Annotated in this window: 103 protein-coding genes, 2 tRNA genes, 2 pseudogenes and 1 riboswitch (1 of these 108 only partly in view); of the genes and pseudogenes, 56 read left to right on the forward strand and 51 right to left on the reverse strand. The window is 72.3% G+C overall.

Annotation, left to right across the window (positions count from 1 at the left end; all coding sequences use genetic code 11):
• Positions 1-100 precede the first annotated feature (100 nt).
• On the reverse strand, positions 101-1,087 hold the full coding sequence (locus ACZ63E_RS36410) for an ArsR/SmtB family transcription factor (RefSeq protein ID WP_465340803.1): 987 nt from the start codon (positions 1,085-1,087) through the stop codon (positions 101-103).
• 281 nt (positions 1,088-1,368) lie between these two features.
• On the opposite strand from ACZ63E_RS36410, the gene ACZ63E_RS36415 reads away from it, so the two are divergent.
• Positions 1,369-1,998: an RICIN domain-containing protein gene (locus tag ACZ63E_RS36415; RefSeq protein ID WP_465340805.1), complete on the forward strand. Its 630-nt coding sequence runs from the start codon at positions 1,369-1,371 to the stop codon at positions 1,996-1,998.
• Positions 1,999-2,190: 192 nt separating this feature from the next.
• On the forward strand, positions 2,191-3,588 hold the full coding sequence (locus ACZ63E_RS36420) for a Dyp-type peroxidase (protein WP_465340807.1): 1,398 nt from the start codon (positions 2,191-2,193) through the stop codon (positions 3,586-3,588).
• A 48-nt stretch (positions 3,589-3,636) separates the two neighbouring features.
• Here the strand turns inward: ACZ63E_RS36420 and ACZ63E_RS36425 are convergent, their stop codons facing one another.
• The gene (locus ACZ63E_RS36425; RefSeq protein ID WP_465340941.1) at positions 3,637-4,530 is read right to left on the reverse strand and encodes an ROK family protein; all 894 of its coding nucleotides are present in this window, start codon (positions 4,528-4,530) and stop codon (positions 3,637-3,639) included.
• A gap of 197 nt (positions 4,531-4,727) precedes the next feature.
• On the opposite strand from ACZ63E_RS36425, the gene ACZ63E_RS36430 reads away from it, so the two are divergent.
• The 3 genes from ACZ63E_RS36430 to ACZ63E_RS36440 all read left to right on the forward strand — a co-directional run bounded on the left by ACZ63E_RS36430 (position 4,728) and on the right by ACZ63E_RS36440 (position 6,201).
• Positions 4,728-4,937: a CbtB domain-containing protein gene (locus tag ACZ63E_RS36430; protein ID WP_465303922.1), complete on the forward strand. Its 210-nt coding sequence runs from the start codon at positions 4,728-4,730 to the stop codon at positions 4,935-4,937.
• A gap of 18 nt (positions 4,938-4,955) precedes the next feature.
• Positions 4,956-5,711: a CbtA family protein gene (locus tag ACZ63E_RS36435; RefSeq protein WP_465340808.1), complete on the forward strand. Its 756-nt coding sequence runs from the start codon at positions 4,956-4,958 to the stop codon at positions 5,709-5,711.
• A 193-nt stretch (positions 5,712-5,904) separates the two neighbouring features.
• Positions 5,905-6,201, forward strand: coding sequence for a hypothetical protein (locus ACZ63E_RS36440; protein WP_465340809.1), 297 nt, complete (start codon positions 5,905-5,907; stop codon positions 6,199-6,201).
• 8 nt (positions 6,202-6,209) lie between these two features.
• Here ACZ63E_RS36440 and ACZ63E_RS36445 read toward each other — a convergent pair whose 3' ends face one another.
• On the reverse strand, positions 6,210-6,950 hold the full coding sequence (locus tag ACZ63E_RS36445) for an SDR family oxidoreductase (protein ID WP_465340811.1): 741 nt from the start codon (positions 6,948-6,950) through the stop codon (positions 6,210-6,212).
• A gap of 85 nt (positions 6,951-7,035) precedes the next feature.
• Here ACZ63E_RS36445 and ACZ63E_RS36450 point away from each other — a divergent pair, with 85 nt between their 5' ends.
• Positions 7,036-7,593: a TetR/AcrR family transcriptional regulator gene (locus ACZ63E_RS36450; RefSeq protein WP_465340812.1), complete on the forward strand. Its 558-nt coding sequence runs from the start codon at positions 7,036-7,038 to the stop codon at positions 7,591-7,593.
• On the opposite strand, the gene ACZ63E_RS36455 is transcribed toward ACZ63E_RS36450, so the two are convergent.
• Positions 7,590-9,071, reverse strand: coding sequence for a cobyric acid synthase (locus ACZ63E_RS36455; RefSeq protein ID WP_465340814.1), 1,482 nt, complete (start codon positions 9,069-9,071; stop codon positions 7,590-7,592). The two genes, ACZ63E_RS36450 and ACZ63E_RS36455, sit on opposite strands and share 4 nt — an antisense overlap.
• Positions 9,068-10,000 (reverse strand): cobalamin biosynthesis protein, encoded by a 933-nt coding sequence (locus ACZ63E_RS36460; RefSeq protein ID WP_465340815.1) that lies wholly within the window; start codon positions 9,998-10,000, stop codon positions 9,068-9,070. The genes ACZ63E_RS36455 and ACZ63E_RS36460 overlap by 4 nt, the downstream gene beginning before the upstream one ends.
• A 36-nt stretch (positions 10,001-10,036) precedes the next feature.
• On the opposite strand from ACZ63E_RS36460, the gene ACZ63E_RS36465 reads away from it, so the two are divergent.
• The 6 genes from ACZ63E_RS36465 (at position 10,037) to ACZ63E_RS36490 (ending at position 14,231) form a co-directional block, all read left to right on the forward strand.
• Positions 10,037-10,639 (forward strand): bifunctional adenosylcobinamide kinase/adenosylcobinamide-phosphate guanylyltransferase, encoded by a 603-nt coding sequence (locus tag ACZ63E_RS36465; RefSeq protein ID WP_465340817.1) that lies wholly within the window; start codon positions 10,037-10,039, stop codon positions 10,637-10,639.
• Positions 10,640-10,652: 13 nt separating this feature from the next.
• Positions 10,653-11,666, forward strand: coding sequence for a nicotinate-nucleotide--dimethylbenzimidazole phosphoribosyltransferase (gene cobT / locus ACZ63E_RS36470; RefSeq protein WP_465340818.1), 1,014 nt, complete (start codon positions 10,653-10,655; stop codon positions 11,664-11,666).
• Between the two features lie 75 nt (positions 11,667-11,741).
• Positions 11,742-12,491 (forward strand): adenosylcobinamide-GDP ribazoletransferase, encoded by a 750-nt coding sequence (locus ACZ63E_RS36475; RefSeq protein ID WP_465340819.1) that lies wholly within the window; start codon positions 11,742-11,744, stop codon positions 12,489-12,491.
• 103 nt (positions 12,492-12,594) lie between these two features.
• Entirely contained in the window at positions 12,595-13,020 is a 426-nt protein-coding gene (locus ACZ63E_RS36480; protein ID WP_465340820.1) for a SigE family RNA polymerase sigma factor, read from the forward strand.
• Positions 13,017-13,493 carry a hypothetical protein gene (locus ACZ63E_RS36485; protein WP_465340821.1) on the forward strand — a complete coding sequence of 159 codons (477 nt, stop codon included), beginning with the start codon at positions 13,017-13,019 and terminating at the stop codon, positions 13,491-13,493. The genes ACZ63E_RS36480 and ACZ63E_RS36485 overlap by 4 nt, the downstream gene beginning before the upstream one ends.
• Before the next feature lie 36 nt (positions 13,494-13,529).
• Positions 13,530-14,231 carry a helix-turn-helix transcriptional regulator gene (locus ACZ63E_RS36490; RefSeq protein WP_465340822.1) on the forward strand — a complete coding sequence of 234 codons (702 nt, stop codon included), beginning with the start codon at positions 13,530-13,532 and terminating at the stop codon, positions 14,229-14,231.
• Here ACZ63E_RS36490 and ACZ63E_RS36495 read toward each other — a convergent pair.
• The 5 genes from ACZ63E_RS36495 to ACZ63E_RS36515 all read right to left on the reverse strand — a co-directional run bounded on the left by ACZ63E_RS36495 (position 14,215) and on the right by ACZ63E_RS36515 (position 19,562).
• The gene (locus ACZ63E_RS36495; protein ID WP_465340824.1) at positions 14,215-14,571 is read right to left on the reverse strand and encodes a VOC family protein; all 357 of its coding nucleotides are present in this window, start codon (positions 14,569-14,571) and stop codon (positions 14,215-14,217) included. The two genes, ACZ63E_RS36490 and ACZ63E_RS36495, sit on opposite strands and share 17 nt — an antisense overlap.
• A gap of 84 nt (positions 14,572-14,655) precedes the next feature.
• On the reverse strand, positions 14,656-15,672 hold the full coding sequence (gene cobC, locus ACZ63E_RS36500) for an Rv2231c family pyridoxal phosphate-dependent protein CobC (RefSeq protein ID WP_465340825.1): 1,017 nt from the start codon (positions 15,670-15,672) through the stop codon (positions 14,656-14,658).
• Positions 15,665-16,996, reverse strand: a complete 1,332-nt coding sequence (locus tag ACZ63E_RS36505) for a cobyrinate a,c-diamide synthase (RefSeq protein WP_465340826.1) — start codon at positions 16,994-16,996, stop codon at positions 15,665-15,667. The genes cobC and ACZ63E_RS36505 overlap by 8 nt, the downstream gene beginning before the upstream one ends.
• Positions 16,990-17,604 carry a cob(I)yrinic acid a,c-diamide adenosyltransferase gene (gene cobO, locus ACZ63E_RS36510; RefSeq protein ID WP_465340827.1) on the reverse strand — a complete coding sequence of 205 codons (615 nt, stop codon included), beginning with the start codon at positions 17,602-17,604 and terminating at the stop codon, positions 16,990-16,992. The genes ACZ63E_RS36505 and cobO overlap by 7 nt, the downstream gene beginning before the upstream one ends.
• Positions 17,604-19,562, reverse strand: a complete 1,959-nt coding sequence (locus ACZ63E_RS36515) for a putative cobaltochelatase (protein ID WP_465340828.1) — start codon at positions 19,560-19,562, stop codon at positions 17,604-17,606. Before ACZ63E_RS36515 ends, cobO begins: the two co-directional genes overlap by 1 nt.
• A 149-nt stretch (positions 19,563-19,711) precedes the next feature.
• Between ACZ63E_RS36515 and cbiE the strand changes: the two genes are divergently transcribed.
• The 6 genes from cbiE to ACZ63E_RS36545 are packed head-to-tail and all read left to right on the forward strand — an operon-like array spanning position 19,712 to position 27,096.
• On the forward strand, positions 19,712-20,839 hold the full coding sequence (gene cbiE / locus ACZ63E_RS36520; protein WP_465340829.1) for a precorrin-6y C5,15-methyltransferase (decarboxylating) subunit CbiE: 1,128 nt from the start codon (positions 19,712-19,714) through the stop codon (positions 20,837-20,839).
• Positions 20,836-21,597, forward strand: coding sequence for a precorrin-4 C(11)-methyltransferase (cobM, locus tag ACZ63E_RS36525; protein WP_465340830.1), 762 nt, complete (start codon positions 20,836-20,838; stop codon positions 21,595-21,597). The genes cbiE and cobM overlap by 4 nt, the downstream gene beginning before the upstream one ends.
• Entirely contained in the window at positions 21,594-22,610 is a 1,017-nt protein-coding gene (locus ACZ63E_RS36530) for a Gfo/Idh/MocA family protein (protein WP_465340831.1), read from the forward strand. Before cobM ends, ACZ63E_RS36530 begins: the two co-directional genes overlap by 4 nt.
• Positions 22,607-23,326: a cobalt-precorrin-6A reductase gene (locus ACZ63E_RS36535; protein WP_465340832.1), complete on the forward strand. Its 720-nt coding sequence runs from the start codon at positions 22,607-22,609 to the stop codon at positions 23,324-23,326. The genes ACZ63E_RS36530 and ACZ63E_RS36535 overlap by 4 nt, the downstream gene beginning before the upstream one ends.
• Positions 23,323-23,982: a 5,6-dimethylbenzimidazole synthase gene (gene bluB / locus ACZ63E_RS36540; RefSeq protein ID WP_465340833.1), complete on the forward strand. Its 660-nt coding sequence runs from the start codon at positions 23,323-23,325 to the stop codon at positions 23,980-23,982. Before ACZ63E_RS36535 ends, bluB begins: the two co-directional genes overlap by 4 nt.
• Positions 23,983-24,000: 18 nt before the next feature.
• The gene (locus tag ACZ63E_RS36545) at positions 24,001-27,096 is read left to right on the forward strand and encodes an arabinosyltransferase domain-containing protein (protein ID WP_465340834.1); all 3,096 of its coding nucleotides are present in this window, start codon (positions 24,001-24,003) and stop codon (positions 27,094-27,096) included.
• A gap of 1 nt (position 27,097) precedes the next feature.
• On the opposite strand, the gene ACZ63E_RS36550 is transcribed toward ACZ63E_RS36545, so the two are convergent.
• Both ACZ63E_RS36550 and ACZ63E_RS36555 read right to left on the reverse strand, forming a co-directional pair.
• Complete coding sequence (locus tag ACZ63E_RS36550) at positions 27,098-27,820, reverse strand: GNAT family N-acetyltransferase (protein WP_465340835.1); 723 nt, start codon at positions 27,818-27,820, stop codon at positions 27,098-27,100.
• Positions 27,817-31,479 (reverse strand): WD40 repeat domain-containing protein, encoded by a 3,663-nt coding sequence (locus ACZ63E_RS36555; RefSeq protein ID WP_465340836.1) that lies wholly within the window; start codon positions 31,477-31,479, stop codon positions 27,817-27,819. The genes ACZ63E_RS36550 and ACZ63E_RS36555 overlap by 4 nt, the downstream gene beginning before the upstream one ends.
• Before the next feature lie 89 nt (positions 31,480-31,568).
• Between ACZ63E_RS36555 and ACZ63E_RS36560 the strand changes: the two genes are divergently transcribed.
• Entirely contained in the window at positions 31,569-32,177 is a 609-nt protein-coding gene (locus tag ACZ63E_RS36560) for a LuxR C-terminal-related transcriptional regulator (RefSeq protein WP_465340837.1), read from the forward strand.
• Here the strand turns inward: ACZ63E_RS36560 and ACZ63E_RS36565 are convergent.
• From ACZ63E_RS36565 to ACZ63E_RS36580, 4 genes are read right to left on the reverse strand one after another with little or no spacing between them, the layout of a single operon-like run.
• Positions 32,171-33,661 carry a precorrin-2 C(20)-methyltransferase gene (locus tag ACZ63E_RS36565; RefSeq protein ID WP_465340838.1) on the reverse strand — a complete coding sequence of 497 codons (1,491 nt, stop codon included), beginning with the start codon at positions 33,659-33,661 and terminating at the stop codon, positions 32,171-32,173. The genes ACZ63E_RS36560 and ACZ63E_RS36565 overlap by 7 nt on opposite strands.
• Positions 33,658-34,281: a precorrin-8X methylmutase gene (locus tag ACZ63E_RS36570; RefSeq protein ID WP_465340839.1), complete on the reverse strand. Its 624-nt coding sequence runs from the start codon at positions 34,279-34,281 to the stop codon at positions 33,658-33,660. The genes ACZ63E_RS36565 and ACZ63E_RS36570 overlap by 4 nt, the downstream gene beginning before the upstream one ends.
• On the reverse strand, positions 34,278-35,351 hold the full coding sequence (locus ACZ63E_RS36575; RefSeq protein ID WP_465340840.1) for a precorrin-3B synthase: 1,074 nt from the start codon (positions 35,349-35,351) through the stop codon (positions 34,278-34,280). Before ACZ63E_RS36575 ends, ACZ63E_RS36570 begins: the two co-directional genes overlap by 4 nt.
• Positions 35,352-35,355: 4 nt before the next feature.
• The gene (locus ACZ63E_RS36580) at positions 35,356-35,670 is read right to left on the reverse strand and encodes a DUF6191 domain-containing protein (protein ID WP_465340841.1); all 315 of its coding nucleotides are present in this window, start codon (positions 35,668-35,670) and stop codon (positions 35,356-35,358) included.
• A 303-nt stretch (positions 35,671-35,973) separates the two neighbouring features.
• Between ACZ63E_RS36580 and ACZ63E_RS36585 the strand changes: the two genes are divergently transcribed.
• The 3 genes from ACZ63E_RS36585 to ACZ63E_RS36595 are packed head-to-tail and all read left to right on the forward strand — an operon-like array spanning position 35,974 to position 37,990.
• A complete protein-coding gene (locus ACZ63E_RS36585) occupies positions 35,974-36,900 on the forward strand; it encodes an ABC transporter ATP-binding protein (protein ID WP_465303864.1) in 927 nt (308 codons plus the stop codon).
• Entirely contained in the window at positions 36,897-37,748 is an 852-nt protein-coding gene (locus tag ACZ63E_RS36590) for an ABC transporter permease (protein ID WP_465340842.1), read from the forward strand. Before ACZ63E_RS36585 ends, ACZ63E_RS36590 begins: the two co-directional genes overlap by 4 nt.
• A gap of 2 nt (positions 37,749-37,750) precedes the next feature.
• Positions 37,751-37,990 (forward strand): helix-turn-helix transcriptional regulator, encoded by a 240-nt coding sequence (locus tag ACZ63E_RS36595; protein WP_465340843.1) that lies wholly within the window; start codon positions 37,751-37,753, stop codon positions 37,988-37,990.
• Positions 37,991-38,118: 128 nt separating this feature from the next.
• Here the strand turns inward: ACZ63E_RS36595 and ACZ63E_RS36600 are convergent, their stop codons facing one another.
• Complete coding sequence (locus ACZ63E_RS36600) at positions 38,119-38,847, reverse strand: hypothetical protein (RefSeq protein ID WP_465340844.1); 729 nt, start codon at positions 38,845-38,847, stop codon at positions 38,119-38,121.
• 92 nt (positions 38,848-38,939) lie between these two features.
• A riboswitch (cobalamin riboswitch) is annotated at positions 38,940-39,011 on the forward strand.
• Positions 39,012-39,060: 49 nt separating this feature from the next.
• Here ACZ63E_RS36600 and cobN point away from each other — a divergent pair.
• Positions 39,061-42,627 carry a cobaltochelatase subunit CobN gene (cobN, locus tag ACZ63E_RS36605; protein WP_465340845.1) on the forward strand — a complete coding sequence of 1,189 codons (3,567 nt, stop codon included), beginning with the start codon at positions 39,061-39,063 and terminating at the stop codon, positions 42,625-42,627.
• A 680-nt stretch (positions 42,628-43,307) separates the two neighbouring features.
• A complete protein-coding gene (locus ACZ63E_RS36610) occupies positions 43,308-44,516 on the forward strand; it encodes a chitinase (protein WP_465340846.1) in 1,209 nt (402 codons plus the stop codon).
• Between the two features lie 35 nt (positions 44,517-44,551).
• On the opposite strand, the gene ACZ63E_RS36615 is transcribed toward ACZ63E_RS36610, so the two are convergent.
• A complete protein-coding gene (locus tag ACZ63E_RS36615) occupies positions 44,552-45,646 on the reverse strand; it encodes a dihydrofolate reductase family protein (RefSeq protein WP_465340847.1) in 1,095 nt (364 codons plus the stop codon).
• 54 nt (positions 45,647-45,700) lie between these two features.
• Here ACZ63E_RS36615 and ACZ63E_RS36620 point away from each other — a divergent pair, with 54 nt between their 5' ends.
• Positions 45,701-45,952, forward strand: a complete 252-nt coding sequence (locus ACZ63E_RS36620) for a hypothetical protein (protein WP_465303852.1) — start codon at positions 45,701-45,703, stop codon at positions 45,950-45,952.
• A 6-nt stretch (positions 45,953-45,958) separates the two neighbouring features.
• Here the strand turns inward: ACZ63E_RS36620 and ACZ63E_RS36625 are convergent, their stop codons facing one another.
• From ACZ63E_RS36625 to ACZ63E_RS36660, 8 genes are all read right to left on the reverse strand, one after another.
• A complete protein-coding gene (locus tag ACZ63E_RS36625) occupies positions 45,959-47,191 on the reverse strand; it encodes an aldehyde dehydrogenase family protein (RefSeq protein ID WP_465303850.1) in 1,233 nt (410 codons plus the stop codon).
• 75 nt (positions 47,192-47,266) lie between these two features.
• Positions 47,267-48,217 (reverse strand): aldo/keto reductase, encoded by a 951-nt coding sequence (locus ACZ63E_RS36630; RefSeq protein ID WP_465340848.1) that lies wholly within the window; start codon positions 48,215-48,217, stop codon positions 47,267-47,269.
• Between the two features lie 44 nt (positions 48,218-48,261).
• The gene (locus tag ACZ63E_RS36635; RefSeq protein ID WP_465340849.1) at positions 48,262-49,044 is read right to left on the reverse strand and encodes a M50 family metallopeptidase; all 783 of its coding nucleotides are present in this window, start codon (positions 49,042-49,044) and stop codon (positions 48,262-48,264) included.
• Positions 49,045-49,201: 157 nt separating this feature from the next.
• On the reverse strand, positions 49,202-49,933 hold the full coding sequence (locus ACZ63E_RS36640) for a BPL-N domain-containing protein (RefSeq protein WP_465340850.1): 732 nt from the start codon (positions 49,931-49,933) through the stop codon (positions 49,202-49,204).
• Entirely contained in the window at positions 49,930-51,141 is a 1,212-nt protein-coding gene (locus tag ACZ63E_RS36645) for a heparan-alpha-glucosaminide N-acetyltransferase domain-containing protein (protein WP_465340851.1), read from the reverse strand. Before ACZ63E_RS36645 ends, ACZ63E_RS36640 begins: the two co-directional genes overlap by 4 nt.
• A complete protein-coding gene (locus tag ACZ63E_RS36650) occupies positions 51,138-51,800 on the reverse strand; it encodes a BPL-N domain-containing protein (RefSeq protein WP_465340852.1) in 663 nt (220 codons plus the stop codon). The genes ACZ63E_RS36645 and ACZ63E_RS36650 overlap by 4 nt, the downstream gene beginning before the upstream one ends.
• Complete coding sequence (locus ACZ63E_RS36655; RefSeq protein ID WP_465340853.1) at positions 51,797-52,600, reverse strand: dimethylarginine dimethylaminohydrolase family protein; 804 nt, start codon at positions 52,598-52,600, stop codon at positions 51,797-51,799. Before ACZ63E_RS36655 ends, ACZ63E_RS36650 begins: the two co-directional genes overlap by 4 nt.
• Positions 52,597-56,550, reverse strand: a complete 3,954-nt coding sequence (locus ACZ63E_RS36660; protein WP_465340854.1) for a Pls/PosA family non-ribosomal peptide synthetase — start codon at positions 56,548-56,550, stop codon at positions 52,597-52,599. The genes ACZ63E_RS36655 and ACZ63E_RS36660 overlap by 4 nt, the downstream gene beginning before the upstream one ends.
• A 1,372-nt stretch (positions 56,551-57,922) precedes the next feature.
• On the opposite strand from ACZ63E_RS36660, the pseudogene ACZ63E_RS36665 reads away from it, so the two are divergent.
• Positions 57,923-58,039: pseudogene (locus ACZ63E_RS36665) on the forward strand (valine dehydrogenase); the annotation flags it as partial.
• Positions 58,040-58,180: 141 nt separating this feature from the next.
• Here ACZ63E_RS36665 and ACZ63E_RS36670 read toward each other — a convergent pair.
• Positions 58,181-59,083 (reverse strand): DNA-3-methyladenine glycosylase family protein, encoded by a 903-nt coding sequence (locus ACZ63E_RS36670; RefSeq protein ID WP_465340856.1) that lies wholly within the window; start codon positions 59,081-59,083, stop codon positions 58,181-58,183.
• A 163-nt stretch (positions 59,084-59,246) separates the two neighbouring features.
• Between ACZ63E_RS36670 and ACZ63E_RS36675 the strand changes: the two genes are divergently transcribed.
• From ACZ63E_RS36675 to ACZ63E_RS36685, 3 genes are all read left to right on the forward strand, one after another.
• On the forward strand, positions 59,247-59,990 hold the full coding sequence (locus tag ACZ63E_RS36675) for a class I SAM-dependent methyltransferase (RefSeq protein WP_465340857.1): 744 nt from the start codon (positions 59,247-59,249) through the stop codon (positions 59,988-59,990).
• Between the two features lie 39 nt (positions 59,991-60,029).
• Positions 60,030-61,352 (forward strand): M20 family metallopeptidase, encoded by a 1,323-nt coding sequence (locus tag ACZ63E_RS36680; protein WP_465340858.1) that lies wholly within the window; start codon positions 60,030-60,032, stop codon positions 61,350-61,352.
• 98 nt (positions 61,353-61,450) lie between these two features.
• Positions 61,451-62,473: a S1C family serine protease gene (locus tag ACZ63E_RS36685; protein WP_465340860.1), complete on the forward strand. Its 1,023-nt coding sequence runs from the start codon at positions 61,451-61,453 to the stop codon at positions 62,471-62,473.
• 114 nt (positions 62,474-62,587) lie between these two features.
• Here the strand turns inward: ACZ63E_RS36685 and ACZ63E_RS36690 are convergent, their stop codons facing one another.
• Complete coding sequence (locus ACZ63E_RS36690) at positions 62,588-62,965, reverse strand: DUF3224 domain-containing protein (protein WP_465303820.1); 378 nt, start codon at positions 62,963-62,965, stop codon at positions 62,588-62,590.
• 67 nt (positions 62,966-63,032) lie between these two features.
• The gene (locus tag ACZ63E_RS36695) at positions 63,033-64,571 is read right to left on the reverse strand and encodes a helicase HerA-like domain-containing protein (protein WP_465340861.1); all 1,539 of its coding nucleotides are present in this window, start codon (positions 64,569-64,571) and stop codon (positions 63,033-63,035) included.
• 103 nt (positions 64,572-64,674) lie between these two features.
• Here ACZ63E_RS36695 and orn point away from each other — a divergent pair, with 103 nt between their 5' ends.
• The 3 genes from orn (at position 64,675) to proP (ending at position 67,055) form a co-directional block, all read left to right on the forward strand.
• Complete coding sequence (gene orn, locus ACZ63E_RS36700; protein WP_465340862.1) at positions 64,675-65,283, forward strand: oligoribonuclease; 609 nt, start codon at positions 64,675-64,677, stop codon at positions 65,281-65,283.
• Between the two features lie 77 nt (positions 65,284-65,360).
• Positions 65,361-65,436: transfer RNA gene (locus ACZ63E_RS36705), tRNA-His, on the forward strand.
• Positions 65,437-65,603: 167 nt separating this feature from the next.
• Positions 65,604-67,055, forward strand: a complete 1,452-nt coding sequence (gene proP / locus ACZ63E_RS36710; protein ID WP_465340863.1) for a glycine betaine/L-proline transporter ProP — start codon at positions 65,604-65,606, stop codon at positions 67,053-67,055.
• Here the strand turns inward: proP and ACZ63E_RS36715 are convergent.
• Positions 67,052-67,726 carry an alpha/beta fold hydrolase gene (locus ACZ63E_RS36715; protein ID WP_465340864.1) on the reverse strand — a complete coding sequence of 225 codons (675 nt, stop codon included), beginning with the start codon at positions 67,724-67,726 and terminating at the stop codon, positions 67,052-67,054. The genes proP and ACZ63E_RS36715 overlap by 4 nt on opposite strands.
• Before the next feature lie 75 nt (positions 67,727-67,801).
• Here ACZ63E_RS36715 and ACZ63E_RS36720 point away from each other — a divergent pair, with 75 nt between their 5' ends.
• The gene (locus ACZ63E_RS36720) at positions 67,802-68,140 is read left to right on the forward strand and encodes a winged helix-turn-helix transcriptional regulator (RefSeq protein ID WP_465303810.1); all 339 of its coding nucleotides are present in this window, start codon (positions 67,802-67,804) and stop codon (positions 68,138-68,140) included.
• On the opposite strand, the gene ACZ63E_RS36725 is transcribed toward ACZ63E_RS36720, so the two are convergent.
• Entirely contained in the window at positions 68,137-69,321 is a 1,185-nt protein-coding gene (locus tag ACZ63E_RS36725; protein WP_465340865.1) for a L,D-transpeptidase, read from the reverse strand. The genes ACZ63E_RS36720 and ACZ63E_RS36725 overlap by 4 nt on opposite strands.
• A gap of 166 nt (positions 69,322-69,487) precedes the next feature.
• On the opposite strand from ACZ63E_RS36725, the gene ACZ63E_RS36730 reads away from it, so the two are divergent.
• Together ACZ63E_RS36730 and ACZ63E_RS36735 are read left to right on the forward strand one after the other, a co-directional pair.
• Positions 69,488-69,560 (forward strand) — tRNA-Lys (locus tag ACZ63E_RS36730).
• A 431-nt stretch (positions 69,561-69,991) separates the two neighbouring features.
• Positions 69,992-70,546: pseudogene (locus ACZ63E_RS36735) on the forward strand (tyrosine-protein phosphatase); the annotation flags it as partial.
• Positions 70,547-70,768: 222 nt separating this feature from the next.
• On the opposite strand, the gene ACZ63E_RS36740 reads toward ACZ63E_RS36735, so the two are convergent.
• Genes ACZ63E_RS36740 through ACZ63E_RS36755 form a run of 4 tightly spaced genes read right to left on the reverse strand, consistent with a single transcriptional unit; the run spans position 70,769 to position 74,397 of the window.
• A complete protein-coding gene (locus ACZ63E_RS36740) occupies positions 70,769-71,923 on the reverse strand; it encodes a MalY/PatB family protein (protein ID WP_465340866.1) in 1,155 nt (384 codons plus the stop codon).
• Positions 71,920-72,831, reverse strand: coding sequence for a dihydrodipicolinate synthase family protein (locus ACZ63E_RS36745; RefSeq protein ID WP_465340867.1), 912 nt, complete (start codon positions 72,829-72,831; stop codon positions 71,920-71,922). Before ACZ63E_RS36745 ends, ACZ63E_RS36740 begins: the two co-directional genes overlap by 4 nt.
• 18 nt (positions 72,832-72,849) lie before the next feature.
• Positions 72,850-73,800: a MerR family transcriptional regulator gene (locus tag ACZ63E_RS36750; RefSeq protein ID WP_465340868.1), complete on the reverse strand. Its 951-nt coding sequence runs from the start codon at positions 73,798-73,800 to the stop codon at positions 72,850-72,852.
• A gap of 45 nt (positions 73,801-73,845) precedes the next feature.
• Complete coding sequence (locus ACZ63E_RS36755) at positions 73,846-74,397, reverse strand: hypothetical protein (protein ID WP_465340869.1); 552 nt, start codon at positions 74,395-74,397, stop codon at positions 73,846-73,848.
• Between ACZ63E_RS36755 and ACZ63E_RS36760 the strand changes: the two genes are divergently transcribed.
• A complete protein-coding gene (locus ACZ63E_RS36760) occupies positions 74,390-74,752 on the forward strand; it encodes a fructosamine kinase family protein (RefSeq protein WP_465340943.1) in 363 nt (120 codons plus the stop codon). The two genes, ACZ63E_RS36755 and ACZ63E_RS36760, sit on opposite strands and share 8 nt — an antisense overlap.
• A 90-nt stretch (positions 74,753-74,842) precedes the next feature.
• On the opposite strand, the gene ACZ63E_RS36765 is transcribed toward ACZ63E_RS36760, so the two are convergent.
• Positions 74,843-75,103, reverse strand: coding sequence for a hypothetical protein (locus tag ACZ63E_RS36765; protein WP_465340870.1), 261 nt, complete (start codon positions 75,101-75,103; stop codon positions 74,843-74,845).
• 540 nt (positions 75,104-75,643) lie between these two features.
• Here ACZ63E_RS36765 and ACZ63E_RS36770 point away from each other — a divergent pair.
• The 3 genes from ACZ63E_RS36770 (at position 75,644) to ACZ63E_RS36780 (ending at position 78,020) form a co-directional block, all read left to right on the forward strand.
• The gene (locus tag ACZ63E_RS36770) at positions 75,644-75,811 is read left to right on the forward strand and encodes a hypothetical protein (RefSeq protein ID WP_465340871.1); all 168 of its coding nucleotides are present in this window, start codon (positions 75,644-75,646) and stop codon (positions 75,809-75,811) included.
• A 200-nt stretch (positions 75,812-76,011) separates the two neighbouring features.
• Entirely contained in the window at positions 76,012-76,836 is an 825-nt protein-coding gene (locus ACZ63E_RS36775) for a DUF72 domain-containing protein (protein ID WP_465340945.1), read from the forward strand.
• 218 nt (positions 76,837-77,054) lie between these two features.
• Positions 77,055-78,020 carry a helix-turn-helix domain-containing protein gene (locus tag ACZ63E_RS36780; protein WP_465340872.1) on the forward strand — a complete coding sequence of 322 codons (966 nt, stop codon included), beginning with the start codon at positions 77,055-77,057 and terminating at the stop codon, positions 78,018-78,020.
• 59 nt (positions 78,021-78,079) lie between these two features.
• Here ACZ63E_RS36780 and ACZ63E_RS36785 read toward each other — a convergent pair whose 3' ends face one another.
• Positions 78,080-78,820: a D-Ala-D-Ala carboxypeptidase family metallohydrolase gene (locus ACZ63E_RS36785; protein WP_465340873.1), complete on the reverse strand. Its 741-nt coding sequence runs from the start codon at positions 78,818-78,820 to the stop codon at positions 78,080-78,082.
• Positions 78,821-78,842: 22 nt separating this feature from the next.
• Positions 78,843-80,162 (reverse strand): GH25 family lysozyme, encoded by a 1,320-nt coding sequence (locus ACZ63E_RS36790; protein ID WP_465340874.1) that lies wholly within the window; start codon positions 80,160-80,162, stop codon positions 78,843-78,845.
• A gap of 159 nt (positions 80,163-80,321) precedes the next feature.
• On the opposite strand from ACZ63E_RS36790, the gene ACZ63E_RS36795 reads away from it, so the two are divergent.
• The 3 genes from ACZ63E_RS36795 to ACZ63E_RS36805 are packed head-to-tail and all read left to right on the forward strand — an operon-like array spanning position 80,322 to position 82,905.
• Positions 80,322-81,014, forward strand: a complete 693-nt coding sequence (locus ACZ63E_RS36795; RefSeq protein WP_465340875.1) for an arsenate reductase/protein-tyrosine-phosphatase family protein — start codon at positions 80,322-80,324, stop codon at positions 81,012-81,014.
• Positions 81,011-82,159: a chromate efflux transporter gene (gene chrA / locus ACZ63E_RS36800; RefSeq protein WP_465340876.1), complete on the forward strand. Its 1,149-nt coding sequence runs from the start codon at positions 81,011-81,013 to the stop codon at positions 82,157-82,159. The genes ACZ63E_RS36795 and chrA overlap by 4 nt, the downstream gene beginning before the upstream one ends.
• 20 nt (positions 82,160-82,179) lie before the next feature.
• Positions 82,180-82,905 carry a hypothetical protein gene (locus ACZ63E_RS36805; protein WP_465340877.1) on the forward strand — a complete coding sequence of 242 codons (726 nt, stop codon included), beginning with the start codon at positions 82,180-82,182 and terminating at the stop codon, positions 82,903-82,905.
• A 57-nt stretch (positions 82,906-82,962) separates the two neighbouring features.
• Here the strand turns inward: ACZ63E_RS36805 and ACZ63E_RS36810 are convergent, their stop codons facing one another.
• Both ACZ63E_RS36810 and ACZ63E_RS36815 read right to left on the reverse strand, forming a co-directional pair.
• Positions 82,963-83,583 carry a TetR/AcrR family transcriptional regulator gene (locus tag ACZ63E_RS36810; RefSeq protein WP_465340878.1) on the reverse strand — a complete coding sequence of 207 codons (621 nt, stop codon included), beginning with the start codon at positions 83,581-83,583 and terminating at the stop codon, positions 82,963-82,965.
• 4 nt (positions 83,584-83,587) lie between these two features.
• Entirely contained in the window at positions 83,588-84,445 is an 858-nt protein-coding gene (locus ACZ63E_RS36815) for an oxidoreductase (RefSeq protein WP_465340879.1), read from the reverse strand.
• 183 nt (positions 84,446-84,628) lie between these two features.
• On the opposite strand from ACZ63E_RS36815, the gene ACZ63E_RS36820 reads away from it, so the two are divergent.
• The gene (locus ACZ63E_RS36820) at positions 84,629-85,630 is read left to right on the forward strand and encodes a hypothetical protein (RefSeq protein ID WP_465340881.1); all 1,002 of its coding nucleotides are present in this window, start codon (positions 84,629-84,631) and stop codon (positions 85,628-85,630) included.
• 49 nt (positions 85,631-85,679) lie between these two features.
• On the forward strand, positions 85,680-86,930 hold the full coding sequence (locus ACZ63E_RS36825; protein ID WP_465340882.1) for a NucA/NucB deoxyribonuclease domain-containing protein: 1,251 nt from the start codon (positions 85,680-85,682) through the stop codon (positions 86,928-86,930).
• A gap of 2 nt (positions 86,931-86,932) precedes the next feature.
• On the opposite strand, the gene ACZ63E_RS36830 is transcribed toward ACZ63E_RS36825, so the two are convergent.
• Positions 86,933-89,323, reverse strand: a complete 2,391-nt coding sequence (locus ACZ63E_RS36830) for a glycoside hydrolase family 32 protein (protein WP_465340884.1) — start codon at positions 89,321-89,323, stop codon at positions 86,933-86,935.
• Positions 89,324-89,468: 145 nt separating this feature from the next.
• On the opposite strand from ACZ63E_RS36830, the gene ACZ63E_RS36835 reads away from it, so the two are divergent.
• The gene (locus tag ACZ63E_RS36835) at positions 89,469-89,810 is read left to right on the forward strand and encodes a VOC family protein (RefSeq protein WP_465340885.1); all 342 of its coding nucleotides are present in this window, start codon (positions 89,469-89,471) and stop codon (positions 89,808-89,810) included.
• A gap of 1,058 nt (positions 89,811-90,868) precedes the next feature.
• On the opposite strand, the gene ACZ63E_RS36840 is transcribed toward ACZ63E_RS36835, so the two are convergent.
• On the reverse strand, positions 90,869-91,441 hold the full coding sequence (locus ACZ63E_RS36840; RefSeq protein WP_465340886.1) for a helix-turn-helix domain-containing protein: 573 nt from the start codon (positions 91,439-91,441) through the stop codon (positions 90,869-90,871).
• 67 nt (positions 91,442-91,508) lie between these two features.
• On the opposite strand from ACZ63E_RS36840, the gene ACZ63E_RS36845 reads away from it, so the two are divergent.
• Entirely contained in the window at positions 91,509-92,087 is a 579-nt protein-coding gene (locus tag ACZ63E_RS36845) for a class I SAM-dependent methyltransferase (RefSeq protein ID WP_465340888.1), read from the forward strand.
• Positions 92,084-92,521 (forward strand): DinB family protein, encoded by a 438-nt coding sequence (locus tag ACZ63E_RS36850; protein WP_465340889.1) that lies wholly within the window; start codon positions 92,084-92,086, stop codon positions 92,519-92,521. Before ACZ63E_RS36845 ends, ACZ63E_RS36850 begins: the two co-directional genes overlap by 4 nt.
• A gap of 50 nt (positions 92,522-92,571) precedes the next feature.
• Here ACZ63E_RS36850 and ACZ63E_RS36855 read toward each other — a convergent pair whose 3' ends face one another.
• On the reverse strand, positions 92,572-93,372 hold the full coding sequence (locus ACZ63E_RS36855) for a S1 family peptidase (protein WP_465303670.1): 801 nt from the start codon (positions 93,370-93,372) through the stop codon (positions 92,572-92,574).
• Positions 93,373-93,582: 210 nt separating this feature from the next.
• On the opposite strand from ACZ63E_RS36855, the gene ACZ63E_RS36860 reads away from it, so the two are divergent.
• Together ACZ63E_RS36860 and ACZ63E_RS36865 are read left to right on the forward strand one after the other, a co-directional pair.
• Complete coding sequence (locus ACZ63E_RS36860; protein WP_465340890.1) at positions 93,583-96,264, forward strand: AfsR/SARP family transcriptional regulator; 2,682 nt, start codon at positions 93,583-93,585, stop codon at positions 96,262-96,264.
• A gap of 291 nt (positions 96,265-96,555) precedes the next feature.
• Positions 96,556-97,917, forward strand: a complete 1,362-nt coding sequence (locus ACZ63E_RS36865) for a beta-1,3-glucanase family protein (protein ID WP_465340891.1) — start codon at positions 96,556-96,558, stop codon at positions 97,915-97,917.
• 12 nt (positions 97,918-97,929) lie between these two features.
• Here the strand turns inward: ACZ63E_RS36865 and ACZ63E_RS36870 are convergent, their stop codons facing one another.
• Both ACZ63E_RS36870 and ACZ63E_RS36875 read right to left on the reverse strand, forming a co-directional pair.
• Positions 97,930-99,054 carry an MFS transporter gene (locus tag ACZ63E_RS36870; RefSeq protein WP_465340892.1) on the reverse strand — a complete coding sequence of 375 codons (1,125 nt, stop codon included), beginning with the start codon at positions 99,052-99,054 and terminating at the stop codon, positions 97,930-97,932.
• 134 nt (positions 99,055-99,188) lie between these two features.
• Positions 99,189-100,205, reverse strand: coding sequence for a hypothetical protein (locus tag ACZ63E_RS36875; protein ID WP_465340893.1), 1,017 nt, complete (start codon positions 100,203-100,205; stop codon positions 99,189-99,191).
• Between the two features lie 52 nt (positions 100,206-100,257).
• On the opposite strand from ACZ63E_RS36875, the gene ACZ63E_RS36880 reads away from it, so the two are divergent.
• The 3 genes from ACZ63E_RS36880 (at position 100,258) to ACZ63E_RS36890 (ending at position 101,977) form a co-directional block, all read left to right on the forward strand.
• A complete protein-coding gene (locus ACZ63E_RS36880; RefSeq protein ID WP_465340894.1) occupies positions 100,258-100,935 on the forward strand; it encodes a TetR/AcrR family transcriptional regulator in 678 nt (225 codons plus the stop codon).
• Between the two features lie 72 nt (positions 100,936-101,007).
• Positions 101,008-101,349, forward strand: a complete 342-nt coding sequence (locus tag ACZ63E_RS36885; protein ID WP_465340895.1) for an STAS domain-containing protein — start codon at positions 101,008-101,010, stop codon at positions 101,347-101,349.
• 22 nt (positions 101,350-101,371) lie between these two features.
• Positions 101,372-101,977, forward strand: coding sequence for a TMEM175 family protein (locus ACZ63E_RS36890; RefSeq protein ID WP_465340896.1), 606 nt, complete (start codon positions 101,372-101,374; stop codon positions 101,975-101,977).
• Positions 101,978-102,014: 37 nt separating this feature from the next.
• Here ACZ63E_RS36890 and ACZ63E_RS36895 read toward each other — a convergent pair whose 3' ends face one another.
• A complete protein-coding gene (locus ACZ63E_RS36895) occupies positions 102,015-103,139 on the reverse strand; it encodes a S8 family peptidase (RefSeq protein ID WP_465340897.1) in 1,125 nt (374 codons plus the stop codon).
• Between the two features lie 45 nt (positions 103,140-103,184).
• Here ACZ63E_RS36895 and ACZ63E_RS36900 point away from each other — a divergent pair, with 45 nt between their 5' ends.
• Complete coding sequence (locus tag ACZ63E_RS36900) at positions 103,185-105,791, forward strand: CHAT domain-containing protein (protein WP_465340898.1); 2,607 nt, start codon at positions 103,185-103,187, stop codon at positions 105,789-105,791.
• 54 nt (positions 105,792-105,845) lie between these two features.
• Entirely contained in the window at positions 105,846-107,075 is a 1,230-nt protein-coding gene (locus ACZ63E_RS36905) for an HNH endonuclease signature motif containing protein (protein WP_465340899.1), read from the forward strand.
• 278 nt (positions 107,076-107,353) lie between these two features.
• On the opposite strand, the gene ACZ63E_RS36910 is transcribed toward ACZ63E_RS36905, so the two are convergent.
• Entirely contained in the window at positions 107,354-108,031 is a 678-nt protein-coding gene (locus tag ACZ63E_RS36910; RefSeq protein ID WP_465340900.1) for a hypothetical protein, read from the reverse strand.
• A complete protein-coding gene (locus ACZ63E_RS36915; protein WP_465340902.1) occupies positions 108,028-108,162 on the reverse strand; it encodes a hypothetical protein in 135 nt (44 codons plus the stop codon). The genes ACZ63E_RS36910 and ACZ63E_RS36915 overlap by 4 nt, the downstream gene beginning before the upstream one ends.
• Before the next feature lie 178 nt (positions 108,163-108,340).
• Between ACZ63E_RS36915 and ACZ63E_RS36920 the strand changes: the two genes are divergently transcribed.
• Both ACZ63E_RS36920 and glmS read left to right on the forward strand, forming a co-directional pair.
• Complete coding sequence (locus tag ACZ63E_RS36920) at positions 108,341-108,601, forward strand: hypothetical protein (RefSeq protein WP_465340903.1); 261 nt, start codon at positions 108,341-108,343, stop codon at positions 108,599-108,601.
• A gap of 39 nt (positions 108,602-108,640) precedes the next feature.
• Positions 108,641-110,464, forward strand: a complete 1,824-nt coding sequence (glmS, locus tag ACZ63E_RS36925; protein ID WP_465340904.1) for a glutamine--fructose-6-phosphate transaminase (isomerizing) — start codon at positions 108,641-108,643, stop codon at positions 110,462-110,464.
• 7 nt (positions 110,465-110,471) lie between these two features.
• Here the strand turns inward: glmS and ACZ63E_RS36930 are convergent, their stop codons facing one another.
• The 3 genes from ACZ63E_RS36930 to ACZ63E_RS36940 form a co-directional block, all read right to left on the reverse strand.
• The gene (locus ACZ63E_RS36930; protein ID WP_465340905.1) at positions 110,472-110,672 is read right to left on the reverse strand and encodes a ferredoxin; all 201 of its coding nucleotides are present in this window, start codon (positions 110,670-110,672) and stop codon (positions 110,472-110,474) included.
• 33 nt (positions 110,673-110,705) lie between these two features.
• Positions 110,706-111,908 (reverse strand): cytochrome P450, encoded by a 1,203-nt coding sequence (locus ACZ63E_RS36935; RefSeq protein WP_465340906.1) that lies wholly within the window; start codon positions 111,906-111,908, stop codon positions 110,706-110,708.
• A 120-nt stretch (positions 111,909-112,028) separates the two neighbouring features.
• Positions 112,029-112,062, reverse strand: partial view of a pyridoxamine 5'-phosphate oxidase family protein gene (locus tag ACZ63E_RS36940; protein ID WP_465340907.1) — the 3' portion only. 398 nt of this gene lie beyond the right edge of the window; the window shows 34 of its 432 coding nt (coding positions 399-432); its start codon lies off the right edge, out of view — the gene reads right to left on this strand; it ends in the stop codon at positions 112,029-112,031.

Raw genomic sequence — 112,062 nt, forward strand, 5'->3', positions numbered from 1 at the left:
CTCTCCCCTCCCCCCCCCACCCCCCCCCCCCTCCCCCCCCCCACCCCCCCCCCCCCCCCCCCCCCCCCCCCCCCCCCCCCCCCCCCCCCGCTGCTCCACCTCAGGTGTCCAGGAGAGCGCTTCCCAGCGGCGTCAGCGAGTGCAGCACCGTGTTCCGCTCCCGGTGCGTGATGATCAGCCCCGCGCGCCGCAGCACCGTCGTGTGCTTGCTGACCGCCGACGGCGTCACCCCCAGCCGGGCCGCCAGCTCGGACGTCGAACACCCCACCGCCAGGATCGTCAGCGCCGCCGCGCGGGTCGGGCCCAGGAGGTCCGCCAGCGCGTTGCCCGGTGACTTCCGGGTCGCGCGGTCGATCCCCGCCGAGTGCGCGGCCTGGCGAACGCACGGGTAGTGCAACCGCGGCGTCCCGCCCGGCGCGGCGGGGATCAGGGCCGGGCACACCGAGAAGTACGCCGGCACCAGCAGCAGGCCCGTGCCCTCCGAAGGCAGCGTCTCGGCCACCCGGTCGTCGGTCTCCAGGACCGGCGCCGCCCAGCGGACCTTCGGGCGCAGGCCGGTCAGGAGCGCGTCGACGCCGCCGTGGAGCAGCAGTTGCGTGCGCATGCCGAGGTCGGCGTCCACCTGGGCGCACACCACGTCCCAGCCCGGGGCGAGCGCGAGGTCGTGGTAGTCCTGCATGGCCTGGACCAGTCGCGGGAGGCCCGCGGGGTCGCCGTCGGCGAGCGCGGCCGCCCACGCCGGCAGGTCGCGGTCGGCCGGCGCGGTGCGCAGCGCGGTCTTGAGGCTCACCGGTTCCGTCTTCAGCACCGCCGCGAGCCCGGACTCCAGGTCGTAGCGCCCCGCGGCGGGCAGCAGGAACTCCGGGACCGGCGCGTCCGGGCGGCAGAGCCACATCAGCACCGACGCCGACTCCGGCAGGCCCTGCCACACGCGGTACCGCCAGCGGTTGAACGCCGACGAAGCCGCGTTCCGCCCGCCGTCGCGGCGCTGCAGGACCTGCAGGCTCGCGGCGAGCTCCGCCATCGGGTCGGCGGCGGCCGCGAGCCCGACGCGGACGAGGTCCTGCAACGTCAGCTCGATGCGCACGCGGGCCCCCCGGGTCTCCTGCCCCTCCATCGGCCCGAGATCACGTTCCGTTACACGTCTGACGTGCGTTTTTGCCCCTCCGGGAAATCTTCTCGACGGGGACGGACCGGCACTGAATGATGGCTTCAGAGACCGCTTTCGGGGGTTCGCGGTCTCGACGAGGGGGATTCGCCGGCACGACCGAGCGCCGGGTCCGTCCGGGCCCGGGGCCGGCTGCGGCCTGCCCTTTTCCTTCGTCTTCAGGTACACCGTTGATGCCGAAAAGGGGAACGATGACGAAGATGAAGCGACTGATGGTGACGGTCGCCGCGGCGGCGGGCCTGCTGGGCCTGGTCGCCGTGCCGCAGGCCGGTGCGGCGCCGGCCGACGGCAAGGGGGATGTGAAGATCACGTCGATCGGCGAGCTCAAGCTGCGCCCGTCGAAGGTCGCCGGGCAGGCGAAGCAGCGCTCCACCAACCGGACCGCCGCCGCCGACCCGATCGACCCGGGTCCCTACATCCTGGAGTCGGCCGCCTTCGGCCGTTGCTGGGACGCCGACCTGAACACGATCAACGCCAACGGCACGAAGATGCAGCTGTGGGACTGCAACGACACCGCGCCGAACCAGGCGTTCTGGCTCACCCAGAACCCGGAGGGCTACTTCCGGTTCCAGAACTACCAGAGCGGCCGGTACCTCGACGCCGACCTGAACTCGATCGGCAAGAACGGCACCAAGGTCCAGCTGTGGGACTTCCTGGCCGGCGGCAAGAACCAGTGGTGGACCCTCACCGAGATCCCCGAGGGCTACCTGCGGATCCAGACCCCGGCCAGCCCGCGGCACCTGACCGCCGAGGGTTCGGTGGGCGGCAACGGCACGCGGCTGCAGCTGTGGGACTTCATCGCGGGTGGCAAGTCCCAGTGGTGGTTCTGATCCGTTAGACGCGGGGGCGTGGGCCCCGTCCGGCGACTGCCGGGCGGGGCCCGTTCCGTTTCCGGGGCAATTCAGCATTCAACTTAATCTTTCGTGTGAATCGGCCGGCAGGGTGGCACGCGCTCCTCGCGCGCCTGCATTCTGGGACCAGGGGCGCCGCAAGGCGGGTTTTACACGGGAGGGGACCCGAAAATGAGTGTTGATCTGTCCACCACGCTGAACTGGACCACCGCGACCGGTGACGCCGCGACGATGCTCGGCGAGCTGCAGCCGAACATCCTCAAGGCCCACGTCCGCGACCACCTTTCCGCGCTGTTCCTCGCTTTCGGGGACGCCGCCGAGGCGCGGGCCTTCCTCGTCTCGCTCACCGGGAAGATGAAGTCCGCCCAGGACCACCTCGCCGAGGTCGGCGTGTTCAAGACCGGTGGCGCCGCGGGCACGCCGTACGTCGGGGCCGGGCTCACCGCGGCCGGCTACCGCGCCCTCGGGGTCGAGAACTTCCCGCAGGACGAGGCGTTCCTGCGCGGGATGGCGAACCCGGTGACGCGGCAGCGGCTCGGGGACCCGCCGCGCTCGACGTTCGATCCCGGCTACCGCACCGAAATCCACGCCGTCGTGCTGGTCGGGGACGCCACCGACAAGGCGATGACCGCGCGGCGCAACGAAATCCTCGGGTTGCTGCCGGACTCCGTCACGGTGCTGGCCGAGGAAACCGGCCTCGGCCGGGTCAACGCGCGGGGTGAGGGAATCGAGCACTTCGGGTACGTCGACGGCCGCAGCCAGCCGTTGTTCCTCGCCGAAGACGTCGACGCGGAAAAGAACAACACCGACGGCATCAACGTGTGGAACCCGTCGGCGCCCCTTTCCCAGGTGCTGGTGCCGGACACCGCGGCGCCGGATCCGGGCGTCCATTTCGGCAGTTACTTCGTTTTCCGGAAGCTCGAACAGAACGTGCGGCGGTTCAAGCAGGCGGAAGCGGATCTGGCCGACACACTCGGCCTGACCGGCGACGACCGGGAGCGCGCCGGGGCGATGATCATCGGCCGGTTCGAGGACGGCACGCCGCTGACGACGCAACGCGAGGACGGCGCGGAAAGCCCGGTGTCGAACAACTTCACCTACGACAGCGACCTCGGCGCGCTGAAGTGCCCGTACCAGGCGCACATCCGCAAGACGAACCCGCGCGGCTCCGGCGGCCGCGAGCAGCTGCCCGAGGAGCGCCTGCACCTGATGGCCCGCCGCGGTGTCACCTACGGCGAACGCCCGGACGACCCGAACGCCGACGTGCCGCCGTCGGCGCGGCCCAGTGGCGGGGTCGGGCTGCTGTTCATGGCGTTCAACTCGGTGCTGGGCAACCAGTTCGAGTTCACTCAGGCGGCGTGGGCGAACAACCCGGGCTTCCCGTTCGTCGAGGGTGTCACGCCGGGCCTCGACCCGGTGATCGGCCAGGGCGAGCGCGGCACGTCGGACTACACCGTCGAATGGGGCGGTTCGGCGCAGCGCACGGCCGAGCCGGTGCCGCAGTCGGTGACCGTGCGCGGCGGCGAGTACTTCTTCATGCCGTCGTTGGCCTTCCTGCGAGCTCTCTGACGCTTCGTGAAGGCCACCGCGAGGTCCTCACGGTGGCCTTCACGAAGCTCAATCGAGGAGGTCGAAGGCCAGCAACCCGGCGCCGAGCCGACCGGCCTCGTCGCCGAGCTTCGCGATGCGCAGCTCCGGCATCCGCTGGAACGTCAGGTGTGCCGCCAGCCACTCGCGCACCGGCTCGAGCACGTAGTCGGCCGCCGTGAACAGGCCGCCGCCGAGGATGACGACCTCCGGGCCGAGCAGGGTCAGCAGGGTGCGGATGCCGTGGCCGAGGCCGTCGAGGGCGTCCTGGACCACCGCCACCGCGACCTCGTCGCCGCGGCGGGCCAGGTCCACGACCTCGCGGGCGCCGTCGGCCGCGCGGCCGGTGCGCTCGGTGTAGCGGCGGGCGATCGCGGCCGCCGACGAGATCGCTTCCAGGCAGCCGATCGCGCCGCAGCCGCACTTGCCCGGGTGGCCGACGTCGATGTGCCCGACCTCACCGGCCTGCCCGTGGGCGCGGTGGATCCGGCCGTCGAGCAACAGCGCGGCCGCGATGCCGGTGCCGACCGGGATGAACGCCGCGTTGGTCGCGCCCTGCCCGGCGCCGACACGGAACTCGGCGATGCCACCCGCGGTGACGTCGTGCCCGAACGCCACCGGCAGCCCCAGCCGTCCCTCGAGCAGCTCGCCGAAGGGGACCTCGCGCCAGTCGAGGTTGGCCGAGAAGTGGCAGACGCGGGTCTCCTCGTCCACGATCCCGGGCACCACCACGCCGACGGCGGCGGGCATCCCGGTGCCCGCCTGCTCCGACAGCGCCGCCACGATGTCCGCGACCTGCGCGGCCAGCGCCGTCCCGTCCGCGCTGCGCGCCGTCTCCGCCCGCAGCGCCGCCTTCGGCTGCAGCTGCTCGTCGAGCAGCGCCGCCTTGATCGTCGTACCGCCCACATCGAGGGCCGCCACCATTCGAGTCACCGCGGCATTGTCACATTGACGCGCCCCGAACGGCGGACCTACGCTCAACCGGCCCAGACGAGGAGATTCCGGAACGCGGTGCAAGTCCGCGCGGTCGCGCCACTGTGACCCCCGCAAGGGGGAAGCCAGACCCGGATCCCCTCGTGGAGACCCCGATGAGGCCGCGAAAGCCCGAGGAGGCCCCGCCCATGTCGCAGACGGCTACCACCGCCGTTCCGCTCCCGATCCGCATCCCCGTCCGGGAGATCGTGCCGTGGGCGGTGTTCGTGGTGCTCCTCGCCCTGATCGCGCTGTACTTCGTGAGCGCCGAACAGGGCGCGACCTCGGTCTTCGCGAACATGTACGTCCACGAGTTCGTGCACGACGGCCGGCACCTGCTGGCCTTCCCCTGCCACTGATCGGCGGCACGTACTCCCATGATGAAGACCTTGCTGGTCCGCGGCATGCTCGCGGGCCTGATCGCCGGTGTGCTCGCGTTCGGGTTCGCCTACGCCTTCGGTGAGCCGTCGGTGAACACCGCCATCGGGCTCGAAGAGTCCGGCGGCCACGCACATTCCCACGACGCCGGCGCGGCGCCCGCGCCCGCCGAGGAACCCGAAGAGGAGCTCGTCCCCCGGGACATCCAGAGCACCGTCGGGCTGCTCACCGGTGTCCTCGTCTACGGCGTCGCGATCGGCGGCCTGCTCTCGCTCGCCTTCGCGTTCGCCCAGGGCCGGCTCGGCGCCCTGCGTCCCCGCGTGACGGCGTTGCTGCTCACCACCGGCGCGTTCGCCGTGGTGTTCCTGGTGCCGTTCCTGAAGTACCCGGCCAACCCGCCCGCGGTGGGCCAGCCGGGCACCATCGGCTCACGCACCGAGCTGTACTTCGGGTTCGTCGCCGTCTCGCTGCTCGTCGGCATCCTGGCGACGGTGTTCGGCCGCAAGCTCGCAGACCGCTTCGGCGCGTGGAACGGCTTCCTCCTGGCCGCGGCGGGCTACCTCGTCGTGATCGGCGTGGTGGCCTGGCTGATGCCGGTGGTCGACGAGGTCCCGGCGGAGTTCCCGGCGTCGACGCTGTGGAGCTTCCGGACGGCGTCGATCGGCACCCAGGTGACGTTGTGGCTGGTGCTGGGCCTGACCTTCGGCGCCTTCGCCGAGAAGGCGCTGACGAAGAAGGCGACGGTCGCCGCCTGAATCGTTGGGTTCCGGCCGCTTTTGTCCCTTGAGGATCGCTTGCAGGGGATCCGAGGGGAATCATGACCGAGCCTGAACCTGCCGTGCCCGTCAAGCGGAACGGCTTCGCGGTCGCGTCGCTGGTCACCGGGGTGATCGGCTTCCTCGGGATCACGGCACTGCTGGGCGCGCGGCCTGGGCGATCGTGCTACCGGTGGCGGCGGTCCTGCTGGTCACCGGCTGGCTGAGCACGTCGAACACGTCGCTCCTCGCGTTGCAGCTCGGGGCTGCTACAACGCGTCCCGGTCGTGACGCCGTGACGTTCCCCGGGACGCGGAAGGCCGAAAGCGCGGCGCTCACCAGCTGCCAGGACCGGCTGCGCAGCACCTTCGACGAGATGGCCACGATCCCGCCGGAGCTGGTGCTCATCGGCTACGTGCCGGACGAGGACGCCTGGGCCGCCGGGAACCGCACGGCCGTGTGCGGGTTCCAGCAGCGCACGCGCCGCTGAGTCACCGGTCAGCCCTGCCGGGTCGGCCGGATGGTGATGTCGCCGATTTCGACGTCGTCGGGCTGCTCGATCGCGAACGCGATGGCACGCGCGACGGCGTCGGGGCCGATGCCCAGCATCGCCATGGCCTGCTGGGCCTCCGCCTGCTGCCCGGGGTCGTCGATGTGGTCGAGGAGCTCGGTGCGCACGTAGCCCGGCGAGACCGAGGTGGTGCGCACCGCGCCGTCGGTGGACTCCTGGCGCAGCGCCTCCAGCAGGGTGCGCACGGCGTTCTTGGTGCCCGCGTAGACGGCCTGCGTCGGCACGATCTTCAGGCCGGACGTCGACACCGTCGTGACGAAGTGCCCGCGGCCCTGGCCGCGGAACACCGGGAGCGCGGCGGCGATGCCGTGCAGGACTCCGCGCAGGTTGACGTCGATCATGTGGTCCCAGTCGTCGACGTCGAGGTCGCCGACCGGCGCCGTCCGGGCGACCCCGGCGTTGGCCACCAGGACGTCGAGGCGGCCGAACCGCTCGACGGCCAGGGCCACCAGCCGGTCGAGGTCGGCGCGCTCGGTGACGTCGACGGCCAGGGTCTCCGCGCGGCCGCCCTCGCTCCGGATCTCCCGGGCCAGCTCGTCGAGCCGGTCGGTGCGCCGGGCGCCCAGCACGACCGCCGCGCCCCGGGCGGCCAGCTCCCGGGCGGTGGCCGCGCCGATCCCGCTGCTGGCCCCCGTGATGGCCACGACCTTGTTGTCCAGTCCGCTCATCGGACGTTCCTTCCGCTAAACTGACACTTGTCCGCTTACAGCGTCCACCGTACCGGACACTTGTCCAGTTAGCGAGGAGGGTTCCGTGACGGGTCGTGAACGCCGCTCCGACGCGGTCGCCAACCGCGACCGGGTCGTCGAGGCCGCGCGCGCCGAACTGAGCGAGTCCAACGGCGCGGCCGCCGACCTCAAGCTGCACCGGGTCGCCAAGGCCGCGGGCGTCGGCCAGGGCACCCTCTACCGGCACTTCCCCACCCGCGAGCACCTGCTGGCCGAGGTCTACCGGCACGAACTCACCCAGCTCGTCGACGCCGTGGCGCCGCTGCTGGCCGAACACCCGCCGCTGGCGGCGCTGACCCGCTGGATGCAACGGCTCGTCGAGTACGCGCGGGTCAAGCGCGGGGTCATGGCGGCGATCGAGGCGTCGGCGTGGCACGACCTCTACGCCGACCACCACCACCGGCTCGACGAAGCGCTCGAAATGCTGCTGGACCAGGGAAAGGCCGCCGGCGAGATTCGGGACGGCGTCGACGCCGCCGACGTCATCCTGCTCCTGGGCGCGTTGTCGCGGATCCCGGAAGCCGAGTGGGAGACCCGCGCGCCCACGGTCGTGACGGTCATCGTCGACGGGATCCGCCGCTAGGGCGCGCCCGGCGGGACGAACGGCAGGTCACGCGGCGCGCCCTGCTCCAGCAGGGTCAGCAGCGCCGCCGTGTCCAGGTGCTCGCCGACGGCGTCGGCGAGCTTGTCCAGCATCTCCTCGCGCAGGTCGGCGAAGCCCGGAGCGCCCGGCGACGGCGTCCAGCCCACACCCGCCTGGGCCGCCGCTTCGGTGAGCCACGCGCGGCGGAACGCGTCGTTCTCGAACGCGCCGTGCCACATCGTGCCCCAAACCGGGCCGGCGGTCAGGCCGTCCAAAAAGGACTCGCCTGTCCCGTGAGACGTCACCGAGCCGTGGTGGATTTCGTAGGCGGCCACCGGGTGGCCGCGCCAGCTGCCGTTCGGCCGGGCCAGCACCTTCTCCGCCGCGAACGTCACCCGCGCGGGCAGCAGGCCCAGGCCCGGCACCTCGCCCGCGCCGGACTCGACGTCGTCCACAATGGACTCGGCGAGCATCTGGTACCCGCCGCAGATGCCGAGCACCGGCTTCCCGGCCGCGGTCCGGGCCGCCAGCGCACTGTCGAGGCCGCGTTCGCGCAGCCAGGCGAGGTCGTTCACGGTGGCCCGGGACCCGGGCAGCACCACGACGTCCGCCGCGGCGACGGTGTCCGGGTCCGCGGTGAGCGTCACGCTGACGCCGGGTTCGGCGGCGAGCGCGTCGACGTCGGTGGCGTTGGAGGCCCGCGGAAAACGCACCACGGCGACGTGCAGGCCACCGCCGTGGACCTCCCGCCGCCAGCCCGCCGCGGCGAGCGCGTCCTCGGAATCGATCCACACGCGGTCGAGCCACGGCAGCACCCCCAGCACGGGCCGGCCGGTGACCTTCTCGAGGCTGTCCAGGCCGGGGCGCAGCAGCCCGACGTCCCCGCGGAACTTGTTGACCACCCAGCCCGCGACGAGCGCCTGGTCTTCGGCCGAGAGCAGGGCGAGCGTGCCGAACATCGCGGCCAGCACCCCGCCGCGGTCGATGTCGCCGACGACCAGCACCGGCAGCCCGAAGCGCCGCGCGAGGCCCAGGTTGACGTAGTCACCGCCGCGGAGGTTGATCTCGGCGGGGCTGCCGGCGCCTTCGCAGACGACGACGTCGTAGCGGGCGCTGAGGTCCTCGAAGGCGGCGAAGGCGATCTCGGCCAGGCCGGCCCGCCCGGTGGCGTACTCGCCGGCTTCGAGGGTGCCGAAGGGCTTCCCGAGCGCGACGACGTGGCTGCGCCGGTCGCTGCCGGGCTTGAGCAGCACGGGGTTCATGGCGGCTTCCGGCTCGACCCGCGCGGCGCGGGCCTGCAGCCACTGCGCCCGGCCGATCTCGGCGCCGTCGGCGCAGACCATGGAGTTGTTGGACATGTTCTGCGCCTTGAAGGGGGCGACACGGACGCCCTGCCGGGCCAGCCACCGGCAGATCCCGGCGGTGACCAGGCTTTTTCCGGCGTCCGACGTCGTCCCGGCGACGAGCAGGCCGGTCATCGGGCCGCCCCCGCGGCCACCACGACCGCCGCCGCGCCGACCAGCCGGGACAGGCGCACCGCCCGGCGGAGGTCCACCGGGTCCGGGTCGCGGCCCTCCCCCAGCCGGGCGCGGGTCTCGACCTCGCCGGCGTAGCTGTTCGTCCCGCCGAGCCGGATGTCCAGGGCGCCCGCGAACGCCGCCTCGACCTGGCCCGCGTTGGGGCTCGGGTGCCGGCCGCCGTCGCGGCGCCAGACCCGCCAGGCGCCGCGGGTGCGGCCGCCCGCCAGGGGCGCGCACACCGCCGTGAGCACTCCCCCGATCCGGGACGGCGCCAGGTTCACCACGTCGTCGGCACGCGCCGCGGCCCAGCCGAAGCGGCGGTAGCGCGGGGAGCGGTAGCCGACCATCGCGTCGAGCGTGTTCAGCGCGCGGTAGCCGAGCAGGCCCGGCAGCCCGGCGACCGCGCCCCAGAACAGCGGCGCGACCACGGCGTCCGAGGTGTTCTCCGCGATCGACTCGGTGGCCGCGCGGGTGAGCTCGGCGGAGTCGAGCATTGTCGCGTCGCGTGCGCAGAGGTGCGAAAGCCTCTGACGCGCTTCGGGGACTTCGCCCGCTTCGAGCAGCCTGGCCATTTCGCTTCCTTCGGCCGCGAGACCGCGTCCGCCGAGCACTACCCACGTACAGACCGCTGTTGCCGCGAAGCGCGCGAAGGCACTTCGCCGGGTAGCGGCCTGAAGCGCGACGCCGAGGCCGACAGCGCTGAAGGCGCACAACCCCGCGTACGCCGCTCCGCGCGGCTTCGAATCCGCCCACATGCGGCGTTCGAGGCGGCCCGCGGCGGTCCCGAAGACGGCGACCGGATGCCCCCGACGGGGGTCGCCGAACAGGGTGTCGGCGACATATCCGGTCACGAGTCCGGCCGCGGTTGTCCCTAGACGGAGTGGCACGTCGCGCACGTTAGCGCGTGCACCACAATGCCCGGTATGACCAAGCTGACGCACCGGCTAGCCGGGTACCTAGAGAACCTGGCCAAAGCGCTCCGCCGGTACGGACGCGACGAAGGAAAGGTGCTCGTCCTCGGGGGCGTCCGCTCGGGGAAGTCGCGGCACGCCGAGCGGCTCGTCGCCCGCCACCCGCACCTCGTCTACGTCGCGCCCGGCCTCCCGGCGAGCGACGACGATCCCGAATGGGCCGCCCGGGTGGCCGCGCACCAGGCGCGGCGGCCGGCGCACTGGAAGACCGTCGAGACCACCGACCTGGCCGGGACCCTGCGCGCCGCGACCGAACCCCTGCTGATCGACTGCCTCGGCACGTGGCTCTCGCGGGTGCTCGACGACGTCGGCGCGTGGCAGCAGAAGCGCGGCTGGGAGCACCGCCTGGACGACCGGCTCGAGGACTTCCTCGCCGCGTGGGCCGCGGCGCGGGTGCCGGTGGTCGCGGTCAGCAACGAAGTCGGCAGCGGTGTGGTGCCCGCGACGTCGTCCGGACGGCTGTTCCGTGATGTGCTGGGCGCACTGAACAACCGGGTGTCCGCCGACGCCGACCGGGTCGTGCTGGTCGTCGCGGGCCGGGCGCTCGACCTGTAGCCAGGAGGCGCTCGTGTTCGACGTTCCCGTGCCCGACCCCGCCGCTCGCGCCGCCGCGCTGGAGCGGCTCGACGGGCTGGTCAAGCCGCTCGGCTCGCTCGGCAGGCTGGAGGAGATCGCCGCCTGGCTGGCCGCGGCGCACGGGAGCGTGCCGCCGCGCCCGCTCGACGACGTCCGGGTGGTCGTCTTCGCGGGCGACCACGGCGTGTCGGCGCTGTCGGCGTACCCGCGCGAGGTGACCGCGGCGATGGTGCAGGTGTTCCTGGCCGGGAAGAGCGGCGTGAACGTGCTGGCCGCGCAGGTCGGCGCGAAGGTCCGGGTGGCCGACCTCGGCGTCGACTGGGACGGCGCCGACGTGCCCGCCGCGGTGACGGCGCACAAGATCCGCCGCGGTTCGGGATCGATCGACGTCGAGGACGCGTTGGAGCCGGGCGAGGCCGAGGCGGCGTTCGAAGCGGGCCGGGCGATCGCGCTTGAGGAAGCCGGCGCGGACGTCCTGATCCCGGGCGACATGGGGATCGGCAACACGGCGATGTGCGCGGCGCTGGTCGCAGCTTCGCTGGGCCTGCCGGCGGCGGAGGTGGTCGGCACGGGCACGGGAGTGGACGATGCCGGCCTGGCTCGCAAGACGTCCGCGATCGCGGCGGCGCTGGCGCGGACTTCGGGCCGGGTGTCGGACCCGTTCGAGCGCCTGACGGCGTTGGGCAGCGCCTGCGTCGCGGCCACGGCGGGCTTCCTGGTCCAGGCGGCGCTCAGCAGCACCCCGGTCCTGCTGGACGGCGTGTTCTCCGGCGCGGCCGCCCTGGTGGCGCGCGACATCGCACCGGGGGCCGAGCGGTGGTGGCTGGCCGGGCACCGCTCGACGGAGCCGTCGCAGGCGTACGCGTTGAAGGGCCTCGGCCTGGAGCCGATCCTGGACTTCGGTTTGCGGCTGGGCGAGGGAAGCGGCGCGGTCCAGGCGGTCCCGACGTTGCGCGCGGCGCGGGCGATCCTGGCGGAGATGGGCCTGCTGGCGGATCTCGCGTGAGTGGCGGGGCTACCTCTCGGCGGGTGTCGCCAATGACCCATTCGCGACGCTCGCCCCGCCCCGAGTGAGCGCCGGATGAGCCGCTGGACGGACGCGGCGCGGATGGCCGTCGGCACGCTGACCACCGTGCCCGTCCCGCCTCCGCGCGTCATCGACCGGCCCGTCGCCGGTCGCGCCATGCTGCTCGCTCCGCTCGCCGCCCTCCCCCTCGCCGCCGTGGCCGGGCTGGTCGTGGCCGCCGGGCAGGCCGTTCACCTGCCCGGCCTCGCCACCGCCGCCCTGGCCCTCGGCGCGGTCGCCCTCGGCAGCCGCGGCCTGCACCTCGACGGGCTCGCAGACACCGCCGACGGCCTCGGCGCGTCCTACGACCGGGCCAAGGCCCTCGACGTCATGCGCCGCGGCGACTCCGGGCCGACCGGGGTCGCGACGCTCGTCTTCGTCCTGCTCGTCCAGGTCGGCGCACTGGCCGGCGCCGAGGACCCCGTCGCGGTGGTCGTCACGGCGATCCTCGTCGGCCGCTGCACCCTCTCGATGGCCTGCGCACGCGGCGTTCCGTCGGCCCGGCCGGAGGGACTCGGCGCCACCGTCGCGGGTTCGGTCCCCCGGACCGCCGCCGCGGCCGTCGCCATCGCGGCCGCCGGGCTGAGCACGCTCGCCCCCGGGCTGCCGTGGTGGCGCGGCCCTCTGGCCGTGCTCCTCGCCTACGCCGTCGCCGCAGCCCTCCTCTGGCGCTGCACAAAACGCCTCGGCGGAGTCACCGGCGACGTCCTTGGGGCGGGCGTCGAAGCCGGGGTCGCGGCCGCGCTGGTGGTCTTGTCAACCTAGGCCCCCGGCCCGGCGTGTACCAGGTAAACGCCGAGGAGGGACCCTGAGCGCCGATCCCGCCGTCGACCTGACGGCACTCTTCCACTCCCACCGCCCGGGCCTGGTGCGGCTGGCCGTGCTGCTGCTCGGCGACCGTGCGCTCGCCGAGGACGTCGTGCAGAACGCCTTCGTCGCGCTCTTCCGGCGCTGGCCGCTCGACGATCCCGACGGCGCGGGTGGCTACCTGCGCGTCTCGGTGGTCAACGGCGCCCGGTCGGCGCAGCGGTGCGCGGCCCTGCGGCGAAGGCACCACAAGACCGAGCGGGACGACGGGCCGCCCGCCGACACCGAAACCCTGCTCGGCGAGGAGCACCGCGAGGTGCTGGCCGCCGTGCGACGGCTGCCGCGGCGGCAGCGGGAGGTGCTGGTGCTCCGGTACTGGTCCGGCCTGTCCGAAGCCGAGATCGCCGAGACGCTCGGGGTCTCGCGCGGCACCGTCAAGACCTGCGCGTCCCGCGCGCTCGCGAAGCTGGAAGGAGAACTCCGATGACCGACGTCGAAGACCGCCTGGAACGGGCCTTCCACGCCCTCGCCGACACCGTGGACGTCGAGCCCGCGCCGCTCCCGGCGCCTCGGCGGCGGCTGGTCGCGCCGCTGGTGGCCGCGGCGGCGACGGTGGTCGCCGCCGGGGTGATCGTCGTCCTGTCGGCGCATCCCGAGCCGGCGCCCGTGCCGCCCGCCGTCCGGCCGCTGCCCGCGCCCACCGTCGTTTCCCTGCCGAACTTCGCGCTGTTGACACATTGTGGTGTCGACGAGATGCGGATCGGCCTCCGCTACTACGAAGCCGAGACGCCGCTGGTCGGCCCCGCGCACACCGCGCCCGCCGGCTGGGACACGCCGTACCAGGAGGGCACGATGACGCTCGACGCGCCGAACTCCGCGGTCTTCCGGGACTACCACGGGCACGAGGTCCGGTTCCGGTTCCGGCCCGGCGCGACCGAGTTCAAGCAGCTCTGCGACTAGAGAAAACTGTCGTACCCCCGGCCTAGAGTGCGGCTCGTGAACCGGACCGATCGTCTTTACGCGCTTGTCGAAGAGCTCCGGGCCGTCTCGCCACGGCCGCGGAGCGCCCGGTGGTTGGCCGGGCGGTTCGAGGTGAGCGCGCGCACCGTCGAGCGGGACATCAGCGCGTTGCAGCAGTCGGGCGTGCCGATCTACGCCGAGGCGGGGCGCACCGGCGGCTACTGCCTTGACAAGGCGCGCACGCTGCCGCCCGTCAACCTGACACCGGGTGAGGCCGTCGCGCTGGCGCTCGCGCTGAAGCGGCTGGAGGGCACGCCCTTCCGCGCGGAAGCCGGCTCGGCGCTGCGCAAGCTCGTCTCGGTGATGCAGGCGGACGACGCCGCGGCGGCCCACGACCTGGCCGGCCGCGTCCATCTCCTCGACGACGCGGGCGACGTCCCACCGATGCCGCGCGAGGTCGCCGACGCGCTGCTGACCCGCCGCGTCCTGCGCATCGGCTACGGCGATCGTGAAGGCGCCGTGACGCGGCGGGAGATCGAGCCACTGGGGTACGTCGGCAAGCCCGGGCACTGGTACCTGGTGGCGTGGTGCCGGCTGCGCGCCGGTGTCCGGGCCTTCCGCACCGACCGGATCACGGCGGTCGCGGTGACCGCCGAGGTGCCCCCGCGCCGCCCGCTGCGGCGCGAGGACCTCGACATCCCGTACGGCGTGGTCGAGCAGCTCAGCTTGGCCGGCTGAACACCGAGAAGTGGTTGCCGGCCGGGTCGAGCACGTGCGCGAAGGTCACCCCGACGGGGTTCACGGCGGCCGGCCGCTGGATCTTCCCCCCGGCGGCCTCGACCCGCCGGCACGCGGCTTCGACGTCCTCGACCAGCACGCTGAAGATCGCGTAGTTCTCCGTGCCGGTGAACAGTCCACCGCGCGAACCACCGGTGTCGACGACCCGGTAGGCGACATCGGTGCTGGCGGTGTCGTCCTGCGCGACGGTCCAGCCGAAGACGTCCCCGTAGAACCGTTCGGCGGCCGCCGGGTCGTCGGAGCCGATCTCGAACCAGGCGACGTCGTTGAATCCGGGCATGGTGGTCCTTTCGCTGCCCCGCCGGGCGTTTCCCGGCGGCGAAGACCACTCTCGACGGTGGTGGCGACAGCCCCCTGTCGGTGTTTACCGGACTTCCCGCAACGCGGTCAGGAGCCCATCGGTGGTCACCCGGTCCCGGACGGCCAGCCGCAGGTGGTCCGAGCCGAGGCCCGGGAACGTGTCCCCGCGGCGGACCGCGTACCCCACCTCCCGCAGCCGCGCCCGCAGCGAAGCGCCGCCGGGAACCCTCACCAGCACAAACGGGCCTCGCGGGTCACCCAGCACCGCGACGCCGGCTTCCGTCAAGCGCGACACCAGGTAGTCGCGGTCGGCTTCCGCGGCGACGGCCAGCTTTTCGGCCTCCTCCAGCGCGGACGGACGGCAGCACGCCACCGTCGCGACTCCGGCCAAAGTGGACACCGACCACGGCACCTGGACCGCGCGCAGCCGCTCGATCACCGGCGGCTCGGCGAGCACGTAACCCGCGCGCAGCCCGGCCAGGCCCCACGTCTTCGTCAGGCTCCGCAGCACCACGACGCCCGGCACACCGTGGGCCAGGCTTTCGGCCTCGCCGGGGACGGCGTCCAGGAACGCCTCGTCGACCACCAGCATCCGGCCGGGGCGGGTCAGGGCGAGCAGGGACGCCGCCGGGTGCAGCACCGACGTCGGGTTCGTCGGGTTGCCCACGAACACCAGGTCCGCGTCGGCGGGCACCGACGCCGGGTCGAGCACAAAACCGTCCTCTTCGGACAGGATCACGCGCGAAACCGCGTGTCCCGCGGCCCGTAGCGCGGCCTCGGGCTCGGTGAACTGCGGGTGCACGACCACCGCGCGGCGTGGCCGGAACGCCGACGCCAGCAGCGTGAACGCCTCCGCGGCCCCCGCGGTGACCAGGACTTCGTCCGGAAGACGGCCGTGGCGCGCAGCCACCGCCCGCGTCGAATCCACAGTGGATGGATAAGCCGCGAGAGTGTCCAAAGCGGACGCCAGCTCGGCGCGCAGCCACGACGGCGGGCGTGGCAGCCGGACGTTCACCGCGAGGTCGACCAGCCCCGGCCCGACCTCGCGGTCGCCGTGGTGGTGCAGGTCGTAGTCAGGCATGGGCCCGGACCCGCGCCGCGAACCGAAAAGCCAGCTCGGGATGCCCGGCCCAGTGGACGTGCAGGTAGGACGCGTGCAGCGTCGGCGACGCGAAGCCGTCCAGCTGCCGGTCCCAGCCCCAGGCCGCCGACGCGCCGTGCGACGGCGTCACCTCCGTCCGGTGGAACTCGTGCCCGGTGACACGCTGTCCGGCCGTGGCCAGGACGTTGTCTTCGACGGCGACCGCGCGCCGGTACCCGAGCTTGCCGCGGGCGGTCATCTTGGCGTCCGCGGGCAGCGCGCCGACCATCGGCACGCCGTCCAGCGACTGGCACAGGTACAGCAGCCCCGCGCATTCCGCGCTCACCGGCATCCCCCGGGAGATCGCCGAAGCCACCTCGGCGCGCAACGACGTGTTCGCCGACAGCTCCGCCGCGTGCACCTCGGGGAACCCACCGCCGAAGTACAGCCCGGCACAACCGTCCGGCAACGCCTTGTCCCGCAACGGATCGACGTCGACGACGTCGACACCGCAGGCGGCGAGCAGCTCGATGTTCTCGGTATAGCGGAAGGTGAATGCGGGCCCACCCGCGGCCGCGACCGTCACACGCGGACCGTCCACACCGGACGGTTCCCACGGCGGCGAGGAAAGCGGAGACGCCGCCGAAGCGATCCGGACGATCGCTTCGAGGTCGACGCCGTCGCGCACCCACGCGGCCAGCGACGGCAGCACCCGCTCGGCCTCCGACGCGCGTTCCGCCGCCGGGACCAGCCCGAGGTGACGGCTCGGCGCGTGGATCTCTTCGTTGCGGTACAACGCTCCCAGCAGCGGGACGCCGGTGGCCTCCAGCGCGGCCGCGATCTCGTCGAAGTGCCGCTGCGAGCCGAGCTTGTTGAGGATGACCCCGGCCAGCCGCACCCGCGTGTCGTAGGACGCGAACCCGAGCACGGTCGCCGCGACACTGCGCGAGGCCGCCGACGCGTCGACGACCAGCACCACGGGCGCGTCCAGCAGCCGGGCGACGTGCGCGGTCGAGGCGTACCCCTCGGTGCCCAACGCGCCGTCGAACAGGCCCATCACGCCCTCGATCACGGCGATGTCGGCACCGGCGGAACCGTGGCGCAGCAATGGAATCAGCAGGTCCTCGCCCTGCAGGAACGGGTCGAGGTTGCGCGCCGGGCGTCCGGTCGCGAGCGCGTGGTAGCTCGGGTCGATGAAGTCCGGCCCGACCTTGTGCCCGGACACGCGGTGCCCGGCCTCGCGCAAAGCCGCCATCAGCCCGGCGGCGATCGTGGTCTTGCCGTGCCCCGAACCGGGCGCGGCGACGACCACGCGCGCTACCACTCGATCCCCCGCTGGCCCTTCTGGCCGGCGTCCATCGGGTGCTTGACCTTGGTCATCTCGGCGACGAGGTCGGCGGCCTCGATGAGCTCGGGCGGCGCGTACCGGCCGGTGATGACCACGTGCTGGTGCCCGGGGCGCGAGACCAAAGTGGACACCACGTCGTCGACCTCGAGCCAGCCCCACTTGAGCAGATAGGAGAACTCGTCGAGGACGTAGAAGCCGTGCGTCTCGGCGGCGAGGCGGCGCTTGATCTCCGCCCAGCCCTCCCGCGCGTTCGTCGCGTGGTCCTCTTCCGTGCCGGACTTGCGCGCCCAGCTCCAGCCCTCGCCCATCTTGTGCCACTCGACCGGCCCGCCCTCGCCGGTCTCGTCGTGCAGCTTCCCCAAAGCACGGAACGCGGCTTCCTCGCCGACGCGCCACTTCGCCGACTTGACGAACTGGAACACGCCGATCGACCAGCCCTGGTTCCAGGCCCGCAGCGCCATCCCGAACGCGGCCGTCGACTTGCCCTTCATCTCGCCGGTGTGCACGGCGAGCAGCGGCCGGTTGCGACGCTGGCGCGTGGTCAGCCCGTCTTCCGGCACCGCCGAAGGCTTTCCCTGCGGCATCAGGCGGCCCGTCCCGTCCGCGCGCGGACGGCGTCGGCCAGCGACTCCGCGGCGACGTCGGCCAAGGCCACGTGCTCGCCGCCGAGGTGAGCGGCGAGGTCGGCGGCCAGCCCGAGCCGCATCTTCCCGCTCTCGCAGTCCATGACGACCGAAGTCACCCCGCTCAGCAGCCCGGCCGCGGCCTGGGCGCGCGCGACAGCGTCCGGTCCACTGGTGGCCCGGCCATCGGTGACGACGACCAGCAGCGGACGGCGTCGCGGATCGCGGATCTCTTCGACGCGCAGCACGCGCGCGGCTTCCAGGAGCCCTTCGGCCAGCGGCGTCCGGCCGCCGGTGGGCAGGCCTTCGAGACGGGAAGCGGCCGCGTCGACGCTGATCGTCGGCGGCAGCGCGAGCTCGGCGGTGTTGCCGCGGAAAGTGACCAGCCCGACCTTGTCCCGGCGCTGGTAGGCGTCGAGCAGCAGCGACAGGACCGCGGACTTGACCTCGCGCATCCGGGCCTTCGCACCCATCGAGCCGGACGCGTCGACGCAGAAGAGGACCAGGTTGCCCTCACGGCCTTCGCGCAGCGCGAACCGCAGGTCTTCCGGCCGCAGCTTCAGGCCGGCGCCGTCGCGGCCGCGGGCTTTCTGGTGCGGGGCCGCGGCTTTGACGGTCGCGACCAGGTGCGGCCGCCCGTCCCGGACGCTCGAGGGCTGGACGCCGATGGTCCGCCCGCTGTCGGTGATCGCGCGCGAACGGCGTCCGCGCTCCCCCTCGCCCATGCCCTTGACGCGGAACACGCGGGCCTTGAACGTCTCGCCGGCGCCGACGGTCTTCTGCTGCCCGCCACTTTGCTGCTGCGGTTGCCCCTGCGGCGCGTCTCCCTGCGGAACCTCCGGCGGGGCTTCGTCCGGCGTCGAACCGCTGCCCGGACCGTCGTCTTCGGGGCCCGGCTCCGGGGGCTGCGCGTCCTGAAGGGCCTGCTCCAGCTGCTCTTCGGAGATTCCGGGCGCGTCGAACGGGTTCCGGCGGCGCCGGTGCGGCAGCGCGAGCCGCGCGGCGACGCGGACGTCGTCGGTGGTCACCTCGTCGCGGCCGGCCCAGGCCGCGTGCGCGACCGCGGCGCGCGCGGTGACGATGTCCGCGCGCATGCCGTCGACCTCGAACGACGCGCAGATCTCGGCGATCTGGCGCAGTGCGTCGTCGGGCAACTTGACCGCGGGCAGCAGCTTCTGCGCCGACTCGATCTCTTCGGCCAGCCGCGCGTCTTCGTCGGCGTACTGCGCGGCAAAACCGTCGGGGTCGGCTTCGTAGGCGAGACGACGCCGGACGACCTCGACGCGCTGCTCCGGGTCGCGGCTGGAGGCGACTTCGACGGTCAGCCCGAAGCGGTCCAGCAGCTGCGGCCGCAGCTCGCCTTCCTCGGGGTTCATCGTGCCGATCAACACGAACCGCGCGGCGTGCGACACCGAGACGCCCTCGCGCTCGACGGTCGCGCGGCCCATCGCGGCGGCGTCGAGCAGCGTGTCGACGAGGTGGTCGTGCAGCAGGTTGACCTCGTCGACGTAGAGCAGCCCGCGGTGCGCGGCGGCCAGCAGGCCGGGCTGGAAGTCCGTGACCCCTTCGGCGAGCGCGCGCTCCAGGTGCAGTGAGCCGATGACGCGGTCCTCGGCCGCACCGACCGGCAGCTCGATCAGCTTGGCCGGCCGGCGGTGGCTCGACTGGCTCGAAGCGCCTTCGTGCGGGCCGTCCGGGCAGAGCGGGTCGGGGGCCGTGGGGTCACAGGAGAACCGGCAGCCGTCCACGACGTCGACGCTCGGCAGCAGACCGGCCAGGGCCCGGACCATGGTCGACTTCGCGGTGCCCTTTTCGCCGCGCACCAGCACCCCGCCGACGGCGGGGGAGATCGAGGAGAGGACCAGCGCGAGACGCAGGTCCGGCAGCCCGACGACGGCGGTGAACGGGTACGGCTTCAACAGCACTCCTCCAGCTCGGCGACCGGCCGATCATCGCACAGCGCCCGGCTCGCTTAGGGTGGGAAATCGTGCGCGAAGAATCACGTCGACCGGCCCCGGGACACGCGGTCCCGGAGTGGGGTCCAGGGGAAGGCCGACCACGCCTGACGGTGGTGGGGATCGGGGCCGACGGGTGGCCCGGGCTCTCCGAACACGCCCAGGCCCTGGTCCTCGGCGCCGACGTCGTCCTCGGCGCGCCCCGCCAGCTGGAGTACCTGCCGGGCGAGGTGGAAACCCGCCCGTGGCCCAGCCCGCTGCTGCCCGGTCTCGACGCACTGCTCGCCGAACACGACGGCGAACGCGTCTGCGTGCTGGCCAGCGGTGACCCCTTCCTCTCCGGCATCGGCACCACCCTGATCGCGCACGGCTACGAGCTGGACGTCCTGCCCGCGCTGTCTTCCGTGACGCTCGCCCGGGCCCGGCTCGGCTGGTCGGCGGAGGAGACGGCCGTGGTCAGCGTGGTCGGCCGCGGTGTCGCGCGGGTGGCGCGGGTGCTCGCACCCGGACGTCGTGTGCTCGTCCTCGGCGCCGAAGTGGCTTCGCTGCGTTCGCTGCTCACCGTGCGCGGCTACGGCGAGAGCGAGCTGATCGCACTGGAGGGCCTCGGCGGTCCGGACGAGCGGATCGCCGACGGCTGGGAACACGACTCCGGCCCGCTGACCGTGCACGCGCTCGAGTGCGCCGGGCCCGCGCTGCCGCTGATCGGCGTGCCCGACGACGTCTACGCCCACGACGGCCAGCTCACCAAGCGTGACCTGCGCGTTTCCGCCCTGGCGCGGCTCGCGCCGAGCCCCGGCGAGCTGCTGTGGGACGTCGGCGCGGGCGCCGGCAGTGTCGGGATCGAGTGGTCACGGCTGCACGAGCTCAACCGCGCCATCGCGGTCGAACAGGACCCCGAGCGCGCCGAGCGGATCGGCCGCAACGCGCTCGACCTGGGCGTGCCCGAGCTCCAGGTGGTCACCGGACCGGCGCCGGAGTCGCTGAGCGCGCTGCCCGCGCCGGACGCGATCTTCATCGGCGGCGGGCTGACCACGCCGGGTCTGCTGGAGGTGTGCCTGGAGACCGGCGCGCGGATCGTCGCGCACGGCGTGACGTTGGAGGCCGAGACGATCCTCGCCCAGACGTACGCGCGGCTGGGTGGCGAGCTGCTGCGGATCGGCGTCGAGCGGGCGGCGCCGCTGGGGGCGTTCACCGGGTGGACCCCGGCCCGCGTCGTGACGCAGTGGAGCAGCCGATGACCGTCCACTTCGTCGGGGCCGGGCCCGGGGCCGCGGACCTGATCACCGTGCGGGGCCGGGATCTTCTCGGCCGCTGCGGGGTCTGCCTCTACCCCGGCAGCATGACCCCGACCGCCCTGCTCGCCTACTGCCCACCCGGCGCGCAGCTGGTCGACACGGCGAACCTCAGCCTCGACCGGATCGTCGAGCACCTCGTCGACGCCCACCGCGGCGGTCACGACGTCGTGCGGCTGTGCTCCGGTGACCCGTCGCTCTACAGCGCCGTCGCTGAGCAGATGCGACGTCTCGACGCCGCCGAAGTGCCGTATGAGGTCGTACCCGGTGTGCCCGCCTTCGCCGCATCGGCCGCCGTCCTCGGCCGGGAGCTGACCGTGCCGGAAATCGGCCAGAGCCTGGTGATCACCCGCGTGCAGGCGCGGTCCACCAAGATGCCGTCGACGGAAACCCTCGCCGCCTTCGCCGCCACCCAGGCGACGCTGGCGCTGCACCTCGCGATCAACCACGTCGAGCGCGTCGCCGAGGAACTCTCGCCGCACTACGGCGCCGACTGCCCGGTCGCCGTCGTGGCGCTCGCGAGCCAGCCCGGTGAGACCGTCGTGCGCGGGGTGCTGGGCGAACTCCCCGCGCTGGTGCGCGAAGCCGGGATGACCCGCGCAGCCACCATCTTCGTCGGCCGGGTGCTCGCCGCGGCGGGCTTTCCCGACAGTTTCCTCTATTCCCGTGCCCGTGACCGGGCGGACCAACCGGAGTCGTTGTGACGGAACTGCGCTGGGGCCTGCTGGCCGCCGGGACCATCGCCGCCCACTTCGCCGCGGGCGTCGACGAGAGCAAGCACGGCCGGCTGACCGCCGTCGCGGCGCGGAACGCCGACCGGGCACGGGACTTCGCGGCGCGCTTCGAGATTCCGAAGGCCTACGGGAGTTACGAAGACCTCCTCGCCGACCCCGAGGTCGACGCCGTGTACGTCTCGACCCCGCACCCGATGCACAAGGAATGGGCGATCGCGGCGGCCGAAGCGGGCAAGCACGTGCTGTGCGAGAAGCCGCTGACGGTGACCGCCGCCGACGCCGAAGAAGTGGTCGACGCGGCCCGCAAGCACGACGTCTTCCTGATGGAGGCGTTCATGTACCGGCTGCACCCGCAGACGCGGCGGCTGGTGCAGCTGATCGCGTCCGGCGCGATCGGCGAGGTGCGGGCGGTCGACACGACGTTCTCCTTCGCCGCCGAACCGGGGGACGCCGCGCGGCTCACCGACCCCGCGCTGGGCGGCGGCGGAATCCTCGACGTCGGGTGTTACTGCACCTCGCTGGCCCGGCTGGTCGCGCAGGCCGCGACCGGGCTCGACGTCGTCGAACCCAGCGAAGTCAGCGGAATGGCACTGCTGTCGAAGGACGGCGTCGACGAGTACGCCACCGGCCTGTTGCGGCTGCCCGGCGACATCCTGGCGACGATCTCGTGCGGCATCCGGCTGGCGCGGGAGGACAGCATCCGCGTTTTCGGCACCCAAGGTCAGCTCTACGTGCCGCAACCGGCGTGGATCCACCCGCTGCGGACCCCGGGGACGTCGCAGATCATCCTGACTTCGGCGGTCGGTGAGCAGGACGTCATCGAGGTCGAAGCGACCCAAGGCGTCTTCGCGCGCGAAGCCGACCACGTTGCTACGCACGTCGAAGACCGGCAGTCCCCCGACCTGCCTTGGGCGGAGACGCTGGCCAACCTGCGGACGCTGGACCGGTGGCGCGAAGCGGTCGGTTACGGACGCTCTTCGTGATCCTCGTTCTCGGCGGAACCGGCGAAGCACGGAAACTGGCCGAAGTGCTTGTGACGCAGGAAGTCCGCGTTGTCTCTTCGCTCGCGGGACGCGTCGCGCGACCACGGCTGCCGGTCGGCGAAGTGCGTGTAGGCGGCTTCGGCGGAGTCGACGGCCTCGCAGCGTGGATCCGCGACAACGACATAGACGCCGTTGTCGACGCGACGCACCCCTTCGCGGAACGCATCGGCGCGAACGCGGCGCAGGCCGCCGAACGCACCGGCGTCCCCCTCCTCCGGCTCGCCCGGCCCGGCTGGACGCCCGGGCCAGGGGACGTCTGGCACTGGGCCGACGACCTCGCCGACGCCGCCCGCCGGCTCCCCGACCTGGGCCGGCGCGTCTTCCTGACCAGCGGCCGCCAGGGCTTACCCGCCTTCGCGCACCTCGACGACCTGTGGTTCCTCATCCGCTGCGTCGACCCGCCGGAGCCGCCGCTGCCCCGCCACCACGAGCTGATCCTCGCCCGCGGGCCCTACGAGGTGGCCGCGGAACGCGACCTGCTCGCCAAGGTCGACGTCCTGGTCACCAAGGACTCCGGCGGCACGCTGACCAGCGCCAAGCTGACCGCCGCGCGGGAGCTGGGCCGGCCCGTCCTGCTCGTCCGGCGGCCGCCCCGGCCCGCCACCGAGAGCGCCACGACCGTGCCCGACGCCGTCGAATGGGTCCTGAACCGATGAGCGAAGAGTTCTACGAAGTCCTGCGCAAACGCCGGGACGTCCGCGGCGAGTTCACCGGCGAGCCGATCCCGGACGCCACGCTCACGCGGATCCTCGAAGCCGCGCACGCCGCGCCGAGCGTCGGGCTCACGCAGCCGTGGGACTTCGTGCTCGTCGACGACCGGGCGACCCGCGAGAAGTTCGCGAAGCACGTCCACGAAGAGCGTGAGGTCTTCGCCGCGCAGCTCGACGAAGAGCGCGCGGGCACGTTCGCGAACATCAAGATCGAGGGGATTCTCGAGGCGAGCCTCGGCATCGTCGTCACCTACGACCCGGAGCGCGGCGCGCCCGCGGTGCTCGGCCGGCACGCGATCGCCGACGCCGGCCTCTATTCGGTGTGCCTGGCCATCCAGAACCTCTGGCTCGCCGCCACCGCGGAAGGCCTCGGCGTCGGCTGGGTCAGCTTCTACCGCGAGCCGTTCCTACGTGACCTGCTCGGCATCCCCGACGGCGTCCGGCCGGTCGCGTGGCTGTGCGTGGGTCCCGTCAGCCGCCTGGAAACCGTGCCCGACCTCGAGCGCCACGGATGGCGCACCCGCCGTCCTCTGGCCGCGGCGGTACACCACGGACGGTTCACCCCGCGTGACCCGGGGGCTGCGTCAGCGGCCGACCTCTGACCCGTTAGCGTTGCGCCGATGCGTCTGATTGCCGTAGCGCTGGGGTTGCTCTCGGCCTTGTGCGCGCTGGCTTTCCCCTTCCTGCCGGTGGTGCAGGACACGGCGGAGGTCGTCTGGCCGACCGGCAGCGACACCCGCTCCGTCAACGCGCCCTTGACCGGGTACTGGGCCCAGGACCTGCGCGCCGAACTGCCGTGCGCGGCCATCCGCTCGGTCGACGCCCGCACCGGCGGCCCGGGCCTGCTGTTCGCCACCGTGCCGGACGGCCGCACCGACCCGAACGCAGGCAAGGGCGTCGGCCTGCAGCTGCGGGTCGACAACGGCGTGCTGTTCGCCTCCAGCCAGGGACAGCAGATCGCCCAGCAGCCGCTGCCCGCCGAGAAGTGCGACGTCGAGCTGGACGTCGACGCGTCGCAGATGACCCTGGCCGTGGCCGGGACGCCGATCTTCCACGCCGACGGCGACGTCCGGCCCCGCGTGGTCGGCATCTACTCCTCGATCAACTCGAGCAAGGACCCGATCGCCGGCCTGCACGTCTCGGTCGTGCCGGACACGCGCTACCAGACGTCGCCGACCGCGCTGAAGATCGCCGTCGGCGTGCTCGCGATCCTGTCGCTGATCGGCTGCATGATCGCGGTCTGGCGCCGCGACTCCGGCTTCGCCCGCCGCGCCCCGCGCTGGGCGCCGGTCGGCTGGTGGCGGCTGACGCTGCGGGACACCACGGTGATCGTCGCGCTCGGCGCGTGGGTCTTCATCGGCCCGGTGACCTCGGACGACGGGTACATCCTCACGATGGCCCGGGTCACCGAGCAGACCGGGTTCCTGACGAACTACCACCGCTGGTTCGGCGTCGCCGAAGCGCCGTTCGGCTGGTTCTACCACGTGTTCGAGCTGATGGCGCACGTCAGCGTGGTGCCGCCGTGGATCCGGCTGCCGTCGTTCCTGCTCGGCGTGCTGAGCTGGCTGCTGATCAGCCGCGAGGTGATGCCGCGCCTGGGCACCCAGATCCGCACCAGCCGCCCGGCCAGCTGGGCCGCCGCGACGGTGTTCCTGATCTGGTGGATGCCCTACAACAACGGCGTCCGCCCGGAACCGGTCGCCGCGCTCGGCTCGCTGCTGGCGATCTGCGCGGTGGAACGCACGCTGGTCACGCGGCGGCTGCTGCCGCTGTGCCTCGGCCTGACCGCGGCCGGGTTCACCCTCGCCGCGACGCCGACCGGGCTGATCGCGGTGGCGCCGTTCCTGGTCGCCGCGCGGCCGCTGTTCAAGCTGGTCCGCCAGCGCGCGAACGACAGCGGCTGGCTGCCGGTGCTGGCGCCGGTCGCCGCGGCCGGGCTGCTCGTGCTCGTCGTGGTGTTCGCCGACCAGACGTTCGCGACCGTGCAGGAGGCCACCCGGATCCGCACCCAGGTCGGCCCGAACCTGTCGTGGTTCCAGGAGCTGGCGCGGTACCAGCTGCTGTTCGCCGACCTGCCGGACGGCTCTGCGCCCCGCCGGTTCCCGGTGCTGCTGGTCGGGCTCTGCACGGCGACCTGCCTGGTGATGCTGCTGCGCCGCGGCCGCATCCAGGGCGCGGCCCTCGGGCCCGCGCGCCGCCTGATCAGCACCACGGCGTTGTTCTTCCTGCTGCTGGCCCTGACCCCGACGAAGTGGACGCACCACTTCGGCGCGTTCGCCGCGGTCGGGGCGTCGATGGCGGCGCTGACCGCGCTCGCGACCAGCTCGACGGTGCTGCGGTCCAAACGCAACCGCGCCGCGTTCCTCGCCGGGCTGCTGGTGGTCGCCGCGCTCGCCGCGACCGGGCCCAACACCTACTGGTTCGTCTCGCGCCTCGGTGTCCAGTGGACGAACGTGGCGCCGTCGATCGGCGGCATCGGCCTGTCCACGATCCTGCTGGTGGCGGCGGCGATCGCGGGGATCTACGCGTTCGTGGAGAACGTCCGCGCGCACCGGCCCGGCTTGACCGCACAGCCGCAAGAAGGCCGGTTGCGCGCGCTGCGGCTCGGGTCGCTGTCGCTGGTCGTGGTCTGCGGCCTGGTGGCGGCGGGCGAGTTCGTCACGATGGCGTGGGCGATCCACAACCAGGCCGGCAGCTACAGCCTGGGCGCGGCGAACGTCGGGCACGTCTTCGACAAGAGCTGCAACCTCTCCGACCACGTGATGGTCGAGCGCGACGCGGCGACGTCCATCCTGCACCCGCAGGCCGAGCAGCGGACGGTCGCCGAGGAGACCAAGCCGCCGGAGAACTCGCCGCTGCCGAACCCGGACCGCGACAACGGCCGCGTCCAGACCGGCTTCCACACCCGCCCGGTCGACGACAAGGACCCGCTCGCCGAGCCACCGCACGGGTTCACGCCGGAGACCGTGCCGATGTGGTCGAGCTTCCTCGACCCGGAGACGCGCGCGGGCCGCCTGCGCAGCGACTGGTACGCGCTGACGGAGAAGCCCGCGGACGGCCAGGTCGTGGTGGCGACGGCCGGCGCCGCCCGCCGCCCGACGTCGGTCAGTCTCGACTACGGCGTCAACACCCCGGAGGGCGTGAAGATCCTCCGCAGCCAGTTCATGCTCCCGCCGGGCTCGGGCACCGGTGGCTGGAACGACACCCGCATCAACCTGCGCGACCTCCCCCCGGAGACCAACGCGGTCCGCATCAACATCGTCGACAACGACCTGACGGAGGACGGCTGGATCGCGGCGTCGGCCCCGCGCGTCCCGACGTTCACGACGCTGACGGACAAGATCGGCACCAAGCCGGTGTACATCGACTGGCCGGCGTCGTTCGTGTACCCGTGCGCCCAGCCGGTGACGTCCCACGACGGGATTTCCCAGGTCCCGGAGTACCGCATCACGGCGGGCGGCCTGGCGGACGAGGCGGAGTGGGCGTCCTCGACGAACGGCGGCCCGATCGGCTGGCTCGAGGAGCTGGCCGAGGAGCCAGAGGTGCCGAGCTACCTGATCGGCCAGCCGAGCCAGTCGTGGGGCCAGCTGCTGCAGATCGAGCCGTTCACCGAGGGGATAGCGCCTACGGTGGTGCACGGGGAGAAGACGGTGCCGGGGTGGTGGTCACCGGGTCCGGGACCGCGGCAGCCGAACGGCAAGGACCCGACGCGCTAGGTCAGGGCCGGGTCCACGCCGGACGGCGGTGGAGCCGGAACCCGGCCCGCCCGAGGTTGGCCGCGCTGACCGACCCGGGCCGGGCCGTCGCCACGGCCAGCGTGCACCCCGCTTCGCCTGCCAGCTGAAGGCGGCGCCGCAGCAGCTCGGCCTGCGCGCCGCGGCCACGGTGCCCGGGCAGGGTCGACGCGGCCCCGAGCACGGCGACGTCGTCGTGGATCGTCAGGGCCGCCGCCGCGACCGGCGTTTCCCGCTCCAGCACCAGGAACCGCCGCACCGCTGGGTGCCGGTGCTCCGCGGCCATGAACTCGGCGACGCGTCCGCGGGTCCCGAACCCGGCCAGCAGAACCCGCGAGAAGACGCCGCTGTCGACGTCGTCCGAAGGCGGGCCGGACGCGGGACACGGCTCCAGCCGCCGGGTGGCCAGCAGGCGGTCCGGCGCCCGCACGAACCCCTCGAGCGGACCTTCGGACACCACTGTCGGCCGGACGCCCGCCCAGCCGTGCCCGGCCACGAAGCCGGGCACCGCAGGCAGCGTCTCGGACGTCACGCCGGTCACCGTCGCGAGGAAGCTCAGCTCCGGGTCGGTCGCCAGCACGGCGAGCAACCCCGCCTCTTCCCACGCCCGAAACCGCCCCGGCACCCCAGCGGCCACTGCCGCTTCGCAGGCCAAGGCCATCCGGCGGTGCACCGCCCGCTCGGCCCTTCCCACGTCCGTCGTCACCGCTGTCCGCACGGTGGCTCGTAGGGCAGCTCCGGCAGGTACTGCGCCCACTCCGCGGCCGTGATCTCCGGGTACGCCGTCCGGCAGATCGCCGCCGCGGCCGGCTCGGAGCTCGTCTCCCACAGCTGGCCGCCGGCGAGGACGACCGTGTGGCCGTCCGGGCTCAGCACCGCGCCGCCGGTCACGCCCGGCTCGAACTCGGCGATCCGGGCCGGGTGCGCCGGGTTGGCCACGTCCCACAGCCGGGCCGTGCGGTCGGAGCCCGTCGTGACCATCCGGGTGCCCGCCGGGTCGTACGCGACCGTGCCGAGCTCGTCGGTGTGCCCCACCAGCGGGGGCAGCGGAGCCCAGCCGGTGACGCTCCAGCGGTGCACCGTCCGGTCGGAGCTGCCCACGGCCAGCACCCGCCCGTCCGGCCGGAACGCGAGCGCGCCCGCGGCCCCCGGGCCGACGTCCAGCGTGGCGATCCGCGCGGGGTCGCGGCCGACATCCCAGAGGAACACCGCCGAGGGCTGCGACTTCTGGCTGTAGGCCAGGATCCGGCCGTCCGGCGAGAACGCGGACGACCACACCGTCCCCGCGTACGGGCTCGGCAGCGCGACCGGCGCTTCGAAGCGGCGCGGGTCGCTCACGTCCCACAGCGCCAGCGGCCCGTTGTCGTACCCCGTCGCCAGTCGGCGGCCGTCCGGGCTGAAGGCCAGCGAGTACGTCTTCGGCGCGTCCGCCGACGCGACCTGCCGGGGGTGCGCGGGATCCGAGACGTCCCACCGCGTCAGCAGTCCCCGCGCCACCGCGGTCGAGGCCCCGGTGAGCACGGCGACGACGACCGTGCGGCCGTCCGGGCTCAGGACCGTGGCCGTGACCGGGCCGGGCAGGCCGCTGATCCGGCCGGCCAGGCGCGGCCCACCCGGCTCGGCGAACGACCACAGCTGGAGGTCGTCGGGCCCCGACGCGGCGAGGACACGTCCGTCCGGGGAAAACCCGATCGGAGCCGAGACGCGGGTCAGCTCCACGGCCGGGACGTCGTAGAGCCGGACGGTCTGGTCGGCGGCGCCGCTGACCAGGGTCCGCCCGTCGGCCGAGTACCCGACCCAGACGGCGGCGTTCGTGTGCCCGGCGAGCTGCGTCAGCTGCCGGCCCGTCGCGACGTCCCAGACGCGCACCAGCTGGTCGTCGCCGACCGTGGCGAGCGTCCGGCCGTCCGGGCTGAACGCCGCCATCCAGACGATGCCGTTGCCGGGCAGGTCTCGCACCGGCTTCGGGGCGCGCGGGTCCGCGATGTCCCACAGGCGCGTCCGGCCGTCCCAGCCGGTCGTGGCCAGCGTCCGCCCGTCGGGGCCGAACGCGTCCAGGTTCACCAGGTCCGTGTGGCTGGTGAACGTCGAGAGCCAGGCCGGGTGCGCGGGGTCCCGGACGTCCCACAGCTGCGTGGTCCGGTCGTTGCTCACCGCGAGGGTGGCGCTGTCCGGGCTGAGCACGGCCTTTTCGTACTGCAGCGGCCCGGAACCGGGGAGCATGACGAGCTGTCTCGGGTCGTCCGGGTCGGAGATGTCGGTGATCCGGGTCGTGTCGTCCCGGCCCGCGGTCACGAGCGTGCGGCCGTCGCGGCTGATCTGCGCGTTGTAGACGGTGTCGGTGTGCCCGCGCGCCAGGCCGCGGGACACCGGCCGCCGCGGGTCCCGCAGGTCCCAGAGCCGGAACGCGTGGTCGTCGGTCGCGGTCGCGAGGATCCGGCCGTCCCCGGCGAGCGCCACGGGATAGTGCGGTTTGCCGACCTCCGGCAGGGTCGACAGCAGCGCCGGGTGCCGCGGGTCGGCGATGTCCCAGACCTGCACGGTCCGGGTCGCGCCCGCGACGACCATGAGGTGCCCGGCGAGGGCGACCGCGCTGTCGTGCCCCAGCGGTTCGGGGAGACCGACCCGGGTGGCGAACGGGGTGCTCAACGCGCCCAGCAGGCTGTCCCGCGTCTCCGGCAGCGGCGCCAGCCGGTAGGCGGCCAGGCTGAGCTGGACCGACAGCGCGGGGTTGGTCTGCCGCAGGTCCGCCGCGTCGCCGACGGCTTTCCGTGCCAGTGCGACGTTCCGCTGGTCGGTCGCCGTTCGGGAGGCGTCGATCGCGAAGCCCGTCGCGACGCCCGCCAGGATCAGCAACGCGCCCAGCAGCGCCGCGAGCTGACGCAGCCGCCGGGTGCGGCGCCGGACCGCATCCGCCTCGGCCGTGGCCTGCGCGCGGGCGGCGTCGAGGAAAGCCTGTTCACGCGCGGTGAGCGCACCCGGCGAGCGGGCGGCCCATTCGGTCGCGAGGCCGAGCCGGGTGCCGCGGTAGAGGCTGCCCGCGTCGCGGTCCAGGGACTCCCAGAGGTCGGTGGCTTCGGCGAGCTGGCGATGCAGGCGGTGGCCCTCGCGGTCTTCGGCGAGCCAGTCCTGCAGCCGTGGCCAGCTGCGGATCAGGGCTTCGTGGGCGATCTCGGCGCCGTCGCGGTCCAGGGCGAGCAGGCGGGCGGCCGCGAGCCGCTCGAGGACCTCGGCCGTCGCCGGGTCGTCGTCGAGCTCGCGGCGCCGCAGCCGACGTTTGGTGTCTTCGGTGCCGTCGCCGAGCGCGGTCAGCCGCAGGAAGATCTGCCGGACCTTCGCCTGCTGCCCGGGTTCGAGCTCGCCGTAGACGGCTTCGGCGGTGTGCGCGACGGCGTTGCGGATGCCGCCCGTGGCCTCGTACCCGGCGAGGGTGAGGGTGATGCCCTGCCGCCGTCGCCAGGTTTCGAGCAGCGCGTGCGAGACCAGCGGCAGCACGGCGGGACGACCGGCCGCGTCCGCCACCAGCGTCGTGACCAGCGCGGACTCCACCTGGCACCCCTGCCGGACCGCCGGCTCGACGATCGCGGTCCGCAGCTCGTCCGCGGTCAGCGGGCCGACCAGGACCTGGGCGTCGCGCAAGGCGTCGACGAGCTCGTCGTGCCGCCCGCAGTGGCCGTAGAAGTCGGCACGGACCCCGATGACGACCTGGCTGCCGTGCTCGTCGCCGGCCCGCTCGAGGAGTGCGGCGACGAACCCGGCGCGCTCGGCGTCGTCGGGGCAGAGGGTGAAGACCTCCTCGAACTGGTCGACGACCAGCAGGCCGCCGGGCTCGGCGAGGGCGTCCGCGCACTGGCTCAACGGGTGCTCGCCGGGCGTGCACACCCGCGCCGGCCCGGCGCCGGCCAGCCCGGCCCGCAGCAACGACGACTTCCCGGAGCCCGACGCGCCGAACACCCCGACGAACCGCCGTTCGCGCAGCTTCGCGGTCAGCTCGCCGATCAGCTTTTCGCGCCCGAAGAACCGGCCGGCGTCGGAGCGCTGGAACGCGGCCAGCCCGAGGTACGGGGTCTCCGTTTCGGGGCCCGGTGTGCTGCCGGCCGTCAGGCCCGCGGAGACCTCCCGCCAGCGCGTCTCCCACTCCCCGGTGTCGCCGCCGCACGCGGTGACGTACGCCGTGGTGAGCGCGAGCCCGGGCAGCTTGCGGCCGCCCGCGGCGTCGGACAGCGCGGCCGCCGAGTAGCCGGCGCGCGCGGCGAGCGTCCGGTAGGTCGGCCCGCCCGCCTCCTCCCGCAGCCGCCGCAGCCCGGCGGCGAACCCGACAACGGCGTCCTCGCCCGGCCCGAGCGGCCCCTCACGTCGCGCCACCGGCGTCCCCCCGTTTTCGCGTTCTGGTCATTGTTCACCGGAACCGGCCCGACACTGGACAGGATTTCTGCGTTAGACACGACGGTGTGATGACGCGCAGCCTGGGGAAACTGCTGAAGGTCGTCGCCGCCGGTGTGCCGGTGGTGCCCGCACCCGCCGACGGTATCGAGGTGGTCGGGTCCGTGTCGCCGGACCCGGGCGCGGTTCTCGGCGCCCTTTCGGCCGCCCGTCCGGACGTCCTCCTGCTCCGGCCCGCCGGCCGCGCCGGGCTCGCGGTGATCCGGCACGCCGGCCGCACCCCGGTGCTGGTGCTGACCGCGCCGGACGACGGCGAGCTGGTGGTCGCGGCGATGCGCGCGGGTGCCCGCGGGCTCCTGCACGACGACGTCGGCCCGGCCGACCTGGCCCGCGCGATCCGGGTCGTCGCGGGCGGCGCCGCGGTGTTCGGCGAGGACGCCGCCGACCGGCTGTACGCGCGGCTGACCGGGCCCGCGCCGGCCCTGCCCGAGCTGACCGCCCGCGAGCGCGAGGTCCTCGGCCTGCTCGCCGACGACCTGGGCAACCTGGCGATCGCCGCCCGGCTGAACCTCGCGCCGAAGACGGTCCGCAACGTCGTCTGCGCCGTCCTGGCCAAGTTCGGCACGGCCGACCGGGCGGCCGTCGTCGCCCGGGCCCGCGACGCCGGGCTGGGTCAGTAGCTGCGCGGGGTCCAGACGACGCCGTGCTCCGCGCGGGTCCGCGACGAGCCGACGATCAGCAGGCAGCGCATGTCCACTGTGGACGGATCGAGGTCGCCGAGCGTGGTGATCCGGACGTCCTCCTCCGGGCCGCCGACGTCGCGCGCCACCACGACCGGGGTCGCCGGGTCGCGGTGCCGGAGCAGCACCTCACGCGCCGAAGCCAGCTGCGTCGTGCGGGACCTCGAAGCCGGGTTGTACAGCGCCAGCACCAGGTCGGCGGCGCCCGCCGCGTCCAGCCGGCGCTCGATGACCTCCCACGGCTTGAGCCGGTCGGACAGCGAGAGCACGCAGTAGTCGTGCCCGAGCGGCGCGCCGACCCGGGACGCGGCCGCCTGCGCCGCCGTCACCCCCGGCACGATCCGGACGCGCACCCCGGCGCCGTGGCCGAGCGACACCTGCTCCAGCACCGCCGACGCCATCGCGAAGACCCCGGGGTCACCCGACGAGACGACGGCGACCCGCGCCCCCGACGCGGCCAGCTCGAGAGCCTCCCGAGCCCGGTCCGCCTCGACGCGGTTGCCCGACGCGTGCCGCTGCTGCCCGGCCTTCTGCGGCACCCGAGCGACGTATGGGCCGTACCCGACAACGTGCTCGGCGGCCGCAAGCTCCGCCACGGCCTCCGGCGTCAGCCATTCCGGGCCCGCCGGGCCGAGGCCGACCACGACGACCTCACCACCCGTGGCGGCCGCGGGAACCGGAGCCGCGGCGGGAGCCTGACGGGACGCGTAAGCCGGCGACGGCAGCAAGGCCAGCGAGAAGTACGGCACGGACTCGGGATCCACCTCGGCCAGCGGCTCGATCCGCTGCTGCCCCCAGGTCGCACGCTCGACGTACACGGCGTCGCCGAGCTTCCCGGCCTCTTCGAGCGCCTCCCGCACCGAGCCGAAGGTGCGGCCCAGCTTGAGGACGGCCGCCGCGTCGGTGTCGGCGAGCCGCCGCGCCAGCTCGGGCGCCGGGAGCGTGCCCGGGAGCACGGTCAGCACCTCGTCGCGCTGGACCAGCGGGCGGCCGAGCACGGACGACGCCGCGCTCACCGACGTCACCCCGGGCACGACCACGGCGGGGAACCGGCCGGACAGCCGCTCGTGCATGTACATGTACGAGCCGTAGAAGAACGGGTCGCCTTCGCAGAGCACCACGACGTCGCGGCCCGCGTCGAGGTGTTCGGCGAGGCGTTTCGCGCTCAGCTCGTAGAAGTCGGCGATCGCGCCTTCGTAGCCGCCGGGGTGGTCGGTGGTCTCGGTCGTGACCGGGTAGACGAGCTTCTCCTCGATCTGCCCCTCACGCAGGTACGGCTCGGCGACCGACCGCGCGATGCTCCGGCCGTGGCGCGCGGAGTGGTAGGCGATCACGGACGCTTCGGAAATCAGGCGCGCGGCCTTGACCGTCATGAGTTCCGGGTCGCCGGGGCCGAGCCCGACGCCGTAGAGCGTGCCGGTCATTCTTCGACGCTCGCGAGGGCGTTGACGGCCGCGACGGCCATGGCGCTGCCGCCGCGCCGCCCGTGCACCACCAGGTAGGGCGCCGGGGCCTGCTTGGCGAGCTCGACCTTCGACTCGGCCGCGCCGACGAACCCGACCGGCACGCCGATGATCGCCGCGGGCGCGCCGACCCCTTCGTCGAGGATCTCCAGCAGCCGGAAGAGCGCGGTCGGCGCGTTGCCGATCGCCACGACCGAGCCGGGCAGCCGGTCGCGCCACAGCTCCAGCGCCGCCGCCGAACGCGTGGTGCCCATCCGCTCGGCGAGCGACGGGACCTTGGGGTCGGACAGCGTGCAGACGACTTCGTTGGCCGCGGGCAGGCGGCGGCGCGTCACACCGCTGGCGATCATCTGCGCGTCGCACAGGATCGGCGCGCCCGCCTCGAGCGCGGCGCGGCCCGCCTCGACGACGTCGAGCGAGTAGCGCAGGTCGTCGACCAGATCGACCATGCCGCAGGCGTGGATCATCCGGACCGCGAGGCCCGCCACGTCGTCGGGCAGGATCGCCAGGTCCGCCTCCTCGCGGATCGTGGCGAACGAGTGCCGGTAGATCTCGGCACCGTCCCGCAGGTAGTCGATCACAGAGTTCCCTTCAGCTCGTCGAGCGGCATCCACCGGCCGTCGACCCGGTAACCGCCGTCCTCGGCGACCACGTCCACATGGGACTGCGACGGCTTCCCGCACCGCCGTTCACAACCCGAGAAATGCACGCGCAGGCCCGGCCGGAACACGGCGTCGGCCCGCACGTCGGCCCGCGACTTCGCGCAGCCGGGGCGGCCGATGCAGGCGCTGGTGCCCAAGGCCTCGCCGCCGAAGCCCAGCCGCTCGAAGACGTCGGCGGGCACGTCCGGCAGGACCACGGACTTCCACGGCGTGACCAGCGCCGGGCCGAAGCCGGCCAGGGCTCGCGCCTGCGTGGCCGAGAGCTGCCCGAACCGCGGCACGACGGCCGCCGCGAGACCGCGGTCGCGCTTGATGAGCCCAGCCGGGACTTCGGCCGGGAGCCGCGGCATCGGCGTTCCCCGCCAGGCCGGGTCGTCGAGCTCTGCGACCCGCCAAGCCGAGCCGCGCACGCGGAGGAAGTCGAGCGCGACCTCGGCCAGCGCCGCGACGGCGTCGACGCGGGCCACCGGCCGTCCGGTGTCACCACCGGCGAGCAGCAGGGTTCCTTCGTCCGCGTCGAGCGCGAGCCAGCAGACGTCGGCGCCTTCTCCGGCGACGTCACCGCGGCCGTCGTCGAAGGCGAAGAGGAAGCGTCCGGGCAGCGACGCCAGCTCGGGGATCGAGCACAGCCGCCGGTCCAGTGACGCGGCCAGCCCGCGGACGTCGGCGAGGCCACCGCGAAGGCCGCTCAACGGCGACGCGAGGACGTTCCGGACCCGCTCGTGCGACGGCGACGGCAGCAGGCCGGCGTCGGTCAGCCGGCCCGCGAGGCCGGGCCGGGTCACGCCGCGCAGCTGGACGTTGCCACGTGAGGTCAGGTGCAGGTCGCCGTCCCCGCAGGCTTCCGCGCAGTCGGCCAGCGCGCGCAGCTGCGCCGCGGAAACCGCACCGCCGGGCAGCCGGACCCGCGCCAACGGGCCGTCGGCGGCGTCGTGCGGGGCGAAAACACCGGGGCACGCGTCGGCTCGCACGCGTGCTGGGTTCGGCATGACGTCACTGTAACTGGCGGCTTTCCGGCCCTTCCGGGGCCGAACGCGGCCGGATCCGGGCCGTTCCCGCGTCCAGGTCCACGTCATGCCAGGGAGGCGCGCCCTCGGCGTCCTGCTCGACGAGCATCGACATCGTCTCCCGGTGGTCCAGCTCACGCCGTTTGGTGCCGTAGAGGAAGGCGGTCGTCTCCTCGATGCAGGTCGCGGACAGCCGCGCCTTGAAGCGCGAGCCGTTCTTGCGCGGGCGCAGCTCGATCGCGGCCATGACCAGCAGGATCACGACGCCGCCCGGAAGAGCCAGCCCCAGCCAGGTTCCCATGCCCGGTGAACGGTTGACCGCCGGTCAGGTTTCCCGGGCTTCCGGCAAAGTCGGGACCGGCAAGCCGCTGCGATGTCGTGAATGACTCATTCACCTCGCCAGAGGTCATGAATGAGTCATTCATGACCCTCCCGGACCGCTACCGCGACCTCCGGTGTGGTGCACCTGGCCGTCCGCGCTGCGAGCCGACCGGCGAACCCGACTTTGCCGAAACCCCTGGTCAGGTTTCCCGGACAGCAGAACTCACGTCATATGTAGTAGGTGTGCTACATTCGATCGCATCAGTCAGATGGGGGTCAGGCGATGAGAGATCCGGCGGAACCCGTCGTCCGCGTCAGCGGGCTGCGGATGCGCTACGGCACGAACGACGTGCTCCACGGCGTGGAGTTCGAGGCCCACCGCGGCGAGGTGGTGTGCCTGCTCGGGCCGAACGGCGCGGGCAAGACGACGACGATCGAGATCCTCGAGGGCTTCCGCATGCGGTCGGCCGGCGAGGTGAGCGTGCTGGGCACCGACCCGGGCCACGGCGGCGAGGACTGGCGGGCGCGGCTGGGGGTCGTGCTCCAGTCCTGGCGGGACCACGGCAAGTGGCGCGTCCGCGAGCTGCTCGCGCACCTCGGCCGGTACTACGAGCCGTACTCGACGCCGTCGAGCCCGCGGCCGTGGCCGGCCGACGAGCTGATCGCGGCGGTGGGGCTCACCGAGCACGCGCAGAAGAAGATCCGGACCCTCTCCGGCGGCCAGCGGCGGCGGCTCGACGTCGCGATCGGCATCGTCGGGCGGCCCGAGCTGCTGTTCCTCGACGAGCCGACCGCGGGCTTCGACCCGGAGGCGCGCCGCGAGTTCCACGACCTGGTGCACCGGCTCTCCGACGAGCTCGACACCACGATCCTGCTCACCACGCACGACCTCGACGAGGCCGAGAAGCTCGCCGACCGGATCCTCATCCTCAACGGCGGGCGCATCATCGCCGACGGCTCGGCCGACGCGCTGTCCCGGCAGATCGCCGGTGAGGCCGAGGTCCGCTGGACGCTCGACGGCCAGCGCTTCGTCCACTCGACGACCGAAGCCACGAAGTACGTGTACGACCTGTTCAAGCAGCACGGCGAGGCCGTCGCGGACCTGGAAGTCCGGCGGGCGTCGCTCGAAGACACCTACATGACGCTGGTCCACCGCGCCGAAGCCGGCGGCGAGACGGAGCTCGGTCTCCAGGAAGCGGGTGCGCGATGAACGCTCAGGGGGCGGCGCTGCGCGCCGGGCTCGAGCGCGGCTGGATCGAGTTCAAGCAGACCTGGACCAACCGCGACGACCTGTTCGGCCAGTTCGTCTTCGTCGTGCTCTTCCTCGGCACGCTGTTCTTCATGCGGAACGCGACCCTGCCCGGCACCGGGTTCTCCCTCGGCGCGGCCACCGTGCCCGGCGTGCTCGGCGCCGGGATCGTGTTCAACGGCCTGAACAGCGCCGCGGGCTACCTCGCCGTCGACCGCGAGGACGGCACGCTGCTGCGCGCCAAGGCGACGCCGAACGGCATGCTCGGCTACCTGGTCGGGAAGACGACGGCGGTGTCGATGGCGCAGGTCACCGGGATCCTGCTGGTGCTGGTCCCGTGCCTGTTCCTGTTCGACTCCCTCGCGCCCGACGGCGTCTGGTCGTACCTGCACCTGCTGTGGGTGCTGGCGATCGGGCTGCTCGCGACGCTACCGCTGGGAGCCGCGCTGGGGTCGCTGACCAGCAGCCCGCGGTCCATCGCGCTGATCACGCTGCCGATCATGGGCCTGGGCGCGATCTCGGGGATCTTCTACCCGGTCACCGCGCTGCCGGCGTGGGTCCAGGGCATCGCGCAGGTCTTCCCGATGTACTGGCTGGGCCTCGGGATGCGCTCGGCGCTGCTGCCGGCCGACACGGTGGTCGTCGAAATCGGCCAGTCGTGGCGCACCTGGCCGACCCTCGGCGTGCTCGTGGCGTGGGCCGTGATCGGATTGGCACTGGCCCCGGTGCTGCTGCGCCGGATGGCGAGGCGGGAAGCGGGCTCGTCACTGGCCGAACGCCGGGAGAAGGCCATGCAGCGTGTGGGGTAGCAATGAGTGAGGTCGTCTACAACCGGATCGCGATGCTGCGCGCGGAGCGGTCGATCTCGCGCCGCCAGCTGGCGGAGGCCCTGGGGGTCCACTACCAGACGATCGGTTATCTGGAGCGCGGCGAGTACAGCCCGAGCTTGTACCTGGCGCTGCGGATCGCGGAGTTCTTCGAGGTCTCGGTGGAGGTCCTGTTCTCCACCAAGCCCTTCCCGCGATTGGGTAATTCGGAGCGCTCCGCCTGAGTCACAACTTCGGAACCGCGGTCCTCGGCAACGGTGATCATCCCGGATGAGCCGCCCCTCCGCCCGGGACGTCGAAAACGGACTTGTCGAGCGGAACCCCCGCGAAGGTCGCCGGGTCGGCAGCTCACCTAGGGCTTGCGCAGGTCGGCCTCGGCGAGCGCGCGGACGACGTCGTCGCGCCGCGCCTCGCGGGCCGTCCGGCTCAGCTCGACGTGGAGGAACGGCGCGGGGCCGGCGGCCCGGCCCTGGACGTTCGTCGTCCCCGCCAGTCCCCGGCACGGCTCGGCCCAGGCCCGGCAGACGCGGAACCCGGCGGTTTCGAGCCGGTCGGCCGCCCGCCGCGCCGCGTCGCCGGCTTCGGTGGCGCCGCCGGAGACGACGACGTCCGCCGAGACCAGGGTCGTGTCGGTGAAGCCGTGCAGCTGGACCTGCGGCAGGCCGCGGCGGGCGAGCAGCGTCGCCACGACGTGGAAGACGGTCCCGGTGTCGTGCGCGGGGTCCTCCCGGCGCCGGTGCGCTCCCCCGACGACGAGGACCGCCCCGGGCGTGCGCTCGTGGAGGGCCAGCCCGATCAGCTCGGTCCGCAGGTCGGAGGAGGCGTGCGGCACCTCGACCACGAGCGACGGCGGCGCCGAGCGGTCGATCGCGTAGAGCCCCCAGGCCCGTTCGGTGCCGGGTTCCTGGACGACGAGCGTGTCGTCCTCGACGGAAAACCCCAGGTCACCGAGGTGGTGCGGGTGTCCGTCGAGGAAGGCCGCGAACGCGTCCGCGGCCGTTTCGAGCTCGGCCGGGGTCGGGGCGCGGTACGGCTGGCGCGTCGACTGCGCGGCCGTGAAGGCGCGGAGGAAGGATTCCAAGCCGCCAGGTTACCGAGCACCGGGCAACGTCACCTTGACGCACCTCGGCCCGGCACCGGAGAGTGACTCCGATACCCACGCGCCGTCAGGTGGAGGAACCCGGTGAGAGTCCGGGGCGGTCCCGCCACTGTCACCGGAGAGCGATCTCCGGGAGCCAGGAACTCCGGCCGGCGCGCCCGTCTACCCGGGGCGCGGACCCCGAGGAGGAACCTCGTGATCCTGCTTCTGTCCACTTCGGACACAGACCTGCTCAGCGCGCGCTCCGCCGAAGGCGAGTACCGCCTCGGCAACCCCGCGCGGCTCGGCGCCGCGGAGCTGCCGGCCCTGCTCGACGGCGTCCGGATCGTGGTCGTCCGCATCCTCGGCACCCCGCGGACCTGGCAGGAAGGCCTGGACACGCTGCTGGCGTCGGGCGCGCACGTCGTCGTCCTGGGCGGGGAGCAGACGCCGGACGCCGAGCTGATGAAGCTCTCGACCGTGCCCGCGGGCATCGCCGCCGAGGCCCACGCCTACCTCGCGCAGGGCGGCCCGGCGAACCTCACCCAGCTGCACCGGTTCCTCTCCGACACGCTCCTGCTCACCGGCGACGGCTTCGAGCCGCCCGCGGAGCAGCCCACGTGGGGTGTCCTGGAGCGGCCCGCCGCGGAGCACGACGGCCCGCTGGTCGGGATCCTCTACTACCGCGCCCACCACCTGTCCGGGAACACGAACTTCGTGCACACGCTCGCCGCCCGGATCGAAGCCGCGGGTGGCCGCGCGTTGCCGATCTACACGGCGTCGCTGCGGACCCGCGAGCCGGAGATGATGGCCGCGCTGGGCCGGGTCGACGCGCTGCTGGTCACGGTGCTGGCGGCCGGCGGCACCCGGCCGTCCGAGGTGGGCGCCGGCGGGGACGACGAGGCCTGGGACGTCGCCGAGATGGCCGCCCTCGACGTCCCGATCCTGCAGGCGCTGTGCCTGACCAGCGACCGCGAGACGTGGTCGGCCAGCGACGACGGCCTGTCGCCGCTGGACGCCGGGAACCAGATGGCCGTCCCGGAGTTCGACGGCCGGCTGATCACGGTGCCGTTCTCGTTCAAGGAGCTGGACGAAGACGGTCTCCCCCGGTACGTCCCGGACCCCGAGCGCGCAAGCCGCGTCGCGAAGATCGCGCTGGCGCACGCGCGGCTGCGGCACACGCCGCCGTCGCAGCGGCGCATCGCGCTGATGCTGTCCGCGTACCCGACGAAGCACTCTCGTGTGGGCAACGCGGTCGGGCTGGACACGCCCGCGTCGGCGATCGAGCTGCTGCGGCGGATGCGCGCACAGGGCTACGACCTGGGCGCGGACGCGTTCCCGGGCGTCGACCCGACCGGCACCGACCAGCCCGACGGCGACGCGCTCATCCACGCGCTGATCGCGGCGGGCGGGCAGGACCCCGAGTGGCTGACCGAGGAGCAGCTGGCCGGGAACCCGATCCGCGTGCCCGCTGCGCGCTACCAGGAATGGTTCGACGCGCTGCCCGCGGAGCTGCGCGAAGGCGTCGAGGAGCACTGGGGCCCGGCGCCCGGCGAGCTGTACGTCGACAACGGCGACATCGTGCTGGCGTCGCTGCAGAGCGGCAACGTGATCATCATGATCCAGCCGCCGCGCGGGTTCGGCGAGAACCCCGTCGCGATCTACCACAACCCGGACCTCCCGCCGAGCCACCACTACCTGGCCGCGTACCGGTGGCTGGAGGAGGAGTACGGCGCGCACGCCGTGGTCCACCTGGGCAAGCACGGGTCGCTGGAGTGGCTGCCCGGCAAGACGGCCGGGCTCTCGGCGTCGTGCGCGCCCGACGCCGTGCTCGGGAACCTGCCGCTGGTGTACCCGTTCCTCATCAACGACCCGGGCGAGGGCGCGCAGGCGAAGCGGCGGGCGCACGCGACGATCGTCGACCACCTGATCCCGCCGATGGCGCGCGCGGAGTCGTACGGCGACATGGCGCGGCTCGAGCAGCTGCTGGACGAGCACGCGAACATCGCGGCGATGGACCCAGCGAAGCTGCCCGCGATCCGCGCGCAGATCTGGACGCTGATCCAGGCCGCGAAGCTGGACCACGACCTCGGCGTGGAGGAACGCCCGCACGACGCGGAGTTCGACGACTTCCTGCTGCACATCGACGGCTGGCTGTGCGAGGTCAAGGACGCGCAGATCCGCGACGGCCTCCACATCCTCGGCGAGGCGCCGACCGGCGAGGCGCGGGTCAACCTGGTGCTGGCGATGCTGCGCGCGTCGCAGATGTGGGGCGGCAAGCAGGGCGCGGTGCCGGGCCTGCGGTCCGCGCTGGGGCTCAAGGAAGACGCGCCGATGTCCGAAGTGGACGCGGTCGAGAAGACGGCGCGAGAGCTCGTCCAGACGATGGAGATGCGCGGCTGGGACGCCACGGCGGTCGCTTCGGTGGCGCCGGACGACGCCGTCGCGCAGGTCCTTTCGTTCGCGGCCACCGAAATCGTGCCGCGGCTGGCCGGGACGTCCGGCGAGCTGGACGCGGTGCTGCACGCGCTGGACGGCGGGTACATCCCGGCGGGACCGAGCGGGTCGCCGTTGCGCGGGCTGATCAACGTGCTGCCGACCGGACGGAACTTCTACACGGTCGACCCGAAGGCGATCCCCAGCCGGCTGGCCTGGGAAACCGGACAGGCGCTGGCGGACTCGCTGGTGAAGCGGTACCGCGAGGACACCGGCGACTGGCCGCGCTCGGTGGGGCTGTCGGTCTGGGGGACGTCGGCGATGCGGACGTCCGGCGACGACGCGGCGGAGGTCCTGGCGCTGCTGGGGGTCCAGCCGGTGTGGGACGAGGCGTCCCGGCGCGTCACGGGCATCGAAGCGATCCCGCCGGCCGAGCTCGGCCGCCCGCGGATCGACGTCACGATCCGGATCAGCGGGTTCTTCCGCGACGCGTTCCCGCACGTGATCACGATGCTCGACGACGCGGTGCGCCTGGTGGCTTCGTTGGACGAATCGTCGTCGGAGAACTTCGTCCGGGCACACGTTTCCGCCGACCTGGCTTCGCACGGGGACGCGCGCCGCGCGACGACGCGGATCTTCGGCTCGAAGCCGGGCGCGTACGGCGCGGGCCTCCTGCCGTTGATGGACAGCGGAAACTGGCGCGACGACAAGGACCTCGCCGAGGTGTACGCGGTCTGGGGCGGCTTCGCGTACGGCCGCGACCTGGACGGCCGCCCGGCGCGCGAGGACATGGAGAGCTCGTACAAGCGGATCGTGGTGGCGGCGAAGAACACCGACACGCGCGAACACGACATCGCCGACTCGGACGACTACTTCCAGTACCACGGCGGCATGATCGCGACGGTCCGCGCGCTGACGGGCGTGGCCCCGGCGTCCTATGTGGGCGACAGCACTTCGCCGGACGCGGTGCGCACCCGGACGCTGGGCGAGGAGACGGCGCGGGTGTTCCGCGCGCGGGTGGTGAACCCCCGTTGGCTGGCGGCAATGCGACGCCACGGCTACAAGGGCGCGTTCGAGCTGGCGGCGACGGTGGACTACTTGTTCGGCTTCGACGCCACGGCCGGCGTGGTCGGCGACTGGATGTACGAGAAGCTGACCGAGTCGTACGTGCTGGACGAGGTGAACCAGGAGTTCCTGCGCCAGGCCAACCCGTGGGCGCTGCGGGGCATCGTGGAACGCCTGAACGAGGCGGCGGATCGCGGGCTGTGGGAAGAGCCTGATCCGGAGCTGCTGGCTCGCATGCGTGAGGTGTACCTGTCGCTGGAGGGCGACCTCGAGGCGGAGTGACGCAGTTGGGCGGTCGCCCGCCGCCACGAGGCTGTGGCCGCCATCTCCGCACGGCCTCCGCCACCACGTCGGAGACGGCTGGGTCCGGGGTGGCCACGCGGACGCGCTCGAGCCGGGGTCGAGCTGACGGTAACCGACAGTGGCCCGGCGGCGTTCGGCTCGTTCGGCCGGCGGGCCAGGCCACGGAGAGCGCGGGGCGGGGTTTGTCGATCATCCGCTCGGTGGCGCACGCCCACGGCGGCGAGGTGACGGCCACGGCCTTGCCGGAGGGTGGGCTGGTCGTCACGGTGCCCTGCCTCCGGGCTGGGTGAGGCTGCGCTGGAGGGCGGCTCGAGCGCGGCCGCTGCGTCCCACCGCGCCATCGGGCCGGTCGGGCGATGCCCCTCGACCCCGTTGGGCGCGCGGCCGCCGCCTCCCGCCATGCCATCGGGCCGGATCGGGCGGTGACCCTGCCGCCGGGTTGAGCGCGCGCGAGTCCGGCACTTCCCTTATTCTGCCGCGCCCCTCGGCGCACACGACCGTCGTCAGCTCACCCGCGCGTTCGTGTTGTCCGGACAAATATCGGATATTACGGCGCTTTTCGCCCGCCGCTCCACGCCGCCCGACCTTCGAGTCTTGACTTCGTCAATGGTCTAGTCCAATAGTTTGTCCACCCTCGATCCCCACCGGGAGGACAAGTCATGCGCAGGAGCAGACTGGCCGCCGTCGGGCTCGCCGCCGCCACTTTCGCCGGCACCGCCGTGAGCCTCGTGCTCGGCGCGCCGTCGGCGACGGCCGCGTTGAGCAACAACTGGTACGCCGCGGCCCCGTACCTGATGCCCGTGAGCAACAACCCGCCCGATCCCATCACGGTGATGAACGCGACCGGGCTCAAAGCCTTCCAGCTGGCCTTCATCCTCGCGCCCAACGGCGGCGGCTGCAGCCCCACCTGGGACGGCACCAACGCGGTCTCGTCCGACACCACCGTCGCGAACGTGATCTCGCGGATCCGCGCCAACGGCGGCGACGTCTCGGTGTCCGTCGGCGGGTACGGCGGCACGAAGCTCGGCCAGACCTGCGGAAACGTGGCCGCCACCGCCGCCGCGTACCAGCAGGTCATCTCGAAGTACTCGCTCAAGGCGATCGACTTCGACCTCGAAGAGCCCGAGTACGAAAACACCGCGGCCATCGCCAACGAGCTCGGCGCGGCGAAGACGTTGCAGGCCAACAACCCCGGCCTCTTCGTGTCGGTGACCATGCCGGGCACCGCGGCCGGCACCGGCTGGTTCGGCACGCAGCTGCTCGACCAGGCGAAGTCGATCGGCTTCTCCCCCAACAACTTCTCGATCATGCCCTTCGACGGCGGCTTCAACGGCGGTTCGTCGCAGGTGTCCGCGCTCGAGGCCCTGCACGGCCTGCTGATGTCGCACCTGGGCTGGGACAGCACGACGGCGTACTCGCACGAAGGCTTCTCCGGCATGAACGGCAAGTCGGACGCTTCGGAGATGTTCTACACCGCGGACTTCCAGACGGTGTACGACTACGCGACCAGCCACGGCCTCGGCCGCTTCACGTTCTGGTCGGTCAACCGCGACCGCGCCTGCGTCGGCACGACCGACAACGGCGTCTGCAGCAACGTCCCGCAGAACGACTGGGACTTCACGAAGTTCAGCGTCCGCTTCGCCGGCGCGACCCCGCCGCAGACGACGCCGACCAACCCGACCACGACGCCGACCACCCCGGGCGGCGGCTCCTGCACCGCGGCGGAGTGGGATCGCACCAAGGTCTACGTGAAGGACGACGTGGTCAAGCACAACAGCCACAAGTTCACCGCGAAGTGGTGGACGCAGGGCGAAGAGCCCGGCACCACCGGCGAATGGGGTGTCTGGACCGACAACGGCGCCTGCTGAGCCGTCCGGCCCGTGCGGGTTCGCGCCCGCACGGGCTACTTCCAGTCGAGGTGGGTGTTCTCGCGCTGGACCTCTCGCGTCAGCGCGGGCACCTCGACGACGTGGCGCCCCGCCTGCCGCAGCAGCTCGGTGCCCTGGGCGTCGACGAACACGGGCGGCTCGCGCCAGGCGAACACGACCCGCGGGATCCCGGCGTCGAGGATCAGCTGCGTGCAGCTGCGCGGGTGAGAGCTCCGATGGCTGCACGGCTCCAGCGAGCTGTACATGGTCGCCCCGGCCAGCCGCGGATCGCCTTCGCACTTGGCCAGCGCGGCTTCCTCGGCGTGGTTGGCCGGATCACCTTCGCCGGAATGCCCGGTCGCGACGACCTCGCCGTCGGCGTCGGTGATCACGGCCCCGACCCGGAAGGTGTGGCTCGGCGGGCATTCGGCGGCCAGCGCGATCGCTTCCTTCAGCCGGCCGATGTCCCGGCCGGTCGGTTCGGCGGCCGCGCGGTACTCGAGGATCGCCATTCCGGTGAGCTCCCGCGCACTGCTGAGCACCAGCGGCCGCGGGTAGAGCCCGGGCCCGACGAACCGCGGCGCGTCCGGCTGCCCGACGAAGAACGGCGCGATCGCGAGCCGCAGCTCGTCGGCGAGGCCTTCGGCGAGGAACCGCGTGTGGATCCCGCCGCCGCCCTCGACCAGCAGGTTCTTGATGCCGCGCGCGCCGAGGTCGTCGAGGACGCGCCCGAAGTCCGGCGGGTTCCCGGCGTCGACGACGGTGGCGACGCTCTTCAGCGAGTCGGCCGCCCCGGGCGGCACGTAGACGATCTTCTCGGTGTCCCCGACGGTGAAGAACTGCGCGTCCGGGTCGAGGCCGCGGGTGGTCACGGTGACCTTGACGGGCTGTTCCGGCTTCCCCTGCGCCAGCCGCTGCTGCCGCAGCTCCGGCGACCGGACGAGCAGCCGCGGGTTGTCGGCGCGCACAGTCCCGGCGCCGACGAAGATGGCGTCGGCCTCGGCCCGCAACCGGTCCACGACGGCGAAGTCGTCCTTTGTGGACAGTACGAGCCGCTCGGGTGAGGTGTCGTCGAGGAAGCCGTCGAGCGACTGCGCGGCGGACAGCAGGACGTGCGGCCGGGTGATCACCCGGCCCAGTATGCCGTTCCGTAACGCGCCCGGCGATCGCGGCGTCTATCCGGCATGGGCACGCGCGGCTGGTACCACGAACGGACCCTCACCACGGTCGACACCGTCGGCCGTGAGGTACGGGTGTCGACCGGGCTCACCCGCGACCCGGAAGGCCGCCTGGTCGCGGCGATCGCGATCGGCGACGGCCCGACCGCGATCTTCCGCCACGCCGCCGACACCCTCGACCGGACCGAACTGCTGGACAACACCGAGCAGACGGTGCGGGACCTGCGGCGGCTCGCGAGCGTGCCGCCGCGGATCTGACCGGGCTCAGGCCGGCAGGACGGCGTACTGGCGGACGTAGAGGTCCGTGTAGGTCACCGGCCCGCGCGGACCGGGGACCTTGTCCAGGTTGATGCCGGTTTCCGGCACGGCGAGCAGCTTGAAGCCGTCGAGGAGCCGGGTCGGCGCGTTCCAGAAGACGCCGGTGCCGGTGTAGCCGTCGAAGAAGGCGTCGGCGGCCGACTCGTCCTCGGTGGAGATGCCCGCGGCCAGGCCCGACGTCCGCTCGTTGGCGATCTCGACGGCGTCGGCCAGCGCCCCGACCTTCGCGACGGTGACGGTCGCCTCCCGGTCCGAGTCCAGCGCCCACTCGTAGCCGATGGCGTGCTCGTGCGGCGCCAGCGAAGGCGTCACACCCCGCTCGGCCAGCGCTTCGGCGATCCCGGGCCAGACCTCGTCGTGGATGCCCTCGTGGATGAGCAGCAGGTTCAGCCGGTTGCAGACGCCCAGCCGGTCGAGGCTGGCGTAGACCAGGTCACGCGCCTTGGTGACGTCCGCCCCGCGGTCGACGTACAGCACGCCGCCGCCGTCGGCGTGGGCGAGCGTGCGCACGCCGTGGACGGCCGCCTCGGTCGCGAGAGCCCGCGTGCTGTCCCCGCTGCCGCGCAGGATCACCAGCGGCACCAGGTCCGGCAGCCGCACCAGCGCGGACGCGGCCTCGCGCTCGACGCGCGGCACCAGCTGGACGCAGTCGGCGTTGATGCCGGCCTCAGTCAGCGCCGGCGCGATGACGACCTCCCGCAGCCGCTGGGCCGAGCCGAGCGCGGCCGAGCCGGTGCGCAGCACCCCGCCGTTGCGCGACTTGACCAGCTGCGACGCCACGTCGACGGTCACGTTCGGCCGCGCCTCGTAGTTCGCGCCGATCACGCCGACCGGCCGTCGTCGCTCGACCAGCTTCAGGCCGCCGTCCAGCGTGGACACCTCGACCGACCGCTCCTGGTGCGGGGCGCCGGCGAGCAGGCGCAGCTGCTCGGCCATGCCGGTGAGCCGCTCCGGGGTGATGGTGAGCCGGTCGAGCAGACCGGCGCTCATGCCCTCGGCCTTCGCCCGCTCGACGTCGGCCTGGTTCGCCTCCAGGATCTCTTCCCGGTGCGTGACCAGCCGCTCGGCCATCCCGCTCAGCGCGGCGTCGATGGTCTCGGCGCTCGCGGCGGCGAGCGACGGCGCGGCCAGCTTCGCCGCCCGTGCGCACTCCTCGACGGCCTTGGCGACCTCGTCCATCGTTCGTCTCCCTCCGCGCGGACCAGCGAGAGACCAGTTTGCCGCATGGGCGTGACCAGGGGCTCCGCCGCCCCCTCAGGCGGACGCGTCGCCGAGCGCGGTCAGTTCGCCGTCCGACAGGCGCAGGTCCGCCATCGCGACCAGCGCCGGCACCTGCTCGACCGAGCGCGCGGAGGCGATCGGCGCGACCACGGTCGGCTGCTGCGCGAGCCAGGCCAGCGCGACCGTCGCCGGCTGCGCACCCCGCGCCGCGGCAACCGCCTCCAGCGCGGCGAGCACCTTGACCCCGCGCTCGCTGTCCGCGTAGCCCCCGGCCAAGCCGGGCAGGTCCCGCACGCTGTCGACGGCCTGCCCCGGACGGTACTTCCCGGTCAGGAATCCCGACGCGAGCGCGAAGTAGGGAACACACGCCAGCCCCGCCCGCTGGACGACGTCCCGGCGCGCGCCCTCGTAGGTGTCCCGCGAGACGAGGTTGTACTGCGGCTGGAGCACGCTGTAGCCGGTCAGCCCTTCCCGGGCGGCGAACTCCAGCGAGGCGGAGAGCCGCTCTGGGCTGACGTTCGACGCGCCGAGCGCCCGCACCTTGCCCGCCCGCACCAGCTCGTCGAGCGCGGTCACGACGTCCTCCACCGGGACGGACTCGTCGTCGAAGTGCGCGTAGTACAGGTCGATGTGGTTGATCCCCAGCCGTCGCAGGGACTCCTCGGCGGCAGCCTTGACGGTGGCCGGCGCCAGGCCCTTGTACTGCGGGTGGTCACCGACCTTCGTCGCGACGACGACGTCGTCCCGGTTCCCGCGCGCGGCGAGCCACCGGCCGATGATGACCTCGGACTGCCCGGGCTCGTTGCCGGGAAAGTGGTACATGTACGAGTCCGCGGTGTCGACGAAGTTGCCACCGGCCGCCCGGTAGGCGTCGAGCACGGCGAACGACTGTGCTTCGTCAGCCGTCCAGCCGAAGACGTTCCCGCCCAGGCACAACGGCGAAACGGCGAGTTCGGTCCGGCCCAGGGTGCGGAGATCATTCATGGCACCCATTCAACCCGCGGTCGGTGAATTCCCGCCACCAGCGCTCAGGCGGCGGCGGGCTCCAGCAGCCACAGCCCGCCCGCGATCAGGCAGCTGACGGTCGCCACGGCGAACACCAGAACCCACAGCACCGGCGGCACCGCGGTCAGCCGGCCCAGCTGGTCGGCGTCGGAGTCGCGGGCCTGCCCGCGCCGCCGCTTGACCTGCAGCTCGGCCACCGGCCGCACCCCGCCGAACAGCAGGAACCACGTCACGAGGTAGCTGAACGGAGCCTGCACCTCGACCGGCGCGACAAACGCGACCAGCGCGAGCACCAGGGCACTGGCGACGACGGTGAACACCCCGTAGGCGTTGCGCACCATCACCAGCACGCCGAGCAGCAGCAGCGCGATCAGGACGAGGACGGTCCCGACCAGGTCGTTCCCCAGCAGGCTGGCGAACAGCAGCCCCAGCACCGACGGCGCGAGGTACCCGGCCATCGCGGTGAACGCCATGCCCGGCCCTTCGGGCTTCCCGCGCGACACGGTGACGCCCGAGGTGTCCGAGTGCAGCTTGATGCCCTGCAGCCGCCGCCCGACGACCACCGCGGCGAGGGCGTGCCCGGCCTCGTGCACGATGGTGACGACGTTGCGCACCAGCCGCCAGGGCGACCCACCGGCCAGCACGACCAGCAACGCCACCCCACCGGCGACCAGGGTGATCACGGCGGGAGTCCGGGCCTGCTCGAGCAGGTCACCGGCCGACGAAGGGGCGGCGGCGACCGCGCGAAAAGCTGACAGGGCGTGACCGGCCGGGCCACCGAGCGCGAGTTGAACGGGCGAGCTCACCCGAACACCTCACCACAGGCGATATCTGGCTACGGTGAGTCCCCGCTGCTGATCGCTTTGCGGCTTCCGGTATCGGACGACCCGCCGCCTGGATCAAGGCTGTCGGATGGTGTCGAGTGATGCCGGACCAGGTCGGGCCAGGAATCTCCGGCCGGAGTCAAGCCAGGGCGCGGTCGACGAAGGCGAAGCCCAGGTCGAGCCGTCCGTCGCCGGGGTCCGCCACGCCGGCGTCGCGGTACCACGACGCCGGGGCCTCGGGGTGCGGGCCGACCACCGCGACCCGGCCGCGGCCGTACCCCGCGACCGCCGCCGCGATCGTTCCGTTCGTGTAGCGCGCCAGCACCGTTGCCGGTGCGTTCAGGACGAACTGCGGGCCGTCCTGGAAGTACATCCCGTGGCGGCTGCCTTCCCAGTCCACCTCGACGATCGTGTCCTTCGCGGACCGGACCTCCGCCCCGCGCGACGTGGTGTACTGCTGCGTGTCGCCGGGGAGCAGGCCGAAGCCCGGGGTCGCGCCCGCCAGGTAGCCGCCCAGGCAGAAGCCCAGATAGCGGCCGCCGCCGCGGACGTACGCCGTGATGACGTCGCGGTGGCGGCGCATCACCCGCCACGCGTCCGACAGGCCTCCGCCGCCCGGCTGCGCGTACAGCACCGCGGCGGACAATGCCTCGGTCGTCAAGGGAACCTTTTCGCCGGGGCCGCAGTACTCGACCCGGAAACCACGCGGGTGCGCGCGAAGCAGGGCAGCCACCGCGTCCGAACACGGGCCGGTCGCGCCGTCGCCGCGGTAGACGAGGGCGAGCGGGCCCGGTTCGGGCCCACCGCACGCGGCGAGCAGGCCCACCGCCGCGACGCCCGCCAGGAGACCCCGGCGGGACAACCCGGTCACGCCCGCTCCAGGAACGGTTCTCGCGCCCGTTTCGCCAGCGCCGTGACGAGCGACTCCAGCGGTCCCTTCCCGGCTGTCGCCCGCCAGGCCAGGCCGACGACCAGCACCGCGGCAACTTGAAGCGCGTAACCGACGCCGGGGCCGTACACGTCGTAATCGGAGTTCAGGAACATGATGTGCGCGGTGTAGAAGGTCAACGTCATGCTGCCCGCCGCGGCCAGGGGAGCGAGCACGGCGGGACGCACGACCCGGCCGAGCAGGAGCATCAGCCCCAGCAGGGCGATCGCGGAGCCGGTCGTGCCGACCAGGTCCGGCGCGGTCCCGGTGTGCGGGGCCGCGATGGCCAGCCACCACGGCGTCGACGTCGGCGTTGTGCCGTCGCCGCCGAGGTTGAGCAGCTCCGTCGTCTCCGGCACGGTCAGCACGCTGAACGGCTGCGCGGACCAGATCTCGGTCAGGCCGCCGAAGCGGTGCAGCAGCACCCACGACGCCGCCACCGCGCCGACGGCCAGCGCCACCCCGGTGCCCAGCAGCGCGACCGCGGTCTTCAGGCGGCGCAACGAAAGCCGGCCGACGACGATGCCGGCGCAGAGGTACACCGTCCACGACAAAGCCGGGTACTCGCCGGTCAGCGTCAGCTCGGTCAGCAGCCGCACGGGATGCGTCACGGCGTAGGCGAACCCGTTGTTCAGCAACGTCGGTTCGGGCAGGTGCGGCTGCAGCAGGTGCGTCAGCGGCGGGACGCCGGCCGCGACCGCGACGCCCACGGCCGCGACCGCCCACGTCGGCAGCAGGACCAGCGGGATCGCGAACAGGAACAGGATCGCGTAGTACGGCAGGATCACGACGGCCAGTTCGGCGTCGGTGTAGCCCAGCGCCAGCCCGATCAGGCCGATGGCGAGCGCGCGGACGGCCAGCATCGCGGCGGTGGCGCGGAAACCGGCGCCGCGCACCCGGCGCCGTCCGGTCATGAAGGCGACCCCGACCCCGGCCAGGACGGCGAACGTCGCCGCCGCGCGGCCGCCGAAGATCGCGAACGACAGGGACGGGTGGCCCGGCGTGCTCTCCTCCGGCAGCGAGTGCACGGCCATCATGCCGAGCAGCGCGATCCCCCGCGTGGCGTCGACGGCGGTCAGGCGGACCCGGGGCTCGCGGTCGCGCGGGGTTTCGGTCGTGCCCGGGCGTGTTTCGCGCGCGGTGTCCGTCATGCGGCCATCACCGTGTTCACGAGGTCGCGGCCGAGGTCGTGCCCGAAGCGGAGCCACGGCGCGCGCAGGCCGCCGTCGGTGTACCAGTCGCGGGTGGCTTCCGGGTGCGGGCCGACGACGCCCACCCGGCCCGCGCCGAAGGGGGCGACCAACGCGGCGGCCGTCCCGTTCGGGTAGGTGGCGAGCACGTCCGCGGCCGCCGGGTCGTCGAGCACGAACACCGGGCCGTCCTGGAAGTACAGCTTGCGGCGGCGGCCGCGCCAGCGGACCTTGACGATGGCGTCCTCGTCGTGGTCGATGGTCGCGTTGCCGGTGTCGATGTAGCGGTCGGTGTCGCCGGGCAGCAACCCGAACCCCGGCGTCGCGCCGGCCAGGTAACCGCCGAGGCAGAAACCGAGGTAGCGGCCGCCGCCGTCGACGAAGCCGCGGATGTCGTCACGGTGGCCGCGCAGCTTCCGGTACGCGCGTCCGAGCGTCCCGCCGCCCGGCTGCGCGTACAGCGCCGCCTCCGACAGCGCCGCCGAGCCGAGCGGGATCTCTTCGCGCGGACCGGTGAACCGGACGTCGAAACCGTGCCGGGTCGACTGCAGCAGCCCGGCGACGGCCTCGGGGCAGCCGGGGGTGGTCGCCGGACCGCGGTAGACGAGCGCGAGCTTCACGCGGCCCGCCCGGGGTTGTCGAGGGTCAGCGCGGTGCAGCGAACCCCGCCGCCGCCCTTGCGCAGCTGCGTCGTTTCGAGTTCGACGACGTCCAGGCCGAGCTCCCGCAGCTCCGCCGCCAGCACCGGGACGCCCGCGGTCATCGTCACGGTGGCGCCGTCGCTCACCAGGTTGAGCGCGAACGCCTCGGCTTCGGCTTCGGAAACTTCGATCAGCGTGCCGCCGAGGTCGCGCAGCCGGCCGCGGCTGGATTCGTCGAGCGCGGCCGGGCAGTACGCGAGGACATCGGACGCCACCACGGCGACCGCGAGGTCCAGGTCGTACCAGCGCGGCCCGGTCGTCCGCAGCGGCACGATCTCGTACCCGAGCACCTCGGCGACGACGTCGTGGGCGCGCCGGTCGGTCCGCTGCCCGTACCCGGCCAGGAGGAGGTCGCCGTGGGCGAGCGCGTCGCCCTGGCCGCTGAACGCGTACGGCGACTCGGTGACCTCGAACCCGTTGGCGGTGAACCAGTCCCGGTGGTACGGCGTCTCGGCGCGCCGCTCGGGCGGCAGGTTCGCGAGCACGGCCCGGCCGGCGCGCACCACGGCCGCGTTGGCCGTGTAGACCATGTCCGGGCACTCCGGCGCCGGGGCGAGGAACTCGACCTTGCGCCCCGCCGCGAGGTGCGCGGCCACGAGCGCGTCGTGCTCGGCGATAGCGGCCGCCGGGTCCGGCTGCACCGCGGTGTCCATGTACGGGTTGATCTCGTAGTCGACCCGGAAGTGGTGGGCGCCGGACGTCAGCAGGGCGGTGTTCACGCCGGAAGTCCTTTCACGAGCAGGGTTTGCGCGGGGATGCCGCGCCAGGAGGTGTGCGAGGCGAGGTGTTCGCCCTTCATCAGCAGCGACAGCGAGCCGAGGGAGACGCCGTCGCCGACCACGGCGTCGTAGAGCACGATCGCGCGGGTGCCGACGGTCGCGCCGGCCCCGACCGTGACCACCGACATCTTCATGACGCGGTCCTCGAACAGGTGAGTCTGCAGCGAGACCTCGGTGCCGACCGTGGCGTCGTCGCCGACGTGCACCAGATCGAACTCGGTCAGGTACGTCGTGCCGATCCACGTGCGCCGCCCGATCCGGGCGCCGAACCAGCGCAGCAGCGGCGGCAGCAACGGTGTCCCCACGAGCATGCCGAGCCCGGCCGGGACCGCCGCCGACTCGTAGAGCCCGGTGACGAACTCGCTGCGGCGCACGAACGGGCTCCACAGCGGCTCGACACGCGGGGTGTACTCGCCGACGACGTTGCGCTTGGTCGCCGCGCAGAACCCGATCACCCCGAGCCCGGACGCGATCGCGACCAGCGGCGAGACCAGCGCCGGCACCGGCAGGTCGCGGCCGGCCGCGAGCCCGGACAGCGCCAGCAGGAAGAGGTAGAAGCTCAGGCCCAGCAGGGACGCCGGGAGCGTCGCGCGGGCGAACTCGACGGCCAAGCGCTGGCGGACCAGCCGCCGTGGCGGACGGAACGTCTGCTCCTCGGGGAAGTCGCCGCTGTCCTGGCGCCGCGGCAGGTGCATCGCGGGCGAGCCGAGCCACGAGGAGTCCCCGGGCACCCGCGTCCCGGGCGGGACCGTGCCGACGCCGACCAGGGACCCTTCGCCCAGCGCCGTCCCGGCCGGCACGACCGAGGCGTTGCCGACGAACGCGCGCCGCCCGACGTCGGTGGTGAGGAAGGCGACCCGGCCGCGGGCGAACGTCGCCGCGCCGACCGTGGCCATGTCGGCGACGAAGCTTTCCGGGCCGAGGGTGAGCAGGTCCGGGTCGAGGTGCCCGGCCGTGGACACCTCGGCGCCGCGCCCGACGCGGGCGCCGAGCAGCCGCAGCCACGGGACCGTGTACAGCGTCGCGTAGAGCGAGTTCGTGAAGGTCAGGCTGAACTCGAGGAGCTTGTCGGCGACCCACTTGCGGACGCCGAGCCCGGAGCGCACCGGGTGGATCCCGACCGGCGTGTCCGGCAGGACGAGCTTCCGGCCGAGCGCGACGACCAGGCAGACGGTGACCACGAAGATCGGCCCGGCGAGCACGGTCGCGACCACGCCGGCCAGCACGCCCCAGCCCAGCAGTGCCCACCACACGAACGCGACGCTGGGCAGGATCAGGCAGATCGCGCCGACCTCCAGGGCGCCGAGGCCCAGCAGGGTCAGCAGCACGTGGTGCAACCGCCACCCGCGGCCGGGTCCGGCCGGCGCCAGCAGGTCTTCGACGACCGGGGACAGCGCGTCCACCCGGGCCGACGGCGACCCGGCCCGCCGCTCGCCCGCGGGCACGGACTCCCCGCGCCCGAGCAGCGACTGCTCGGCGAGCGCGGCGCCCGGCCCGACCGAGGTGCCCGGCTCCAGCACGGAGTTCGCGCCGACGAACGCCCCCTCGCCGACGGTGATCTCCCCGACGGTCACCCAGCCGTCCTCGACCCGCCACGGCCGCAGCACCGCGCCGTAGCCGATCGCGGCGTCGTCCTCGACGCGCACCAGCGCGGGCAGGGAGATCGAGCTGGTGGCGATCACCGCGCGTTTGCCGACCCGCGCGCCGAGCAGGCGCAGGTACAGCGGCATCAGCCCGGACCCGCTGACCACCGGCAGCGGGCCGACGCTCAGCAGCAGGTCGAGCGTCCAGAGCCGCAGGTAGGTCGGGCCCCACAGGCGGTAGCGGCCCGGCCGGATGCCCGCCGAAAGCGGCCACACCAGCAGCAGCGGCACCAGCCAGCGGACGCCGAGGTAGCTGACCAGGATCGCGACCAGCAGCTGCGCGAGGACGGAAACCGAGACGTCACCATCGTTCCACGTGTAGACGTAGGCGACCGGCAGCGTGATCACCAGCAGCAGCAGGTAGACGACCACGGCCTGCGCGCCGCCGGCGACCGCGATCCGGCGCGTCCGATGGCGGATCGGCGCGTGACGCGGCTCGGCTTCGGTGGCCGCCGCGGGCTCGTGCGCGTCCAGGTGCGCGGCCAGGGAACGGACGTCGGGGTGGGCGTAGAGGTCACGCACGGCGATCCCGGCGGCGAGGTCGTGCTCGCGCAGCCGGGACACGACGGTCGCGGCCAGCAGCGAATGGCCGCCCAGGTCGGCGAAGAAGTCCGCGGTCACCGAGAAGTCCTCGGGCGCCATGCCGAACGCTTCCGCCCACACTCGCGCGACGGTCTCTTCGGTTTCGGTGGCCGGGGCGACGAGCGGGCCATCCAGGGTTCTTTTCCGGCCTTCGGGCACCGGCAGCTCCCGGCGGTCCACCTTGCCGCTGGGCATCATCGGCAGCACCGGGAGCGTGACGAAGAACCCCGGCACCATGTACGCGGGCACCTGGTCACGCAGCTTTTCCCGCAGGCGCGGGAAAAGCGCGGTCTCGTCCGCTGTGGACACCACGTAGCCGACGAGCTCGGGGCTGCCCGGGGTCACCTCGACCATCGCCGCGGCGGCCGCCGAGACGTCCGCGTCGGCGAGCAGGACGCTCTCGATCTCGCCGAGGTCGACGCGGTGCCCGCGGATCTTCACCTCGGCGTCGGCGCGGCCCAGGTACTCGATTTCCCCGCCGTCGACGAGCCGGCCGAGGTCGCCGGTGCGGTACACCCGCTCGCCGTCGTGGCTGACGAACTTGTCCGCGGTCAGCTCCGGCCGCCCGACGTAGCCCTTGGCGACGCCCGGGCCGCCGATGCAGATCTCGCCGACCTCGCCGGCGGGCACCGGCACGCGGTCGTCGTCGAGCAGCACCACCGAATACGTCGGCACGGGCACGCCGATCGTGACCGGCCGGCCCGGGAGTAGTTCGCACCAGGTCGCGGTGACGGTGGCCTCGGTCGGGCCGTAGGTGTTGAGGATCCGGCGGCCGGGGCGCGCCCAGCGGTCGACCAGCTGGCGCGGGCACGCTTCACCGCCGACGAGGAGGTTGCGCAGCAGGGGGAGGTCGTGCGGGATCGTCGCCAGCAGCGTCGGGACGCAGTAGAGGACACTGATCCGCGCTTCCTCGAGGAACTCGGCCAGCTCGGCGCCCAGCCGGCGGGAGTCGGTCGGGCCCGCGACGAGCGTCGCGCCGACCGCCCACGTCGGCCAGATCTCCTCGATCGAGAAGTCGAAGGAGATCGTCATCCCTTGGTAGACGCGATCGTCCGGACGCACGTCGTACAGCTCGGGGACGACGTCGAGGAAGTTGCGGATGCTGTGGTGCGCGACCTCGACGCCTTTGGGGCGGCCGCTGGACCCGGAGGTGTAGATGACGTACGCGCTCGGGCCGGCGTCGAGCAGGTCGTCCTCGGTGAGGTCCGGCCGGTCGTCGCGGCCGGCGAGGTCACCGGGGTCGAGCGTGGGGCAGGGGGCGGCGGCGACGCGGTCCGGCGTCGTCAGCAGCAGGTCGACGCCCGCGTCTTCGGTGATGTAGGCGACCCGGTCGGCGGGGGACGCGGGGTCGATCGGCACGAACACCCCGCCTGCCTTCCCGACGGCGAGCAGGCAGGTGTAGGTGTGCAGGCTGCGTTCGACGAGAATCGCGACCCGGGCCCCGCGCCGCACCCCGGCGGCGCGCAACCGGTGGGCGAGCCGGTTGGCCCGCCGGTCCAATTCTTCGTAGCTGAAGGAATCGCCGCCGACCTCGAGCGCGACGGCGTCCGGAACACGGTCGGCGGTTCGTTCGAAGACGTGGTGCAACCGCCGGACCGGCTCGGCGTCCGACGGCCGGGCCGCCGTGGCGACGACGGAATCGGACGAAAAGTCCGTGAACCCCACGCAGCTCCCTTTCCACTCGAACGGCTGCCTTCAGGACTCCATACGGTGTAGCCCGGTTCACCCGTTGGTATGTATCTCCATCCTCGACAGAGTTGGTCGTAGTTGGCAAGTAACAAACGGTGATCTTCCCCACGCGGGTGATCAAGTCATTCGTGAATGAGCATTCCGGTGTCCGGAAAAATGCCGACAAGCGCGGAATCAGGGGAAGCGCGGGTGAAATTCATGTGAATCCGACGCTCGGGGCCACCGGAAAGATTGCGGAAGTCTTACGTTCACTTGCGACCGGCGGAAAGGTGTCGAGGAAAGGCGCCTCGCGGTCCGGAGTTCGCCCCGAGCGGTCGGCCCATGTGGTCGGGCGGCGGCCGGATGCGGGCGAACAGGGTGGTGGTCCTGGTCCCGCGGAGTTCGGCGAGCCACTCCAGGGCAGCCGGGGTCCAGGCGCGCCTCCTGCGGGCGTCGTCGGTGCCGCGCTCGGCGAGCTTGCCCTCGGCTCAGCGGCGGAACGGGGCCGGTCCCGCGCGCGGACGCGGCGGAGGCCGACCCGGACCCGTTGGACTCCGCGGCTTCGAAGGTGCCGGAGCAGCGCTGCCCGACGTGGGCGGGCAGCGTTTCGGGGCCACTTCCAGTTCCAGGTACAGCTCGACCAGGCGGGCGACCTAGCACCGCCGAGTGCCGAGCTCGCAGGTGGCGAGGGGTGCAGCGAGAGGTCGCCGTGCAGCCGGTGGTTGAGGTCGCGGCGCGTCAGGCCGCGCTCCTCGCGGAGCCGGCGGAACTCCCTGCCGGTATGTGCCAGCATCCTGCTGCACCACGCTTTCCGCCGGCGTGCCCGCCGGGGCGGGCACGCCGGACACAGTGGCCTCGCCCCGTTCCGGTTCCCCGCCGAGCGACGAGCGGCAGGCGCTCCAACCGAGCCCGTCGATTGCGACGGGCCGGTGTGCAGACTCCGACGGGAGCGGGATAGGAGAACGAGGAGGTGGCTCGCGGGTACCCGAAAGCTCCGCCTCCCTCGACCAGGTGACCGGGCTACCCGGTCGCGCCCAGCTCGAAGCCGAGCTCACGCGGCTGCTGGCGGCTGAAACCGGTGCCCAGGGTCACCGTCCTGCCAGCGGTCTCGACAGGCGAGGTGTGCAACCGCCGCGGAAGCCGAGACTGGGTGGGCCGGAACTCCCCGATGGCGTGACCCGGAGTTCGTATGCGAAGCCCGACGCCAACCCGCATTGGCTCCGCCCGCTCGGCCGCGGACGCCGGCGCGGCCGTTGCAGGCTCGGCGGCGATGCGACTTCGTGGACGGACGCGAGATCACCCAGGCAGTGCGGCTGGTCGCCGAGCGCGGACTGCCGCCGGCGGCCGGTCGGTTGCAGCTCGCCGTGTGCAGACCACGGCCATCTTCGACACGACGAAGGCCGTGTTCGAGCTGGCCGTCGCCGACGGCGTGCCCCCGGCGACGGCGGCCGACCGGCTCGCCGAGCGCCGGAGGTCGGAGGTCGGAGGTCGGGCGGCTGCGGTCCAGCATGGCCAGGCGGGGTGCAACCGCACCCTTGTCAGGCGAGAGTCCACACGGCCGCCGCGGGCGTGGCGTCGCGAGGTGATCAAGCTCGCGCAAACCCCGACATGCCGCCTCCACGTCAGGTCATCGCGACTCCCTCATCCGCGCTTCGCCCTCGACGCGGAACAAGAACGACACCCAGCTTCGGAATGGCGCCCAGGCCTCCGCGATCTCCGTCAGCTCTGCGACCTCCGCCTCCGGCAGGTGGTACGCCTCCCGCATGATCTCGTGCAGACGGCTCTCCCCGCGCGGAAAGACGTCCGGGTGGCCCGCTCCGCGGATCAGGATCAGCTCCGCGCTGAAACGGCCGATCCCCGGGAGCAGCTGCAGCTCCTTCAGCGCCTCCTCGGGCGGCATCGCCCGCAACGCGGATGCGTCGAGCGCACCCGCGACGGCCGCCGAAGCGATTCCGCGCAGGCGTTGGACCTTCCGGCCGGACAGGCCCGGCAGATACTCCAGCTCCGCCAACACCGCCGGTGCCGGGAACGACGTCAGGGGCACTCCGCCGACGTCGACTTCCGTGCCGTGGCGTTCCGTCAAGCGGCGGCGCAGCCGGACCGCCTGGGTCATCCAGACCCGGTGGCTCAGCACGGCCCAGCACGCCGCCTCGTACGCGGACGCGAACAGGACCGGACGCAGCCCCGGCTGCAGATCCCGCAGCAAGGACACCACCGGGTCGCGGTGGCCGACCTCCGGGAACGCCGTGCCGTCGACGTCCAGAGAGCAGATCCTCTTCACCTGCGCCACCACGGCGTCGGTCTGCGAGGGCGGCGCATGGACCTCCACCGTCACCTCGCCGGGCGATCTCTGCCGCAGCACCGCTCCGACCGGTGTCCACTCGCCGTCGAGTGGGAAGGCCACCCGGAGGGCGCCCGGCTGGGCTTCCGGCTGGCCGGCCGGGGCGAACCCGGTCAGGAACCGGGCCGCCGCGGCCAGGTCGAACTCACCGCGCACCGCGATTGTGTTGTCCACCATGGGAACCGTCATCTCTCCTCCTCGGATCGGGAACCTCGCCGACGACGTTAGGAACCGGCACCGACAATTTCCGGCCTCGAACGTCTGAGCCCGGCTTTCTTCACTCGATCGAGCGAACGGCGCGCACCCCGCACCGGTTTGGCATACTGCCGGTATCCGAACTCCGGGAGGGCCTGTGACCACCGCACTCGAACGCCTCGAGAAGCTGCTGGAAGAACCAGCCGAGCGCGGCGAAGGCTTCCTCGACCTGCTCGGCGCCGCGAACCAGGCCGGTCCGCCGACCGGGCTCACGCAACGCCTGATGCGCACGACGCTGCTCCCCCAGGTCTACGAGCGGTACTGGCGCCCCGCCCTCGGCCGCGCGCTCAAGGGGCCGCTCGGCCCGAGCATGGCGGGCGAGGTCCGGCTCGCCACCGAGCTCCTCCGCCTCGAACCCGGCCGGACCGTGCTCGACGTCGCGTGCGGCACCGGCCGGTTCACCCGCGCGTTCGGCGCGGCCGTGGGCCCGGACGGGCTCGCGATCGGCCTCGACGGCGCGCGCACGATGCTCACCAAAGCCGTCGCCGAGAGCAGCGCCGACGTCGCCTATCTGCGCGCGGACGCCGTGCGCCTCCCGCTGCGGGAGTCCACTGTGGACGGCGTCTGCTGCTTCGCCGCGCTCCACATGTTCGCCGAGCCGGAAACCGCGTTGGACTCCTTCGCGCGTGTGCTCAAGCCGGGCGGGCGGGTCGTGTTGCTCACGAGCGCCCGTCGAGGCTGGCAACCCGCGCGAGTCGCGGAGTCCGTCGGCGGGATCCTGAGCGGGCAGCGGATGTTCGACCGCGGCGAAGTGGCGGCGAGCCTGCGCGCCCGCGGGTTCACCGACATCACCGAGCGGTACGCGGGTGTCACGCAGATCGTGGCGGGCCGGCTGACCTGAGCGCCGCGGATTGTCGGGCCCGCCGGTTAGCATCGCCCCATGACCCACCACGAGCCCGTCCCGCCCGACGACAGCTACCTGCGTTCCCTGGTCGAGGCCACCGCCGACGCCGTCGCGGCCGCCGAACCGCTGTCCTCGCCCTACCCCGGCGCGGACGAGGCGACGCGGGCCGAGGTGACCGCCGCGGTCGAGCGGAGTTCACCCGATCTGGTGGCGTTGAGCCAAGATCTGCACGCCAATCCGGAGGAAGGGTTCGCCGAGCACCGCTCGGTGCAAGCGCTTGCCGACCTCCTGAAGCGCCACGGCCACGAAGCCACCGTCGGCGTCGGCGGCCTGGACACCGCCCTGCGGGTCGGCACGCCCGAGCGAGACGGCCCGCACATCGCCGTCCTCGCCGAGTACGACGCGCTGCCCGGCCTCGGCCACGCGTGCGGCCACAACATCATCTGCACCACCGCCGCGGGCGGCTTCCTCGGCGCCGCCACCGTCGCCGAGCGGCTCGGCGGCCGTGTGAGCCTGATCGGCACGCCGGCCGAAGAAGGCGGTGGCGGCAAGGAGATCCTGGCCCGCGCCGGAGTGTTCGACGACGTCGACGCCGTGATCATGCTGCACCCGTTCAGCCACGACATCGCGCTGCACCCGTTCCTCGGCCGCCGTCAGCTGGAGATGGTCTTCCACGGCGTCGGCGCGCACGCGAGCGCGCAGCCGTTCATGGGCCGCAACGCGCTCGACGCCGCCGTCGCCGCGTACCAGGGCGTCTCGGCGCTGCGCCAGCAGCTCCCGCAGAGCGACCGCGTCCACGGGATCTTCACCGACGGCGGCGCCCGGCCGAACGTCGTCCCGGCCCGGGCCGCGCTGCTGTTCTACCTCCGCTCCCAGACCCCGGACACCCTGCGCGACCTCGCCGCGCGCATGACGTCGATCGCGGAGGGCGCGGCGGCGATGACCGGCTGCGGGGTCGAGCTGATCTGGGACGCCCAAGCCGCCTACCTGCCGATCCGGTTCAACACCGCGCTCGCCGGGCGCTGGTCGGTCAACGAGGCGGGCACCGGCCGCAAACCGCTGCCGCCGGGCATCGTGCCGGAGTCCCTGACCGGGTCGACCGACCTCGGCAACCTCTCCTACCGGATGCCCGCGCTGCACCCGATGCTGGCCGTCTCGGGTCCGACGGTCGCGTTGCACACCAAGGAGTTCGCGGCCGCGGCCGGCTCGCCCACCGGGGACGCGGCGGTCCACGACGGCGCGCTGGGCCTGGCCCTGACCGCCGCGGACTACCTCGGCGACGCCGAGCTGCGGAAGGCGGTGCACGACGAGTTCGAGGCGGCGGGAGGTGCGCTGGACGTCCCGTCGTTCTTCGCCTGACGCCTGAGAACCGGCTGAGTTTTCTCAGCTGATTCTTCTCAGCAAAGCCTGAGGTGTTTCCACAGGTTGCTCACAAGCGCGGGCGCGAACCTGGTGACATGACCGAGAACGAGAGTCGGCCCGGCCCCGCCTCACCCGGTGGGCACCAGCCGCACCAGAGCACTCCGCAGTACGGGCCGTACGCTCAGCAGTACGGCTACCCGCAGCAGCAGGCCGCGCCGAATCCGCTCTTCACGCCGCAGCCGCCGCAGGCCCCGGCCGCGCTGAAGACCAAGCCGCGCAAGGGAAGTCGCGTCGCGCTGATCGTCAGCGCGACCGCGCTCGGCGCCGCGCTGGTCGGCGGGGTCGGCGGCGCCGCGATCGTCGGGCTCACGACGTCCTCGGCGGACGGCACGACGACGTCGGTGAGCACGCCGGCGGCCAACGGCCAGACGGTCTCGAACTCCACGTCCGGCGATGTCAGCGCCGTCGCGGCGAAGGTGACGCCGAGCGTCGTCCAGATCAACGTGACGACCGACCAGGGCGAGGCCATCGGCTCCGGGGTCATCCTCACCTCGGACGGCCGGATCCTGACCAACGCGCACGTCGTGGACGGCGCCCAGAACGTCGTCATCACGACGTCGGACGGCAAGAAGTACCAGGCCAGTGTGGTCGGCGCGGACACGAAGGCGGACATCGCGGTGGTCCAGGCCCAGGGCGCCAGCGGCTTGACCGCCGCCTCCCTCGGCGACTCGAGCAAGCTCGCCGTCGGCCAGGAAGTGGTCGCGATCGGCTCGCCGGGCGGGCTGCAGAACACCGTCACCACCGGCATCGTCAGCGCGCTGAACCGCAACCTGTCGGACATCGGGCAGGGCCAGGAGCAGCAGCAGTCGCCGTTCAACCGGACGTCGAACCAGACCGCGGACTCGCCCAGCTACACCGCGATCCAGACGGACGCCTCGATCAACCAGGGCAACTCCGGCGGCGCGCTGGTCGACGCGAACGGCAACGTGATCGGCATCAACTCGGCGCTCTACAGCCCGACGGCCTCGGCCAACGGCTCGGCGGGCAGCGTCGGGATCGGCTTCGCCATCCCGATCAACGACGCCAAGAAGATCGTCGACCAGATCGTGAACAACTAGGACGCGGACGGGTCGTGGTCGGGGCGGCCCGTCCCACCCGCTTCGGGGAGCGGGGAACCGGCGAAGGCCGTTTCGAGAGTCAATCGGGGGCTCTCGAAACGGCCTTCGCGCCGTCTACAGCTCGTAGGTGAGCGTGAAGGTGTGGTTCTGCTCCGCGTCCATCTCGATGCTCGCGGAGCCGGAGATCCCGGTCAGCTCACCCGAGCCCGAGCCGGTGAGGATCTTCAGCGTCAGCCCGGTGTCGTCGGCCGAGTGGTGCAGAACGAACGCGCCCTTGCGGCCGTCGACCGAGACGGCGAGACGCTCGAAGCCGACGTACGCGCGCGAAGTCGCGTTGGACGCCGTCAGCATCTCGACGGTGCTGGTCCCCTCGACCGCCCCGGTGAACGTCTTGGCGATGGACACCCGGGCGAACTCGGTGCCGGCGGCCTCGTCGGTCGCCTGCGGCTCCCACTGGTCGAGGACGAACGACGCGGTCGCGGTGCTGGTCATGGCGGTCCCTCTCTTCGCTGTGGACACCAGCTTCGCAGCGATACCTGACAGGATGCGTCAGGTTTCCTCAGCGCTTCCGGTTGCCGAAGAGCCCGCGCGTGATCTCCCGGCCCAGCGCGCTCGCCGCGGACCGCATGAACGACTTCACGGCGGGGTTCTTCATCGCCGACTCGATGAACCCCGGGTCGTCCTTCTGAGCCGGAGCCGGCGCAGGAGCCTCAGCGGGCGGCGCCTCGGGAGCCGCTTCGGGAGCGGGGGCCACCTTCGCGGCGAGCTTCTCGTAAGCCGACTCCCGGTCGATCGTCTCGGCGTACTTCGCGTGCAGGTCCGACGAAGCAACCGAAGCGGCGACAGCCTCCGCGCCGATCGAGCCCATCTTCGACCGCGGCGCCCGCAGCCGCGTCCACGCGACCGGCGTCGGCGCACCGCGTTCCGACAGCACCGTGACGATCGCCTCGCCGATGCCCAGCGACGTCAACGCCGTGTCGAGCTCGTAGAACTTCGTCTTCGGGTAGACCTTCACCGTCTTGGCCAGCGCCGCCTGGTCGTCCGGCGTGAACGCCCGCAGCGCGTGCTGGATCCGCGCGCCGAGCTGCGAAAGCACGTTGTTCGGGATGTCCGTGGGCAGCTGCGTGCAGAAGAACACGCCGACGCCCTTCGACCGGATCAGCTTCACGGTCTGCTCGATGCGCTCCAGGAACGCCTTCGACGCGTCGTTGAAGAGCAGGTGCGCCTCGTCGAAGAAGAAGACGAGCTTCGGCTGGTCGAGGTCGCCCTCCTCGGGCAGCTCCTCGAACAGCTCGGCCAGCAGCCACATCAGGAACGTCGAGAACAGCGCCGGCTTCGACTGGAGGTTGTCCAGCTCGAGCAGCGTGACGACGCCCTTGCCGTCGGCCTGCCGCATCAGGTCGTGGACGTCCAGCTCCGGCTCGCCGAAGAAGTCTTCGCCGCCCTGGGCCTCAAGGTTGGACAGCGCGCGCAGGATCACCCCGGCCGTCGCCGCCGACACCCCGCCGATGCCCTTGAGGTCCGCTTTGCCCTCGTCGCTGGTCAGGTGCGTGATGACCGACCGGAGGTCCTTCGTGTCCAGCAGCGCCAGGCCACGCTGGTCGGCCCAGTGGAAGATCAGCCCGAGCGTCGACTCCTGCGTCTCGTTCAGGCCCAGCACCTTCGACAGCAGCACCGGCCCGAAGCTCGTGATCGTCGCGCGGATCGGCGAGCCCTTCCCGCCGGTCCCCAGTGACAGGAACTGCACCGGGAACGCCGTGCCCGCCCAGTCGTCACCCAGCTCCTGCGAGCGCTTCGACACCTTGTCGTTCGCCTCGCCGGCCGCCGCGAGCCCGGACAGGTCACCCTTGACGTCCGCGAGCACCACCGGCACCCCGGCGGCCGACAGCTGCTCCGCGACCAGCTGCAACGTCTTCGTCTTGCCCGTGCCGGTCGCCCCCGCGACGAGCCCGTGCCGGTTCAGCGTCGCCAACGGCAGCCGCACCGCGGCGGCGGCGTCGGCCTGGCCGTCGATCACCACCGCGCCCAGCTCCAGCGCGGCACCTTCACTCGCATAACCGGCGGCGATCTCGCTCGCCGGCGACCCCTGCTCGGTCACTCTCAGCTCCCCGATCTTGTGTCCCGGACCACAGCGGCGAGCGTAACGCGCCGTACGCGCAGGTAACGCCCCTCTTGTCCCCGTGTCGGGTTAGGGTCACCAGGTGACCGACCGCCTAGTCTGGATCGACTGCGAAATGACGGGGCTCGACCTCGGCAAGGAAGCGTTGATCGAAATCGCCGCCCTCGTCACCGACGCGGAGCTGAACGTGCTCGGCGACGGAGTCGACATCGTCATCCACGCCGACGAGGACAAACTCGCCGGGATGCCGGACGTCGTCCGCGAGATGCACGCCCACTCCGGCCTCACCGAAGAGGTCCGGCGCTCCACCGTGAGCCTCGAAGAAGCCGAACGCCGCGTGCTCGAGTACATCCGCGAGCACGTCCCGGAATCCGGCACCGCGCCGCTCGCCGGCAACTCCATCGCCACCGACCGCGGTTTCATCGCCCGCGACATGCCGGCCCTCGACGCCCACCTGCACTACCGCATGGTCGACGTCTCGTCGGTCAAGGAGCTCGTGCGCCGCTGGTACCCGCGGATCTACTACGCCAAGCCGGAAAAGGGCCTCGCCCACCGCGCGCTCGCGGACATCAAGGAATCCATCGGCGAGCTGGACTACTACCGGCGGGTCGCGTTCGTCCCACAGCCCGGGCCGAGCAGTGACGAAGCCAAGGCCGTCGCCGCTGAAGTGCAGGAACAGCACCAGGGGTAGCCCCTTGAAAACCGTGGGAGGGCACCCGCTACGATTACTTCCAGCGAGGTGATCGCAAGCGGATCCCCTCGGCGATGGTGGGCGTAGCTCAGCTGGTAGAGCACCTGGTTGTGGTCCAGGAGGTCGCGGGTTCGAAACCCGTCGCTCACCCCAATTGCCCCAGGCTGGTCGGTTGCTTCGCAACCTTCCCTTCGCCTGGGGTTTCGCCTTTTTGTGGGGGTCGAACCCCCACACCCCCGCCGGGGGTGAACCCCCGGACCCCCATCCCGTGTGGGCGCGTTGCGTGGTCATGAGCCGGTGGTGGTAACCCTCACGACCGGATGGCTCAGCGTGCGAACGTCCGATCGCCGGTGCACGGTGGTCAGGTGGCACGTTCAGCACCGAAGATCAGGCGGAAGAAGAAACTGCGGTACGAGGACATCACCGTCGTCGACCAATCGCTGCTCAAGCGCGCGGTCGGGGCCGCGGCCCTCGGCAACGCCATGGAGTGGTTCGACTTCGGCGTTTACGCCTACATCGCCGACACCATCGCCGAGGTGTTCTTCCCGCCCACCGTGTCGCCCGGCGTGCGGCTGATCGGGACCTTCGGCGCCTTCACCGCCGCCTTTCTGATGCGGCCGCTCGGCGGGCTCGTCTTCGGGCCGCTCGGCGACCGGATCGGGCGGCAGAAGGTCCTCGCCGTCACCATGATCATGATGGCCATCGGCACCCTGTGCATCGGGCTGATCCCGTCGTACAGCTCCATCGGCGTCTGGTCGCCGATCCTGCTCGTGCTCGCGCGGATGGTGCAGGGCTTCTCCACCGGCGGCGAGTACGGCGGCGCGACCACGTTCATCGCCGAGTACTCCCCCGACAAACGCCGTGGCTTCATGGGCTCCTGGCTCGAGTTCGGGACGCTCTCGGGGTACGTGCTCGGCGCGTCCGTCGTCACCGGCATGAAGGCCTGGGTCCCGCACGAGACGCTGCTCGACTGGGGCTGGCGCGTGCCGTTCCTGGTCGCCGGCCCGCTCGGGATCATCGGCCTCTACATGCGGCTCAAGCTCGAAGAGACCCCGGCGTTCCAGAAGCACGCCGAAGAGGCCGAGAAGCGCGGCCGCTCCGGCGAGCCGTTCTGGAAGATGTTCACCGAGTACTGGCCCGCGCTGCTGATCTGCGTCGGCCTGGTGCTCGTGTTCAACGTCACCGACTACATGCTGCTGTCGTACATGCCGACGTACCTGTCGGAGCAGCTGCACCTCGACGCCACGCACGGGCTGCTGCTGATCATCGTCGTCATGGTCGTGATGATGCTGATCATCCTGGTCGGCGGGCGGATCACCGACAAGGTCGGGCGCAAGCCGGTCATGATGGCCGGCTGCATCGGGTACCTCGTGCTGTCGTGGCCGCTGATGCTGCTGGTGCACGACGGCGGCCTCGTCCTCACCTTCCTCGGGTTGATGGGCCTGGGCCTGCTGCTGCTCTGCTTCGAGGTGTCGATGCCCGCGGCGCTGCCCGCGTTGTTCCCGACCGCGATCCGCTACGGCGCGCTGTCGATCGCGTTCAACATCTCGGTGTCGCTCTTCGGCGGCACGACCCCGCTGGTCATGCAGGCGTTGATCTCGTCGACCGGCCACGACTACTGGCCCGCCTGGTACATGATGGCGGCCGCCGCGATCGGCGCCGTCGCGGTCTTCTTCAGCCGCGAAACGGCGAACAAGCCGCTCTGGGGCTCGGGGCCGGCGGTGTCGACCGAAGAGGAGGCCCGGGAGCTCGTGCGCGAGTCGAAGTCCTAAGCCGCCGCGAGCAGGAGCCCGGCCAGCTCGGCGGGCATGGTGATCATGCAGTCGTGGCCGGTCGGCAGCTCGTGCACCGGCTCGCCCGGCGGAACGGGACGCCGGGTGATGCCGTCCGGCCGGCCGACGACGCAGTGGATGTGCGTGCGCGGGATCGCCTTCGCCGCCGGGTTGACCAGCCGGACCGGCTCGGTGAGGCACCGGACCGGCTGGTCGGACAGCATCGTGCGCAGCCACGCGACGTCGTCGGGATCGGTGACGCCGAAGTAGCCGGCCAACGGCGGCACCCGCCAGCCGTCGACGGCGTTGTCGACCAGCTGTTTCGTGACGGGGATGACGTCGGCCGCGGTCTCGCCGTCTTCGGGGACCATGGCGTCGAGGAACACCAGGCGCGCGATCCGCTCCGGGAGCCGGTCGGCGACGCCGGAGATGACCATCCCGGCGTAGCTGTGCCCGACGAGGACGACGTCGTGCTCGGCTTCGAGCAGGGCGGCGACGTCGTCGAGGTGGGTGCCGAGCCCGACTTCGGGGCTCAGCAGGTGGGCCTTGTCGCCGTAGCCGGTCAGGGACGGCGCGAGCACCCGGTGGCCGGCGGACTCGAGCAGCGGGACCACGCGGTCCCAGCAGCGTCCGCTGTGCCAAGCGCCGTGTACCAGCAGGAAAGTGGACATGACAGCATCGTGATCGACCCGGCGCGCCCCCGGCAATACGGCACTTTCCGGTGCCCCGGTTCTCAGGAGGTAACCATGGAGGACCCGTGCAAGGCCCGTGAGGTCCTCGGGATCGTCGGGGACAAGTGGGCGCTGCTGGTCGTGCGCATGCTCAAGGACGGGCCGCGGCGCTTCACCGAGCTCAAGCGGTCCATCGACGGCATCAGCCAGCGCATGCTCACGGTGACCCTGCGCGACCTCGAGCGCGACGGGATCCTGACGCGCACGGTCTTCGCCGTCATGCCGCCGCACGTCAGCTACGAGCTGACGCCGATGGGCCGGACCCTGCGCGAGGCCACGGCGCCGCTGCTGGCGTGGAGCATCGAGCACCTGCCGCACATCGACGCCGCGCGCACGGCGTACGACAACCGCTAGTTCGCGGCGGTCCGCCACTCGTCCCAGGACAGCTGCCAGACGCTCCAGCCGTCGGTCGGCTCGAGCTTCGGGCCGCCGCTGTTCTGGACCGTGACGACGTCACCCTTCTTGGACGTGTCCATCAGCCACTTCGTGTTGTCGGTGGAGAGGTTGAGGCAGCCGTGGCTGACGTTGCTGTGGCCCTGCTGCCGCACCGACCAGGGCGCGGAGTGGTAGAAGATGCCGCTGTAGGACAGGCGCACGGCGTACTGGACGAAGGTGCTGTACCCGCCGGGCGAGTCTTCGGGGACGCCGTAGGTGGCGGAGTTCATCGTGTAGCCGTTGTGCTCGCTCATCACGGTGTAGGTGCCGGCGGGCGTGTTGTGGCCGGGCTTGCCCATGGACGTCGGCATGGTCTTGACGACCTGGTCGTTGACCGAGACGGTCATCTGGTGGGTGCCGCCGTCGGCGACCGCGACGAGCTTGTCGCCGACGGCCGCGGTGAACGTCTTGTCTTCGCGGCCGTAGCTGCCGTTGCCGAGCGGCTTGCCGTAGACGGCGGCCTCGACCTTGATCTTGGTGCCGCTCTTCCAGTAGTCCTTCGGCCGCCAGGTGACCTGCTTGTCGCCGGACCAGCGGAAAGCGCCCTCGGTGGCCGGCTCCGCGGTGATCTTCAGCGCCTTCTCGGCGGCGGCCTTGTCGGCGACGTTGCCGGTGAAGGTGAAGATCAGCGGCAGCCCGACCCCGACGGTCTCCCCCTCGACGAGGTTCACCGAGACCCCGAGCTGCCGGGCGGGTTTGGCGGTGCTGAAGGCCGACTCGGCGGTGACGGGCTTGCCGTCGGCGCCGGTCGCGGTGGCCGTCAGCGTGTAGGACTTGTTGTAGCCGAGCGGCTCGGCGGAGTCCCACCCGGAGCCGTCGGCCCGCGCCTTCCCGGCGACGACCTTCCCGTCGGTCCCGGTCAGCTTCACCTCACCGACCTTCCCGTCGGCCACGGAGACGGTGACCGGCTCCCCGGGGGCGACGTCCTTGGCATCCTTCGCGGGACTCACGGTGACCACAGCGGGCTTCAGCACCGGCTTGGCAGCGCTCGAGGAGGCCGGTTCCTTCGGCGGTTCACTCGAAGGACTACTGCTGCACCCGGCCACCGTGAGGCCGATCACCCCCGCGACCACCAGCAGCCGCGCCTTCGTACCCCGCATGCTCACCCGCCTGTTTCGCCGTCGATGTCCGACTACAGTGTGCCCGACCAGCCGGGACGCCGGGGCGGGAACGTCCCAACCCGGACAAGGGGACCCCCCTGAAACGGGCTCTGAACGGGGTGCTAATCTTTTCCACGTCGCCGAGGGAAACCTCTGGCAGACACCGGCGCCATTAGCTCAATTGGCAGAGCAGCTGGCTCTTAACCAGCGGGTTCGGGGTTCGAGTCCCTGATGGCGCACCTCCACTCCCCAGGTTGAAGATCTCTTCAACCTGGGGATTTGTGGTTTCCGGACACTGATCGTCCGCTTGCGCACCGTCCACTGTGGTCGCCTGGCTGGGTCGCCGTGGCCGGGAAGTCTCGGCCGGTCCGGATCGGGCTCGCGACGATGATCAACGTCGCTGCGACGAGTACGCCCATGAGCAACCACACAGCTCCGCGTGGTCCGGCCAGCGAGCGATCCCGCCGAGGGCAGGCATGACCAAGACCGGGCCGGCGGTGGCAAGAGGGATGAGCAAGCCGAGTCGCGACAGCCGCACCGAACACCCCTCCGACCCCGGCGCCGCCACGGTCTGGATGGCTTGATAGCCCATCAATGCAATATTGGCGACAGCGCCGAACAAGGCCCACGGTCGCAGATATCGGTCCGGCGAGACGACTCGGGGACAACGATGAACACAAGCAGAGCAGTGACCTGGGAAGGCTTCTTCAACACCAGGGACCTCGGCGGGCTGCCCACCAAGTCCGGCGGCACGACCAGCCACGGAGCCTTCTTCAGGGCAGCGGACCTTCGTTTTGTCACCGAGACAGGCTGGGCTCAAGCGCGCAAGTCCGGCGTCCGAACTGTCATCGACCTCCGCAATGCGGACGAGATCCGGCCTGCGGAAACTCCGTCGACGGCGCAGGCAGGTTCAGCGCAGTTCGCTGCCTCTCCGGATGGTCCCACCACACCGGCTTCCTTCGACCGGCTCGAAGTCCCGCTCGACGACATCGATGAAATCGAGTTCTGGCAACACGTCAACCGTCAGCTGCTCAACGGCACCCCGCTCTACTACCCCCTCTTCCTCCGGCGGAAGGCCGAACGGTGCGCCGCCGTCGTCAAGGCGATGGCCCGCAGCGATCCCGGCGGTGTCCTCTTCCACTGCGGGGGCGGGCGAGACCGAACCGGGCTGGTCGCGCTTCTGTTGCTCGCACTGGCCGACGTCGAACCCCGGGCGATCGCCGCGGACTACGCCCTGTCCGCCGAAGCCCTCAAGGCTCTGTACGCCGCGATGGAACCGCCGACCAGCAACCGTTCATCGAGCGTGTCCTCGCGGACCGGGCACCACCACCGAGGAGGCCGTCATCAAAACCCTCAACGGCTTCGATGTCGAGCCGTACTTACTCGACGCCGGCGTGACCAGCAGCGAGCTCCGCAGCGTTCGCAGCCGGGTCTTGGGTCTCGACCTTCACTGAGGTTCGCGGACTTCGTGAACCGAGAAGGCGTTCGCCATCCTGTCCACCGCCAGCTCCAGCACCTCGACGCTGGTGCCGAAGTTCAACCGCACGTAGCCACGAGACTCACCGAAGCGCACTCCGTCCTCCAATGCCACTCCGGCGGCCAGGAACCGGTCGTTCGGCTCGGTTCCCGTGCCCAGGTCGTGGCAGTCGAGCCAGGCGAGATACGTCGCCTCCGGTGGTCGCCAGCGCACCGCGGGCAGCCGGTCGCGGATCAGCTTGGCCAGCAGCGTGCGGCGGTCGTCGAGGGTGGCGAGCAGCCGGTCCAGCCACTCGTCGCCCTCGTTGTAGGCCGCGATCGACGCGAGGACGCCGAAGTGCCCGCTGCGCCAGCGGAGGTCGCGCGGCAGCGTCGCCACCACGTCCCGCATCCGCGACGACGCCGTGACGACCGTGGCGCATTTGAGACCGGCAAGGTTGAAGGCCTTGCTGGGGGAAACCACCGAGACGCCGACCTCGCCGGCGCCGGGCACCGTCAGGAATGGCGTGTAGCTCGCGCCGGGCAGCGTCAGCGGCGCGTGGATCTCGTCGCTGATCACCGTCACTTCATGCCTGGTGGCCAGTTCGACGACGGCGGAAAGCTCCTCGAGCGTGTGCACCCGGCCGACCGGGTTGTGCGGGTTGCACAACACGTAGGCGGCCGGCCTGGTTGCGAAAGCTCGCTCCAGGGCCGGCAGGTCGAGCCGCCCGTCACGCAGTGGCGCCGCCTGCAGCTCGGTGCGAGCCTCCGCCAGCCAGTCGAAGAAGGGTGAGTACACCGGCGGATTGATGACGACTCGGTCGCCGATGTTCGTGAACAGCCGCACCATCTCGACAACACCGGCGCTGACGTCGGTGACCGCGGTGACCGCGGCCGGGTCGATCCGCCAGCCCCAGCGACGCTCGGCGAAGCCGGCCAACGCCGTGCCGAGGCCGTCGGTGGGCATCGCGTAGCCGGTGTCGGAGCGCTCGACCGCGTCGGCCAGCGCTTCCCGCACGGTCTCGGGCAGGGCGAAGTCCATCTCGGCGATCGACAGGGGCAGCACGTCGGGGCCGTGGGCGCGCCACTTGGTGCTGCGGCGGGCCCTCAGACGACTCAGCGGCTGATCGGCCAGCAGGTCGGTCATGAGCAGTCCTCAATTCCGTGTGACAGCCGCAATTGTTCGAGCACGTCGATGACCCTGGCTCGATCGTCCGCTCCGAGGCCGCATAGCGGTCGCGGGAGGCTGTCGGACGGAGTGAGACCGAGGTGTGCGGCGGCCGCGGCGATCACGCGCAGGGACCCGTGCTGAGCGAAGAGATCCCACAGCGGCTGGAGCCGCTGCGACTCCTGCCGGGCCGGTTCGGTGTCGCCGGACTGCACGGCCCGTGTGATGGCCAAGGCCGGCTCGGGGAACGTGCCGCCGACCACCGAGTACCAGGCGTCACATCCGGCGGTCAGCCCGGTTCCCGCGACTGCGTCTCCGCTGACGCCCACTGTGACGGACGCGGGCAAGATCTGCCGCAACCGCTGGACCCGGGCGCGCGCGGCCGCAGGGTCCGTGGGGACGCCCGGGATCTTGACGGACGCGACGTGCGGCAGTTCGGCCACCCGCGCGTACAGCTCGTCGGTGAACGTGAAGTGAGTGGTGCCCGGGTTGTCGTAGATCACGAGCGGCACCGAGAGAACCGCGGTGACGTCCTCGAAGAGCCCGAACACCTCGTCGTCGGTCAGTCGCTGGTACGTCAGGGGCGCCAGCAGCACGCCGGAAGCCCCCGCGTTCTGGGCGTCTTCGGCCGCCTCCAGCACCTGCCTGGTGCTCAGCGCGCCGATGCCCACGATGACCGGGACCCGTTCGGCGTGTTCGACGGCGATGCGGGCGGCTCGGGCCCGTTCCTCACGGGTCAGGTAGGCGTACGACCCGGTGGAGCCCAGTGCCCCGATGGAGTCGACGCCGGCCGCGGCGAGCCGGCCGACCAGGGCGGCGAACGCCTTTTCGTCGACGCCGGACTCGGTGATCGGGGTGAGCGGAAAGGCGCTCAGACCGGTGAACATGGCAGCCTCTCGGACGGGTTAACGCGGGTTCGCGCGCAGCCAGGCCAGCACCTGGTGGGCGTGCTCGTTGGGCGGGAAGATCGGGTAGAAGACGTGCTCGACCACGCCGTCGCGGATGATCAGCGTCAGCCGTGCATAGAGCCTCAGCCCGTTCGCTTCGAACGTGGGCAGACCCAGTGCGTCGGCCAGGCTCCAGGTGGGGTCGGAGAGCATCTCGAACGGCAGGTTCAGCCGTTCGACGACTTCGCGCTGGTAGGCGGTCTCCTGGCTGGACAGGCCGAACACCCGGGCCGCGCCGGTGTCGAGCAGGTTCTGGTGGTGGTCGCGGAAGCCGCAGGCCTCGGGGGTGCAGCCGCGTGCCCCGGGGATCGAGTCCCAGCCTTCGGGCAGGTCGACGCCGGGGCGGCCGGTGAGGGGATAGATGTAGAGCACCGTCCGTCCCGGTCCGAACGCGTCGAGGCCGACCGTCGCATCACCGGTGCTGCGCAGTTCCAGCGGCGGCGTCGGCTTTCCGGGCAGGTGGTCGGCCGCGCCGTCGTCCTCGGGCACGGGAAGGCCGGGCGGCAGGGTCGCGTAGTCGGTCATCAGATCCGCTCCTTCGTGGATCGGCGAGACGTGGCGGTGAGCGGCTTGGTGCAGCAGCGCGGCCAGCGCCGTCCGGCGAGCGTCCAGCTTCTCGATGCGCTGGGAGAGGTCGTCGATCGCCTCCCGGTACTCGGCCAGCGAGGCCGGACAGTCGTCGGCGTGCTGATGGCCGACGGCGAGACAGTCCAGGAAGGGCCGGGTCCGCTCCACGGCAAGCCCGAGATCACTGAGGGCCCGGATCTCCCGGGCGATCCTCACGTCGTGCTCGCCGTAGTCCCGGTAGCCGTTGGACAGCCGTTCGGGCGTGAGCAGTCCCAGCGATTCGTAGTAGCGCACCGCTTTGGTCGTCACGCCCGCCTGCCGGGCCAGCTCACCGATCTGCATGTCTCTCACCTCGACGGACGTTAAACCTTGCCCCCGAGGGTAAGGTCAAATCGGGGAGAGCGGCCGCAGATCACCGGACCGATCGACAGCCGAGGTGCTCGGGAAACCATGGACTACCGGCCGATTGAGCGGAATGCGGGTGACTTCCAGCGACCAGTGAGCGCGGAGGAGGTCTGTGCCGTCAGCCGCGCTGCGTTCGGCAAAGGCACCGAGGTGGTGTAGGCGGTGGAACTCGGTGACGGCTTCTACAACAACACCTTCGAAGTCGACCTCGGACAAGACCGGCCGGTCATCCTGCGCATCGCTCCCGAACCCGGGCGGCAGGCCCGCGCGGATCCGGAACTCATGCGCAACGAATACGCCGCCGTGCCGTACCTGGCGCCGGTGGCCCATCTGCTGCCGCGCACCCTCGCCGCCGACTTCACGCACCAGGTGATCGGCCGGGACTACACGTCGTCGGCGTTGGACGCCTACCACCGCGACCTCGGTCGGGTCGCCGGTCCGGTGCAGCGACGCGCTGTTCGGCTGGTTCGACCGCGCCGCCGCCGACCTCACCGACAACGGGCTCGAGGCGACGGACATCACCGAACTGGTCAAGGTCGCCGACCGCAACCGCGCGGTGCTCGACGAAGTCTCGGAACCGAGGCTGTTGCTCGGCGACCTGTGGGTCGGCAACACGATGCTCGCCGAGGGGGCTCCGGAGCCGATCATCACGGGAGTGTTCGACTGCGACCGCACCTGGTGGGGAGATCCGGAAGCGGACTGGCCGATCTACCTGGCCCTGCGCAAGCCGGGCAGCGAGCGAGACGAGTTCTGGTCGAGCTACGGCCAGGTCCGGCAGACCGAGAACGCCCGTTGGCGCGCGCTGGTTTACGAGGCCAAGCACGCCACTGCCCTGCTGCTCGAATTCCACCGGTTCGGCTGGAACGAGGAACTCGCCAGCAGGCTATGACGACTGCACTGCTGTCGACGCTGTCGGGCAGCTCTGTCCCTGAGAATCGCAGAAGCCCGGTGGGGACGCGGAGAGATTTCAGCCGTGAGGTCAGAGGCCGAGCAAGCCGCCGTCCCAGTCACAGTCGTTGTCGTGCCAGTTGGAGCCGGTGATGTGCAGGCCGAGCACGATGCTGAGGTTCAGCCCCAGGCCGTGGTGATGGTGGTGGCCGGGATCGTGGCTGGTGGCCGACACGGTCACCGGCGTGGTCGCGGTGGAGGCGGAGGCCGCGCCGGGGGCGGCCAGCAGGAAGCCGAGTGCCGCGGCGGGCAGCGCGGCGGTGACCAGGACGCGACGGCGGAGTGTGCTCACGGTGGATCTCCTTCTCCTCGTACGGACAACGAACTCGATCACCGCCGGGCCGGATTGCCCGGCTGGATCACGGGTTGTTCGAGCCAGAACCCCAGGGAAGACAGGCGGTTCCGCGCGGATCACGCCTGTGGGTGACAGCCGGGCAACGCCGAGAGGTGGCACGATGAGAGTCCGGCCGGCACTGAGACGAGATATCGGCCTCGCGTCCTACTCCTACGACGCGTCCGGGAGGTCCGCCGCACCCGCTTCCGCGCCATCGTCGCCGACCGAGCTGGTCCACTTCGGACGGAACCGGCTGCCCGCTCCGCTTCCCCGGCGGCTACTGGCAGTCCATCCACGACGAGATGGCGACGAAGTGGCCCCTGGAGGGCCGGGCGCTGGGTAGACGCAGCGCCGTCCGATTCCGTACTACGACGCGAACGGCAACCGGACCTGACCTACGAACACGTTCCGAAGGCGCGCCTCACCGAGCGCTACGCGGACACGGAGCCGGGACCCCCGTGTACCTTGCACTGAAAGGGCAAGAGCGGAAGGCGGACAGTGGACCCACGCGAAACGTACCCGGCGATGCCCGGCGTCGTCGCGCTCGGTGATCTGCCCGACGCCTGGCACTGGGCGTCCGCCCCCGGCTTCGATTCCAGCGCTGCCCTCTACGACGGCGGCAAGCGTGCCTTCGAGGCCGGTCTACCGCTGCGAGGTGGCCGGTGACGAGTATCGCGGCGCTGCTGGTTCCGTGCAGCCGAAACGCGGTTTCGCCGGGCTCAAATCCTTGGTCAGCATGGTGACCCGGGGCGAGGTGTTCGTGGAGTTCGGACGGCGTCGCCGCGCCGGTCGGCAGCCTCGACCGAACGTCCGTTACGCGGACGGCTGAAGGGCGAGGAATGGCACGTCTTCACGTCGGCTGCGCGATGTGGACCCACAAGGCATGGTCCGGGCGGTTCCTGCCGCAGTCGCTGCCGGCCGGGGAACGGCTGCGGGCCTATGCCGGCTGGTGCACCGCCGTCGAGGGGAACACCACCTTCTACGCGACGCCCGCCCGGACCACCGTCGCCACTTGGGCGGCGCAGACCGGCGACGGGTTCCGGTTCGTCGTCAAGGTGCCCAAGGTCGTCACGCACGAACGGCGGTTCGCCGGGGTCGAGGCCGAGATGCGGGCGTTCCTGGACGCGATCGAACCGCTCGGGGACCGGGCCGTCCTGTGGACCCAGCTGCCCGGCTCGTTCGGCCCCTCGGACGTCGACGCGCTCGGCCGCTTCCTCCGCCGGCTCCCGGCCAACCGGCGGCGTGCTGTGGAGGTGCGGCACCCTTCCTTCTTCACCGACGCCGGGGCGACGTCGGCGCTGGAGCGGACCCTGGCCGCCGCGGACGCCGAATGGGTGCCGTTCGACACCACCGTGTTCTTCGGAAAGCCACCCGTAAGTGAGGCTGAGCAGGACGCCTGGGGCAAGAAACCCCGGCTGCCACGGCGGACGCGCGCGCTGACCGACCAGCCGATCGTCCGCTACCTGGGCCGGGACTCGGTCGAGGAGACGGTCGCGGGCTGGCAGCCGTGGACCGAGGTGGTCGCCGGCTGGCTGCGGGAGGGCCGGACGCCGACGGTCTTCCTGCACACCCCCGACAACAACGACGCGCCGGCGCTGGCCCGCCGCTTCCACGACGACGTGCGGGCGCTGGTGCCCGGCGTCGACCCACTGCCGGAGCCGGCGCCGATCGAGCCCGCGACCCTGTTCTGAAGCCGGCCGGGAGGCAGGTGATCAGCCGTGTGGCGCAATCCGTCGGTTTCCGCCCGGGGTGGCGCCGGACGGTGTTAACTTCCGTCGGTCATTCGCTCCCAGCGAGGTGTAACAGTGCTGTTTGTCGCCAATCCGGCCACAGCCACGGCCGAACGGCTTTTGCCGCGAACCCTGCTTGCCGCTCGAGGGCAGGCCTGCTTCTGGCCGGATTGGCAACCGTGACCGTGACTTTGCACGCGGACCGGTTCGCCGCCTATCTCCGCAGGTTGAAGGACCGCAGCGGGCAGGGCTACGAGCGGCTCGGCCGGCAGGCCGGGGTCAGCGGCTCCAGCCTGCACCGGTACTGCTCGGGCAAGAGCGTGCCCGCGGACTACCGCGTCGTCCACTCCTTCGCCAAGGTCTGCGGGGCCTCCGCCGACGAGCTGCGCGAACTGCACCAGCTGTGGGCCCTGGCCGACGCCGGGCGGGTCGACGAACTGCCGGCGGAGACCGTCGAGCCCGCGACCGAGGACGTACGGGCGCCGCGAAGACGCGGGTACCTCGCCGTGGCCGTTGCGATCGTGGCGCTGCTGGCCGGCGGCCTCGTCTGGGTCACCGCCGACCGGTCCGGGCCGGACGCCGGGCGCTACGGCGACCGGATGCTCTTCTCCGCGGCCTGCCAGCCGCCGGTGAGCATGGGGCAGCACGACGAATGTGTCACCGAGGTGCAGAACCTGCTGGTCTCGGCCCAGGGGCGGCTCTCGGTCGACGGCTCCTTCGGCCCGGAGACGCTGCGCCGGGTCACCGCGTTCCAGGTGCTCGCCGGCGTGCCCGCGCGCGGGGTGGTCGACGAGGCCACCAAGAACGCCCTGTACGACCATCGGACCAGCATGGCGACCTGGCCGGCCGCCCGGGTGGAGCAACAGATCCGGGCCGTGTTCACCGACACGCCGGACACCGCCGTCGCGATCGCGCGCTGCGCGTCGTTCCTCGACCCGCTGTGGGTGCTGCCGAACACGAACGGCAGCCGCAACTGGGGCGTCTTCCAGATCTCCGACGCCCGCCTGCTCGACCTGGGCGGCACCCCGCAGCAGGCGTTCGACCCGGTCTGGAACATCGACGCCGCGCACCGCCTGTGGAGCGCGCGCCACGACTTCCACGACTGGCCGTCCTGCTCGGCGGCGCTGCAGAATCCGCCGCACTGACGCCCGCCGACGCCGGAAACCCCGATGCGGCTTCCGGCGTCGGACCCCCAGGCGGCGGGTCAGACCGTGCCGTTCTCCCACCACCACGCGCGGCCGAGGTCGGCCCGGCTGTCCACGTGCTGGTGGTCGGTGTTGTACGTCTCCAGGCCGGAGAACCCGCTGGTCTCGGCCTTCTGGTAGACGGTCTTGTTGGCCACGCCCGGCACGTCCAGGTCGGCCGCCGTGCCGTACATGTGCATGCTGTCGCTGGCGCCGCCGATCTCGGCGTTGTGCGCGATGCTGCGGAACCCGGAGTTCACGGTGATCGGCTTGTTCCCGAGCTTCTTGCGGACCGCCTCCAGCTTGTACATGCAGCGGCGGGCGTTCTCCTTGGCGGTGGCCGCGCTGACCTTGCCGCCGTTGAAGGTGCCGCTCACCCGGTCGGTGAACTCGCTGAAGTTGAAGTGCGCGGTGGACCCGTCACTCTGCTCGAGCGCGTTGAGCGCGGCCTGGGTGGCCGGGCCGACCTGGCCGTCCGCGCCGAGGCCGTAGGCCGACTGGAACCGGCGGACTGCCGCGGCCGTGCCGGGGCCGAACTCGCCGTCCACCGAGACCCGGCTGTGGCTGGGCGAGTCGGCCGCCCAGCCCGCGACCCGGATCTGGAGCTCGGTGACGTCGGCGCCCGTGCTGCCCTGCGTCAGGGTGCGGGACCACGGGTACGCCTGGGCGACGCCGGGCAGCCACAGCGGGCTGACCACGGCGGCGGTGCCGATGACCGCCGCGCTGCGCAGCACCGTGCGGCGGCTCATGGGGAGACTCATTCTTGTCCTTTCGTAGCGGGATTCAGCGGTTGGCGAGCTGGTCGAGGGCGGCCTGGGTGCCGTTGAAGACGTCGCCGGTCGCGGGCGCCGGGATGCCGTCGGGGATGGCCGCGTCGGTGTACTGCCACATCAGCCAGGTGCTCGACCCGGCGGGCAGCGCCGGCTGCGTGACGGACTGGCGGTAGTCCGCGAGCTGCATCGGATAGGCGGCGAACGCCGTGGTGCCGCCCAGGCATGAGTCCAGGAACGACTTCTGGGTGTAGATGATCGGCGTCCGGCCGAACGCCGCGGCCACCTTGTCCAGCCACGCCTTGGCGTCGGCGACGGTGACGTAGGGCGGGCAGCCGCCGGAGCCGTCGTCCTTCCACTCCAGGTCGAACACGGGCGGCAGGTCACCGGCGCGCTTGCCGGTGTACCCGGTGGCCTTCACCGCCGCGATGAACCGGTCGGCCTGCGCACCGCCGGTGCCGGCCGCGGTGCCCGTGTAGAAGTGGTACGGCCCCACGGCCAGGCCGGCGTTGCGGGCGGCGGGCAGGTCCGTGGCCAGGTACTCGTCGGTGACGTTGAGGCCGCGGGTCGCCTTGACCGTCGCGAACTCGACGCCGGACGCCTTCACCGCGGCCCAGTTGATCGCCGCGCCGCCGGGGTGCTGGTACTTCGCGGTGTCGACGCCGTCGATCGGGCGCCCGGCGGGCTTCGGCGGCACGCAGTAGGCGTTGCGGGCGGACCAGTCGGTGACCTTCGCCCAGGTGGTGGGCCCGGCGACGCCGTCGGCACTGGCGTTGACGCAGTGCTGGAACTGGATCACCCGGTTGCGGGTGCCGTCGCCGAAGGTGCCGTCGATCGTCAGCGGCGGGTAGTGGCCGGGTTCCATGGCGAGGTTCAGCCGGCACTGGAGCTCCTTGACCTCCACGCCGCTGGAGCCGCTCTGCAGGGTCGGGCGGGCGGTGGAATGGCCGCACACCACGCTCTGCGCGGTGTCCGAAGTGCCCTGGGTGGCGCATTTGCGGGGGTGCGCGGACCAGGTGTTCAGCGCGGCCCAGGTGTTCGGCCCGATCTGGCCGTCCACGCTCAGCGCGGCGCAGCGCTGGAACACGCGCACCCGCGCGTCGGTGGCCGGGCCGAAGGAGCCGTCCGCGCCGATCGGTGTGTATTTGCCGGCCTTCGTCGCCAGGTTCAGCTGACACTGGGCCTCGGCGACCTCGGTGCCGGTCGCCCCTTGTTTCAGGGTGGGCTGGGCGCTGGTGTGCCCGCACACCGCGACGGGTGCGGCCGCGGCGGTGGTGGCGGCCGCGGCGGGGAGCACCAGCAGCACCGCGACGGCCAGAGCGAGTCTTTGCATGGCCAGGAGGCTGGCAGCGGGCGCCGTGCCGGTCGCCGGTCCGCGGCCAAGTCGGGATGCCGGGACAGTCCCACCCCGGTGGACCAGCGGGAATGCGACCCCGGTGGGACACCGCTGGGACGCCGGGTGCATCAATCCCGGTTGATGTATCGTCTGCTCGTGACCGCTGCCCCGCCGTCGTTCGTGCGGCTGTTGAGTGAGCCCCTGCGGTGGCAGCTGGCGCGTGAGCTGGCCACGAGCGACCGGCGGGTGCGTGAGCTGGTCTCGGCGGTCGGGCAGCCGCAGAACCTCGTCTCGTACCACCTGCGGCAGCTGCGGGCCGCCGGGCTCGTGACGTCACGGCGCAGCAGTTTCGACGGCCGGGACACCTACTACCACCTGGACCTGGCCCGGTGCGCGCGATCGTGGACGGAGGCGGGCGCGTCGCTGCATCCGGGTCTCACGGCCGGTTCCGCGGCGCCCGTCGGCCGGGTCCTGTTCCTCTGCACCGGCAACAGCGGCCGCTCGCCGCTGGCCGAGGCGCTGCTGCGGCACCGCGCCGGGAGCCGGGCCGAGGTGGCCAGCGCCGGCAGTCACCCGAAGCCGTTGCACCCCGACGCCGTGCGCGCCGCGGCCGAGCTGGGCGTCCCGCTGGTGCACGAGCCCACCCACCTCGACACCTTCCGGCGCCGCCGGTTCGACCTGGTGGTCAGCCTGTGCGACCGCGTCCGGGAGATCTGCCCGGAGTTCCCCGGGCACCCCGAGACGATCCACTGGAGCATCCCCGACCCCGCCCGTGAGGCCGACTCGCTCCCCGCGTTCCGGCGGACGGCGGCCGAGCTGGACGACCGGATCCGGTTTCTCGTCCGATGACGGCGAAACCGGGTCTCGGCACCGTGCTGCGTGAGTGGGGACGCATCGGGTGCATCGGCTTCGGCGGGCCGCCGACGCACATCGCCCTGCTGCGCGCGCTGTGCGTCGAACGCCGCCAGTGGCTTTCGGCCCGCGAGTTCGAGGACGCCATCGCCGCGTGCAACCTGCTGCCCGGGCCGGCCTCCACCCAGCTCGCGATCTTCTGCGCCTGGCGCGTCCGCGGGCGGGCCGGGGCGCTCGTCGGCGGGGCCGCGTTCATCGTGCCCGGCCTGATCGTCATCCTCGCCCTGGCCGCCCTGTTCCTCACCGGCACCCCGCCCCTGTGGATCCGCGGCGCCGGGGCGGGCGCGGGCGCCGCGGTCGCGGCGGTCGCCGTGCACGCGGGCGCCGGCCTGGTCCCGGCCGGCTGGCGGCGTGCGGCGGACACCAGCCGGGTGCGCTGGGCCGTCTACCTCGGCCTCGGCGCCCTGGCGGCGGCCACCGTGGGGCCGTGGCTGGTGCTGGTCCTGCTCGGCTGCGGGGTCGTCGAACTGGTGGTGCGCCGGGCGCGGACCCCGAGCCTGCTGTTCGTCCCGGCCAAGTCCCTCGTCGGGGCGGCGACCGGGGCCGGGGTCTTCCTGTCCGTGGCCTGGGTGGCGCTCAAGGTCGGGACCCTCTCCTACGGCGGCGGGTTCGTGATCATCCCGCTCATGCGCGCCGACGCCGTCGACCACTACCACTGGATGACCGGCGGCCAGTTCCTCAACGCGGTCGCGCTCGGCCAGATCACCCCCGGCCCGGTGGTGCAGACCGTCGCCGTGGTCGGGTACGCCGCCGCCGGCCTCGCCGGGGGTGTGCTCGCATCCGTGGTCGCGTTCACGCCGTCGTTCCTGTTCGTCCTCGTCGGCGCCCGCCACTTCGACCGCCTGCGGGACAACCCGTCGGCGCGCGCCTTCCTCGACGGCGCGGGCCCGGCCGCGGTCGGCGCGATCCTGGGCTCGGCGATCCCGCTGGCCCTCAGCCTCGACCACGCCTGGCAGTTCGCCGTCCTGGCCGGCGCGGCGATCCTCCTGCTCGCCTGGAAACGCGGGGTCGTCACGACGCTGCTGGCCGCCGCGGCCGCCGGCTCGCTGCTCGCGCTGATGGGCGTGCCCGTCTCGTCGTGACTACATGACAGGATGCGCCCATGCGAGTGAGGCGCCTCGAACCGTCCGATGACGTCGGGCGGAAGCGGCTGGACACGAACACCGTCGCCCGCCTCGAGGACGTCGCCACCGTGGCCGAACTGCTCGACGTCCTCGCCGAACTCCGGGCCGAGCACGGGACCGTCCTCTGCACGCTCGACGACGTCGGCCAATGTGCCTACACCAGCGGGCACGCCGCCGAAGACGACCGGCTGTGGTTCGACGGCGACGACGCCGACGGCCGGGCCGCCCACATCGCCGCGGCCCTCGACGATCCCCGGCACCGGGTCGCCTGGGACGAGCTGCCCGGCGAGCGGCTCGGCGGGGAAGCCGACGTCGCGGCCCTCGTCGCGGTGAACCGGGAGCCTGACCGCTTCCTCGACGACGTTGTGCTCGTTCAGCGGGTTCCCGTGGCCCGTGACGACCTCGCCGTCGCGGGCATCCCGAACGGCTACTTCAGTGCCGACTGGGACGTCTTCCAGAACCACACGATCATCCGGCGGCTCGCCGCGCACGGCTACCGCCACATCGGGATCGGCGCTTCCCTGCTTGGTTTCGACCGCACGGCCGCGCCTTCCGCTGAGGAAGGGGTGGCCGTCGTCGCCGATCTGAAGCACCTCTTCGGCGCGCCCGGCGCTATCGGCTGGGCGGAACTCGCCGCCTTGCTGCCACAGCGGCGGCTGCTTTTCCTCGGGTACACCGAGAACTTCCCCGACCTGGTCGACTGAAACCCGGGCACACGAGTCCGCGTCGGCGTCGGGGCGTGCTTCCGCTGCCTGAGTGACCTACTCCACCAGCCCGGCCACGCGAAGCCAGACCTCGAGGCAGGTGTCGGCGGCCCGGTGCAGCTCGGCGGCCGAGACCGCGGAGGCGCGGTAGAACGTCCGCTCGATCATCCAGCACAGCGCCCGGGCGAGGGCCGGCGCGCCGTCCGGGCCGTCGCCGTCCGCCGCTCCGGCGCGGGTCAGGAGGACGGTGATCGCCTCAACGAAGATCTCCGCCGTCTCCATCCAGAGCGCGTCGAGCTGCGGGATCGCCGCGGACTGGTCGATGGCGACCCGCATGATCACGCCGTGCTCGAGCCACCGGTCACGGGTGCGCGCCACCGCCGTCGTGATCGCTTCGCGGGGCGCGGCCGGGTCCTCCGCCGCCGCGCGGGACTTCTCGCGCAGCCCTTCCACCTGCTCGGCGAACAGGGCGACCAGCGCGTCCTGCTTGGAAGCGAAGTAGAAGTACAGCGACGCGCGGGACAGCCCGGCGCCGTCGGCGAGGTCGGTCATCGTGAGGGCCTCGAAGCCCTTGTGGGACAGAAGTTCTTCGAGGACATCGAGAATCTTCCGCTCTCGTTTGTCCCCTTTGGACGGTGCCGCGGACCGCCGTCGTCCCGCCTTCGCGATTTCGCCCACGCCGTCAGCTCGCCGCGATCTGGTGGCCGTCCGGGAAGTCCGTGGACCGGGACAGCTCCTCCCACGCTTCGAGGTCCGCCGCGACCGCGGCCCGGCCGGCGCCCACCAGCCGCAGGGCGTCGGACCCGAGCACCAGGTGCACCGGCGGCTTTTCGGCGTCGAGCACCGCCAGCACGGCCTGCGCGGCCTGGGCCGGGTCGCCCAGCTGACGCCCGCTGGCCGCCTGCCGGGCGGCGCGGACCGGCTCGAACAGCTCGTCGTAGTCCGGGATCGAGCGCTCGCCACGGACCATCGACCGGCCGGCCCAGTCGGTGCGGAAGGAGCCGGGTTCGAGGATCGTCACGTGCACCCCGAAGCCGGCGACCTCCTTGGCGACGGTTTCCAGGATGCCTTCGACGGCGTACTTGCTGCCGCAGTAGTAGGCCAGCCCCGGCACGGTCATCAGCCCGCCCATCGAGCTGACGGCGAAGACGTGCCCCGACCGCCGGGCCCGCATGCCCGGCAGCACGGCCTGCACGGTGGCCGCCACCCCGAACACGTTGGCGGCGAACTGCGCCCGCAGCTCGGCCAGCGGCGACTCCTCGAAGACGCCTTCGTAGCCGTAGCCGGCGTTGGCGATGAGGACGTCGACCGGGCCGACGGTCGCCTCGACGTCGGCGACCACGGCGAACACGGCGTCGTCGTCGATGACGTCGAGCCGGCGGGCATGGGCCCGCCCGGGCGCGAGCGCCTCGAACGCGGCCAGGTCCTCCGGGCGGCGCACGGTGCCGGCAACGGTGTGCCCGGCGTCGAGCGCGCCCTGCGCGAAGGCGCGGCCGAGACCGCTGCCGACGCCGGTGATGAGGAAGGTTCGTGGGGTCATGAGCTCTACTCTACACCTCGTCCACAAAAATCGACAGTGTGTCGATTTTGATCGCCCTCCGCTTGTTTGTCCACTGTGGAGGGTCGCCGCCGTTGCGCCGATCGGGTGGCGTCCGCCCACGGGCCCCAACCCTTCCCCCCGGCCCGGAGTGTTCCGCCCGATCGCTCGAGACCAGGGGGTTCCATGCACCGACGTTCGAGTATTCTCGCCGCCGTCCTGCTGACGGCCGGTGCGACGCTGAGCGCACCGGCCGCCGTGGCGGGATCCACCACGCCGGCCGGGAGCAGCGCGTCACCGGCCCAGCCGGCCACCGCCAACGACGGCGTCCAGCGAAGCAGCGGCCGCGCCCACGACCTCACCGGGGACGGGTGGCCGGACATCCTCGCCCGGGAGCCCGGCGTCGGCAACGGGACGCTCTGGGCGTACACGCACTCCGGCAAGTTCCAGGGCACCAGCACCTTTTCGGCCAAGACGAAGATCGGCACCGGCTGGAACGTCTACAACTGGATCGCCGACGCCGAAGTCACCGGCGACGAGACCGAGACCGCCGCGGAAGCGCCGGCCGACATCATCGCGCGGCGGGCGACCGACGGCGCCCTCCTGGTCTACCCCAACCGGGGCCTCGTCAACGGCGTGGTCACGTTCGGGACACCGGTCCAGGTCGGCTCGGGGTGGAACAGCCAGACGAAGATCGTCATCGCGGACGTCACCGCCGACGGCTTCGACGACATCCTCTCCTTCGACGCCGACGGGAACTGGTGGGTCTACCCGCACAGCGGCACGTTCAAGGGCCTGCAGACCTACCTCCCGCGCGTGTCGGTCGGGCACGACAGCCTGGAGTGGATCGGCTGGGTGCTCGCCACGCCGTGGTTCCGGGAGAACCCCGACCGGATCATCACGGTGAACGGCAGCGGCGAAGTGCTCGACGGTCACCACACCCAGAAGTTCGCCGGCACGGCGACCTTCGCCGACGAAGTCGTGCTGCCCGGCACGGTCTTCGACTGGAAGACCACCACTTCGCTTTCACTGCTGGACATCAACGGCAACGGCACGGACGACTTCCTCAAGCGCCTTCCGGACGGCAAGCTGCTGGCCTACCCGTTCCTCGGGTGGGGGAAGTCGCCGGCGTTCGGAGCCGGCGTGCAGGTCGGCAGCGGGTGGCAGATCATGGATCTGATCACGTGACCGGCTCGCTCCCGTCTCCCCCTTCCCCTCGGCCGGACAGGTGATCCCCGTGCAGAAGAGAACCGTTTTTTCCGCTGTCGTCACGCTGCTGCTGATGACCTCGCTGGTGGCCGAGACCCCGGCGGCCACCGGACACGAGCTGGCCGGGCCCACCGGTGGGGTGACGCTCAGCCAGGACTACCAGCCTTCGCACCAGGACTACGTGACCGAGACCCGCGCCGAAGACGTCGACGCGGCCGTCACCCCCGTCACGTTCGACGAGTGCAAGGCCTTCACCTCCACACCCGCGGCGCCGTACTGGTTCAAGGACCGGTTCAACGCCTGTTTCTCCGGCGACATCGAGTACATCTACTACGAAAACGTCGGCGGCTTCGAAATCGAGGTCGGGCGGAGCATCTTCCGGGCCGACTTCATCGCCACCGGCCGCGACCAGCTCAACGAGGTCCAGTTCGGCGTGCGGCTCGTCCACCTGGAAGACACCGGCGAGACCCACAAGGACACCAACCGGCTGGAGATCACGCTCGGCTGCGGGAACGCCGACACCGCCCGGAAGAGCACCTGCACCCTTCCGGCCAATGCGGTGGAGAAAACCGTGCAGCAGTGGGAAGACGAGGGCGCCTCGGACCCGGTCTTCTTCACCGCGACCGCGACGACGACCAGCGTGCCCGCCGACAAGTACCAACCCGAGAACCGGGGCTTCTTCGCGTTCAACCTGAAGTTCACGTCGAAGAGCCCCGCCGGGGAAAGCCGGTCGAGCCAGACCCCGGACGAGCAGTTCCGGTGTGACGTCGTGACCGACACCGGGTACGTCACCGGCAGCCACTGCGTGTTCAACCGGGTGGTCTCGTCTCTGGTCCTGGACGCCGCGAGCACGCAGTACGGGGATTCGGCCCAGTTCATCCGCGACGCCCAGAACAACCTCCAGGGCACCAAACCCGGGGTGCCCGGCAAGCGGGTCGCCGGCCGCAAGGACAAGGCGGAGCCGCTGCACCGGTTGTGGAAGGGGTACGACACGGGCAACAAGATCGCGGGGTCCCGCCGGAAGGTCCGCAGCGCCTGCCGGTTCTACTTCGGGGTCGGCTACACCAAGGGGGCGAACAACACGCCGTACGACTGCGACGAATACCCGTTCGCGACGACCTACGAGAACACCGCCAAGGTCGACGAGAACTCGCCGTGGAGCTTTGCGGTGAAGGCGCTGAACGCGTCGCACAACCGCAGCGCCGGCGCGATCTACGGGCAGTTCCTGATCCGCGACCACATCCTCGACTCCGACGGCTTCTACGTCGAAGTCCGTTAGGGTCAGGTGATCGTGAGGTTCTGGGCGGTGGTGTTGCCGGCGTAGCCGTTGACGCCGAACCTCCCGGAGGCGTAGGTCGGGTCGGTGGTGTCGATGACGGGCGCCGCGCCGTGGTCCAGCCAGACCTGGATGCGCGCGCCCGTCGTCCGCACGGTGAGGTGGTAGGTGCGGCCTTCGATCACCGGCGCCGGGTACGTCGCGATGTCGCGGCCGGGTCGCCAGAGCTTCACCAGGCCGTTCGTGTCGACGTTCGCGGTGTACCCGTCGCCGTCGGCCGTGGCGCGGAAGGTCAGGCCGGCCGCGGTGCCGTTCGTGACGGACACGTCGCCGTCGTAGGTGAAGTCGGTTCCGGTGCGGTCGCTGAGGTAGAAGCCGTTGCCTGAAGCGGTTCCGCGCAGCCCGGCCGGTGTGGTGGTCCAGGTGCCGCCTCGGGTTATCCACGGCCCGGACGTGAACGCGGTGAAGCCGTTCGGACCGGTGTTGAGGTTCTGCACGGTCGCCGAGCCGTGGTAGGCGTTCGCGCCGAAGCGCCCGGACGGGTAGGCGGTGTCGGTGGCGTCGATGACCGGCGTGGCGCCGTGGTCGAGCCAGACCTGGATGCGCGAGCCGGTCGTCTGGATCTTGAGGTGATGCGTGATGCCCGGCTCGATCGGCGTCGAGTAGGTGGCGATGTCCCGGCCGGGCCGCCAGAGCTTGACCACGCCGCTCCGGTCGACGTTCACGGTGTACCCGGCGCCGTCGGCCGTGGCGCGGAAGGTCAAACCGGCCGCCTGCGCGGTGTCCAGCCGGACGTCACCCTGGTAGACGGCGTCCGCCGCGGTGCTCGCGCTGAGGTAGAAGGCGTCACCGGACGCCTGCGCCTGCTTGCCCCCGGCGGTGTCGGTCCACGAGCCCCCGGCCGCGTGCCACGGGCCCTGGAGGGTGCTCTCCAGCGTCGACTGGGCGGTGCCCCAGCTGGTGCTGAGCCGGGTGAACTTGGCGCTCTTCAGCCGGACGGCGCCGCCGGTCGCGAAGAGCCGGATGCCCTGGCTGACCGCGGCGGAGTCGAAGTTCACGTTGTCCGCCAAGGAAAACAGCCCGTCTCCGCTGAAGACCTCCAGCTGGCCGCGGTCGACGAGCAGCCGCACGCTGACCTCACCACCGGTGGGCGGCAACGGCTTGCCGTCCAGAGTGCCCGCCGCGCGGTCGTAGACGACGGTGCGGTCGGCGCTGCCGTCGGACCGGCTGTGCAGCGCGAAGCCGAACTGCCCGGCGGTCGCGCCGGCGACGTCGAACGTGGCGGTGATCTCGTAGGTGTCGGCGAGGATCCCGGCGAAGGGGTTGCGCCCGCCGTCGCTCACGGTCTCGTCGCGCCAGGTCCGGCTGTCGGCCCGCAGCGAATCCAGCTCGGTGACCGGGGTGCGCGTCACCCGCGGGCCGTCGGGCGAGTCGACCAGGGCGAGCGTGACCGGGAAGGTCGCGTTGCCGGTCCAGGTGCTGCCGCGGTTGCCGCCCTGCCAGGCCATCTGGACGACCCGGCCGTCCGGCGTGCCGGTGAAGGTCTCGGCGGCGTAGAACGTGCCGCCGGCGTAGGTGGTGCCGAGGTTCATCTTGTTCGGCTGCGGGTGGCCGGTCCGGAAGGTCCGCCCGTCGAAGGCGCCGACGACGTATTCGCCGGTCGCCGACGTGAGCACCCACTGGCCGCCGAGGGGGAACAGGTCGGGGCATTCGAAGAGCCAGTCCGCCGCGTACCGGCTGGCGAAGGTCCAGTGGAGGAGGTCGGGCGAGGTGTAGAGGTCAACGCCGTTCCCGCCCCGGTTCGACCAGACGACCATGGCCCATTGGTGGCGCGCGGCGTCCCAGACGACCTTCGGGTCCCGGCTCTCCTCCGGGATTTCGATCTGCTTGCGCCCCTTGTCGTACGCCTGGAAGCTGCGGCCGTTGTCGTTGCTGGAGAAGATGCTTACGCCGTTCGTGTTGCTGAACACCACAATCGGGTCAAGCGAGCCGGTCTTGAGCCCGGACGTGTTGTCCCGGTCGACCACCCCGCCACCGGAGAACAGGATGCCGGGGTGCACGTCCGGCTCCAGCGCGATCGGTTTCTGGGTCCAGTGCACCAGGTCCGGGCTCGTGGCGTGGCCCCAGTGCATGGTGTCCCACTCGAGGCCGTGGGGGTTGTGCTGGTAGAAGAAGTGGTAGAGGCCGTTGGCGTAGACGAGCCCGTTGGGGTCGTTCATCCAGCCGGACTGCGAGCTGAAGTGGAACTGCCCCCGGAACGGCTCCTGGTAGGTGGTGGCCGGGTAGGGGAACTCCGGGTATTCCCAGGGGGTTCCGGCGTTCGCCGGGGCGGCGGGCACCAGCACGGCGAGGGTGACCAGGAGGACAACGAGCGACGCGCGCGCGAGGCGGACCACGGACCCCATCCCTTCCGCCCGTGCGGGCAGCCGTTTTCACCGTCCTGCGCGGGGGTGGGGCTGTCAACCGCCGGGCCGGATCTTGTCCGGACAATTCCGTTGTTCTCTTGACCTCCAGTGAGATCGAGGGTGTCGGATGGTTTCCATGGAGATCATCGGCTTGGGCTGGCTCGGCACCCGCACTTCGGAGGCGGCCGCGTTGGCGCGGTTTTATCGCGAGATGCTTGGGCTTCCGTTGGCCCATGAGGAACCGGGGTTTTGGGTGTTCACACTCCCGGACGGGCGAAACGTTGAGGTGTTCGGCCCGGAGCATGCGGGTAAGGAGCACTTCGACACGGGTCCGGTGGCCGGGTTCGCGGTCAAGGATCTGCCGGGGGCGGTCGCCGAGCTGCGGGCGGCGGGTGTGGAGTTGGTGGGTGAGGCTGGGCCGAGCTGGCAGCATTTCCGTGGACCGGATGGTTTTGTCTACGAACTCGTGGCTGCGTGACGGCGGGAGGATCTCGGCTGGCCGGAGGTTCCCGCCCCGGGACTTGCCGTCGGCGGGCGAGGAATCGCTGGGCGGACCCGGTCCGCATGCCGGGGCGGCCGACCTCGGCCACCCGGGAACTGCCGGGACTAGGGTGGCATTGCGCGCCAGGGTCCCGGAACCGCCGGACGAGCCCGGCCTGGCAACACTACCGCGGCCCGGATGGTGCAGCCGCGGAACCGCTGAGCGAGCCCGGTCGAACAACCGGCGGCCGACCTCCGCCATCCGGGGCCTGCCGGAGGCGTGGCGGAACTCCGCCGCGGGCGTGAACCCCGCTGAGGCGAGCCCGGCCTGACAACACTTCCGCCGCCACGACGGCAAAGTCTGCGACCTGAAGCTCAGCCAGCCGGGAATACACCGAGCGGCACCCCTTCGCGGATCCGGAACCTGCCAGGGTGGCAGTCGCGAACCGGGGGCGGGCGACCGGCACGAGCCCGGTCAGCTACTCCGGCCGACCGCCCCGGACCGTTCGGAAGCCGCGAAGGCGAGGGCGGAACCGCGCGCCACGGGCGCGGACCCGCTGAGCGAGCCCGCCTGGCAACACTTCCGCAGCCACAACGGCAAGGTCTACGACCGAAACCTGCCGCGGCGACGGCCGCAAATCGGGGCGAGACGGCGCGACCGCGGCGTGAGCCTGGTCAGGCGCGCCGGGCCGACCCGCGCACCGACCTCGACGGCCACCTCTGGCTGCCGCTGCACCTCGCCCGGCTCGCCGGCGGCCGGGTGCGGCCCGGGGGCTCGCTGCTGTTCCTGAGCGGCACCGGCGGCCGCCGCCCGGCCCCCGGCCTCGCCCTGACGGCGGCGCGTCAACTCATCGCCGCGGGGTTCGTCGACACGCCGCTTTCGGCGTCCCTGCTGGGCGACCGGCTCGACGAACGCCGCGCGGAACTGCGCGCGACACTCCCGATCCGGCGGGTCGTCCGGCCCGAGGACGTCGCCGCGCTCGCGATCCACCTCATGGGGAACCCGGGGCGACCTACGACGTCGACGGCGGCCGGCAGGTCGTCGCCCGGTGACGGTCAGGCGCCGCGCGGCCGCACGTGTGCGCGCTCGCCCTGCGGTCCGAACAGGACGAGCGTCTCGACCGGCCGGCCGTCGGCCGAGCCGAGCCAGTGCGGCAGCGCGGTGTCGAACTCGGCCGCCTCACCGGGCGGCAGCACCAGGTCGCGGTCGCCGGTGCGCAGCCGCAGGTGTCCATTGAGGACGTACACCCACTCGTAGCCGCCGTGCGTCTGCGGCGTGGGTTCGGCCGGGCGGCCCGGGATCAGCAGCTTGAACGCCTGCACGCCGCCCGCGCGGCGGGTGAGCGGGAGGTAGGTCATCCCGTGGCGGTGGATCGGCCGCAGGTGCACACGCGGGTCGCCGGTGGGCGGGGCGCCGACGAGGTCGTCGAGCGGCACCCCGTGCACCCGCGCGAGCGGCAGCAGCAGCTCGAGGGTGGGCCGCCGGCCGCCGCTTTCCAAGCGGGACAACGTGCTCTCCGACGTCCCGGTCGCCGCCGACAGCTCGGCGAGGGTCAGCCCACGCTGCTTGCGCAGGGCCCGCAGCCGGGGGCCGACCGCGTCCAGCACCTGCTCCGTCTCGTCCGTCATGCCGCCGATCTTGCCAGGCCGGCAAGTTTTCGTGCGTTCCCCGGCGGCCCGGCGCAAGGGTGGGGGCATGAGCGTTGAAGCCCGCTTCTGGGACGACCACTACACCCGGATCACCACGTCGAAGGTGAACCCGAGACTGGCCGAGATCGCCGGGCCGCTGCCGCCGGGCACCGCACTCGACCTCGGCTGCGGCGCCGGCGGTGACGCGCGGTGGCTGGCCGGCCGCGGCTGGGCGGTGACCGCCGTCGACATCTCCGCCACCGCCGTGCGCGCGCTGGCCGGGCAGGTCACGGCGCTGCGCGTCGACCTCGCCGAGGAGTTCCCCGCCGGCACCTTCGACCTGGTTTCGGCGCAGTACTTCCACACGCCGTTCGCCCTGGACCGCGCCGCGGTGCTGCGGACCGCGGCGAAGGCGCTGAATCCGGACGGCCGGCTGATCGTCGTCGACCACGGCTCCACCGCGCCGTGGTCGTGGAACCAGGACCCCGATCTCCGGTACCCCACACCCGAGGAGGTGGCCGCCGAGCTGGACCTCGACCCCGCGGAATGGACGGTCGAACGCGCAGAGCGGCTGCCGCGGCAGGCCGCCGGACCCGGGGGCCGCACCGCGACGGTCGTCGACCACGTCCTGGTGGTGCGGCGATGAGCGACAAGCGGCCGCCGTCGACGGGTCCCGGCGAGAAGGACGTGCTCACCGGCTTCCTCGACTACCTGCGCACCTCCGTCGCCGCCAAGGCCGAAGGGGTGCCGGAAGAACAGGCCCGCGCCGCCGGGGTCCCCTCGGGGACCAACCTGCTCGGCCTGGTCAAGCACCTCACCCACGTCGAGCGGCACTGGCTGCTCGGCGAGAAGGTCACCCGCTGGAAGGCGACGTTCCACGCGGGCCCGCGGGAGACGGCCGAGACGATCCTCGCCGGCTACCGGAAGACCACCGCCGAAACGAACGAGGAGATCGCGTCCTGGCCCGGCCTGACGCCGTCCCAGCGCTGGACGCTGACCCACCTGATCGAGGAGACCGCCCGGCACGCGGGCCACGCCGACATCCTGCGGGAGCTCATCGACGGCGCCACCGGACGCTGAGCACGCAAAAGCCCCGCACCGCTTCCGGTGCGGGGCTTTTGCGGGCCTGGTCAGCCGATGTGCGAGCTGAGCACCGAATAGTCGTTGCCCACGTTGGTGTACACGCCCGGGAAGTCCTTGCGCGCGCACCCCTGGCCCCACGAGACGATGCCGGCGAGCTTGCCGTCGACGTAGGCGGGCCCGCCCGAGTCGCCCTGGCAGGAGTCCTTGCCGCCTTCGGGCACCCCGGCGCAGAACATCGACGCCTTGTCGTAGTTCGAGCCGCTCGCGCTGTACTTCTCCGCGCAGGTGGCGTTGTCCACGACCGGCACCGAGACCTTCAGCAGCGTGTCGGAGACGTCGCCGCCTTCGGACGTCGCGCCCCAGCCGACCACCGTCACGTCGGCGCCCGCCTGGTACGCGGCGTCGTCCGCCGACTGCACCAGCGTGGCCGGCTCGTACGGCAGGTCCTTGTCCAGCGTCAGCACGGAGTTGTCGTGCTGCATGCCGTTCATGTCGAAGTCCGGGTTCTGCCAGACGTCGCTGACGCCCGCCTTCTCGCCGGAGGTGTCGCTGAACTTGGTCTGGCCCCCGATGATCTCCATCTGCGAGGCCTGGACGCCGTCCGTGCAGTGCGCAGCGGTCAGCACCTTGTTCTTCGCGACCAGTGTGCCCGCGCAGTGCTGCGCGCCGTTGACGTTGAAGATGACGGTGGCCGGGAACTCGTCGATGGTGGTCGGCGAGCCGCCCACGATCCGCGGGTCACCGGCCGACGCGCCCGGCGCGGCGACCAGCGCGAGGGCTCCGGCGGTGGCGGCCGCGGCGAGGACCACGGCGGCCTTGCGCACCACGGAACGTCCGTCTACCTGCATGAACATCTCCCTTCGGGGACCTGGAAGGTGGTTGTCACGAGCAGACCAGACGGCCTCGGGTGCCGGTTAGCTACGAAAGTAGTTATCTGAAAACAATGCAACGATGGTTCGTTTTTGTCCGACTTGAGTGGCGGAACGCCCGCCCGGGCGGTAACCGGGCACGCGCTACGGTCTCCCGGGGATCGGTGTCGGCCGGAGGAGGGGACAGCCGTGGTGCGCCTGCTCGGCGAGGTGGCCGTGGACGCCGTGGACCTGGGCCACGCCAAGCAGCGGTGCCTCCTGGCCGCGCTGGCGGTCGACGCCGGCCGGGTGGTCCCGGCGGACCGGCTGCTCGAACGCGTCTGGGGCGCCGACCTCCCGCGCCGCGGACGGGCGACGCTGCACAGTTATGTGTCCCGCTTACGGCAAGCGCTTTCCGGCCGCACTGACGTCGAGATCGTGCGAAGGTCCGGCGGGTACGTCCTGGAGGCGGCCGAGGTGGACCTGCACCGGTTCCGGGAGCTGTGTGCCCGGGCGCGCGCCGAAGATCCTTCGGGAGCCGCGCGGCTGCTGACCGAGGCGCTCGAGCTGTGGCGCGGGGAACCGCTGGCCGGCCTGCCCGGCGAGTGGGCCGCGGCCGAGCGCGACCGGCTCGAGAGCGAACGACTGGCCGCCCGGCACGACCTGGTCGACGCGCGGCTCGGCGCCGGCGAGGGTGAGCGGGTGACCGCCGAACTGGCCACGCGCAGCACCGAGCGTCCCTTGGACGAACGTGTTGCGGCGCAGTACATGCTGGCCCTGCACCAGGCCGGGCGCACGGCCGACGCGCTCGCGCACTACCGGCGGATCCGGACCCGGCTGGTGGAAGCGCTGGGCGCGGACCCCGGCGCGCCGCTGCGGGACCTGCATCAGCGGCTCCTCGGCGAAGACACCGGCGCGGGGCTCGTCCCGCGCCAGCTGCCGGCCGCGCCGGCGCCGTTCGTCGGACGCCGTGCAGAGCTGAGCCGGCTCGACGCCGCGATGACCGACGGCGACACCGGCGTCGTCACCGGCGCCGGCGGCATCGGCAAGACGTGGCTGGTGCTGCACTGGGCCCACCGGCACGCCGGCCGTTTTCCGGGCGGGCAGCTGTTCGTCGACCTGCGCGGGTTCAGCGTCGACAGCACACCGCTCGACCCGGCCGCGGCGCTGCGGGGGTTCATCGAGGCGCTGGGGGTCGACGCCGGCCGGGTCCCGGCGGGCCTGCCCGCGATGTCGGCGCTCTTCCGCACCCTCGTCGCGGACCGGCGGATGCTGGTCGTGCTGGACAACGCGGCCACCGCCGAGCAGGTCGCCCCGCTGCTGCCCGGCGGCCGGGCGTGCACCGTGCTGGTCACCAGCCGCCGCCTGCTCACCGGTCTGACCGCCCGGCACGTGCGCCTCGACGTGCTCGACACCACCGACGGCCGCTCGCTGCTGGAGCACCGGCTCGGCGCGGCGCGCCCGGCCGCCGACCCGGGCGCCGTGACCGCGCTGCTGGACTGGTGCCGCGGGTTCCCGCTGGCGCTGGGCATCCTCGCCGGCCGCGCCCAGACGCACCCCCACCTCCCCCTCGCCGAGCTGGCCGCGGAGGTGCGCGAGTCCGGTGTCGACGCTTTGGACGACGACGACCCGACCGCGAGCCTGCCCGCCGTGCTCGCGACGTCGCGCCGGGCGCTGACCGACGAGCAGCGGACGGTGTTCGGCCTGCTCGGCATCGCGCCGGGCCCCGACATCGGGCTGTCCGCGGCGGCGAGCCTCGCCGGCCGGTCCCCCGCCCACACCGAACAGGTGCTGCAGGCGTTGCAGGAGGCGTCCCTGCTGCAGCGCGACAGCCAGGGCCGGTACGGGATGCACGACCTGATCCGCGGGTACGCGGCCACGACCGCCGCAGACCTGCCGGCCGGCGTCCGCGGCGAGGCCCTGCGCCGGGTGGTCGACTTCTTCCTGCACACCACCCACACCGCGCAGCACCTCCTGCTCCCCCGCATCATCCCGCCGCTCGACCTCCCGGTGGCCGCGCCCGGCGTGGCGACCGAGCCGCTGACCGGCGCCGCGGACGCGCTGGCGTGGCTGGACATCGAGCACCCGAGCGTGCTGGCCGCCCAGCTCACCGCCGCCGAGCAGGACCGGCACGACGTCGTGTGCCAGCTGGCGTCCGGCCTTGTCGTCTTCAACGACCGGCGCGGCCTGCGCGAAGCCGATCTGGAAGTGTGCCGGCGGGCGCTGGCCTCGGCGCGCCGGCTCGACGATCCCGGGTTCCGCATCCGCGCGCACCGCAACCTCGGCTATTCCCACGGCCGGCTGGACCGGCGGGAAGAGGCGATCAGCCAGTTCCGGCAGGGGCTGGCGCTCGCCGAACAGCACGATCCCTCGCAGGCGGCGCACCTCCACCGCGCCCTCGCCTGGGCCTGGGAGGAGTCGGGGGACGGCCAGCGAGCGCTGGAACACGCGCGTCAGGCCTTGAGCCGCTTCCGCGAGCTCGGCGACTCACTGGGTGAAGGGCGGGCGCTCAACCTGATGGGCTGGTGCCTGGCACGGGTCGGCGAGTACGAGACGGCGTTCGAATACAGCCGGGCCGCGCTCGTCCGGAACCGGGAGCACCACAACCCCGACGGCGAGGCGTACGCGCTGGCCAACCTCGGTTTCCTCGGGTTCCACACCGGCCGTCACGACGAGGCCGTCCGCGACTACGAACAGGCCCTCGACCTGTACCGGTCGCTCGAGTTCACGATCGAGGTCGCCCTGGCGCTCGAGGGGGTCGGACATCCCCACGCCGCGCTCGGCCGGGACGCGGAGGCCCGGAAAGCCTGGCAGGAGGCGATGGAGCTGTACATCCGACTCGGCCGTGACGCCGACGTCGACCGGCTGCGCACGCACCTCGACTCGTTTTGATGTCCACTGTGGACGATCGAACCGCGCTGCAGGACATGGCGGACTCCTGGTGAAGTCGGCCCCTGAGCGGGTGGCGGCGCCACGCAGAGGGTGAGCTGGAACCGGTTCCGAATATCGCCCTCCGGGCCGGGGTTGTCAACCCTTGACAGGCCGGGCCCGGTGGTATGAACCTTTCACCGAGTCCTCGGCCGGTCTCGGATGCTCCTGCCCGGCGGCCGCGGGACGCACCGGACGACGCCGTCCCCTGACCGGCGGCGGGGTCCGCCCCACTTTCCCGGCCAGGGAGGAACCATGCCCACGAACGCTCTGCCGCGGCGACGGCGCCGCGGCCCCGGTACCCGCCTGGCGACGCTGGCGGTGGCCCTCGTGGCCGCCACGCTCGGCTTCGCCGCCCCGTCCGCCCAAGCGGCCGATTCCCTGATCTCCCAAGGGAAATCCGTCACAGCGTCCTCAGTGGAGAACGCCGGCACCCCGGCGAACGCCGCCGTGGACGGCAACACCGGCACCCGCTGGTCGTCGCAGTTCAGCGATCCACAGTGGATCCAGGTCGACCTCGGCGGCGCGGCGACGGTCAGCCGGGTCGTGCTCAACTGGGAGGCCGCCTACGCCACGGCGTACCAGATCCAGCTGTCCGACAACGGATCCAGCTGGTCCACTGTGTACCAGACCACCACCGGAACCGGCGGCACGCAGACGCTGAACGTGTCGGGTGCCGGCCGGTACGTGCGGGTGTACACCACCGCCCGCGGCACGCCCTACGGCGTCTCGCTGTGGGAGTTCCAGGTCTACGGCACCGGCGGCGGCACCACCCAGCCCGGCGCGGGCACCCCGCCCGACTCGTTCTGGGGTGACACCGGCAGCATCCCGGCGGCGCGGAACGTGCTCATGGTGAAGGTGCTCAACCGGACCAACGGCAAGTACCCGGACAGCCAGGTGTTCTGGAACTTCGGCGGGCAGACGCACTCGATCGCCGAACAGCCCTACATCGACATGCCGGCCAACTCGGCCGGGCGGATGTACTTCTACCTCGGCACCCCGAACGGCCAGTACGCCGACTTCATCGAGTTCACCGTCGGCCCGGACGTGTTCAACGGCAACACCACGCGGGTGGACGCGTTCGCGCTGAAGCTGGCCATGCGGCTGCACGCCCACGACGGGTACGACGTGCAGGTCGGCGACGACTACGGGACCTTCCAGGAGGACCGCGCGGCCACGTTCGCGAAGTTCCAGGCCGAGGTGCCGACCGAGTTCAAGGGCCTGGCGACGGTGAACGCGCCCTACCGGATCCCCGCGCCGGGCAGCGCGCCGGACTTCCGCGCCGGCGGCCGGTACGCGAACTACTTCACCGCCTACGCGCAGTCCGTGGGTGTCAACGAGCCGACGTCGAACATCACCGGCTGCGCCGGTTCGCTGGCCGGCAACCCGAACATGTGCGCGGCGCTGAACCGGCACACCGCGCAGCTGCCGGCGTCGCAGCAGCAGGACCCGGCGAACTACTACAAGGCCGCCCCGGCGAACTACTACGCGAAGTACTGGCACGACCACGGCATCAACCGCCTGGCGTACGGCTTCCCGTACGACGACGTGGCCGGCCAGTCGTCGTTCGTCTCCCACGGCGACCCGCAGTGGCTGGCGGTCGCCGTCGGCTGGTGACCGGCGCCCCCGTCACGCGCTCGGTTCGGGCGCGTGACGGGGCAGCCACCGGATCGGCGTCCGGTGGTCCGAAACCGTGCTGTGCCCGCTGACCACCTGGCCGAGCAGGATCAGCAGGACCAGCAGCAGCGGTGTCCGCCAGCCCCCGGTGTAGGCGTGCAGCCAGCCGCACGCCAGCACGCCGAAACCGGCGATCAGATACCCCGCGCCCTGGACGGCGGCCGACAGCGCGGGCGAGTTGTCCGTGCTGCGCAACGAGATGGTCGTCAGGGCGAACGCGAGTGACCCCATGCCCGTCCCGGTGGCCGCCGCCCACAGCCAGGGCGCGGCCGCCGGGGCGAGGAGGAGCCCGCCCACGCCGATGACGTTGGGCACGGCCAGGGCGACCACGAGCAGCGTCTGGTTCTCCCAGCGGCGCGTCCAGCCGGGGACCAGCCACATCATCGGCAGCCCCATGGCCATCGACAGCGCCAGGCACGCCCCCGCGGTCGCCGGCGGCACGCCCGCGTCACGCAGGATGCCGGGGAGCCAGCCCATGACCAGGAACGTCACCGTCGAGATCAGTCCGAAGTGGACGATCAGGGTGCCGGTGCGCACCGACCGGGCGGACGCGTGCGGCACGAGGAACTCGGCGGGCGTGCGCCGCCACACCCGCTGGGCCAGGACCGCGCCGAGCGCCCACAGCCCCAGCCCGATCCGCCACGACGACGACGTCACCGCGGCCGGGGTCACCAGCGCGCCGGCCGTGCTGCCCAGGCCGAGCCCGAGCGGGAAGGCGGCGGACCCCCTGGCCAGCAGCGGCAGCATGGTTCCCAGCACGGCGATGGACAGGCACGCCAGCGCCGTCCCGACCAGCAGCGGCACCGAGCCGCCGAGCACCCGCCCGACCAGCGACGACGCCAGCCCGAGCAGGGAGACGGTGACCGTCCGGTGCGACCCCACCCGGCCGCACAGCCAGGGGGTGGCCCAGCCGCCGAGGCCGATCGCCCAGAGCGGCAGCGCGACGAGCACGGCGGCGACCAGGCCACCGGCGACCGTGATGTCCGGCAGGGCGGCGCCCAGGCTCGTCACCGCCGGCCGCAGGTTGAGGGCCAGGGCGAACACGACCAGCGTGGAAAGGGCGGCACCGCGGGACATCGCTCCTCCTCGGGTTCGAGGTCCGGAGCGTCACGAGCTCCAGGGAGCGATGCTCCGCGCAATGTGCGCGTCAGACATCCGTCACCTGACGTAGGTGCGAAGTTTTCCTGCTGTTCACCTTGGTTGAGCCGGCGTCAAGATCCTGACTTCTCCCCGAACCGCGCCGCGATCGTGTGGAAGACCTCCTTCGGCTCCCAGCCCAGGTCCGGGTACGCGACCCCGTTCTGTCCTTTGAGGACCTTCACGACACCATAGCTGGCCAGGTCCAGATCGCGCCTCGGATCGGGATCGGTCGCGTACTCGTACCCGGCGAAGGTGAACCAGAACGCCCCGTGCACACCCTCGGCCTCGAAGACGTCCATCAACTCGGTGAAGTACGCCGCCTGGCCGGCTTCGTCGCGGACGTGGTCGCCGCTCAGCACCCGCGGGTCGGACTCGAGGTCGACGATCGTCCAGCCGGTGCCGCCCGCGTCCGCCGCGCCACGGTACGTGCAGCAGCCGAACTCGGTGATCACCAGGGGCTTGCCGTGGCCGCGGTGGTTGCGGACGTGCTGGGCGAAGTCGGCCGCGTTGCCCGCCGAGCGGTACAGGTCGACCGAGGCGAAGTCGAAGCCCGACCAGTCGATGTCCTCCCAGTCCCCGGCGGCGTAGGTGATCTTGCCGCCGAAGTGCTCTCGCGCGGTTTCGACGAGGTCGCGCAGAACCTCGGTGAAGTCCCACTCGGGCTTGAAGTTCGCCCAGGCCGCCGGGTCCATGGCGTTGCGGAGCCGCTCCATCAGGTACGCGCCGGACACGAACCCGGTGCAGAACAACGACATCTCGCAGCCCAGCACGAGCACGGTCTCCGGGTCCCGCGCGCGGATCTCCTCCGCCCGCCGGGCGCAGTCCGCGAAGTACGGCCGCAGCTGCGGCGGCGTCAGGTCCATCGGGAACGGCGCGAACCACACCCGCAGCCCGGCGTCGAGCGCGGCGTGCGCGGCCACGGCGAGCCGCTCCGGGTCGTCGCCGCTGATCCGGACCGCGTCGCAGTGCAGGTCGGCCGCGATGATCACCAGCTCCCGCCGCACCACCGCAGGGTCGAACGCGACCCGCGACCGGTCGCCGACCGCGCCCCCGAAACCCGTGTCGTAGTTGATGCCCCTCAGCTGCATCGCCCCTCCGGAATGTACGTTGTACACGAACTGTACGCTGTACACTCCACGCATGCCAACCGCGGAACGGCTGATCTGGCACCACCCCGAGCCCCCGGGCCGGAAGAACGCGCTCACCCGCGCGGCGATCGTGCGCACGGCCATCGACGTCGCCGACACCGGCGGGGTCACCGCGCTGACGATGCGCGCCGTGGCCGACGCGCTCGGGGTGTCGACGCCGATGTCGCTGTACCGCTACGTGCTCAACAAGGACGGCCTGGTCGACCTGATGCTCGACGCGGTGTCGGCCGAGGTCGAGGTCCCGGCCGAGCCGAGCGGCGACTGGCGGGGAGACCTGCGGGACCTCGCCACCCGGCTCTGGCTGATGATCGGCCGGCACCGCTGGTACGCCGAGCTCGTCGACAGCCGGCCGCCGTTCGGGCCGCACACCCTGCGCCGCGCGGCCTTCCAGCTCACCGTCCTCGACGGCGCGGGACTCGTCCCCGCCGTCGCGTACGCCTCGCTCCTCGACAACTACGTGACGGGCACCGCGATGAGCGTCAGCCGCGAGATCGAGATGCTCGGCCGGTTCGGCATCGGCTCGACCGGCGACCTGCGGTCCTACGCCGGCGAGATGGCCGACGACTCGCTCGGCTCGTGGCTGCGGGACATGCCCGACCTGACCGCGGACTCCCGGTTCGAGCTCGGCCTCGACTGCCTGCTCGACGGTTTTGCCGCCCGGCGGCGCTGAAGCGCCGCGACCGGATGGCAGGATGACGAGGTGAGCGTGCGCAGCGCCGATCCATGCCGGAAATGAGCAGTCGTGACTTTTTCCGTCGCCGCCCGGACCGCCGACCTCGGAACCGTGGTCACGGTCGCCGGTGAGCTCGACGTGGCCACCTCGCCCCGGCTGCGGGCGCAGATCGGCGAGGTCGGCCTGAGCCGCGGCCGGCTGCTGGTGGTCGATCTGGCCGGCGTGACGTTCTGCGACTCCAGCGGCATTTCGGCGCTGATCGCGGCCCGCAACACCGCCGAGGCCGCCGGCGCCGGGGTGGCGCTGGCCGCCGTCCCGCAGCGGATCCTGCGGACGTTCAGCCTGATCGGCCTCGCGGGGTTCTTCCCCAGCTACCCGAGTGCCGAGGACGCCTTCGCCGCGCAGGCCTGACGGGCCCTGGTTGGATGACGGCGTGGAACGGAAGAAGTCACCCGAGCGGCTCGTGTTCTTCACCGACGCCGTGGTCGCCATCGCGCTGACGTTGCTGGTGCTCCCGCTGACGGACCTCGTGCCGGAACTGGTGGCCGAACACGCGCCCGCGTCCGAAGCCGTGACCGGGAACTGGCCGAAGATCTTCAGCTTCCTGCTCAGCTTCGCCGTGATCGGCCGGTTCTGGCTCGTCCACCACCGCGTCTTCGAGCACGTGCGGGCCTACAGCGGGCCGCTGCTGCTGGCCAACTTCGGCTGGCTGCTCACGATCGCGGTCCTGCCGTTCCCGACCGAGCTCATCGGCGCGTACCGGACCGACCGGTTCACCGTCGTGTTCTACCTCGCCACGCTCCTGGCCAGCAGCCTGTGCCACACGGCGCTGGTCCTGATCGTCCGCCGCGACCCGGCCGTTCACGGGGACGCCGAACCCGTGACGGACCAGTGGGTGCGCAGCTTCGTCCTGAACACGGGGGTGTTCGCCCTCGCTGTTGTGGTCGCCTTCATCGAGCCGGGCCTCGCGTACTACGTGCTGCTGTTGCTGGCCCTCCCGTCCAACGTGGCCCGCTGGCTGGAACGGCGCACCACTTAGGCGGCCGGGCCACCCACGGGGTGGTCCGGCCACCTGCTCAGCAGGCGCTGTCCGGCAGTTCGAACTTCTGCACGAGCTTGGCGTCCACCAGCCGGTCGAAGGCCTCCGACGCGGTCACGCCTGCCGTTCCCATCTCCTTCGCGAGCAGGCCGGTGACCGAGGCCGCGGCGAACGACGTCCCGCTCCACGTGACCCAGCCCGTGAAGACGCCGTCGTCGTCGCGCGGGGCGGCCGGGAACGCGCCCTTGATGTCGATGCCGCGGACCGCGTAGTCGACCCAGGGCGCCTTCGGGGTGAACGCCGAGATCGCCGGGTCGTCGGGAGCGTCCGGCAGCCCGGACGACCCGATCGCGCGCACCCACGGCTGCGCCGCCGGGAAGCTCGGTGACTGCGAAGTCCGCCCGCGGACCATGCCGATCACGTCACCCTGGTTGCCCGCCGCCGCGACGACGGTGACCCCGGCGGGCACCCGCTCGATCGCGCGGCGGATCACCAGCGGCGGCTCGCCGTCCTCGGTGAAGCAGGCGAACGACAGGTTGAGCACGTCGACCCGCTGGGCCAGCTCGGCGATCGCGACCGCGACGGCCCAGCCGGTCGCGGTGTACCCGGGCCCGTTCAGCACCCCCTTCACCTCGATGTGCGCGGCCGGCGCGGCCGCCCGGACCACGCTCGTCACGAACGTGCCGTGACCGCCTCGGAGGACGTCCGGGGCCTCGGTGCGCCAGTCGTCGGTCTCCACCCACTGCTCGGGCAGGGCGACGTGCCGGTGGATCGGGGTGTCGACGACCCCGACCCGGATCGGGGCGCTCGTCGTCAGGCCGGTGATGGGTTTCGCTTCTGTCGGTACGGGCAGACTTTCGGACATCGGTTTCGGCCCCGCCGGCCGGATCAGGTCGGCGACCCGGTGTTTGCCCATCGGCGGGAACCAGCCGCCGTACCGGCCGCTGAACCGGCGCCGCAGCTCGTACAGGACGTCGTCCACGGCTCCCACGGCCGGGCTGAAACCCGAGAGCAGCACCAGTCCGAGCCGCTCGTCGCGCGCGGCCTCCTCGTGGCCGGCGCCGAGCCGGGCCAGCTCCGCTTCGACCACCTCGAGGTGTTCGGAATCAACGACGATCTCACCCGGTACGACAGCGGGAAACGGTTCGTCCGGAGTAGCCATGGTGGGTACCTTTCGTTTGATGGCGTCTACCTTTCGGAGTCGCTGATGGCCGTCCTGATGCATCAAACGGCGCGAGACGCCGCCGACGAGGCGATGCGGATGGCCGACCTCGACCCGCGCCGGGCCCTCCCGCTCACCGGGCCGGCCGTCGTCCGGGCCCGGCGGGACCGGGACCCGGCCGCGCTGGCCGTCGCCGAGCGGGCCTGGGGTCACGCACTCCTGCACTGCGGTGAGATGGGCGACGCGGTCCACCACTTCCGCCGCTCGATGGCGGCCGGGCGCGCGGCCGAGTCGGCGGCGCTGGTGGCGGAGGCCCGGATGAAGCTGGCCTACGCGCTCGCGCAGCAGGGACGGCCGGCGGCGGCGCTGCGCGAGGTCGACCTGGCGCTGCCCGACCTCACCGGCTCGTCCGGGGCCCGCGCGCTCGCCCAGCGGGCCATCGTCCTGAACCAGGCCGGCCGGCTCGACGAGGCACTGGCGGACTTCCGGACGGCGCTGGCGGCGCTGCGGCGCTCCGGCGACCTGCTCGGGGTGCAGCGCATGCTGATCAACCGGGCGTTCCTGCAGTCCGACCGGTACGCCTTCAGCGCCGCGAAGGCCGATCTCCTGGAGGCCGAGCAGCTCGCGCGCGAGCTGGGCCGCGAGCTGACCGTCGGGATCATCGCCGAGAACCTGGGCCGCGTCGAGACCTACCGCGGTGACGTCCCCGCCGCGCTCGGCCACCTAGACCGGGCCGAGCGGATCATCTCCGAGCACGGCGCCCAGCTCGGCTGGATGCACCGGCACCGGGCCGAGCTGCTGCTGTCGGCGGGCGTCGCCGCGGAGGCGCGGGAGTCGGCCGAACGCGCCGTCGCGACCTACCGCCGTGAACGCCGGCTGCTCAACGTCCCCGAGGCCCGGCTGCTGCTCGCCCAGGCGGCTTTTCTGGGCGGGGACTGGGAAACCGCCGTCACGCACGCCCGGCGGGCGAGCCGCGAGTTCGCCCACCAGGGCCGGGACGAGTGGGCCGCGCTGGCCCGGCTGGCCGTGCTGCGGGCCGGATCGGCGGCCGGGCGGGCGCCGCGGGTCCCGCTCGACGCCGTGGAGCGGATGGCCGGCACCCTCGCCGAGGCGGGCTGGCCCGCGGCCGCCGTCGAAGCGCGGTTGATCGCCGCGCAGGTGTTGCTGCGCCGCCGGAAGGACACGGACGCGCGCGAGCACCTGCGGCGGGCGAGCGACGTCCGCAAGCACGGCCCGGCGACGCTGCGGGCCCGCGGGTGGTACGCCGAAGCCGTGCTGCGACAGTCCGAAAAGGACGTTCCCGGGGCCCGGCGGGCGGCCCGCAACGGGCTGCGGATCCTCGACGAGCACGCGGCGGCGCTGGGCGCGACCGACCTCTGGGTGCACTCGGCGGCCCACCGCCGGGAGCTGATCGAGCTGGGACTGCGGTCGGCCCTGCGCGAAGGGCGGCCGGCGGCGGTGCTGGAGTGGGCCGAACGCGGCCGGGCCAGCCGGCTGCTGCACCGGCCGGTCCGGCCGGCCGACGACCCGGTGCTGGCGGACCTGCTGGGCCGGCTGCGGTCGGTCGTCGCGGACATCGACCGCGGCACGGCGGTGCCCGCGCACCGCCGGATCACGCTGGAGCGGCGGATCCGCGACCACAGCCGCCGCCACCCGGGCGCAGCCGCGGGCCCGCCCCCTGCCCCGGCGTCGGCCGGAGCTCTCGGAGCCGCGCTGGGCGACCGCGCGCTCGTGGAGTTCCTCCAGCTGGACGGCGAGCTCCACGCGCTGACCCTGGCCGGCGGCCGGTTGCGCCGCCACGAGCTGGGTCCGGCGGCCCCGGTCGCGGACCTCGTCGACCGGCTGCGCTTCGCCCTCCACCGCCTGGCCCGCCTGGACCGCCGCGGGCCGGCACTGGCGCAGCTGCTGACCGCGAGCGCACACCGGCTGGACGCGGCGCTGCTCGAGCCGTTGCGCGAAACCGGTGGCAGGCCACTGGTGATCGCGCCGACCGGGGCTCTGCACGGCGTCCCGTGGTCGGTCCTGCCCTCGTGCGCGGGCCGCGCGGTGAGCGTGACCCCGTCGGCGGCGCTCTGGTTGTCGGCCGTGCGGACCCCACCCCGGCCGGGCCCGGTGGCGGTGGCGGTGGCCGCGGGGCCGGGCCTGGCCGGCGCGACGGAGGAAGCCCGTGCGGTGGCGGAGATCCACGGGTGCGCACCGCTGCCGGGAACGGTCGAGGCGGTGCTCGCGGCGCTGGGCACAGCGGGCACGGCGCACCTGGCGGCGCACGGGAAGCTGTCGACGGACAACCCGCTGTTTTCCCGGCTGCGCCTGCACGACGGTCCCCTGATGGTCCACGACCTCGACCGTCTGCCGCGGGTGCCGCACACGGTGGTGCTGGCATCGTGCGACAGCGGCCGCTCGGTCGTCCACACGGGAGACGAGCTGCTCGGCCTCAGCGCGACGTTCATCGCGCACGGAACGGCCCAGCTGGTGGCGTCGGTGATCCCGATCCCGGACGCCGAGACGGTGCCGCTGATGGTGTCCCTGCACCGCCGCTTGGCGGCGGGAGAAGCGGCGGCCCCGGCACTGGCGGCGGCTCAGCTGGAATTGCGGGAAGGTGATCCGGGGTCGCTGGCCGCCGCGGCCGGGTTCACGTGCCTGGGCAGCTGACGTTCATCCCATTGAGTGATGACCACATGTTCGAACCGCCGGTAATCTTGGTGCGTGGACAGCGAAACGGTATGGCAAGCAGACGCGACGGCCCTGGCCGACCGTGTCAGCACGCTGCTTGCCGTGGTGCGGTCCGCCGAAGCCGAAATCGGTTCGCTGCTCATGGAAATCGAGTCACGGGGTGTTCTCGAGCTCTTCGGATACCGCTCGGTCACGCGGTTGTTCGAACACCTCGCCGACATTCCCCGGGCTGCCGCCGACCGTGCCGTGAAACGCGCCCGCGCCCTCAATCCCACCCGCGCCCTGGACGGCACCGCACTCCCCGCGCTCGCCCCCGCCACGGGTGTGGCCGCCGCCGACGGGTCGTTGAGCGCGCCGATGATCGACACCATCGTCGAAGTCCTCACCCACATCCCCGTCGAGCATCGCGACGAGGCCGAACAGAGCCTGCTGTCCTACACCGCCGAAGCCGGCCACCGACAGGTCGCCGCGCTCGGCACCCGGATCCTGGCCCACCTCAACCCTGACGGCACCCCACCCGACACCACCGAACCCGCCATCCCCCACCGCGAACTGTCGCTGCGGCGGAAAAGAACCGGGATGTGGGAGCTGACGGGGCGTCTCGACGACGAAACCGGCACCCGCGCCAGCGCCCTGCTCGACTCGTTGGCCCAGCGCTACACGACCGAGGAGGGCCCGGACATCCGGTCCCCGCAGCAACGCCACGGCGACGCGTTCTCCGACGCGCTCGACCTCGCGTTGAACTCCCCTGACCTGCCGCTGCAGGCGGGGGAACGTGCCCACGTCCTGGTCGCTGTCCACCTCGACGCGCTCAGATCGGGTGTCGGTGCGGCCACTCTCGGCGACACCGCCACGATGACCGCGGCCGAGGCCCGGGTGCATGCCTGCGACAGCATGGTGATCCCCGCGGTGCTCGGGGAGAAGAACGAACCGTTGAACCTGGGCCGGCTACGCCGGTTGATCTCGGCGGGGCTGCGGCGGGCGTTGTTCTTACGGGACCGGGGGTGCGCGTGCCCGGGCTGTCCTCGTCCGCCGCGGCATTGTCAGGGTCATCACATCCGTCATTGGGCTGAGGGCGGCCCGACGGATCTGGGCAATCTGGTGTTGTTGTGCGCGCATCATCACCGGTTGCTGCATCGTTCCGGCTGGGAGGTCCGCATCGCCGCCGATGGTCTCCCGGAGTTCTTGCCGCCGGTGTTTTTGGACAGGCGCCGAAAACCCAGGCGCAACAACCTGCATCAACCCTTGCCGTTCGCGGCGTGAGGAATCGAATACGGGGACAGGCCCGCAGCCACCGGCTACGGGCCTACACCCACGCCCGGGATCCGCCCGCGATCAACGGACGACACTCCCCCGGCGCCAAGACTCCAATGCAAACCCGGCCAGCCGCAGCACCCGGCAGACGGAAACGTGGGACCGCGACTCAGTCCCGGCGCCAAGATTCGACGACAGACTTATCCAGCCACGAGCCTGATGCAGCACCGCCCGGCCCTGAACTCACTGTCGATTATTCGGCACCGGGCTCCCAGACAGCCGCCTCATCAAGCCCAGCTCTCGTCGGCCATATAGAGCGCCGCGGACCAACCGCAACCCGCGCGTTCGGGTAACCAAGCGAGATCGCCTTTCGCGCGGCCAGTCGAGCACCAACCGGCACGGCACGGCACGACGGGACGGAAACGGAACACTCCGCGACCAAGCCCGCCCCGCCGCCTGCGGCGGCGATAGCGGCAGCGCCAGCGGCGGCGGCGACAGCGCAGTCGCAGCGGTCGCGGCAGCGGCAGCAGCAGCAGCGATCGCGGCTGCGGCAGCAGCAGCAGCGATCGCGGCTGCGGCAGCAGCAGCAGCGATCGCGGCTGCGGCAGCAGCAGCGGCGGGCGCGGTCGCAGCGGCGACACCAGCAGCAATGCCAGCCCCACCAGCCGTAGCGGCAGCAGCGGTCGCGGCGCCAGCAGCAGCGGTCGCGGCGATGGCGGCGGCAGCAGCCGGGGTGCCAGCAGCGGCGGGCGGCGGCCGCCGTCGCAGCGGCGGCGGCGGCGATCGTAGTCGCGGCGATCGCGCCAGCGGCCGCGGTGGCAGCGGCTCCAGCAGGAGCGTCGGTCGCAGTCGCGGGAGGTCGCGGGCGGAGCGGCGACGGTCGCAGCGGCGGCCACAGTCGCGGCGGTCATGGTTGCGGCGGCCGCGCGAGCCGCACCACCGGCGGCCACAGTCGCGGCGGTCATGGTTGCGGCGGCCGCGCGAGCCGCACCACCGGCGGCACCAGCAGCGGCAGCAGCGGTGGCGGCGGCAGCGCCAGCAGCAACGGCGCCGGTGCAGCGGCGGTCGCGGCGGCGGCGCACCCAAACACCGTCACCCTCAGCCACCTCAGCGAGGCAATCCACGGCCGCCCCCAGCCGCGGGCGCCAATCTGCCGCACCCCGCAGGCCCACCTGCACCGCCGCAGCCCACCCCACGGCACCCCAGACCATCGAACTTGCCCGATTTCGGGCAAGTTTTTGCCTCCAGCCACCCCCACAGTGCATGATGGCCGCGTGGAGGACACAGACATCGTCGACCGAGTAGCCGCGTCCACCGGTCTGGCGCCGGGGGTTGCTGCCCGGGTTGTCGATGATGTCCTGGCCTTCTACCGGACCCCCGCCGAGCAGTACGTGCGGCGGCGGCATGCCGAACTGCAGGCCGAAGGCCGGAAAAACCCCGAGATCTTCCCCCTGATCGCCACCGAGCTTCGCGGCCGGCTCGTGGCCGCGCCGGTGCTGTCCGAACGGCAGCTTCGCCGCATCGTCTACGGCTGAGCAAGCTGATCAAGCCGAGCCCGAACAGAGAGGTTCGCCATGTGCGGAATCGTCGGTTACATCGGCGGCCAGAACGCCGCCCCCATCCTGCTCGAAGGCCTGACCCGGCTCGAGTACCGCGGGTACGACTCCGCGGGCATCGCCGTGCTCGGCGCCAAAGGCGGTGTGCAGGTGCACCGGGTCGTCGGGCGGGTTCGCAACCTCGCCGCCGCGCTGCCCAAGCGGCTCGGCGGCAAAATCGGCATCGGGCACACGCGGTGGGCCACGCACGGCCCCGCCTCCGAGGCCAACGCCCACCCGCACACCTCCGAAGACGGCCGGATCACCGTGGTGCACAACGGCATCATCGACAACGCCGACAGTCTGCGCGCCCAGCTCGCCGACGCCGGGGTCACCCTCACCTCCGAGACCGACACCGAGGTGCTCGCCCACCTCATCGCCCGCTCGGGCGCCGACACGCTCGAAGACGCCGTGGTCGAGGCGGTCTCCCGGATCACCGGGACCTACGCGATCGCCGTCACCGACTCCGGGCACCCGGATCGGCTGGTCATCGCGCGCAACGGGTCGCCGCTGATCATCGGGGTCGGTGAACGGGAGATGTTCGTCGCCAGTGACCTCGCCGCGCTCGTGCGGCACACCTCGCAGGTCGCGCACCTCGACGACGGGGAGTTCGCGACCGTCTTCGCCACCGGCTACCGCACCTTCACCGTCGACGAGAGCGACACCACCAAGCCGGCCACCGAGATCGACATCGCCGCCGAAGACCTCGACCTGGGCGGCTTCCCGCACTACATGGCCAAGGAGATCCAGGAGCAGCCCGAGTCCGTCGAGCGGATGATCCGCGGCCGGCTCGACGACCGGTTCGGCGTCGCCCGCCTGGACGGCCTCAACCTGACGCCCCGGGAGCTGCGCGGGTTCAGCCGCGTCAAGATCCTCGGCTGCGGCTCGGCTTACTACGTCGGCCAGATCGGCGCCACGATGATCGAGGAGCTGGCCCGGATCCCCGCCGACGCCGAAGCCGCGTCGGAATTCCGTTACCGCAACCCGATCATCGAGGCGGACACGCTCTACATCGCGGTCAGCCAGTCCGGTGAGACGATCGACACCGCGTTCGCCGTCGAGGAGATCAAGCGCAAGGGCGGCCGGGTCGCCGGGCTGGTCAACGTCGTCGGCTCGACCATCGCCCGCGCCTGCGACGGTGGTGTCTACCTGCACGCCGGCCCCGAAATCGCCGTCGCCTCGACCAAGGCGCTCACCAACATGGCCGTCGGGTTCGCGCTGATCGCGCTGTCGCTCGGGCGCGTCCGCGATCTGTCCAATGCGGACGGTCAGCGGATCATCGAGGCGATCCGCGCGCTGCCGGACCAGATCCGGACGGTGCTGGCCGCGGAAGCGGAGATCGCCGAGCACGCGAAGACGGCGGCGGCCGCGAACAGCCTGTTCTTCATCGGCCGCGTCCGCGGCTTCCCGGTGGCCCGCGAAGGCGCGCAGAAGTTCAAGGAGATCTCCTACCGCCACGCCGAGGCCTACCAGACGTCCGAGCTCAAGCACGGCCCGCTCGCGCTGATCGACGAGTCGCTCCCGACCGTCGCCGTGGTGCCCTCGGACGAGCTGACCGAGCGCAACCTGGCCGCCGTGCAGCAGATCAAGGCCCGCGGGGGCGCGGTGCTCGCCGTGACGCACGAAGACGTCGACTTCGGCGAGCTCGACGTCCCGCGGATCGTGGTGCCCCGGACCGCGCCGGAGCTCGACCCGATCCTGCTGACGATCCCGCTGCAGCTGCTCGCCTACCACGCGGCGCTGACGCTGGGTTACGACATCGACAAGCCGCGCAACCTGGCCAAGTCCGTCACCGTGGAGTGAACCCGGGTCAGGCGTCCTCGCTCACCGAAATCGCGACGCCCGGGCACACGGTCGCCGCCTCCCGGACGATCGGGTGCAGCTCTTCGCCCGGGGTCGCGTCGAGCAGGATCACGATGCCGTCGTCGTCGCCCTGGTCGAACACGTCCGGCGCGAGCATCACACAAGTCCCGGCGCCGCAGCACTTGCCTTTGTCCACAGTGACCTTCATCAGCGTTCCTCTCCTGGTTGGGTGGCACAGTGGTCACCAGCGCACGGGCAGTTCCCGCAGGCCGCCGACGGCGAGTCCCTCGACCCGGCGCAGCTCGGCGGGCGGGACGGCGAGCTCGAGCGACGGCAGCTTGCGCAGCAGCACTTCCAGCACCACCTGCAGCTCGGTGCGGGCCAGCGGCTGCCCGAGGCAGGCGTGCGCGCCGGCGCCGAAGGCCAGGTGCGGGTTGGGGCTGCGGCCCAGGTCCATTTCGGACGCGTTCTCGAACGCGCGCTCGTCGCGGTTGGCCGCGGCCATGCTGCACATCGCCGTGGTTCCGCCGGGCAGCACCTCGCCGGCGACCTCGAAGTCGTCGGCGAGGTAACGCAGCATGCCCAGCCCGGCGTTGGCGTCGAGGCGCAGCGACTCCTCGACCGCGGTCCGCACCAGCGCCGGGTCGGCCAGCAGGCGCTCCCACCGGCTCCGGTCCGCCAGCAGCATCGCCACCATCTTGGCGATCATGTTCGCGGTGGTCTCGTGCCCGGCGATCAGCAGGCCGATGCCGGTAGCGATCAGCATCGCGTCGGACCAGTCTTCGGGGAGCAACGCGCTGAGGATGTCTTCGCCGGGTTCGGCGCGCTTCGCGGCGATGAGCCCGCCCATGTATCGGCCGAACTCCTGCTGCGCGGCGTCGAACTCGGCCTGCGTGTGGCGGGTCATGCTGAGCATGACGTCCGACCAGTGCGCGAACCGGTCGCGGTCGGTGTCGGGCACACCGAGCATGTCGCAGATGACCCAGACCGGCAGCGGGAAGGCGACGCCGGCCTTGAGGTCGCCGGGTGCGCCCTTCGCGACCATGTCGTCGACGAGCTGCTCGGCCATCGCGGCCATGCCGGGCCGCAGCGCGTTCATCCGCTTCGCGGTGAACCACTTGCCGAGGGTCCGGCGCCAGGTCAGGTGCCCCTCGCCGTGCTGCGGGAGCACGGTGGCCATCTCGCTGTTGAAGACCCCGCCCGACTCGGTGTCGGCGACCCGCGCGGCGTTGTCCGCCGGGGTCGGCCGGGTCCACCGTGGATCGGACAGCACACTTTTGACGTCGGCGTAGCGCGTGACCAGCGCCGCCTCGTCCCCGCTGGCCAGCGCGACCCGCGCGACCGGGCACTCCGCCCGGAGCTCGGCCCACTCGGCCGGCGGCTCCAGCGGGGCGGCGGAGCGGAACGGGAAGCGCGGCAACGGGCCGGCGTGGCTTTGTGTCATCACGGGCTCCTCGGTGGTGAATGTCCCCTGCCCTGCAGCTTGGCCACCATCCCACACTAAGTCAAGCAGTTGATTTAACTACGAGACCGACAAAGACCCCGAAACCGGGATCGGACGCGGTTACTCCCGCTCGACCTTGCGCAGCCCCCGCGCC

Source organism: Amycolatopsis sp. NPDC104819 (genome assembly GCF_055583145.1).

Coding starts and splice junctions, on each gene's coding strand:
- ACZ63E_RS36935 (WP_465340906.1), bottom strand. CDS start 111,908: ATGACACAAAGCCACGCCGGCCCGTTGCCGCGCTTCCCGTTCCGCTCC.
- ACZ63E_RS36785 (WP_465340873.1), bottom strand. CDS start 78,820: ATGAGTCTCCCCATGAGCCGCCGCACGGTGCTGCGCAGCGCGGCGGTC.
- ACZ63E_RS36720 (WP_465303810.1), top strand. CDS start 67,802: ATGGAGGACCCGTGCAAGGCCCGTGAGGTCCTCGGGATCGTCGGGGAC.
- ACZ63E_RS36485 (WP_465340821.1), top strand. CDS start 13,017: ATGACCGACGTCGAAGACCGCCTGGAACGGGCCTTCCACGCCCTCGCC.
- ACZ63E_RS36595 (WP_465340843.1), top strand. CDS start 37,751: ATGAGTGAGGTCGTCTACAACCGGATCGCGATGCTGCGCGCGGAGCGG.
- ACZ63E_RS36865 (WP_465340891.1), top strand. CDS start 96,556: ATGCCCACGAACGCTCTGCCGCGGCGACGGCGCCGCGGCCCCGGTACC.
- cobM (WP_465340830.1), top strand. CDS start 20,836: ATGACCGTCCACTTCGTCGGGGCCGGGCCCGGGGCCGCGGACCTGATC.
- ACZ63E_RS36880 (WP_465340894.1), top strand. CDS start 100,258: ATGCCAACCGCGGAACGGCTGATCTGGCACCACCCCGAGCCCCCGGGC.
- ACZ63E_RS36725 (WP_465340865.1), bottom strand. CDS start 69,321: ATGCGGGGTACGAAGGCGCGGCTGCTGGTGGTCGCGGGGGTGATCGGC.
- ACZ63E_RS36670 (WP_465340856.1), bottom strand. CDS start 59,083: ATGACGGTTCCCATGGTGGACAACACAATCGCGGTGCGCGGTGAGTTC.
- ACZ63E_RS36850 (WP_465340889.1), top strand. CDS start 92,084: ATGAGCGACAAGCGGCCGCCGTCGACGGGTCCCGGCGAGAAGGACGTG.
- chrA (WP_465340876.1), top strand. CDS start 81,011: ATGACGGCGAAACCGGGTCTCGGCACCGTGCTGCGTGAGTGGGGACGC.
- ACZ63E_RS36680 (WP_465340858.1), top strand. CDS start 60,030: ATGACCCACCACGAGCCCGTCCCGCCCGACGACAGCTACCTGCGTTCC.
- ACZ63E_RS36815 (WP_465340879.1), bottom strand. CDS start 84,445: ATGACCCCACGAACCTTCCTCATCACCGGCGTCGGCAGCGGTCTCGGC.
- ACZ63E_RS36495 (WP_465340824.1), bottom strand. CDS start 14,571: ATGCCCGGATTCAACGACGTCGCCTGGTTCGAGATCGGCTCCGACGAC.
- ACZ63E_RS36620 (WP_465303852.1), top strand. CDS start 45,701: ATGGGCACGCGCGGCTGGTACCACGAACGGACCCTCACCACGGTCGAC.
- ACZ63E_RS36435 (WP_465340808.1), top strand. CDS start 4,956: ATGATGAAGACCTTGCTGGTCCGCGGCATGCTCGCGGGCCTGATCGCC.
- ACZ63E_RS36840 (WP_465340886.1), bottom strand. CDS start 91,441: ATGACGGACGAGACGGAGCAGGTGCTGGACGCGGTCGGCCCCCGGCTG.
- ACZ63E_RS36745 (WP_465340867.1), bottom strand. CDS start 72,831: ATGTTCACCGGTCTGAGCGCCTTTCCGCTCACCCCGATCACCGAGTCC.
- ACZ63E_RS36820 (WP_465340881.1), top strand. CDS start 84,629: ATGCACCGACGTTCGAGTATTCTCGCCGCCGTCCTGCTGACGGCCGGT.
- ACZ63E_RS36870 (WP_465340892.1), bottom strand. CDS start 99,054: ATGTCCCGCGGTGCCGCCCTTTCCACGCTGGTCGTGTTCGCCCTGGCC.
- ACZ63E_RS36855 (WP_465303670.1), bottom strand. CDS start 93,372: ATGCAGGTAGACGGACGTTCCGTGGTGCGCAAGGCCGCCGTGGTCCTC.
- cobC (WP_465340825.1), bottom strand. CDS start 15,672: ATGCCTGACTACGACCTGCACCACCACGGCGACCGCGAGGTCGGGCCG.
- ACZ63E_RS36630 (WP_465340848.1), bottom strand. CDS start 48,217: ATGAATGATCTCCGCACCCTGGGCCGGACCGAACTCGCCGTTTCGCCG.
- ACZ63E_RS36585 (WP_465303864.1), top strand. CDS start 35,974: ATGAGAGATCCGGCGGAACCCGTCGTCCGCGTCAGCGGGCTGCGGATG.
- ACZ63E_RS36560 (WP_465340837.1), top strand. CDS start 31,569: ATGACGCGCAGCCTGGGGAAACTGCTGAAGGTCGTCGCCGCCGGTGTG.
- ACZ63E_RS36750 (WP_465340868.1), bottom strand. CDS start 73,800: ATGCAGATCGGTGAGCTGGCCCGGCAGGCGGGCGTGACGACCAAAGCG.
- ACZ63E_RS36895 (WP_465340897.1), bottom strand. CDS start 103,139: ATGGCTACTCCGGACGAACCGTTTCCCGCTGTCGTACCGGGTGAGATC.
- glmS (WP_465340904.1), top strand. CDS start 108,641: ATGTGCGGAATCGTCGGTTACATCGGCGGCCAGAACGCCGCCCCCATC.
- ACZ63E_RS36445 (WP_465340811.1), bottom strand. CDS start 6,950: ATGAGCGGACTGGACAACAAGGTCGTGGCCATCACGGGGGCCAGCAGC.
- ACZ63E_RS36625 (WP_465303850.1), bottom strand. CDS start 47,191: ATGGACGAGGTCGCCAAGGCCGTCGAGGAGTGCGCACGGGCGGCGAAG.
- ACZ63E_RS36455 (WP_465340814.1), bottom strand. CDS start 9,071: ATGACCGGCCTGCTCGTCGCCGGGACGACGTCGGACGCCGGAAAAAGC.
- ACZ63E_RS36465 (WP_465340817.1), top strand. CDS start 10,037: ATGACCAAGCTGACGCACCGGCTAGCCGGGTACCTAGAGAACCTGGCC.
- ACZ63E_RS36690 (WP_465303820.1), bottom strand. CDS start 62,965: ATGACCAGCACCGCGACCGCGTCGTTCGTCCTCGACCAGTGGGAGCCG.
- ACZ63E_RS36875 (WP_465340893.1), bottom strand. CDS start 100,205: ATGCAGCTGAGGGGCATCAACTACGACACGGGTTTCGGGGGCGCGGTC.
- cobO (WP_465340827.1), bottom strand. CDS start 17,604: ATGCCGCAGGGAAAGCCTTCGGCGGTGCCGGAAGACGGGCTGACCACG.
- ACZ63E_RS36580 (WP_465340841.1), bottom strand. CDS start 35,670: ATGGGAACCTGGCTGGGGCTGGCTCTTCCGGGCGGCGTCGTGATCCTG.
- ACZ63E_RS36575 (WP_465340840.1), bottom strand. CDS start 35,351: ATGCCGAACCCAGCACGCGTGCGAGCCGACGCGTGCCCCGGTGTTTTC.
- ACZ63E_RS36475 (WP_465340819.1), top strand. CDS start 11,742: ATGAGCCGCTGGACGGACGCGGCGCGGATGGCCGTCGGCACGCTGACC.
- ACZ63E_RS36590 (WP_465340842.1), top strand. CDS start 36,897: ATGAACGCTCAGGGGGCGGCGCTGCGCGCCGGGCTCGAGCGCGGCTGG.
- bluB (WP_465340833.1), top strand. CDS start 23,323: ATGAGCGAAGAGTTCTACGAAGTCCTGCGCAAACGCCGGGACGTCCGC.
- ACZ63E_RS36845 (WP_465340888.1), top strand. CDS start 91,509: ATGAGCGTTGAAGCCCGCTTCTGGGACGACCACTACACCCGGATCACC.
- ACZ63E_RS36420 (WP_465340807.1), top strand. CDS start 2,191: ATGAGTGTTGATCTGTCCACCACGCTGAACTGGACCACCGCGACCGGT.
- ACZ63E_RS36610 (WP_465340846.1), top strand. CDS start 43,308: ATGCGCAGGAGCAGACTGGCCGCCGTCGGGCTCGCCGCCGCCACTTTC.
- ACZ63E_RS36565 (WP_465340838.1), bottom strand. CDS start 33,661: ATGACCGGCACGCTCTACGGCGTCGGGCTCGGCCCCGGCGACCCGGAA.
- ACZ63E_RS36645 (WP_465340851.1), bottom strand. CDS start 51,141: ATGACGGACACCGCGCGCGAAACACGCCCGGGCACGACCGAAACCCCG.
- ACZ63E_RS36740 (WP_465340866.1), bottom strand. CDS start 71,923: ATGACCGACCTGCTGGCCGATCAGCCGCTGAGTCGTCTGAGGGCCCGC.
- ACZ63E_RS36775 (WP_465340945.1), top strand. CDS start 76,012: ATGTGGACCCACAAGGCATGGTCCGGGCGGTTCCTGCCGCAGTCGCTG.
- ACZ63E_RS36805 (WP_465340877.1), top strand. CDS start 82,180: ATGCGAGTGAGGCGCCTCGAACCGTCCGATGACGTCGGGCGGAAGCGG.
- ACZ63E_RS36835 (WP_465340885.1), top strand. CDS start 89,469: ATGGAGATCATCGGCTTGGGCTGGCTCGGCACCCGCACTTCGGAGGCG.
- ACZ63E_RS36910 (WP_465340900.1), bottom strand. CDS start 108,031: ATGACCGCCGCGACTGTGGCCGCCGGTGGTGCGGCTCGCGCGGCCGCC.
- ACZ63E_RS36685 (WP_465340860.1), top strand. CDS start 61,451: ATGACCGAGAACGAGAGTCGGCCCGGCCCCGCCTCACCCGGTGGGCAC.
- ACZ63E_RS36545 (WP_465340834.1), top strand. CDS start 24,001: ATGCGTCTGATTGCCGTAGCGCTGGGGTTGCTCTCGGCCTTGTGCGCG.
- ACZ63E_RS36415 (WP_465340805.1), top strand. CDS start 1,369: ATGAAGCGACTGATGGTGACGGTCGCCGCGGCGGCGGGCCTGCTGGGC.
- proP (WP_465340863.1), top strand. CDS start 65,604: ATGGCTCAGCGTGCGAACGTCCGATCGCCGGTGCACGGTGGTCAGGTG.
- ACZ63E_RS36790 (WP_465340874.1), bottom strand. CDS start 80,162: ATGCAAAGACTCGCTCTGGCCGTCGCGGTGCTGCTGGTGCTCCCCGCC.
- ACZ63E_RS36900 (WP_465340898.1), top strand. CDS start 103,185: ATGGCCGTCCTGATGCATCAAACGGCGCGAGACGCCGCCGACGAGGCG.
- ACZ63E_RS36715 (WP_465340864.1), bottom strand. CDS start 67,726: ATGTCCACTTTCCTGCTGGTACACGGCGCTTGGCACAGCGGACGCTGC.
- ACZ63E_RS36430 (WP_465303922.1), top strand. CDS start 4,728: ATGTCGCAGACGGCTACCACCGCCGTTCCGCTCCCGATCCGCATCCCC.
- ACZ63E_RS36425 (WP_465340941.1), bottom strand. CDS start 4,530: ATGGTGGCGGCCCTCGATGTGGGCGGTACGACGATCAAGGCGGCGCTG.
- ACZ63E_RS36930 (WP_465340905.1), bottom strand. CDS start 110,672: ATGAAGGTCACTGTGGACAAAGGCAAGTGCTGCGGCGCCGGGACTTGT.